This window comes from Pseudomonas cichorii, from assembly GCF_003700275.1.
GTDB classification, from domain to species: domain Bacteria; phylum Pseudomonadota; class Gammaproteobacteria; order Pseudomonadales; family Pseudomonadaceae; genus Aquipseudomonas; species Aquipseudomonas cichorii_B.
In genome coordinates, this window is record NZ_RBRE01000064.1 from 1 (window position 1) to 114588 (window position 114588).

Annotated in this window: 114 protein-coding genes and 1 other RNA gene (1 of these 115 only partly in view); 33 read left to right on the forward strand and 82 right to left on the reverse strand. The window is 59.5% G+C overall.

Annotated features, from left to right (window positions below; translation table 11 throughout):
- On the forward strand, window positions 1-193 hold a 193-nt coding region (locus ALQ04_RS27070; protein ID WP_221033408.1), incomplete at its 5' end, for a hypothetical protein.
- A gap of 63 nt (window positions 194-256) precedes the next feature.
- On the opposite strand, the gene ALQ04_RS17525 is transcribed toward ALQ04_RS27070, so the two are convergent.
- Window positions 257-1087 (reverse strand): mechanosensitive ion channel family protein, encoded by an 831-nt coding sequence (locus ALQ04_RS17525; RefSeq protein WP_122317011.1) that lies wholly within the window; start codon window positions 1085-1087, stop codon window positions 257-259.
- Window positions 1088-1208: 121 nt separating this feature from the next.
- Window positions 1209-1688 carry a YajQ family cyclic di-GMP-binding protein gene (locus ALQ04_RS17530; RefSeq protein WP_122317012.1) on the reverse strand — a complete coding sequence of 160 codons (480 nt, stop codon included), beginning with the start codon at window positions 1686-1688 and terminating at the stop codon, window positions 1209-1211.
- Between the two features lie 172 nt (window positions 1689-1860).
- On the opposite strand from ALQ04_RS17530, the gene ALQ04_RS17535 reads away from it, so the two are divergent.
- The 3 genes from ALQ04_RS17535 to ALQ04_RS17545 are packed head-to-tail and all read left to right on the forward strand — an operon-like array spanning window position 1861 to window position 5447.
- Window positions 1861-2781 (forward strand): putative 2-dehydropantoate 2-reductase, encoded by a 921-nt coding sequence (locus ALQ04_RS17535; RefSeq protein ID WP_122317013.1) that lies wholly within the window; start codon window positions 1861-1863, stop codon window positions 2779-2781.
- A 44-nt stretch (window positions 2782-2825) separates the two neighbouring features.
- The gene (locus ALQ04_RS17540; protein ID WP_122317014.1) at window positions 2826-4865 is read left to right on the forward strand and encodes an ATP-binding protein; all 2040 of its coding nucleotides are present in this window, start codon (window positions 2826-2828) and stop codon (window positions 4863-4865) included.
- A gap of 15 nt (window positions 4866-4880) precedes the next feature.
- On the forward strand, window positions 4881-5447 hold the full coding sequence (locus ALQ04_RS17545) for a cob(I)yrinic acid a,c-diamide adenosyltransferase (protein ID WP_122317015.1): 567 nt from the start codon (window positions 4881-4883) through the stop codon (window positions 5445-5447).
- A gap of 58 nt (window positions 5448-5505) precedes the next feature.
- Here the strand turns inward: ALQ04_RS17545 and ALQ04_RS17550 are convergent, their stop codons facing one another.
- From ALQ04_RS17550 to secA, 4 genes are all read right to left on the reverse strand, one after another.
- Window positions 5506-6447 (reverse strand): Nudix family hydrolase, encoded by a 942-nt coding sequence (locus tag ALQ04_RS17550; protein WP_122317016.1) that lies wholly within the window; start codon window positions 6445-6447, stop codon window positions 5506-5508.
- Window positions 6444-7076 carry a glutathione S-transferase family protein gene (locus tag ALQ04_RS17555; RefSeq protein WP_122317017.1) on the reverse strand — a complete coding sequence of 211 codons (633 nt, stop codon included), beginning with the start codon at window positions 7074-7076 and terminating at the stop codon, window positions 6444-6446. The genes ALQ04_RS17550 and ALQ04_RS17555 overlap by 4 nt, the downstream gene beginning before the upstream one ends.
- A gap of 126 nt (window positions 7077-7202) precedes the next feature.
- Window positions 7203-8420, reverse strand: a complete 1218-nt coding sequence (argJ, locus tag ALQ04_RS17560; protein ID WP_122317018.1) for a bifunctional glutamate N-acetyltransferase/amino-acid acetyltransferase ArgJ — start codon at window positions 8418-8420, stop codon at window positions 7203-7205.
- A gap of 112 nt (window positions 8421-8532) precedes the next feature.
- Window positions 8533-11268: a preprotein translocase subunit SecA gene (gene secA / locus ALQ04_RS17565; RefSeq protein ID WP_122317019.1), complete on the reverse strand. Its 2736-nt coding sequence runs from the start codon at window positions 11266-11268 to the stop codon at window positions 8533-8535.
- Window positions 11269-11575: 307 nt separating this feature from the next.
- On the opposite strand from secA, the gene ALQ04_RS17570 reads away from it, so the two are divergent.
- Complete coding sequence (locus ALQ04_RS17570) at window positions 11576-12031, forward strand: DUF721 domain-containing protein (protein WP_122317020.1); 456 nt, start codon at window positions 11576-11578, stop codon at window positions 12029-12031.
- Between the two features lie 3 nt (window positions 12032-12034).
- Here the strand turns inward: ALQ04_RS17570 and ALQ04_RS17575 are convergent, their stop codons facing one another.
- The 12 genes from ALQ04_RS17575 to ALQ04_RS17630 are packed head-to-tail and all read right to left on the reverse strand — an operon-like array spanning window position 12035 to window position 22812.
- The gene (locus ALQ04_RS17575) at window positions 12035-12709 is read right to left on the reverse strand and encodes a general secretion pathway protein GspN (protein ID WP_122317021.1); all 675 of its coding nucleotides are present in this window, start codon (window positions 12707-12709) and stop codon (window positions 12035-12037) included.
- Window positions 12706-13143 carry a type II secretion system protein GspM gene (gene gspM, locus ALQ04_RS17580; RefSeq protein ID WP_122317022.1) on the reverse strand — a complete coding sequence of 146 codons (438 nt, stop codon included), beginning with the start codon at window positions 13141-13143 and terminating at the stop codon, window positions 12706-12708. Before gspM ends, ALQ04_RS17575 begins: the two co-directional genes overlap by 4 nt.
- Window positions 13140-14258, reverse strand: a complete 1119-nt coding sequence (locus ALQ04_RS17585; protein ID WP_122317023.1) for a type II secretion system protein GspL — start codon at window positions 14256-14258, stop codon at window positions 13140-13142. The genes gspM and ALQ04_RS17585 overlap by 4 nt, the downstream gene beginning before the upstream one ends.
- A 14-nt stretch (window positions 14259-14272) precedes the next feature.
- Window positions 14273-14863: a PilW family protein gene (locus tag ALQ04_RS17590; protein ID WP_122317024.1), complete on the reverse strand. Its 591-nt coding sequence runs from the start codon at window positions 14861-14863 to the stop codon at window positions 14273-14275.
- Window positions 14860-15225 carry a type II secretion system protein gene (locus ALQ04_RS17595; RefSeq protein ID WP_122317025.1) on the reverse strand — a complete coding sequence of 122 codons (366 nt, stop codon included), beginning with the start codon at window positions 15223-15225 and terminating at the stop codon, window positions 14860-14862. The genes ALQ04_RS17590 and ALQ04_RS17595 overlap by 4 nt, the downstream gene beginning before the upstream one ends.
- Window positions 15222-15671, reverse strand: a complete 450-nt coding sequence (locus ALQ04_RS17600) for a prepilin-type N-terminal cleavage/methylation domain-containing protein (RefSeq protein ID WP_122317026.1) — start codon at window positions 15669-15671, stop codon at window positions 15222-15224. Before ALQ04_RS17600 ends, ALQ04_RS17595 begins: the two co-directional genes overlap by 4 nt.
- A gap of 2 nt (window positions 15672-15673) precedes the next feature.
- Window positions 15674-16111 (reverse strand): type II secretion system major pseudopilin GspG, encoded by a 438-nt coding sequence (gspG, locus tag ALQ04_RS17605; RefSeq protein ID WP_122317027.1) that lies wholly within the window; start codon window positions 16109-16111, stop codon window positions 15674-15676.
- A gap of 17 nt (window positions 16112-16128) precedes the next feature.
- On the reverse strand, window positions 16129-17331 hold the full coding sequence (gspF, locus tag ALQ04_RS17610) for a type II secretion system inner membrane protein GspF (protein ID WP_122317028.1): 1203 nt from the start codon (window positions 17329-17331) through the stop codon (window positions 16129-16131).
- Window positions 17332-17334: 3 nt separating this feature from the next.
- Window positions 17335-18783: a GspE/PulE family protein gene (locus ALQ04_RS17615; protein WP_122317146.1), complete on the reverse strand. Its 1449-nt coding sequence runs from the start codon at window positions 18781-18783 to the stop codon at window positions 17335-17337.
- A gap of 5 nt (window positions 18784-18788) precedes the next feature.
- Entirely contained in the window at window positions 18789-20732 is a 1944-nt protein-coding gene (gene gspD, locus ALQ04_RS17620) for a type II secretion system secretin GspD (RefSeq protein WP_122317029.1), read from the reverse strand.
- A gap of 2 nt (window positions 20733-20734) precedes the next feature.
- A complete protein-coding gene (locus ALQ04_RS17625) occupies window positions 20735-21163 on the reverse strand; it encodes a pilus assembly protein PilZ (protein ID WP_122317030.1) in 429 nt (142 codons plus the stop codon).
- Window positions 21160-22812 (reverse strand): lipoprotein UxpA, encoded by a 1653-nt coding sequence (locus tag ALQ04_RS17630; protein WP_122317031.1) that lies wholly within the window; start codon window positions 22810-22812, stop codon window positions 21160-21162. Before ALQ04_RS17630 ends, ALQ04_RS17625 begins: the two co-directional genes overlap by 4 nt.
- Before the next feature lie 231 nt (window positions 22813-23043).
- Between ALQ04_RS17630 and ALQ04_RS17635 the strand changes: the two genes are divergently transcribed.
- Window positions 23044-25074: a PhoX family phosphatase gene (locus tag ALQ04_RS17635; RefSeq protein ID WP_122317032.1), complete on the forward strand. Its 2031-nt coding sequence runs from the start codon at window positions 23044-23046 to the stop codon at window positions 25072-25074.
- Window positions 25075-25120: 46 nt separating this feature from the next.
- On the opposite strand, the gene gspK is transcribed toward ALQ04_RS17635, so the two are convergent.
- Complete coding sequence (gspK, locus tag ALQ04_RS17640) at window positions 25121-26086, reverse strand: type II secretion system minor pseudopilin GspK (RefSeq protein ID WP_122317033.1); 966 nt, start codon at window positions 26084-26086, stop codon at window positions 25121-25123.
- A gap of 322 nt (window positions 26087-26408) precedes the next feature.
- Here gspK and ALQ04_RS17645 point away from each other — a divergent pair, with 322 nt between their 5' ends.
- Window positions 26409-27068, forward strand: a complete 660-nt coding sequence (locus tag ALQ04_RS17645; RefSeq protein WP_122317034.1) for an RES family NAD+ phosphorylase — start codon at window positions 26409-26411, stop codon at window positions 27066-27068.
- Window positions 27069-27100: 32 nt separating this feature from the next.
- On the opposite strand, the gene ALQ04_RS17650 is transcribed toward ALQ04_RS17645, so the two are convergent.
- From ALQ04_RS17650 to rsmI, 20 genes are all read right to left on the reverse strand, one after another.
- A complete protein-coding gene (locus ALQ04_RS17650; protein ID WP_183142211.1) occupies window positions 27101-27736 on the reverse strand; it encodes a hypothetical protein in 636 nt (211 codons plus the stop codon).
- 291 nt (window positions 27737-28027) lie between these two features.
- On the reverse strand, window positions 28028-29647 hold the full coding sequence (locus ALQ04_RS17655; RefSeq protein WP_122317035.1) for a methyl-accepting chemotaxis protein: 1620 nt from the start codon (window positions 29645-29647) through the stop codon (window positions 28028-28030).
- 309 nt (window positions 29648-29956) lie between these two features.
- Window positions 29957-30868 carry a UDP-3-O-acyl-N-acetylglucosamine deacetylase gene (lpxC, locus tag ALQ04_RS17660; protein WP_122317036.1) on the reverse strand — a complete coding sequence of 304 codons (912 nt, stop codon included), beginning with the start codon at window positions 30866-30868 and terminating at the stop codon, window positions 29957-29959.
- Between the two features lie 112 nt (window positions 30869-30980).
- The gene (ftsZ, locus tag ALQ04_RS17665) at window positions 30981-32171 is read right to left on the reverse strand and encodes a cell division protein FtsZ (RefSeq protein WP_122317037.1); all 1191 of its coding nucleotides are present in this window, start codon (window positions 32169-32171) and stop codon (window positions 30981-30983) included.
- A gap of 72 nt (window positions 32172-32243) precedes the next feature.
- Entirely contained in the window at window positions 32244-33500 is a 1257-nt protein-coding gene (ftsA, locus tag ALQ04_RS17670; RefSeq protein ID WP_122317038.1) for a cell division protein FtsA, read from the reverse strand.
- A gap of 14 nt (window positions 33501-33514) precedes the next feature.
- The gene (locus ALQ04_RS17675) at window positions 33515-34381 is read right to left on the reverse strand and encodes a cell division protein FtsQ/DivIB (protein ID WP_122317039.1); all 867 of its coding nucleotides are present in this window, start codon (window positions 34379-34381) and stop codon (window positions 33515-33517) included.
- Between the two features lie 2 nt (window positions 34382-34383).
- Window positions 34384-35343 carry a D-alanine--D-alanine ligase gene (locus tag ALQ04_RS17680; protein ID WP_122317040.1) on the reverse strand — a complete coding sequence of 320 codons (960 nt, stop codon included), beginning with the start codon at window positions 35341-35343 and terminating at the stop codon, window positions 34384-34386.
- Window positions 35340-36800, reverse strand: a complete 1461-nt coding sequence (gene murC / locus ALQ04_RS17685) for a UDP-N-acetylmuramate--L-alanine ligase (protein ID WP_122317041.1) — start codon at window positions 36798-36800, stop codon at window positions 35340-35342. The genes ALQ04_RS17680 and murC overlap by 4 nt, the downstream gene beginning before the upstream one ends.
- Window positions 36793-37863, reverse strand: coding sequence for an undecaprenyldiphospho-muramoylpentapeptide beta-N-acetylglucosaminyltransferase (murG, locus tag ALQ04_RS17690; protein ID WP_122317042.1), 1071 nt, complete (start codon window positions 37861-37863; stop codon window positions 36793-36795). Before murG ends, murC begins: the two co-directional genes overlap by 8 nt.
- Window positions 37853-39067, reverse strand: a complete 1215-nt coding sequence (gene ftsW / locus ALQ04_RS17695) for a putative lipid II flippase FtsW (protein WP_122317043.1) — start codon at window positions 39065-39067, stop codon at window positions 37853-37855. Before ftsW ends, murG begins: the two co-directional genes overlap by 11 nt.
- Window positions 39064-40410 carry a UDP-N-acetylmuramoyl-L-alanine--D-glutamate ligase gene (gene murD / locus ALQ04_RS17700; RefSeq protein WP_122317044.1) on the reverse strand — a complete coding sequence of 449 codons (1347 nt, stop codon included), beginning with the start codon at window positions 40408-40410 and terminating at the stop codon, window positions 39064-39066. Before murD ends, ftsW begins: the two co-directional genes overlap by 4 nt.
- A 5-nt stretch (window positions 40411-40415) precedes the next feature.
- Window positions 40416-41501 carry a phospho-N-acetylmuramoyl-pentapeptide-transferase gene (gene mraY, locus ALQ04_RS17705; RefSeq protein WP_122317045.1) on the reverse strand — a complete coding sequence of 362 codons (1086 nt, stop codon included), beginning with the start codon at window positions 41499-41501 and terminating at the stop codon, window positions 40416-40418.
- A complete protein-coding gene (murF, locus tag ALQ04_RS17710; protein WP_122317046.1) occupies window positions 41501-42868 on the reverse strand; it encodes a UDP-N-acetylmuramoyl-tripeptide--D-alanyl-D-alanine ligase in 1368 nt (455 codons plus the stop codon). Before murF ends, mraY begins: the two co-directional genes overlap by 1 nt.
- Window positions 42861-44324 (reverse strand): UDP-N-acetylmuramoyl-L-alanyl-D-glutamate--2,6-diaminopimelate ligase, encoded by a 1464-nt coding sequence (locus ALQ04_RS17715; protein ID WP_122317047.1) that lies wholly within the window; start codon window positions 44322-44324, stop codon window positions 42861-42863. The genes murF and ALQ04_RS17715 overlap by 8 nt, the downstream gene beginning before the upstream one ends.
- Window positions 44324-46054 carry a penicillin-binding protein 2 gene (locus tag ALQ04_RS17720; protein ID WP_183142218.1) on the reverse strand — a complete coding sequence of 577 codons (1731 nt, stop codon included), beginning with the start codon at window positions 46052-46054 and terminating at the stop codon, window positions 44324-44326. The genes ALQ04_RS17715 and ALQ04_RS17720 overlap by 1 nt, the downstream gene beginning before the upstream one ends.
- The gene (gene ftsL / locus ALQ04_RS17725) at window positions 46054-46347 is read right to left on the reverse strand and encodes a cell division protein FtsL (RefSeq protein WP_122317049.1); all 294 of its coding nucleotides are present in this window, start codon (window positions 46345-46347) and stop codon (window positions 46054-46056) included. Before ftsL ends, ALQ04_RS17720 begins: the two co-directional genes overlap by 1 nt.
- Window positions 46344-47285: a 16S rRNA (cytosine(1402)-N(4))-methyltransferase RsmH gene (gene rsmH, locus ALQ04_RS17730; protein ID WP_122317050.1), complete on the reverse strand. Its 942-nt coding sequence runs from the start codon at window positions 47283-47285 to the stop codon at window positions 46344-46346. The genes ftsL and rsmH overlap by 4 nt, the downstream gene beginning before the upstream one ends.
- Window positions 47286-47287: 2 nt before the next feature.
- On the reverse strand, window positions 47288-47743 hold the full coding sequence (mraZ, locus tag ALQ04_RS17735; RefSeq protein WP_122317051.1) for a division/cell wall cluster transcriptional repressor MraZ: 456 nt from the start codon (window positions 47741-47743) through the stop codon (window positions 47288-47290).
- A 308-nt stretch (window positions 47744-48051) separates the two neighbouring features.
- An RNA gene (rnpB, locus tag ALQ04_RS17740) (RNase P RNA component class A) lies at window positions 48052-48409 on the reverse strand.
- Window positions 48410-48492: 83 nt separating this feature from the next.
- Complete coding sequence (gene rsmI, locus ALQ04_RS17745) at window positions 48493-49335, reverse strand: 16S rRNA (cytidine(1402)-2'-O)-methyltransferase (RefSeq protein WP_183142212.1); 843 nt, start codon at window positions 49333-49335, stop codon at window positions 48493-48495.
- A 307-nt stretch (window positions 49336-49642) separates the two neighbouring features.
- Here rsmI and ALQ04_RS17750 point away from each other — a divergent pair, with 307 nt between their 5' ends.
- The 4 genes from ALQ04_RS17750 (at window position 49643) to ALQ04_RS17765 (ending at window position 53162) form a co-directional block, all read left to right on the forward strand.
- Window positions 49643-51457, forward strand: a complete 1815-nt coding sequence (locus tag ALQ04_RS17750) for a penicillin-binding protein activator (protein ID WP_122317053.1) — start codon at window positions 49643-49645, stop codon at window positions 51455-51457.
- Window positions 51457-51828 carry a YraN family protein gene (locus tag ALQ04_RS17755; RefSeq protein WP_409077273.1) on the forward strand — a complete coding sequence of 124 codons (372 nt, stop codon included), beginning with the start codon at window positions 51457-51459 and terminating at the stop codon, window positions 51826-51828. Before ALQ04_RS17750 ends, ALQ04_RS17755 begins: the two co-directional genes overlap by 1 nt.
- Window positions 51829-51993: 165 nt before the next feature.
- Window positions 51994-52587, forward strand: a complete 594-nt coding sequence (locus tag ALQ04_RS17760; RefSeq protein WP_122317055.1) for a phosphoheptose isomerase — start codon at window positions 51994-51996, stop codon at window positions 52585-52587.
- The gene (locus ALQ04_RS17765) at window positions 52584-53162 is read left to right on the forward strand and encodes a BON domain-containing protein (protein ID WP_122317056.1); all 579 of its coding nucleotides are present in this window, start codon (window positions 52584-52586) and stop codon (window positions 53160-53162) included. The genes ALQ04_RS17760 and ALQ04_RS17765 overlap by 4 nt, the downstream gene beginning before the upstream one ends.
- 46 nt (window positions 53163-53208) lie before the next feature.
- Here the strand turns inward: ALQ04_RS17765 and ALQ04_RS17770 are convergent, their stop codons facing one another.
- The 7 genes from ALQ04_RS17770 to rplM form a co-directional block, all read right to left on the reverse strand.
- The gene (locus ALQ04_RS17770; RefSeq protein WP_122317057.1) at window positions 53209-53619 is read right to left on the reverse strand and encodes a ClpXP protease specificity-enhancing factor; all 411 of its coding nucleotides are present in this window, start codon (window positions 53617-53619) and stop codon (window positions 53209-53211) included.
- Between the two features lie 17 nt (window positions 53620-53636).
- Window positions 53637-54254 carry a glutathione S-transferase N-terminal domain-containing protein gene (locus tag ALQ04_RS17775; RefSeq protein WP_122317058.1) on the reverse strand — a complete coding sequence of 206 codons (618 nt, stop codon included), beginning with the start codon at window positions 54252-54254 and terminating at the stop codon, window positions 53637-53639.
- Between the two features lie 227 nt (window positions 54255-54481).
- Complete coding sequence (locus tag ALQ04_RS17780; RefSeq protein WP_122317059.1) at window positions 54482-55264, reverse strand: cytochrome c1; 783 nt, start codon at window positions 55262-55264, stop codon at window positions 54482-54484.
- Window positions 55264-56475, reverse strand: coding sequence for a cytochrome bc complex cytochrome b subunit (locus ALQ04_RS17785; protein WP_122317060.1), 1212 nt, complete (start codon window positions 56473-56475; stop codon window positions 55264-55266). Before ALQ04_RS17785 ends, ALQ04_RS17780 begins: the two co-directional genes overlap by 1 nt.
- A complete protein-coding gene (petA, locus tag ALQ04_RS17790) occupies window positions 56475-57068 on the reverse strand; it encodes a ubiquinol-cytochrome c reductase iron-sulfur subunit (RefSeq protein ID WP_122317061.1) in 594 nt (197 codons plus the stop codon). Before petA ends, ALQ04_RS17785 begins: the two co-directional genes overlap by 1 nt.
- Before the next feature lie 252 nt (window positions 57069-57320).
- On the reverse strand, window positions 57321-57713 hold the full coding sequence (rpsI, locus tag ALQ04_RS17795; RefSeq protein ID WP_025261753.1) for a 30S ribosomal protein S9: 393 nt from the start codon (window positions 57711-57713) through the stop codon (window positions 57321-57323).
- A 14-nt stretch (window positions 57714-57727) separates the two neighbouring features.
- A complete protein-coding gene (gene rplM, locus ALQ04_RS17800; protein WP_025261754.1) occupies window positions 57728-58156 on the reverse strand; it encodes a 50S ribosomal protein L13 in 429 nt (142 codons plus the stop codon).
- A 460-nt stretch (window positions 58157-58616) separates the two neighbouring features.
- Here rplM and ALQ04_RS17805 point away from each other — a divergent pair, with 460 nt between their 5' ends.
- Window positions 58617-59513 carry a GlxA family transcriptional regulator gene (locus ALQ04_RS17805; RefSeq protein WP_183142219.1) on the forward strand — a complete coding sequence of 299 codons (897 nt, stop codon included), beginning with the start codon at window positions 58617-58619 and terminating at the stop codon, window positions 59511-59513.
- Window positions 59514-59610: 97 nt separating this feature from the next.
- On the opposite strand, the gene zapE is transcribed toward ALQ04_RS17805, so the two are convergent.
- The 3 genes from zapE to ALQ04_RS17820 form a co-directional block, all read right to left on the reverse strand.
- Window positions 59611-60705 carry a cell division protein ZapE gene (gene zapE / locus ALQ04_RS17810; RefSeq protein ID WP_122317063.1) on the reverse strand — a complete coding sequence of 365 codons (1095 nt, stop codon included), beginning with the start codon at window positions 60703-60705 and terminating at the stop codon, window positions 59611-59613.
- A 63-nt stretch (window positions 60706-60768) separates the two neighbouring features.
- On the reverse strand, window positions 60769-62115 hold the full coding sequence (locus ALQ04_RS17815) for a tryptophan--tRNA ligase (RefSeq protein ID WP_122317064.1): 1347 nt from the start codon (window positions 62113-62115) through the stop codon (window positions 60769-60771).
- Window positions 62116-62142: 27 nt separating this feature from the next.
- The gene (locus ALQ04_RS17820; protein ID WP_122317065.1) at window positions 62143-62772 is read right to left on the reverse strand and encodes an alpha/beta hydrolase; all 630 of its coding nucleotides are present in this window, start codon (window positions 62770-62772) and stop codon (window positions 62143-62145) included.
- A gap of 144 nt (window positions 62773-62916) precedes the next feature.
- Between ALQ04_RS17820 and ALQ04_RS17825 the strand changes: the two genes are divergently transcribed.
- Entirely contained in the window at window positions 62917-63357 is a 441-nt protein-coding gene (locus ALQ04_RS17825) for a YhcB family protein (RefSeq protein WP_122317066.1), read from the forward strand.
- Window positions 63358-63512: 155 nt separating this feature from the next.
- Window positions 63513-63671 (forward strand): hypothetical protein, encoded by a 159-nt coding sequence (locus ALQ04_RS26955; protein WP_183142213.1) that lies wholly within the window; start codon window positions 63513-63515, stop codon window positions 63669-63671.
- Window positions 63672-63684: 13 nt separating this feature from the next.
- Here the strand turns inward: ALQ04_RS26955 and ALQ04_RS17830 are convergent, their stop codons facing one another.
- From ALQ04_RS17830 to ALQ04_RS17845, 4 genes are all read right to left on the reverse strand, one after another.
- A complete protein-coding gene (locus tag ALQ04_RS17830) occupies window positions 63685-64173 on the reverse strand; it encodes a hypothetical protein (RefSeq protein WP_259645043.1) in 489 nt (162 codons plus the stop codon).
- Window positions 64174-64349: 176 nt separating this feature from the next.
- Window positions 64350-66248, reverse strand: a complete 1899-nt coding sequence (gene cysN / locus ALQ04_RS17835) for a sulfate adenylyltransferase subunit CysN (RefSeq protein WP_122317067.1) — start codon at window positions 66246-66248, stop codon at window positions 64350-64352.
- A 10-nt stretch (window positions 66249-66258) separates the two neighbouring features.
- Window positions 66259-67176 (reverse strand): sulfate adenylyltransferase subunit CysD, encoded by a 918-nt coding sequence (gene cysD, locus ALQ04_RS17840; protein WP_117165803.1) that lies wholly within the window; start codon window positions 67174-67176, stop codon window positions 66259-66261.
- Between the two features lie 178 nt (window positions 67177-67354).
- The gene (locus tag ALQ04_RS17845; RefSeq protein ID WP_122317068.1) at window positions 67355-68113 is read right to left on the reverse strand and encodes a Nif3-like dinuclear metal center hexameric protein; all 759 of its coding nucleotides are present in this window, start codon (window positions 68111-68113) and stop codon (window positions 67355-67357) included.
- 108 nt (window positions 68114-68221) lie between these two features.
- Here ALQ04_RS17845 and algW point away from each other — a divergent pair, with 108 nt between their 5' ends.
- Window positions 68222-69382 carry a Do family serine endopeptidase AlgW gene (gene algW / locus ALQ04_RS17850; RefSeq protein ID WP_122317069.1) on the forward strand — a complete coding sequence of 387 codons (1161 nt, stop codon included), beginning with the start codon at window positions 68222-68224 and terminating at the stop codon, window positions 69380-69382.
- Window positions 69383-69447: 65 nt separating this feature from the next.
- On the opposite strand, the gene hisC is transcribed toward algW, so the two are convergent.
- From hisC to ALQ04_RS17900, 10 genes are all read right to left on the reverse strand, one after another.
- Entirely contained in the window at window positions 69448-70500 is a 1053-nt protein-coding gene (gene hisC / locus ALQ04_RS17855; protein ID WP_122317070.1) for a histidinol-phosphate transaminase, read from the reverse strand.
- Window positions 70500-71846, reverse strand: a complete 1347-nt coding sequence (gene hisD, locus ALQ04_RS17860; RefSeq protein WP_122317071.1) for a histidinol dehydrogenase — start codon at window positions 71844-71846, stop codon at window positions 70500-70502. Before hisD ends, hisC begins: the two co-directional genes overlap by 1 nt.
- Before the next feature lie 124 nt (window positions 71847-71970).
- Window positions 71971-72606 carry an ATP phosphoribosyltransferase gene (gene hisG, locus ALQ04_RS17865; protein ID WP_122317072.1) on the reverse strand — a complete coding sequence of 212 codons (636 nt, stop codon included), beginning with the start codon at window positions 72604-72606 and terminating at the stop codon, window positions 71971-71973.
- A 150-nt stretch (window positions 72607-72756) separates the two neighbouring features.
- Window positions 72757-74022, reverse strand: coding sequence for a UDP-N-acetylglucosamine 1-carboxyvinyltransferase (gene murA / locus ALQ04_RS17870; RefSeq protein ID WP_122317073.1), 1266 nt, complete (start codon window positions 74020-74022; stop codon window positions 72757-72759).
- A 23-nt stretch (window positions 74023-74045) separates the two neighbouring features.
- Window positions 74046-74285 carry a BolA family protein gene (locus ALQ04_RS17875; RefSeq protein ID WP_122317074.1) on the reverse strand — a complete coding sequence of 80 codons (240 nt, stop codon included), beginning with the start codon at window positions 74283-74285 and terminating at the stop codon, window positions 74046-74048.
- 114 nt (window positions 74286-74399) lie between these two features.
- On the reverse strand, window positions 74400-74705 hold the full coding sequence (locus tag ALQ04_RS17880; protein ID WP_122317075.1) for a lipid asymmetry maintenance protein MlaB: 306 nt from the start codon (window positions 74703-74705) through the stop codon (window positions 74400-74402).
- Window positions 74702-75355 (reverse strand): phospholipid-binding protein MlaC, encoded by a 654-nt coding sequence (locus tag ALQ04_RS17885; protein ID WP_122317076.1) that lies wholly within the window; start codon window positions 75353-75355, stop codon window positions 74702-74704. The genes ALQ04_RS17880 and ALQ04_RS17885 overlap by 4 nt, the downstream gene beginning before the upstream one ends.
- Window positions 75356-75365: 10 nt before the next feature.
- Window positions 75366-75833 (reverse strand): outer membrane lipid asymmetry maintenance protein MlaD, encoded by a 468-nt coding sequence (gene mlaD / locus ALQ04_RS17890; protein ID WP_122317077.1) that lies wholly within the window; start codon window positions 75831-75833, stop codon window positions 75366-75368.
- Window positions 75833-76630: a lipid asymmetry maintenance ABC transporter permease subunit MlaE gene (mlaE, locus tag ALQ04_RS17895; RefSeq protein WP_122317078.1), complete on the reverse strand. Its 798-nt coding sequence runs from the start codon at window positions 76628-76630 to the stop codon at window positions 75833-75835. Before mlaE ends, mlaD begins: the two co-directional genes overlap by 1 nt.
- Window positions 76630-77439 carry an ATP-binding cassette domain-containing protein gene (locus tag ALQ04_RS17900; RefSeq protein WP_122317079.1) on the reverse strand — a complete coding sequence of 270 codons (810 nt, stop codon included), beginning with the start codon at window positions 77437-77439 and terminating at the stop codon, window positions 76630-76632. Before ALQ04_RS17900 ends, mlaE begins: the two co-directional genes overlap by 1 nt.
- Window positions 77440-77754: 315 nt before the next feature.
- Between ALQ04_RS17900 and ALQ04_RS17905 the strand changes: the two genes are divergently transcribed.
- The 9 genes from ALQ04_RS17905 (at window position 77755) to ALQ04_RS17945 (ending at window position 84411) form a co-directional block, all read left to right on the forward strand.
- Entirely contained in the window at window positions 77755-78729 is a 975-nt protein-coding gene (locus ALQ04_RS17905; protein ID WP_122317080.1) for a KpsF/GutQ family sugar-phosphate isomerase, read from the forward strand.
- A 164-nt stretch (window positions 78730-78893) separates the two neighbouring features.
- On the forward strand, window positions 78894-79466 hold the full coding sequence (gene lptC, locus ALQ04_RS17910) for an LPS export ABC transporter periplasmic protein LptC (protein ID WP_122317081.1): 573 nt from the start codon (window positions 78894-78896) through the stop codon (window positions 79464-79466).
- Complete coding sequence (gene lptA / locus ALQ04_RS17915; protein WP_117165792.1) at window positions 79453-79998, forward strand: lipopolysaccharide transport periplasmic protein LptA; 546 nt, start codon at window positions 79453-79455, stop codon at window positions 79996-79998. Before lptC ends, lptA begins: the two co-directional genes overlap by 14 nt.
- On the forward strand, window positions 79999-80724 hold the full coding sequence (gene lptB, locus ALQ04_RS17920; protein WP_122317082.1) for an LPS export ABC transporter ATP-binding protein: 726 nt from the start codon (window positions 79999-80001) through the stop codon (window positions 80722-80724). It abuts the gene before it with no gap.
- A 183-nt stretch (window positions 80725-80907) separates the two neighbouring features.
- A complete protein-coding gene (locus ALQ04_RS17925; protein ID WP_122317083.1) occupies window positions 80908-82401 on the forward strand; it encodes an RNA polymerase factor sigma-54 in 1494 nt (497 codons plus the stop codon).
- 76 nt (window positions 82402-82477) lie between these two features.
- Window positions 82478-82786, forward strand: a complete 309-nt coding sequence (gene hpf / locus ALQ04_RS17930; protein WP_122317084.1) for a ribosome hibernation-promoting factor, HPF/YfiA family — start codon at window positions 82478-82480, stop codon at window positions 82784-82786.
- Between the two features lie 11 nt (window positions 82787-82797).
- Window positions 82798-83262: a PTS IIA-like nitrogen regulatory protein PtsN gene (ptsN, locus tag ALQ04_RS17935; RefSeq protein ID WP_122317085.1), complete on the forward strand. Its 465-nt coding sequence runs from the start codon at window positions 82798-82800 to the stop codon at window positions 83260-83262.
- 2 nt (window positions 83263-83264) lie between these two features.
- Window positions 83265-84122, forward strand: coding sequence for an RNase adapter RapZ (gene rapZ / locus ALQ04_RS17940; protein ID WP_122317086.1), 858 nt, complete (start codon window positions 83265-83267; stop codon window positions 84120-84122).
- A 16-nt stretch (window positions 84123-84138) separates the two neighbouring features.
- Window positions 84139-84411 (forward strand): HPr family phosphocarrier protein, encoded by a 273-nt coding sequence (locus ALQ04_RS17945; protein ID WP_122317087.1) that lies wholly within the window; start codon window positions 84139-84141, stop codon window positions 84409-84411.
- 45 nt (window positions 84412-84456) lie between these two features.
- On the opposite strand, the gene ALQ04_RS17950 is transcribed toward ALQ04_RS17945, so the two are convergent.
- Window positions 84457-84960 (reverse strand): SRPBCC domain-containing protein, encoded by a 504-nt coding sequence (locus tag ALQ04_RS17950; protein ID WP_122317088.1) that lies wholly within the window; start codon window positions 84958-84960, stop codon window positions 84457-84459.
- A 98-nt stretch (window positions 84961-85058) separates the two neighbouring features.
- Between ALQ04_RS17950 and ALQ04_RS17955 the strand changes: the two genes are divergently transcribed.
- Window positions 85059-85955 carry a LysR family transcriptional regulator gene (locus ALQ04_RS17955; RefSeq protein ID WP_122317089.1) on the forward strand — a complete coding sequence of 299 codons (897 nt, stop codon included), beginning with the start codon at window positions 85059-85061 and terminating at the stop codon, window positions 85953-85955.
- A 25-nt stretch (window positions 85956-85980) separates the two neighbouring features.
- Here ALQ04_RS17955 and ALQ04_RS17960 read toward each other — a convergent pair whose 3' ends face one another.
- From ALQ04_RS17960 to pmbA, 6 genes are all read right to left on the reverse strand, one after another.
- The gene (locus tag ALQ04_RS17960) at window positions 85981-86868 is read right to left on the reverse strand and encodes a ZIP family metal transporter (protein ID WP_122317090.1); all 888 of its coding nucleotides are present in this window, start codon (window positions 86866-86868) and stop codon (window positions 85981-85983) included.
- A gap of 29 nt (window positions 86869-86897) precedes the next feature.
- Window positions 86898-87509 (reverse strand): superoxide dismutase, encoded by a 612-nt coding sequence (locus ALQ04_RS17965; protein WP_122317091.1) that lies wholly within the window; start codon window positions 87507-87509, stop codon window positions 86898-86900.
- A gap of 1 nt (window position 87510) precedes the next feature.
- Window positions 87511-87972, reverse strand: a complete 462-nt coding sequence (locus ALQ04_RS17970) for a tetratricopeptide repeat protein (protein ID WP_122317092.1) — start codon at window positions 87970-87972, stop codon at window positions 87511-87513.
- Between the two features lie 24 nt (window positions 87973-87996).
- Entirely contained in the window at window positions 87997-89373 is a 1377-nt protein-coding gene (locus ALQ04_RS17975) for a lyase family protein (RefSeq protein WP_122317093.1), read from the reverse strand.
- A complete protein-coding gene (locus tag ALQ04_RS17980) occupies window positions 89366-89761 on the reverse strand; it encodes a FagA protein (RefSeq protein WP_122317094.1) in 396 nt (131 codons plus the stop codon). The genes ALQ04_RS17975 and ALQ04_RS17980 overlap by 8 nt, the downstream gene beginning before the upstream one ends.
- A gap of 187 nt (window positions 89762-89948) precedes the next feature.
- A complete protein-coding gene (gene pmbA / locus ALQ04_RS17985; protein WP_122317095.1) occupies window positions 89949-91295 on the reverse strand; it encodes a metalloprotease PmbA in 1347 nt (448 codons plus the stop codon).
- A 107-nt stretch (window positions 91296-91402) separates the two neighbouring features.
- Here pmbA and yjgA point away from each other — a divergent pair, with 107 nt between their 5' ends.
- Entirely contained in the window at window positions 91403-91924 is a 522-nt protein-coding gene (yjgA, locus tag ALQ04_RS17990; RefSeq protein ID WP_122317096.1) for a ribosome biogenesis factor YjgA, read from the forward strand.
- Between the two features lie 48 nt (window positions 91925-91972).
- Here yjgA and tldD read toward each other — a convergent pair whose 3' ends face one another.
- The 8 genes from tldD to mreB form a co-directional block, all read right to left on the reverse strand.
- Window positions 91973-93412, reverse strand: a complete 1440-nt coding sequence (gene tldD / locus ALQ04_RS17995) for a metalloprotease TldD (RefSeq protein ID WP_122317097.1) — start codon at window positions 93410-93412, stop codon at window positions 91973-91975.
- A gap of 2 nt (window positions 93413-93414) precedes the next feature.
- Window positions 93415-94260 carry a carbon-nitrogen hydrolase family protein gene (locus ALQ04_RS18000; protein WP_122317098.1) on the reverse strand — a complete coding sequence of 282 codons (846 nt, stop codon included), beginning with the start codon at window positions 94258-94260 and terminating at the stop codon, window positions 93415-93417.
- Window positions 94261-94305: 45 nt separating this feature from the next.
- Window positions 94306-98121 (reverse strand): YhdP family protein, encoded by a 3816-nt coding sequence (locus ALQ04_RS18005; protein ID WP_122317099.1) that lies wholly within the window; start codon window positions 98119-98121, stop codon window positions 94306-94308.
- 172 nt (window positions 98122-98293) lie between these two features.
- The gene (gene rng / locus ALQ04_RS18010) at window positions 98294-99751 is read right to left on the reverse strand and encodes a ribonuclease G (RefSeq protein WP_122317100.1); all 1458 of its coding nucleotides are present in this window, start codon (window positions 99749-99751) and stop codon (window positions 98294-98296) included.
- The gene (locus tag ALQ04_RS18015; protein WP_122317101.1) at window positions 99748-100347 is read right to left on the reverse strand and encodes a nucleoside triphosphate pyrophosphatase; all 600 of its coding nucleotides are present in this window, start codon (window positions 100345-100347) and stop codon (window positions 99748-99750) included. Before ALQ04_RS18015 ends, rng begins: the two co-directional genes overlap by 4 nt.
- 63 nt (window positions 100348-100410) lie before the next feature.
- Window positions 100411-100902, reverse strand: a complete 492-nt coding sequence (mreD, locus tag ALQ04_RS18020) for a rod shape-determining protein MreD (RefSeq protein ID WP_122317102.1) — start codon at window positions 100900-100902, stop codon at window positions 100411-100413.
- Window positions 100895-101968 carry a rod shape-determining protein MreC gene (gene mreC / locus ALQ04_RS18025; protein WP_409077272.1) on the reverse strand — a complete coding sequence of 358 codons (1074 nt, stop codon included), beginning with the start codon at window positions 101966-101968 and terminating at the stop codon, window positions 100895-100897. The genes mreD and mreC overlap by 8 nt, the downstream gene beginning before the upstream one ends.
- 230 nt (window positions 101969-102198) lie before the next feature.
- On the reverse strand, window positions 102199-103236 hold the full coding sequence (gene mreB, locus ALQ04_RS18030; RefSeq protein WP_002555108.1) for a rod shape-determining protein MreB: 1038 nt from the start codon (window positions 103234-103236) through the stop codon (window positions 102199-102201).
- Window positions 103237-103444: 208 nt separating this feature from the next.
- On the opposite strand from mreB, the gene gatC reads away from it, so the two are divergent.
- From gatC to ALQ04_RS18060, 6 genes are all read left to right on the forward strand, one after another.
- Window positions 103445-103732, forward strand: a complete 288-nt coding sequence (gene gatC, locus ALQ04_RS18035; protein WP_025261797.1) for an Asp-tRNA(Asn)/Glu-tRNA(Gln) amidotransferase subunit GatC — start codon at window positions 103445-103447, stop codon at window positions 103730-103732.
- A 14-nt stretch (window positions 103733-103746) separates the two neighbouring features.
- Window positions 103747-105198: an Asp-tRNA(Asn)/Glu-tRNA(Gln) amidotransferase subunit GatA gene (gatA, locus tag ALQ04_RS18040; RefSeq protein ID WP_122317104.1), complete on the forward strand. Its 1452-nt coding sequence runs from the start codon at window positions 103747-103749 to the stop codon at window positions 105196-105198.
- A 13-nt stretch (window positions 105199-105211) separates the two neighbouring features.
- Entirely contained in the window at window positions 105212-106675 is a 1464-nt protein-coding gene (gene gatB / locus ALQ04_RS18045; RefSeq protein WP_122317105.1) for an Asp-tRNA(Asn)/Glu-tRNA(Gln) amidotransferase subunit GatB, read from the forward strand.
- Between the two features lie 166 nt (window positions 106676-106841).
- Window positions 106842-107210, forward strand: a complete 369-nt coding sequence (locus tag ALQ04_RS18050; RefSeq protein WP_122317106.1) for a septal ring lytic transglycosylase RlpA family protein — start codon at window positions 106842-106844, stop codon at window positions 107208-107210.
- Window positions 107211-107289: 79 nt separating this feature from the next.
- Entirely contained in the window at window positions 107290-108294 is a 1005-nt protein-coding gene (locus ALQ04_RS18055; RefSeq protein WP_122317107.1) for a calcium/sodium antiporter, read from the forward strand.
- Between the two features lie 16 nt (window positions 108295-108310).
- A complete protein-coding gene (locus ALQ04_RS18060) occupies window positions 108311-108694 on the forward strand; it encodes a carboxymuconolactone decarboxylase family protein (protein WP_122317108.1) in 384 nt (127 codons plus the stop codon).
- Here ALQ04_RS18060 and ALQ04_RS18065 read toward each other — a convergent pair.
- Entirely contained in the window at window positions 108691-109632 is a 942-nt protein-coding gene (locus ALQ04_RS18065; protein ID WP_122317109.1) for an AEC family transporter, read from the reverse strand. The genes ALQ04_RS18060 and ALQ04_RS18065 overlap by 4 nt on opposite strands.
- A 266-nt stretch (window positions 109633-109898) precedes the next feature.
- Between ALQ04_RS18065 and ALQ04_RS18070 the strand changes: the two genes are divergently transcribed.
- On the forward strand, window positions 109899-110357 hold the full coding sequence (locus tag ALQ04_RS18070) for an REP-associated tyrosine transposase (protein WP_122317110.1): 459 nt from the start codon (window positions 109899-109901) through the stop codon (window positions 110355-110357).
- Between the two features lie 117 nt (window positions 110358-110474).
- Here ALQ04_RS18070 and ALQ04_RS18075 read toward each other — a convergent pair whose 3' ends face one another.
- From ALQ04_RS18075 to pfkB, 3 genes are all read right to left on the reverse strand, one after another.
- Window positions 110475-112031 carry an alkaline phosphatase gene (locus ALQ04_RS18075; protein ID WP_122317111.1) on the reverse strand — a complete coding sequence of 519 codons (1557 nt, stop codon included), beginning with the start codon at window positions 112029-112031 and terminating at the stop codon, window positions 110475-110477.
- Between the two features lie 89 nt (window positions 112032-112120).
- Window positions 112121-113863 carry a PTS fructose-like transporter subunit IIB gene (locus ALQ04_RS18080; RefSeq protein WP_122317112.1) on the reverse strand — a complete coding sequence of 581 codons (1743 nt, stop codon included), beginning with the start codon at window positions 113861-113863 and terminating at the stop codon, window positions 112121-112123.
- Between the two features lie 12 nt (window positions 113864-113875).
- A protein-coding gene (gene pfkB, locus ALQ04_RS18085) for a 1-phosphofructokinase (RefSeq protein ID WP_122317113.1) crosses the window boundary here: on the reverse strand, window positions 113876-114588 show its 3' portion. 229 nt of this gene lie beyond the right edge of the window; 713 of the gene's 942 nt are visible here — the last part of the coding sequence; its start codon lies beyond the right edge, outside the window; the stop codon is at window positions 113876-113878.

The window sequence follows — 114588 nt, forward strand, 5'->3', positions numbered from 1 at the left end:
ATTTAAAACCCATAAAAACTGGTTGTTTTTCATACAAAAACAACCAAAAAGCGCGCAAGCCTGTGCGCACCTGCGCAGAATGTTGCGCAAGCACTCGGAAAGCCTTATCCGTAAAGGGGCTGAAGGGGTTTTGAGGGTGTTTTTAATGGCGAGAGGTGCGCAAATATTTGCGCATCAAGGCGTACTGCCTTGAAGGAGTCAGAAAGCTCGCGGTTGCACAGTCATTGTGAAACCGCGAGCTTCTGATCGGGGTCGCTTACTCCTGAACCACACGCACCATGCGTTGTGGTGAAGGAATCTCGATACCCGCGGCTTTCAGGCGGTCACGTGCTTCGATATTGAAGAACGAACTCACATCGCCCAGATCACCGGTCTTGGTCCATACCCGCAACGACAGAGTAATTGCGTTCTCACCCAGCGCCGCGACTACCGCCTGCGGAGCCGGATCTTCCAGCACACGCGGGTCCTTGGCCATCTCCAGCAAGACTTCCAGGGCTTTCCTCAAGTCGGCATCCGGGCTGACGCCGATATCGAACACGATCTTGCGGGTCGGCTGACGGTTGGTATTGGTGATGATGCCGTTGGACAGATTGCCGTTGGGCATGATCACCGTGCGGTTATCGCCGGTACGCAATACGGTATGGAAAATCTGGATACTATCGACCGTACCCGCCACACCTTGCGCCTCGATCCAGTCACCGATACGGAACGGGCGAAACAGCAGAATCAGCACGCCACCGGCAAAATTAGCCAGGCTGCCCTGTAATGCCAGGCCAATAGCCAGACCCGCAGCACCAATGGCCGCAACGAACGAGGTGGTTTCCACACCGATCATCGAGGCGACGCTCACCACCAACAGAATCTTGAGGATGATGTTGGCCAGGCTGCTGACAAAACCCTGCAATGCCAGATCGGCATTACGCAGTGCCAGCAATGCGCCTACCTTGCTGGTCAACCTGTTGATCAACCACCAGCCAATACTCAGTGTTACCAGCGCCAGCAGCACCCGGCTGCTGTATTGCATGATCATCGGAATCCAGCTTTGTGAAGTTATCCACAGCTGATCGACTTCTGCGCTCAAATCCATCTTGTTTCTCCTGCCTGTCACGAACCAATCTTGAAAGGACTGCCGGAAACAATCATTTCAGCGTTTACAGGGGTGTTCGGACATACCAGGGAATAAAGGGTTCCCAGGTAGCCAGCATTACCTAGTCACGGAAGTTGTTGAATTGCAGCGGCATTCCCGAGTCGTATGTACGCAGTAAAGCAATGGCATCTTGCAGGTCATCGCGCTTTTTACCCGTGACGCGCACTTGTTCACCCTGAATGGCAGCCTGCACTTTCAGTTTAGCGTCCTTGATATGGGCGACGATTTTCTTTGCCAGCTCCTTGTCGATACCTTCCCTGAGCACCGCTTCCTGCTTCATCAACTTGCCCGAAGCAAAGGCGTCCTTGACCTCCAGGCATTTCACATCGATCTTGCGCTTGACCAGGGCAAGCTTGAGGATTTCGATCATCGCTTCAAGCTGAAACTCTGCCTCGGCGGTGAGCGTGACGGTCAGTTCCTTGAACTCGAAAGTACCTTTGCCCTTGAGGTCGTAGCGACGGTCCAGCTCTTTGATGGCGTTATCGACGGCATTAGTGACTTCGTGTTTATCCAATTCGGACACTACGTCGAACGATGGCATGTAATTTCTCCAGATAAACGGCGCGTCCGGCAAAAAGCGAACGCGCGTGACTTGACGGTATGAAAGAACGCTCATTATAACGAGACTTTTCCAGCCTTTACTGCGAGCCTTTCATGTCGACATCCGATTTCATTGCGGCAAAGCCGTTCAATCTTCCGGATATGCATTTCTGATGGCCGCCATCTGGCATGTACTCGGCGCTGGCAGCCTGGGCAGTCTGTGGGCCGCCCGACTGGCACGCGCAGGTGTTGCAGTGCGCCTGGTGCTGCGCAATGCCGAACGGCTGAACGCCTATCAGGCCAATGGCGGCTGCCTGACGCTGGTGGAAAATGGCGTGGCCCGACCGATATTCATCCCGGCCCAGACCACCGACAGCAACGAGCCTATCGAGCGCCTGCTGGTGGCCTGCAAGGCCTATGACGCCGAACAGGCGGTAGCAGATGTTGCGCCGCGACTGCACCGTAACGCCGAAGTGATCCTGCTGCAAAACGGCCTGGGCAGCCAGGATGCCGTGGCAGCGCGTATCCCTCATGCCCGCTGCATCTTTGCCTCAAGCACCGAAGGTGCCTTTCGCGAAGCGGACTGGCGCGTGGTCTTCGCCGGTCATGGCTATACATGGCTGGGCGATGTCCGCGAGCCGACGCCGCCAACTTTCCTGCAAGACCTGCAGGATAGCGGTATTGCCCATGAATGGACGCCCGACATCCTGACCCGCCTGTGGCGCAAGCTGGCCCTGAATTGCGCCATCAATCCACTGACCGTGCTGCATGACTGTCGCAACGGCGGCCTGCTGGAGCATCACTGCGAAGTGGCGACGCTGTGCGCCGAACTTGCCGACCTGCTGGAGCGCTGTGGTCAACCCGCTGCGGCCCAGGACCTGCACACTGAGGTGCAACGGGTGATCGGGGCCACGGCAGCCAATTACTCGTCGATGTACCAGGACGTGGCCCATGGCCGCCGTACGGAAATCAGCTACTTGCTGGGTTACGCCTGTGCAGCGGCGCTGCGTCATCAATGCGTCGTGCCTCACTTGCAGCAATTGCAGACGCGCCTGACCAGCCATCTTGCAAGCAAGGGTTTGCGTACCGACTAGCTCACGCTACCCTGCTGGTTCATCCCTCGCCTGTGATTTGCCCCATGCCATTGCGCCAGCGCCTAGAAAACCTGCCCGTTGGCCAGAAGCTGCTGGCCGCCCTGCTGGTCTTGCTGACCACGGTGCTGCTGGTCGCCAACCTGACCTTCATCAGCGCCGCCTATTACATCTCTCAGGAAGCCATGGCTCCACAGGCCCTGCAGACCATCGGGCGCCTGATCAGCAGTCCCAACCTCAACGAACAGGCCTTGAACTCGCCGCGCAATGCCAACGCGCTGCTCAAGGAACTCAAGAGCTACGGCCCGCTGCGGGCTGCAGCGATCTACGACAACAACGGGCGACGTCTGGCACAAATGCAACAGGGGGAAGCCCTGCATCTGCCGGAACATTACGGCGATATCGAAAGCTGGCGCCTGACCGAGTTTCGCAACACGCAAATCATCAGCGTGCCCAAAGGCGATCAGGCCCCGGGCCATCTGTTGCTGGTCGCCAGCAGCGAACTGCCGACGGCGTTCTACACCGGCACGCTGACCGCCAGCCTGGGCATTCTGATTTTCAGCGTGCTGTTGTGGCTGGTGGTGGCCCGGCAGATTCGGCGCCTGATTACCGAGCCGATCTATCAACTCGAAGAGCTGTCGCGTCAGGTCACCCGCGAAGAAAACTATGCGCTGCGAGCCGGCCCCGGCAACGAGGACGAGATCGGCAATCTGGCCGAAGCCTTCAATACCATGCTGTCGCGGATCGAAGCCCGAGAACAGCAACTCAAACGTGCGCGCGACGACTCTCAGGAAGCCTATGCCCAGGCGCAAGGCATGGCCGAAGAGACCCGTCATACCAACCGCAAGCTGGAACTGGAAGTACAGGTTCGCAGCAAGATCGAGAAAAAACTCACCGGCTTTCAGAACTACCTCAACAGCATCATCGACTCGATGCCCTCGGCAATGATTGCCCTGGACGAGCAGCTGTATGTCACTCAATGGAATCAGGAAGCGACCGCCCTGTCCGGCACGACCCTGGACGAAGCGCTCAACCAACCGATCTTCATTGCCTTCGAGCCGATGCGCTCGTTCCTGCCGCAGATCAAGCAGACCGTTGAGCGCCACAGCGTGACCAAGATCGAGCGCGTCACCTGGATCAAGAACGACGAGCCGCGCAGCTATGCGCTGACCTTCTATCCGCTCACCGGCGATGCAGGCCGCGGCGTGGTGATCCGTATCGATGACATCACCCAGCGGCTCTCGCTGGAAGAAATGATGGTGCAGTCGGAAAAGATGCTGTCAGTCGGCGGGCTGGCGGCGGGCATGGCCCATGAGATCAATAACCCCTTGGGGGCGATCCTGCATAACGTGCAGAACATCCGCCGTCGCCTGTCGCCAGAGCTGCCGAAGAACATCGAGCAGGCCGAGTCCGATGGCATCGACCTGAACACCGTCAATCATTACCTGACCAGCCGTGGCGTGCCGCAACTGCTCGACGGCATCCAGCAGGCAGGCGCCCGGGCGGCCAAGATCGTCAGCCATATGCTCAACTTCAGTCGCCTGAGCAACCGCCAGTTGACGCCCTGCGAACTGCCTGCCCTGATCGATCAGGCGCTGGAAATCGCCGGCAATGACTTTGATCTGGCAATCGGTTTCGACTTCAAGGGCCAGCACATCATTCGCCAGTTCGACCCGGAACTGGGGCCAGTGCCCTGTATACCCAACGAACTGGAGCAGGTATTGCTCAACCTGTTGAAGAACGCCGCGCAGGCAATTCACCAGCGTGCGGAAAATGAAGTCGAGGACGGACGCATCACCCTGCGCACCCGGCTCAACCCGCCATGGGCAGAGATTCAGGTCGAGGACAACGGTATCGGAATGGCCGAGAACGTCCGCAAACGCACTTTCGAGCCGTTTTTCACCACCAAGGAAATCGGCCAGGGCACTGGCCTGGGGCTGTCGGTGTCGTACTTCATCATCACCAACAACCATAAAGGCCAGATGGAAGTGCAATCGTCCATCGGCATGGGCACCTGCTTCACCTTGCGCCTGCCGTTAGTGGCCCATCAGGTGAATGTGCAACAGCAGGTTATTTCCAAGCTTTAATCAGGAGCCAGAAAGATGGGCTTTCGTTTGTCGAAGATTTACACCCGTACCGGCGATACCGGTGAAACCGGCCTGGGCGATGGCCGCCGCGTGCCCAAGGATCATCCGCGGGTCGAGGCCATCGGTGAAGTCGATACGCTCAACAGTCAGTTGGGGCTGCTGCTGGCCGGGTTGGCCGAACACCCTTCACTCAAGGAAGTGAGCGATGTGCTGAGCCCTTGTCAGCATCGTCTGTTCGACCTCGGCGGCGAACTGGCCATGCCGGCCTATCAGGCGCTGAACAGTGCTGAAGTCGAACGACTGGAGGCCGCTATCGACCTGTGGAACGAGGAAGTCGGCCCGCTGGAAAACTTCATCCTGCCAGGCGGCTCGATGCTGATCGCCCAGGCCCATGTCTGCCGCAGCCTGGCGCGCAGCGCCGAACGCCGCTGCCAGCATCTCAATGCGCTGGAACCATTGGCTGGGGTCGGGTTGGCTTATATCAACCGGCTGTCAGACTTGTTGTTTGTCGCGGCGCGGATTATCGCAAGACGCCAGGGAATAGCTGAAATCCTCTGGCAGCCAGCGCCAAAGCCTGTTTGATTGACGGGATGAAATTGTGGAAGGGGGCAAGCCCCTCCCAATCTCAATAGCGTTGCTATCAGTCAGGCCAGAACGCACGGATTCCGGCCACACCCTGCGCGCCGCATTCCCAGGCGCGCTGACGCTCGTCAGGTCCGACACCGCCCAGCAGGAATACCGGTCTGGTGAAGCCTGCGATCAATCGCGATGCCTCTTCCCAGCCCAAAGGCTGCGCGTCCGGATGGGTCTGAGTAGGCTGGACCGGCGACAGGGTGACGAAATCCACGCCCATCTGCTCGGCCAAGGCCAGCTCTTCTGCGTTATGGCAGGAAGCTGCCAGCCAGCGCTCTTCAGGAAACGGGCGACCGCGACTGGCGTACTTGCGCAGTTGCTCGGCAGTCAGGTGCCAGCCGGCTGACGGGAAATCACCCAGCCATTCCAGCGGCCCCTTGAGCATCAGTTGGGCCTTGCCAGCGCACAGCCCCACAGCATCCACTGCCAGATCACGATACTTCGGGTCATAGCCACGCGGCGCGCGTAGCTGGACCAGCTTGATACCGCCAGCGATGGCTTTCTGCATGCCACGCAGCAGCTCGGAGGTTTCCAGCCCGTCGGGCGTGATCAAGTAATCACTCGGCAAGCGTGCGGCTGCCACTATCGGCTTGTTGGCCGCAGGAAACTCATAGCCAGCCAGTTCGCGCTGGCTGGCCCAGACCAGTGGCTGCCCTTCGGCGCCATGGGGCTCGCAGCTGAAGGCTGAAACTTCCCAGACATCCAGCAACACCTGTTTGTCCGGGTAATCGTGCTGGATCTTGATCAGCGGGCGCGCCGCTGTAACGCCAATCCCCAGCTCTTCCTGCAGTTCACGGCTCAATGCGGCCTGGACAGCTTCGCCGTCTTCCACCTTGCCACCGGGAAACTCCCACAGACCGCCCTGATGCTGAGTATCGGCACGCTTGGCGATGAGAATCCTGCCGTCAGCGCCACGAATCACGGCGGCGGCCACATGCACACGTTTCACGCCTCGACCTCCTGCAATGCAGCCTGCTGCCAGCGCTGGAAAGCCGGCCACTGGTAAAGGGTTTCGATATAGGCCAGCGCTTCGGCGGGCAACGCGACGCGGTAGCCGCGCAAACGAATGGCCACCGGGGCAAAGAAGGCGTCGGCAATGCTCGGCTGACCAAACAGGAACGGACCATTCTCGGCTGACGCGGCACGGCACTCGGCCCACAGGGCGACGATGCGGTCGATGTCGTATTGCGTGTCGACCGGAATGACTTCCAGAGCCTGATCGCGATGCAGGTCCATCGGCATGTTGGAACGCAGGCTCATGAAACCGCTGTGCATCTGTGCACACGCCGAACGGGCCTGGGCACGGGCGGCGATATCACGCGGCCACAGATCGGCTTCAGGGAAGCGCTCGACCAGGTATTCGCAGATCGCCAGCGAATCGATGATGGTTCCGTGCTCGCACTGGAGCGCAGGGACCTTGCCGGTTGGCGAGAATTGCAGGATCTGTTCGCGGGTTTCCGGCTGGTTCAGGCGAATCACCTGATCGGTGTAAGCTGCGCCAGTCATCGCCAGCACCAGCCATGGGCGCAGCGACCAGGAAGAATAACGTTTGTCGCCGATGATGAGGTGTAGAGACATCGTTGATTCCTGCCTATGCATATTTATCGTCTGGAATACCGCTGTCGCAGCCAAGGCCCCTCCCACAGAGTAAACGTAACCCATTGTGAGAGGGGGCTTGCCCGCGACGGGGCAAGGCGGTATCGATCAGGTACGGTATTCGGCGTTGATCTTCACGTATTCGTGGGACAGGTCGGTGGTCCAGATGGTTTCGCTGCAAGCGCCGCGGCCCAGTTCGATACGGATGGTGATCTCTTCCTGAGCCATGACCGCCGAACCCTGCTCCTCAGTGTAGGTGGTAGCGCGGCAGCCCTGGCTGGCGATGCACACGGAACCAAGGAACACGTCAATCTTGCTGACATCCAGATCCGGCACACCGGCACGGCCAACAGCGGCCAGGATGCGGCCCCAGTTAGGGTCGGAGGCGAACAGCGCAGTCTTGATCAGCGGCGAATGGGCAACGGCATAGCCGACGTCCAGGCATTCCTGATGGTTGCCGCCGCCATTGACTTCGACTGTCACGAACTTGGTCGCGCCTTCGCCGTCACGCACGATGGCCTGAGCCACTTCCATGCACACTTCAAAGACCGCTTTTTTCAGGGCCTCAAACAGCGGACCTTTGGCCTCGGTCACTTCCGGCACATTGGCCTGGCCGGTGGCGATCAGCATGCAGCAGTCGTTGGTGGAGGTGTCGCCATCGATGGTGATGCGGTTGAACGACTTGTTGGCGCCGTCGCGGATCAGGTCCTGCAACACGCTCTGCGAAACCTTGGCGTCGGTGGCGATGTAGCCCAGCATGGTCGCCATGTTCGGACGGATCATGCCCGCGCCCTTGCTGATGCCGGTCACGGTGACGGTCACGCCATCGTGCTGGAACTGGCGGCTGGCGCCCTTTGGCAAGGTGTCGGTGGTCATGATGCCGGTCGCGGCAGCAGCCCAGTTATCCACAGACAGGTCATCGAGTGCGGCCTGCAGTGCGCCTTCGATCTTTTCCACAGGCAGCGGCTCGCCGATCACACCGGTGGAATAAGGCAGTACTGCGCTGGCATCGACACCGGTCAGCTCGGCCAGTCTGGCGCAGGTACGCGTGGCGGCAGCCAGGCCTGGCTCGCCGGTACCGGCGTTGGCATTACCGGTGTTGGTCAACAGATAGCGCACCGGGCCTTGAACACGCTTCTTGGCCAGAATGACCGGTGCAGCGCAGAACGCATTCAGGGTGAACACGCCAGCAACACTGGAACCTTCGGCACATCGCATGACGACGACGTCCTTGCGCCCCGGACGCTTGATGCCGGCAGAAGCGATGCCGAGTTCAAAACCGGGAACCGGATGCAATGTAGGCAAAGGACCAAGACCAACAGCCATGAGGTGCGCTCCTTGAGCAGTATCTGCGCCGTCCGTAGCGGTACGGCAATCAATGAAAAAACGCCGCGACGGGTAAGCCGGTCGCGGCGTGGGGTATTACAGAGTCAGAGCCTTAACTGATCTGGCCGTGACAGTGCTTGAACTTCTTGCCCGAACCACACCAGCACAGCTCGTTGCGGCCCAGTTTCATGTCGTTGCGAACCGGCGCGGAAGCAACAGCCACATCACCGGCCTCTTCAACCAGTGCCGGCTCTTCCAGGCCCGGTGCATCGGCGTGCTGGAATTGCATGCGCTTGGCAAGCTCTTCGGATTCGCGACGCAGGCGCGCCTCTTCTTCCTCGGGATCTTCGCGACGAACCTGAACATGGGACAGCACGCGGATGGTGTCGCGCTTGATCGAATCCAGCAGTTCCTGGAACAGGGTGAAGGACTCGCGCTTGTATTCCTGTTTCGGGTTCTTCTGTGCATAACCGCGCAGGTGGATACCGTGACGCAGGTGGTCCATGGTCGACAGGTGGTCTTTCCACAGGTCGTCCAGCACGCGCAGCAGGATCTGCTTCTCGAAGGTGCGCAGCGCTTCGGCGCTGGCCTGATCTTCCTTCTCGGTGTAGGCGACCAGCAACTCGGCCAGGATCTTCTCGCGCAGGGTTTCTTCGTGCAGGTGATCGTCTTCGTCGAGCCATTGCTGGATCGGCAGCTTCACGGCGAAATCGCTGTTGAGCGACGCCTCCAGACCGGCAACATCCCACTGCTCGGGCAGCGATTGTGGCGGAATGTGCTGACTGATCAGACCGTTGAGCACTTCTTCGCGGAAGTCGCTGATGGTGTCACCGATATTGGTGGCCGACAGCAGGCTGTTACGCATGTGGTAGATCACTTTACGCTGCTCGTTGGCAACGTCGTCGAATTCCAGCAATTGCTTGCGGATATCGAAGTTGCGACCTTCTACCTTGCGCTGCGCCTTTTCGATAGCGTTGGTCACCATGCGGTGCTCGATCGCTTCGCCGGACTGCATGCCCAGGGCCTTCATGAAGTTCTTCACCCGGTCAGAGGCAAAGATGCGCATCAGGCTGTCTTCCAGGGACAGATAGAAACGGCTGGAACCGGTATCGCCCTGACGACCGGCACGACCACGCAACTGGTTGTCGATACGGCGCGATTCATGGCGCTCGGAAGCGATGACGTGCAGGCCGCCCGCTTCGATCACCTGCTGATGACGTTTCTGCCAGTCGGCCTTGATCTGTGCGATCTGTTCGTCGGTCGGGTTTTCGAGGTTGGCAACTTCGACTTCCCAGTTACCGCCGAGCAGGATATCGGTACCGCGACCGGCCATGTTGGTGGCGATGGTCAGCGCGCCCGGACGACCGGCCTGGGCGATGATTTCCGCTTCCTTCTCGTGGAACTTGGCGTTCAGGACCTTGTGCTCGATACCTTCCTTGTTGAGCAAATTGGACATGTGCTCGGAGGTTTCGATGGTCGCCGTACCCACCAGCACCGGACGGTTTTCCGCCAGACAGGCCTTGATGTCGGTAACGATTGCCGCGTACTTCTCTTCCGCCGTCAGGTAGACGAGGTCGTTGAAGTCCTTGCGCGCCAGCGGCTTGTTCGGCGGGATGACCATCACCGACAGGCTGTAGATCTGGTGGAACTCGAACGCTTCGGTGTCGGCCGTACCGGTCATGCCGGACAGCTTGGAGTACAGACGGAAGTAGTTCTGGAAAGTGGTCGACGCCAGCGTCTGGCTTTCGGCCTGGATGTTGAGGTTTTCCTTGGCCTCGATGGCCTGGTGCAGGCCTTCGGACAGGCGACGGCCCGGCATGGTACGACCGGTGTGCTCGTCGACCAGCAGAACCTGGCCATCCTGAACGATGTATTCGACGTTGCGGTTGAACAGCGTGTGGGCACGCAGACCGGCATACACGTGGGTCAGCAGGCCCAGGTTATGCGCCGAGTACAGGCTCTCGCCTTCGGCCAGCAGACCGACTTCGGTCAGCAGTTCTTCGATGAACTGGTGACCGGCTTCGTTCAGCTCGACCTGACGGCTCTTCTCGTCGATGGTGTAGTGGCCCGGCTTGGTAACCTCGCCTTCCACTTCCTCGATGTGCCGCACCAGACGCGGAATCAGGCGGTTGATTTCGGTATACAGCCTGGAGCTGTCTTCGGCCTGACCGGAAATGATCAGCGGGGTACGGGCTTCGTCGATGAGAATCGAGTCGACTTCGTCGATCACGCAGAAGTTGAGCTCACGCTGGAACTTGTCTTCCATGCTGAAAGCCATGTTGTCGCGCAGGTAATCGAAACCGAATTCGTTGTTGGTGCCGTAGGTGATGTCGGAAGCGTAGGCAGCGCGCTTCTCTTCCGGCGGCTGGAATGGCGTGACGATCCCTACGGTCAGGCCGAGGAATTCGTACAGCGGACGCATCCAGTTGGCGTCACGACGTGCCAGGTAGTCGTTCACGGTAACCACGTGGACGCCCTTGCCGGACAGTGCGTTCAGGTAAACGGCCAGCGTACCTACCAGGGTCTTGCCCTCACCGGTACGCATTTCGGCGATCTGGCCTTCATGCAGGGTCATGCCGCCGATCAACTGCACGTCGAAGTGGCGCATACCCATGACACGCTTGCCGGCTTCACGCGCAACCGCGAAAGCTTCGGGAAGGAGCTTATCGAGGGTCTCGCCTTTGGCTATGCGGGCCTTGAACTCTTCGGTCTTGGCACGCAGTTGCTCGTCCGAAAGGGCCACCATTTGCTCTTCGAAGGCATTGACGATCTGTACCGTCTTGAGCATGCGCTTGACTTCACGCTCGTTCTTGCTTCCAAAAAGTTTTTTTAACAAAGGCGCAAACATATCGACAGGATCTTCCACACATAGGAATGGAGGGCGGCCCCGTGAGTCGCCCGTGCAGCCTTATGGCCGCATGCGAACGAGTATTCTACCCGGAAACGATGGTGAGGAAAGTGGCGTTATTCCACGATGCTGGCACAGCGCTGTGACGGGGCAGACTTACAATGGGGCCATTCTTTAACACTTCAACCCATTCGGGAGAGAAGTTACTCATTGATTTGCATATAAAAGCACGGAAATGCCGCCGAACGAAGCTGCAACAACGCTTTCTGTTAACATGATGGCCTCGTCACACGCCGGCAACGCATCCATGGCCTTTCGTCCCATCACCGCTCGAACTCCCGTCGTTCTGCTGCGCGATGCCAAGCCGCTCAAGGCCATTTTTCGCCATGCCGAGCGTCTGAGCCACCTTCAGCGCCTGCTGGAAAGCCAGTTGCAACCTGCCGCCCGCGAGCATTGCCATGTGGCTTCATGGCGCGAAGGCAGCCTGTTGCTGATTGTGACCGACGGTCACTGGGCCACGCGGCTGCGCTATCAGCAAAAGCGCCTGCAGCGGCAATTGGTCGCTTTCAACGAATTCGCCAACCTGACGCGCATTGTCTTCAAGGTACAGCCTCCTACCGTGCCTCGGGGAGCCGTCGGTCATACCATCGACTTGTCGACCGCAGCCGCCGAAAGCATCCAGGCCACCGCCGATGGCATCAGCGATCCGAAACTGCGCGCCGCGCTGGAACGTCTGGCCAGTCACGCCAAAGACAAGAAGTAACGTTCAGCGCTTGCCCAAAACCGTTTCAAATTGCGACGCGCCCGGCTTGAGCAGACCTGCCTGAACCAGCACCGGCGTCACCATGGCCTCGGGCTCGACCTGGCCACTGAGTTTGATCCGGCTCATGGCAGGTTCCAGCCCGATCTCGAAACGATGCTCTGCATCGCGCCGGACCTCAGCCAACAACTTCAGCCCTCCCCGGCACTCAAGCCTGAGCTGAGCGTTGCCCAACAGCACCATCCACGGCGACAGCAACGCCAGATCCTTGCCGGACAACTCCCCCTGGCTGGACATGCACGTTGCGCCGCGGCCCTGAATCAGCAAGCGGCCCTGCCAGCGACCGTCCAGCACGTAGCCTGTGGCTGGCGTGACCCGCCCCGTGACAGGCATCAACTCCGCGCGCCATGCCCAGGGCCAGCCCTGCGCGTTCAATTCCCAGCCCTGCTGCTGAAAACCGGCATTGACCTGTGCCTGACCGCTCCACGGACGAATATCCCAGCGCAAAGGCCCGATGGCACCCAGTCGCTGCATCTGTCCGCGCCACAGGGTTCCCTGGATACCTTGCGGCTGCCAGTCGGGTGCCCAGTTGACGAAACGGGCGAGAAACGCGGCTGGCGCATTCAGCGCAAGCGTCAGAGCAAACACCAATGCGCCGACCGCCCATAACCTGCGCTTCATGGATGCCCCTCGCTACGACCCACGTCCAGACTGAATACCAACCCTTGATGCCCTTGTTCGAGGCTCCAGCGCAGCGGCCGCCCGCCCTGCTCCTGAATACTGCGCAGCACCTGCGCCAGGGTTTCGGCGCGAGTCAGTTCACCTTGCAGTTGCCAGATATCGCCTCGCTGTTCGACCCGCGTCAGCACCAGCCCGCGGGCACTGGCAAGCGCCTGCCAGTATTCGCCGCTGAATGCAGGGCCGGGGCTCAGCGCCTGGGCCTGCTGCGCAAGAAGCGGCCATTGCCGCAGTTCCTTGCCCCAGGCCAGTAACGGACGACCGATCAGCACCAGCAACAGGGTCAGAACCATCACCCAGCCGGCCAGCAATGCGTAGCGTCGAGCTGGCGGCAGTGCAGCGAAGGCGCTTGAAGCGCGCAGAAACAAGCCGTTCATGGTTGCGCATCCAGATTGAAATTGAGCGTCAGCAGAGCCGTCTTGGGGTCGGCTTCGACGCTGACCTTCGCACCCACGGCCCTGGCCATGCTCTGCCAGTGCTCCAGGGCCGGAGCCGGGGTACTGCCGTTCAGGACCAGACGCAAGGTTCGCCCGTCGAAGTAAGTACCGGACACGCCCCAGCTCTGCTGACTGTCGAGCCACAGCGCCACGGCCTGTTCCAGTTCGACAATCTGCTGCTGACGGCTGCGCCAGTCGGTCTGTTCGGCCTGCAGACGGGACAACTGCCGCGTTGCTTGCTGAGCAGTGGCAACCGGGCCGGTCACGGCTTCGACCTGGGCTTTCCAGACTGGCACCTGTTGCCAGAACTGGACCAGCATCAGAGCGCCCCAGCAGAGAGCCAGCACCGCACTGATCCCGGCCAGACCCAGCTGGGTTTTGCTAAAAGGCAGCGTTCGGCGCCGGGGCCTGGAGCGGCGCTGGCCAGAGCGCGGTAACAGATTGGGCAAGCGAGCCAATGCGGCCCACTGCTCTGGCCACGGGCCGGTCATGTCATTGCTCGGATGACGCCAGTCGTCAGGCACATCACCCAGGATTTCCGGCCATACCAGCCACTGCTGTACGCCATTTTCGGCGCCGCGCAACAGACAACGACCCTCGGCACGCGACCAGCACAGGGTCTGGCCCACCGCCTGCGCTGGGAGCAATTGCATCTCGGCCCACAGGTAATCCGGCGCGATGCCGCGCTCTTCGCATTCAGCCAGCCAGCGCTGTACAAGCGCCCGCTCCACCACCATCAATTGCAGATGCCCGGCGACCCGCGACAGGCAACTGACCTGCAGCTCTTCGGCAGGCTGCTGCAACTGCTCTTCCAGCAGTTGCGGCCACTCATGGGGCTTGAGGCCCGGTGGCGCTGGCACCTGAAAATGGCTGCACTGTGCCGAAGGGATAATCAGGGCAAGCGTGTTCTGTAGAAAATGCGCAGGCGGCGGCCAGTCGCCGTGTTCGTTCCCCGGCACACGTCGCCATTGCCAGGCCTGCGCCGCGTTGAGCGCAGGACGCAGCAACAACCAGTGGCGTGCCGCACGCCGCCTGGCGCCCCAGCGTTCAAACATGGCGACAACCCGCTTCACGGACGGCTATCGGGCAAGCTGAAGGTGCAGACATAAGGCGCTCCATGACGCTCGAATTCGAGTCGCACGCCCCGATCGGGCTGCAATGCGACGGTGGAAGGAAACGCCAGCCAGCGGGTTCCCTGATAAAAGCTGAAGCGCACCTGCTCGATGTCGTCCAACCGCTCACGAGCGTCCCAGCGCGGCGCACCGGCGGCATACAGGTCCGCCGAAGTCGACAGGCTCAGGCGCCGCTCGCGCGGGCTGAACTCCAGCCGCTGCCGCTGCAATCTCGATTGCCCTGCAACCTCGGGCCAGGCGGTCAACGCGACCCAGTTCAGTTGATTGGCGCCCGGCTGCCAGTCGAGCCAGGTCAGCGGCAACGGCAGGCGCTGTTCATACAGACGGCGCAGCACCAGTCCATCCAGACGCCGCTCCAGCGCCAGGCAGAATTCCAGTACCAGCGGTTCGTTGCCCGGTTCGGCCAGCCGCTCGCGAACCGCGATCCAGCCGTTTACCAACGCCGCCAGCACCACACCGACCACCGCCGTCAACGCCATGGCCACCAGCAATTCGACCAGGGTCAGGCCACGCTGCCGATGCCTCACGGACGCACCAGAAACACGGTGAAGTTGCCCAGCGGCTCGCGCTCATCGCGGGCGGCGAACAGCGCCAGCTCTCCGCGACGCAAGTGCTGGACGCCAGTCATGCCCAGTTCAAGCCGCCAGTAGCAGGTCTTGTCGCCCTGCTGCAACTCACCGCTGACCCTGTTGATCTGCGGCCAGTAGCGCTCGACCCCGAAACTCGCCTCCAGCTCGCGGGCACACAAGGCGCCGAGGCGATGTTGCTGCACGGCCTGATGCACAGTGATGCGCTGGCGCAACATCTGACTGACCATCATGGTCATGACCGCTGCGATACCCAGCGCGACCATGACCTCCAGCAGAGTGAAGCCGCGCTGACGCTTCATGGCAGCTTCACCTGGGTCAGGCTGTTGTCGGTGCGCCATTCCCAGCGCTGTCGTCCTTCGGGCCATTGCCAGTTGAGATTCACCGCAGCAGCGACACCCGCCGGGGTGAACACCACTCGCGGTTCGGCGGATACCGGCCAGTCGGCCAGCAACCCTGCGGGCCACGCTTTCATGCGGGTCGCATCCAACACCCAGAGCGTTTGATCCTTGCTGCGGGTCATGCGCACGAACTCCGGCTGGCGGCCATTCCAGCGCATTCCCGACACCTCACCGCTGTGCCGGGCTTGCGCGGCGCGGGTCCGGGCTTCGGCAGCCAGTTGCTCCAGGGCCTGCTGCATCGGGGCCTGTCCTGAATCCAGCCAGGCCACACTCAGGCCGCTGAACAGGCCGATGATCAGCAACACCACCAGCATCTCCAGCAGTGAAAAGCCCCGTGACATCTTCACGTCTAGAGGTTCCAGTTACCGATATCGCCATCGGTCCCTTCGCCGCCCTGCGCGCCGTCGGCACCCAGCGAATAGATGTCGATACGTCCGTGCTCGCCGGGAGCGCGATAGTGATACGGGTTGCCCCACGGGTCCGCCGGCAGACGACGGATATAGCCATCGGCTCGCCAGGAACGCGCCAGCGGCTCAACGGTGGGGGCACTGGTCAACGCACCAAGGCCCTGTTCGCTGCTGGGGTAGCGCAGGTTATCGAGGCGATACATGTCCAGCGCCTGCTCCAGCGTCGACAGGTCGGCCAGGACTTTCTGGCGCATGGCCTTGTCCTGATTGCCCAGGACGCTGGGCGCAACCACGGCAATCAACAGACCGATGATGAAGATCACCACCATGATTTCCATCAGCGTGAAACCACGCTGGCGGCGCAGGAAAGACGCAGGCATAAGACGGTTCTCCATGATCAGAAAGTAAGTCCCTGGTTGAGCTGCATGATCGGCAGCAGCACAGCCAGGACGATGAACAGCACCACGCCGCCCATCAGCAGAATCATCAAGGGCTCGAACAGGGCCATGAGCATGTCCACCTGACGGGTGAAACCGCGCTCCTGGTTGTCGGCAACCCGTTCGAGCATGTCCGGCAAGGTGCCGCTGGCCTCGCCACTGGCAACCATGTTGAGCAGCAGCGGCGGGAAATGTCCGGCAGCATTCAGGGCCCGATGCAGGCTGACGCCGCCTTCGACCTGCTCGCGCACCGCTTGCAGAGCCCGATGTACTTCGCGGTTGGCCACCGTGGCAGTCGCCACTTGCAGGGCTTCGAGCAGCGGCACACCACTGCCCACCAGAATCGCCAGGCTGCGGGACAGCCGTGCGCTTTCCAGTACGGTCAGCAACGGGCCGACCTTGGGCAGGCGCAGCAACCCGCGATCCAGACGCAAGCGCCAATGCGCCTTGCGCAGCAGAAAGCCCGCCGCCATGGCCGCCAGAAACCCCAGCGCCAGCAACCACGGGCCGACCCGCAGCAGCCCTTCGCTGATGCCGATCAACAGTTGAGTAATCAGCGGCAGGCTCTGCCCGGTATGGCTGAATTGCTCGGTGAGCTTGGGGACCACGAAAGTCATCAGGCCAATCACCACCGCCAGCGATACCAGCATCAGCACCGCCGGATAGATCATTGCGGTGCGCGCCTTGTGCCGCTGACGCTGAACCTGTTCAAGGTGCTCGGCAAGTCGCTCCAGTACCGGGGCCAGCTTGCCGGAGCGCTCGCCCGCCTCGACCAATGCGCAATACAATCCGTTGAACAGTCCGCCCTGGCGCCGCAGGCTCTGCGCCAGGCTGTGACCTTCGCCAAGCGAGCCGCGCACCGCCACCAGCAGATTGCGAATCGCCGGCTCGGCCAGTTGCCGCTCAAGCGTCGCCAGGGCATCCACCAGCGGAATACCAGCGCTCAACAGGGTCGCCAACTGGCGTGTCAGTTCGCACAACTGGGTGTGATTAAGCCGCTGGCCGCGCGGGCTGCGAGTGCTCGGACTCTGGATCTGCAAGTCGCGGGCAAACAGTCCCTGCTCGCGCAGCAACTGCCGCGCATGCCGTTCGTTTTCCGCCTGCAGGCTGGCCTTGCGCGTGCGCCCGGCCGGATCGAGGGCCTGATAACGATAAGTCGGCACCGATCAGCCCCGCACAGCGCGCAAGACCTGCGCCAGACTGGTTTCGCCACGACGCAGACATTCAGTGGCCATGGCCACCAGGCTCTGGCGCTTGTCGGCCAGATAGTCATGCATCGCCACTTCGCTGGCACCGTCGTAGAGCAAGGCAATCAGCCCGGCGTCCAGCTCGATGAATTCGTACAAGCCCATTCGCCCGTCATAGCCAGTGCCCTGACAGGACTCGCAACCTTGCGGGTGAAAGCTCTCGCTCAGCCCGGCCAGTTCCGGCCACAGCATTCGCTCGACCTCCTGCAAGGGCTGCGGGATCGCGCAATGACACAAACGCCGCACCAGCCGTTGCGCCAGCACGCCCTTGAGTGTTGAAGCGATCAGGAAGGGTTCGATGCCCATGTCGCGCAAACGGGTCACCGCGCCCACCGCGCTGTTGGTGTGCAAAGTGGAAAGCACCAGATGCCCGGTCAGGCTGGCCTGCACTGCAATCTGCGCGGTTTCCCGGTCGCGGATTTCACCGATCATGATCACGTCCGGGTCCTGGCGCAGAATCGCTCGCAAGCCATTGGCAAAGGTCATTCCGGCCCTGGGATTGATCGCTGTCTGGCCGATGCCGGTGATCGCATATTCCACCGGGTCTTCGACGGTGAGAATGTTGCAGGAACCATCGTTGAGATTGTTCAGGCTGGCATAGAGCGTGGTGGTCTTGCCCGAGCCGGTCGGGCCGGTGCTGAGCACGATGCCGTTGGGGCGCTGCAGGCAGGCGCGCAGTCCTTGTTCCACATCAGATGGCATGCCGAGGTTGCCCAGTTCCAGCAGGCTCGCCTGCTTGTCCAGCACCCGCATCACCACGCGCTCGCCATGAATGCCCGGCAAGGTCGAAACCCGGATATCCACTTCGCGCCCGGCAGAGCGCAAGGTGATCCGGCCATCCTGCGGCTGGCGTTTTTCGGCGATATCCAGCCGGGCCATGACCTTGATCCGCGACACCAGCATCGTCGACAACGCACGCGGCGGGCGCAGCACTCCGCGCAGGTGGCCGTCGATGCGCAGACGGATCACCAGGCTGGCCTCGAAGGTTTCCACATGAATATCCGAAGCCCGCAGACGCAGGGCTTCCCCGAACAGGCCGTTGATCAGGCGAATGACCGGCGCGTCGTTGTCGTTCTCCAGCAGATCTTCGATCTTCGGCAGCTCACTCATCAGGCTGTCGAGGTCGACCTGCTCGCCAATGCCATCGATCAACGCTGCGGTCGCCGACTCTCCGGCCTGATAGAGCGAGCCCAGCCGGGTTTCATAATCCTCGCTCGAAAGGTGCTCGACCGCAGCCGGCAGGCCATGCACGCGCATCACTTCCTGCAGGATGTCGGTATCGCTGCCGCAGCGTAGCCACAAGTGCCAGCCCGCATCGGCGGGAACCCTGGCGACACCGCTCTGGCGGGCGATCCGGTAAGGCAACAACGCGCTCACCATGCGTCTCGTTCCAGACGCTCGCGGCTGGCCGGGAACAATTGCAGCAGCGTGTCGCCATCAGCGATACCCGGCAGCGGCAGCGAGGTGTCGGCCTTGAGGTTGCGGTATTTTTCGCTGCTGAGCTGAGCCAGGGTTTCGCCGTCACGCATGATGCGCGGGCGAATGAAAACCATCAGGTTCTGTTTGACCCGTTGCTTGGCATCGGAACGAAACAGGCGACCCAGCACTGGAATATCACCCAGCAAGGGCACCCGCTGATCGCTGGTACTCGACTCGTCGCTGATCAGGCCGCCCAGCACCACCAGCCCGTTATCCTCGACCATGACCTTGGTCTTGATCTCGCGCTTGTTGGTGATGACATCGCTGGCACCGACGCTGTCGGCAATCGACGAGACTTCCTGGATGATATCCAGGCGCACAGTGTTGTCGATGTTGATCTGCGGCTTGATGCGCAGCTTCACACCGACCTCCTTGCGCTCGATGGTCTGGTACGGGTTGGTGTTGTCCTGCGTCACCGAGCCGGTCACGAACGGTACTTCCTGACCGACCATGATCGACGCTTCGGCGTTATCCAGGGTCAGCAAGGTCGGGGTCGACAGGAGGTTGAAACCGCTCTGGCTTTTCAGGGCATTGAGCAGCGCCAGGAAATTCAGCCCGCCGCCGCTCAGGTTGCCGACGCCAGCCGTCACGCCCTGAACGCCCGACAACAACTGGCTCAGGCCGGCCGTATCGTTGGCTTGCGCCAAGGCCCCGACGCTGGTGACGCTGGCCGCATTGCCACTGAAGTTGATCGCGCCGCCGCCGAAGTTGTCGCCCTGAAACAGCCATTGCACGCCCAGTTCCTGAGCGCGGGTGTCCGAGACTTCGGCAATGATCGCCTCGACCACCACCTGGGCACGCCGGATATCCAGTTGCTCGACGATGCTGCGATAGGCCGTCAACTCGCTGTCCGGCCCGACCATCACCACCGCATTGGTGCCCTCTTCGTATTCCATACGGATGCCCGAAGTACTTATCGGCAGGGACTTTTCTTCGCCCTGGGCGGAAGATGCCGGAGCCGCGATGTCCTGACTCAGACCGCGCAGCACCTTGACCACTTCGGCGGCATTGGCATGGCGCAGGTAGATCACCACGGTATTGGCGTTGTGTTGCGGGTCGTAGGGTTTATCCAGTTGCTTGAGCAAGGCTCGCACCCTGGCGCGGCTGTCGGTACTGCCGCGCACCAGCAAGGCATTGCTGCGCGGGTCGGCCACCACCTGCGCGCTGTCAGCACCCTGTTCGCGGGCCAGCAAACGGGTGACCAGTAGCGCGGTGTCATTGGCATTGGCGTTCTTCAACGGCAACACTTCCAAAGGTTCCTGGCTCACCTGATCAAGCTGGACCAACAGGCTGTCGATACGATCCAGGTTACTGCGCCAGTCGGTAATCACCAGCAGGTTGGCCGACGGGTACGGCGTGATCACCCCCACCCGCGGGTCGATCAGCGGCTTGAGGATATTGAGCATCTGTTCGCTGGCGGCATTGCGCACATTGAACACTCGCGTGGCCATGCCATCGTTGGCCTGGCCCACATTGCGCGTCGACTCGACCGGAACCGGCTCCAGGCGAGCGGCCTGATCGGGCACGATCTTGACGCTGCCGTTTGGCAGGTCGACCGCCGCAAAACCCTGGGCGCGCAATTGCGACAAGAAGATAGCGTAGATTTCTTCGCTGCCCAGCATCTCGCTGCTGCGCACAGTAACCTTGCCCTTGACCCGCGGATCGATGATGAAGGTGGTGCGGGTGATACGCGAAACGCTGTCGATGAACTCGCTGAGTTCGGTATCGACAAAGTTGACCTCGTACAACGGCTCCTCTTCAGCGCCCACACCGCTGATTGCCAAGGCGCATAACAGAAAGGCAAGTCGCAGTGGCTGCTTGAGACGATTGATGGTCATGCTTATCCCTGTTGCCTGAAGCCGAAGGACGGCCGTTGCGGAGGCCAGGGCAAACGCTCGCGCTTGCCATTGTTGTCGAACACCAGGCCCAGTTCGTCGATGTCCTGCAAGAAAATGCCGGGCGCCAGTTTCTGGCCTCGGCCCAGGGTGCGTTGACGTTGTTCGTACCGCAGCACCACCACCGTGGAGCTCAGCGGACTGGCCTTGAGGCCGCCCAGGTATTCGATGCTCAGTGTGGTCAGGGGCAACTCATTGCTGAGCACCGGCCCCGCTCGCCAATGCCGGCTCAGCAGGTCCGCCACAGGTGTGGTCGGCACGTTGCCGACCGCTGCGGGAGTCAGCCCATGCCAGGCTTGCAGCACACACTGCGCCGCCAGCCAGCCGATCAACATCACCAGAACGATATGGCTGGTCCAGGCCAGACGAATCATGTCGCCGACTCGCGTGGATGCCAGCCGGGATGACCTTGTACGTAGCGCATCCGGGGCAGTTGCAAAGGCGCCAGGCGCCAATCGGCAGGACGTTCGCGAAGCCAGGCTTCGACGTGCTGCCAGAGCGGCTGACCGGTCTTGGCATCGAAGCCCAGGCCAAAGGTGCGGCATTGCCCGGAAGGTTCACCGACACCACTGACCCGCTTGCCATCGGCGCTGTAAGTGACTTCCCAGGGCTGGCCCAGCCAGCGTGGAAGATCCTGACTGTTGTCCAGCAACAGCGGCTCACCGAACATTTGCTCGGCGGCATTTTCCAGCACCCTGGGGACCTGGCGCGCCGCCACATCCACCACTGGCGCCGGGTAGCTGGCGGTCAGGCTGATCAGGTGTTCGCGGGTAATCATCTGCCCTTGGGACAGCGGGCTGTCATAACGCAGGCCGGGCAGCAATACGGCGCTGTCCGGACGTTCGGCCAGCGCCTCATGCAGCAGGCGATCCCAACTGCCGCCGCGCACATCGCGACGCCAGAGATTTTCCGGCGCCCGCGCCAATGGCTGATCGAGCCAACTGGCATGGGCTGCGCGCTGTTGCTGGGCGATCTGCCGGATCCGCTGGGCCTGAAGCTGATCGGCAGCCGTCAATGTGCTTTCCAAAGCGGGATGAAAGCGCGCGCTGAACTGCCATTGCCCGGCGGCCATCTGGCAACGAATGCGAAAGGCGCCGCTGGCGCGGGTTCCGGCAAACACCACCGGTACGCGCTTGCCAGAAGGCTGCACAACTTCCACGGGCTGCGGCCAGAGATCCTGGCCACGGGCACACAACAGCAGGTCGATCTGCGGCAGACGCTCGGCCAGCCAGAAACCCGGCCCGGTACCGACATCCGCCAGGGCAATCACCAGATCGGCATCGGCCCGCGCACGCTCAAGTGCCGGCTGCAGGCTGTCATGCCATTGTTTGAGAGACGCTTTCTGATCGCGGGCAAAAGGGTCCGTGATGCCCACCACCGCAATCCGGATTCCGCCACGCCGAAACAACGCCACGGCTTCGGTTCCCAGACGCTGGCGGGTATCGGCTGCCAGGTCTGCACCCAGTACCGGATGAGCGAACTGGCGATACAGACCGGCACACTGTTGCGGCCAGAGCAGACGCTCATCGCTACTGACCCGCACTTCACTGCCCAGCAAGGCACTACCCTGTGCGCCGGATTTTCCCTGAGTCAGATAGGCCAGGCCGCTGCCATTCCAGCACTGACCGTTTTCCAGGGTCAGGCTGTTGCCCTCGCCCGCTTCGTGGCGAAAACGCTGCAGCAGCGCAGCCAGTACCGGGTAACCGCCGGTTTCGATGTTCTGGCTCAGGCTGGCATCGAGCAGGCCGTTGATCTCGCTCTGGCCGACAGTGTTAACCCGAGCATTGGCCCCGCTGATCCAGGGCGCCTGGCCGATACGGGTCGCAGGTCCCAGGCGGGTGGCAGGCACCACTGGTTTGCCTGGCTGGCGCGCATCGAGGGTATCGGCCACATACAGCAGATCGACGAAGGCATCCCTGGCCACAGCACCGTTGTTCTGAAGGCTTGAGCAAGCCGAAAGCAACGGCGCCATCGCACCTGCCGCCATCCATCCCAACACATCGCGCCGCGCCATTGAAGCCATCGTTCTTGTGTCCTGAGGCTAATCCTTTACAGGGGCGGCATATTGGCGATGAAAAATGACATTTTGATGGCAGATTTTTAACCGTGCCCCGGATTGGCCTCTTGTTACAAAATGAAATAACTACGACGACTTTTAGACATTTTCTTAATAAAACTGCCAATGAATCATCACACTCGGCTTCTACAGTCCCGGTTCCTTTTCCAAACCTATTTCATAAAAAGGACCTGATGAATGAGTCGTAATACCGGCGATAACCAGAACCGCAACCTGAGTACCAATGAACCGCTGTCCTCGGTGCTAGACACCTACCTGAGCCGTCGCAGTGTGGTACGTGGCGGGCTGGGTGCTGCCATTGCCATGATTGCGGGTGCCGGGCTGACCGGTTGCTTCGACAGTGGCAGCGACTCGAATGACGACCCGGCGCCGACACCAGCGCCGGAGGCCGGGCTTAAACTGGGCTTTACCTCGATCCCCGGCTCGCTCACCGACGCCGTGACCATTGCCGCCGGTTATACCGCCCACGTGCTGGCGCCCTGGGGCACGCCGCTGAACAGTCTCGCCAACCCGTGGAAAAGCGACGGCAGCAACACCTCGACCGACCAGGCCAACTCGATGGGCATGCACCACGACGGCATGCATTACTTCCCCATCAACGGCAGTTCCACCGACGGTCTGCTGGCGATCAACTTTGAATACATCGATCAGAACGCCCTGCATCCGTCCGGCGCGACTCTGGTAGGCGGTGTTCGCCCGGTCGAAGAAGTGCGCAAGGAAATCAACGCCCATGGCGCTGGCGTAGTGCGCATCAGCAAGGTCGGCAACCGCTGGCAGGTGGTGGAAAACGATCCGCTGAACCGCCGCTTCACCACGGCTTCGGTGATGAACCTGTCCGGCCCGCTCAAAGGCACCGATCACGTCAAGACCGTCTTCTCCACCGACGGCAGCCAGACCCGCGGCACCAACAACAACTGCGGTAACGGCTACACGCCATGGGGCACGTACCTGACCTGTGAAGAAAACTGGCCGGGGATTTTCGTCAACCGGGGCACCCGCCCGGCAGACCAGGTGCGCATCGGCATCGCGACCAGCAATGGCAACTACCGCTGGGAAACCGCAGCCGGTGATGCTTCCGAGGTCAACGGCGAATTCACCCGCTTCAACATCACTCAAAGCGGTGCAAGCGCCACCGACGACTACCGCAACGAAGCCAGCACCTATGGCTATATCGTCGAAATCGACCCGTACAACGCCAGCACGCTGCCGGTGAAACGCACCGCACTCGGACGCTTCCGTCACGAAGGCTGCTGGCCGGGCCTGACCACTCCCGGCAAACCGGTGGTGTTCTACATGGGCGACGACTCGCAGAATGAATACCTCTACAAGTTTGTCTCCACCGCCCTGTGGGAAGCGGCGGATGCCAACCCGAGCGATCGCCTGGCCACCGGCGCCAAGTACATGGACAGCGGCAAACTGTATGTCGCACGCTTCAATGCCGATGGCAGTGGCAACTGGCTGTTGCTGGATGTAATCACGCCGACGACCGACAGCAGCACCCTGGGCGCCAAGTTCACCGACCTGCCCGGCATCATCCTCAACACTCGCGGTGCGGGGGATGCGGTCGGCGCAACGCCGATGGACCGTCCGGAATGGACTGCCGTCAACCCGCTCAATGGCGACGTCTACCTGACCCTGACCAACAACACCAGCCGCACCACGGCCAACGCCGCCAACCCGCGGGTCAACAACAGGCACGGCCACATCATCCGCTGGCATGACGCCGACGATCAGGTGTCGTTCACCTGGGATATTTTCGTGTTCGGCGCCAACGCTTCCGGCACTGCGGACATCAACCGTTCCGGCCTGACCGAACTGAACCAGTTCGCCAGCCCCGACGGCATGAGCTTCGACAGCCGTGGCGTGTTGTGGGTGCAGACCGACAACGGCGAATCGACCATCACCAGCTACACCAACGACCAGATGCTGGCAGTGATTCCGACCAATCTGCTTGATGCACAGGGCAAGCAGATTCCGGTCAATGCGCAGAATCAGGGCGACCTGCGCCGTTTTTTCGTTGGCCCCAATGGCAGTGAAGTCACCGGCCTGGCCTTTACCCCGGACAACAAGACCATGTTCCTCAATATCCAGCACCCGGAAAACTGGCCATCCACCGATGTTGCCACCGACGTCACGGTTGGCAGCGTTCGGCCTCGTGCTTCAACGGTCGTGATCCAGCGCGCCGATGGCGGCGATCTGGCGGTATAGCGACAGAAGAGCTGCAAGCTGCAAGTTCAAACTTGCAGCTTGCGACCTAATACCTTCCGGTTTCGCGCTCGCGAATCACCATATCCTGGGCTGGCACGCGGCTGTGCCATTTCACGACCCCCAGGGCCTCGACCCGGTATTGGCTGCGAAACACCTGGCCGTCGAGTTCCACTTCAAGCTGCACCAGAAAATGATCGCCATTGAGCTGCAAGCCTTCGCTCAATTGCGCGAAAGCCTCATCGTCCATGGCGCCCATGGCCTGACGCACGGCACTGGCATCCAGATAGCCACCAGCCGGTCTGCCGCTGATCAAGCGGGTCAATTGCGAACGCTCGATCCGGCCCTCGAACAAGGCCTCCAGCAGAGGTAATTCACTGAGGTTCAGGGCATTGGCATTCAGACGCCAGCCGCTGGTTTCCGGCAACGCGCACAACTGTGGATAACGCTGTTCACGCTGGCTGTCGGCAGGTAACAGCAGATTCAACTCACTGATATCGACCATCGACTGATTGGCCGCGAGACGCGGCGGCGACGCACGCAGGTATTCATTGTTTTCGGCACCTTGCAGGCGCGTCTGATGATCGCTGTCGATCCAGTCGGTCAGGCTGTGCGCCAGACGCTCGGCTGCCATATCCGCGCCCAGCAGATAAACCAGTTGTCGCTGCGCACGCTCGGCCTCCGGTCCGATCAGGCTGTTGACGTTGAAACAGCGGTGCAGATCGACAATCCGGATACTTGCCTTGCCGCCCTTGAAGTCATAACTCAAGGGCTGACCGCGCATGGCCTGCCAGAACAACGGACTGGCGCGCCACAGCGGATCCTTGAGCGCCTGTTCGGCAAACGCCAGCGCCGCCTTTTCAATCGACCGCGCCTGCACCCGTTGCTGCAACAGACGCACGCTGTCCACCTCCTGCCGTCCCTGCTCGACCATCCAGGTCATCCCGGCAGCGAGCATGGCCAAGGCAAGCAGCACCATCAGCAATGCTGCACCTTGTTGTCGGTTTTTCGTCATCGTCCAGCCTTGGATTTCGGGGGCAGCCCTGTAGTCAACAGCGTCGATGTTTCAGGCTGGTGGCAGATTTATGAAAAGGCTTTGATCGTGGCTTTCCTACGATGGACTGGGAGTTCTTGCCGGACTCAAGGAGAGCTTTCCGATTACATGACATTCGGGGGCGGACTACGATTCCGTAGTTCAGTGTCTCGGTGCAGCCGTTTCATTCTGCCGCCCGCGAGTTATGGCTGTGTGTGGGAGGCCTTCGGGTTTGCCAGGTTTATCTTTTTAAAGGATTGAACCATGAGAAAGCCATTGTCTTTCCAGAGGAGTAAAAAATACGGTGAGCGAGGAAAAAACACACAGTCAGGATATTGAGCTGGGAATTCAGTCTGCGCTTCAGAAACATCCGGAAGTAGTCATAGAGATTGAAAAGGGAACACCATTTTTTCGCGTTCAACCTACCCGACACAAAGACCCCGTTTTCTACAACAAAAACTCTGATAGCAGGTATGGGGATTTGACCAGGGAGTTCGGGGTTTATTACGTAGCCGCCAGCAAGGAGGTTGCTATTGCCGAGATATTTCAGCATGGGGGCGCAGGGCCAGGCACTCCTGTATTGGTGACAGAAATTCAAGCTATGTCAGTGCATCAGTTGGCGACGGACCGGACGCTTCGAGTGGTGGATGTAGCGCGAGCTAGTACTTTCGTTGGACGTAAGCTGAGGCAGCTTGTCGAGGCGAAAGGTCAAGGTAGCGAAGGGTATCGACTTACACAGTCCTTGAGCGCCACGATTATGAGGCATAGCAGGGAAATTGACGGTCTCCTTTACACTTCAACAGTGTTCCCGGCAGCTTCAAACAAGGGGTTTAATCTGGTCTTGTTTGAAAGAAGAAAAACTCAGTTGATGCCCGTTAGCTCAAAACCTTTGATGGAGGTCGAGCTTACAGGTGGACAGACGGCGGTAGAGTTTCTATTGGACTTGAACCTGAACGTAGAGTGAGGAACCGGGCTGCCCCGTGGGGAAGCGCAGTTTTACTTGCCCATTTCCAAGCGATTCCGGAAGTCCCGGACAATAATATCAAATGCAGAATCAGCATCCAGGAACTTATGGCGAGGCTGTACGTTTTCGGAATCACCGGGATTGGAAAAATCCATTGAGCCAGCCAAGAAACCAATGAGAAGGTTTATCGCTGGTTCATCCTCGGGATCAACTTCCAAAGCTTTAAGTAGCTTGGTTATTGACGTGGTAACTTTGTTTTTTTCAAACTGAAAGTCAGGGTAATATTTACGACGATTATTGGTATAGGCAATTACTTGCCCTGCCTTGGTCTTTTTGCTCAAAGCCTGCTTTGAAATCCCAAGAATCTGACACACATCGCCCGCATCTAAAAGATCATACGAGGATTTAACTGCTTCAAATGCCTTCGATTTCATCTGGGCGAAGGCCATTTCGTTGCGAGCCTTGATGCTCAACGGCTTATCGCTAACCTTGACAGGTTTTTTGATAATTACAGCTAGAGCCTTGTCATCATCGAGCCTTGCAGCATTGATAACCTCGGTTTCGGATACTTTATTCATCCGTGCTATGAATTTCTGCACGAGCGAGGCTTTAGCTTCGTCAAGCAACCTGACAGTGCTTTGAGGGCTCTCAATCGTTGCTGTGTTCATAGGCTTCGCTTCTCCTTCGTTACTCAAATTTGAGCAAGTGAGCAAAGCGTACGCTTCGGCCAATGCAACTGTCAACCTGTCAATCTGTCTACCCGTCAACAATCACTGCCAGCAGTACGTTGCCCGCCGCAGCTAAGAAGCCACCCTACATGCAGCCCCCGCTCTCGGGGAGAACACCCAGCGTTCAAGCCCGATACCGATGGTTGCGGAATATGCCAAATGTAGCGCCGCAGAGTGCGCCGCTACAGTATGTGCAGGTTTTTGCTCACCGAAAAACCTGCACACAGCAGGCTATGCACTCAAGCGCGAGATCACGCTGTTCAGTTCCACTGAAAGCCCGTGCAGGTCATGGCTGGCGCCCTGGGTGCGTTTGACGTTGTCCTGGTTGGTTACGGCGATGGCAGTAATTTCGGTCAGGTTGCGCGAGATATCTTCAGCCACAGAGGTCTGTTCTTCGGCGGCGGTGGCGATCTGGCGGTTCATGTCCCGGATGTTTTCCACGGCCACGGTGATGCGTTGCAGAGTTGCACCGGCATGGGTGACCTGCTCGACGCTCTCTTCGCTGCGCGCCTGACCGCCCTGGATGGCCTGCACGGCATCGGTCGCGCCGGTCTGTACCGAACTGATGATCTGATTGATCTCGGCCGTGGACACGGCGGTCCGTTGCGCCAGGGTGCGAACTTCGTCGGCCACTACCGCGAAGCCACGCCCAGCCTCGCCTGCACGCGCGGCTTCGATGGCCGCATTGAGCGCCAGCAGGTTGGTCTGGTCGGCAATCCCGCGAATCACTTCCAGCACCTTGCCGATGCGACAGCTGTCGGTTTCCAGCTGTTGAATAACGTTGGCGGTGGAAGCGATTTCATTGCGCATCCGGGTAATGGTGACGATGGTCGACTGCATGACCTTCTCGCCATCCTGCGCGTTATGGTCAGCTTCATCCGCCGCACGCGCCGCGTCCGCCGCGTGCCGGGCAACTTCCTGGGCGGTAGCGGACATTTCGGTCATGGCCGTGGCGACCTGGTCGGTACGCTCGAATTGTTCATGAGTACCTTGAGCCATCAGCGCGGCAATGGCATTCAACTCAGTGCCTGCGGTGTCCAGATCAGTGGTGCTGCGCTTCAGGCGACTGAAGGTTTCCGCCAGGAAATCACGCAGGGTATTGGCCGCTATCGCCAGGCGGCCCAGTTCGTCCTGGCGTGTGAGGTCGACACGCGCAGCAAACTTACCTTCACTCAGTTGGGCCACATAGTCGATAAGCATGCGAATCGGCGCAATCAGATTGCGGTTGACCAGCCACAGCGCCAGCAGCCCGACCAGCAGCGCGGAGCCCAGCATCACGATCGCGCCGACCAGGATGGTGCGGTCAGCCTCGTTGCTGATCGCAATCGACTGAGCGTCGCTGGATTTGTGCAATTGATCGACCAGGGCAGCCATTTGCTCGCTGGTCGGACGGTCCACACCCTTGACCGCCGCATCGCCAGCAGAGGCATCACCGCCTGCGGCAACGAACGCATCACGCCCGTTACGGTAAGCGGAGCCCAGCGCACGGTGTTCTTGCTGCAATCTCTGCACCTGACCTTTCAACGAAACGTCAGTCCCTTTCATGTCGGCCAGTTGGCCCAGCGTGCCCTGCACCTTGCGTTCCTGCTCTTTAAACTGAGCCCAGAACTTGTCGCGCTCTGCAGGCGTCTTGCCACGCAGCAGTACGTTTTTCCATTCCTGAACCTGCACCTTGAACTGCAGGTTGGCTTCGTCGACCAGTTGTGAGGCCCTTATCGGACCTTCAAGAAGGCTGCGATAGGACTGCACGTTGTCGGACAGGAAGTTGAAACAGGACAGCGCGATGACCAGCACCAGCGCGAGGCTGCCTCCGAGCAGACCGAGAATTTGTAGCCTCAGGGATTTGGACATGATGTGACGATCTCTGGAGAAAACGGACCTGCGATATACGCAGAAAGGTGGCAGGCCACGTCCCTGTACAACCGTTCGGATTGATCCGCTGTGTATGCCTATGAGATCGCCATCGGCGTGCGCCAAATTTTCTTTAAAACGCCCGACAGCTGGTAAAAAGCCATTAATGTCCGTCAAAAAAACGCCAACAATTATGACAACTTGATTTCAGAAGCAGATTTATTTTCCAGCGGACCTTTTTGTAGCTCATAAAAAAAGGCCACCCGAAGGCAGCCTTTAAAAAACAAAAGGAAAGAGAGTAAAGCTTGCTTACACGGCCGCGACAGGACGCATGTAAGAAATAGGTGCCGTACTGGCATCCTCGAAGGTCACCACTTCCCAGGCATCCGGCTGCTCGATCAACGTGCGCAGCAGACGATTGTTCAGTGCATGCCCCGACTTGAAGCCGCGGAACTCACCGATCAGGCTATTGCCCAGCAGGTAGAGGTCACCGATAGCGTCCAGGATTTTATGTTTGACGAATTCGTCCTCATACCGCAGGCCGTCTTCGTTCAATACGCCTTCCTTGTCGACCACGATGGCGTTTTCCACGCTGCCGCCGAGTGCGAGGTTGTGCTTGCGCAGGTACTCGATGTCACTCATGAACCCGAAGGTCCGTGCACGGCTGACTTCCTTCACGAAGGAAGTACTGGAAAAGTCCACGCTTGCACTCTGGGTGCGGTCACGGAAGACAGGGTGATCGAAATCGATCTCGAAACTGACCTTGAACCCCTCGAAAGGCACGAAAGTAGCGCGTTTACCGCCCTCTTCCACTGTCACCTCACGCAGGATACGGATGAACTGCTTCGGCTCGTCCTGTTCCTCCAGGCCTGCCGATTGAATCAGGAATACGAAAGGGCCTGCGCTGCCGTCCATGATTGGAACTTCGGAGGCAGAGAGCTCGACGTAGGCGTTATCGATGCCAAGGCCAGCCATGGCCGAAAGCAAATGTTCTACCGTGTCGACTTTGACGTCACCGCAGACCAGCGTGGTCGACAGTGTGGTGTCTCCGACATTTTCCGCGCGGGCAGGGATATGCACGACGGGGTCCAGGTCGGCTCGGCAAAACACGATGCCGGTATTCACAGGCGCAGGCTTGAGGGTCAGGTAAACCTTTTCCCCGGAATGCAAGCCAACACCTGTGGCACGGATAATATTTTTCAGGGTGCGTTGTTTAATCATGGCATGGGCCGCTTCAGCGCAAGTTGCGAACTGGTATCAACAAAGGCTGGCGATAATAGCAGACCAGGCCTTTGCTGAACACCAATCACCCTAATACCCCTGATACATTTCATCAATCGGCCTGACGACGCAGGAAAGCCGGGATGTCCAGGTAGTCAAGGTCATCGTTAGGGTTCATCTTGGCCGCTGCAGTTGCGTTTGCATGAGCCTGGTTACGCATTACTGTCGGACGGTCCAGATCACGGTAGTTGACCGATGGCGCTTCCTGACGTGCCGCTGCCGGTTGGGCAGCCGCCTGCTGGACAGCTTGCAGGGTGTTGTCGATAACCTTCACAGGCTTCTCGATTTTCGCGCCCAGGCCAGTGGCAACCACAGTCACGTGCAACTCGTCACGCATGTCCGGATCGATAACGGTACCGACCTTGACCATTGCGTGCTCGGAAGCGAACGCTTCGATAATGCTACCCACGTCGGAGTACTCACCCAGAGACAGGTCAGGACCGGCGGTGATGTTGACCAGGATGCCGCGTGCGCCTTGCAGGTTCACGTCTTCGAGCAACGGGTTGCGAATGGCCGCTTCGGTCGCTTCACGCGCACGATTCGGACCGCTGGCGCAGCCAGTGCCCATCATTGCCATGCCCATTTCGCTCATCACGGTACGGACGTCGGCAAAGTCGACGTTGATCATGCCGGGACGCTTGATGATGTCGGAGATACCGCGAACGGCACCGGCCAGAACATCGTCTGCCTTGGCAAAAGCCGACAGCAGGCTGGCGTCTTTACCCAGGATGGTCAGCAGCTTCTCGTTGGGAATGGTGATCAACGAGTCGACGCTTTCCGAGAGCATACGGATGCCTTCATCGGCGATCTGCATGCGCTTTCGGCCTTCGAACGGGAACGGACGAGTCACTACTGCAACAGTGAGGATGCCCAGTTCCTTGGCCACTTCGGCAATGATCGGAGCTGCACCGGTACCGGTACCGCCGCCCATGCCAGTGGTGATGAACACCATGTTGGTGCCTTGCAGGACTTCTGCAATGCGCTCACGGTCTTCCAGTGCTGCCTGACGGCCGACTTCAGGGTTGGCGCCAGCGCCAAGACCTTTGGTCACACCAGTACCCAATTGCAGGATGGTACGTGCGCCGATGTTTTTCAGTGCCTGAGCATCAGTGTTGGCGCAGATGAATTCCACGCCTTCGATGTTGCTCTTGACCATGTGATTGACAGCGTTGCCACCACCACCACCCACACCGATAACCTTGATTACCGGGCTCTGCGGGACGTTGTCTACGAGTTCGAACATTTTCCCTCTCCTTCAGTTCTCTAGTTGTTTCTGCCTACTACCTGCCGCTACCACTTTTGAAGCTTTTGAAACTCAGAAATTGCCCTGCACCCAGCGCTTGAGTCGCTCAAGCACCGGAGCCTTGGGTTCGTCGCCGTAGCTGCTGCTGTTGCCCAGACCGGACAGCGAAATGCCGTCCGACTGTTTTTGCAGCCCGTACTGCAACAGGCCTACGCCCGTCGAGTAGATCGGGTTGCGCACGACATCAGCGAGCCCTTTGACGCTATGCGGCACGCCAAGGCGTACCGGCATGTGGAAGATTTCCTCGGCCAGCTCGACCGCTCCTTCCATTTTCGAGGTACCACCGGTCAGCACGATGCCGGCCGGGATCAGGTCTTCATAACCGCTGCGACGCAATTCGGCCTGGATCAGAGTGAAAAGCTCGTCGTAACGAGGCTCGACCACTTCGGCCAGGGCCTGGCGCGACAGCTCGCGAGGTGGGCGGTCGCCCACGCTCGGTACCTTGATGGTTTCACCGGCACCGGCCAGCTTGGCCAGGGCACAGGCGTAACGAATCTTGATTTCTTCGGCGTACTGGGTCGGAGTACGCAGTGCCATGGCGATGTCGTTGGTAACCTGATCGCCGGCAATCGGGATCACCGCGGTATGGCGGATAGCGCCTTCGGTGAAGATCGCGATATCCGTGGTGCCGCCACCGATGTCCACCAGGCAAACGCCCAGTTCCTTCTCGTCATCGGTCAATACCGCATAGGCGGAAGCCAGTTGTTCGAGAATGATGTCGTCGACTTCCAGGCCACAGCGACGCACGCACTTCTCGATGTTCTGCGCAGCGTTCACCGCGCAGGTCACCACATGCACCTTGGCTTCCAGACGCACGCCGGACATGCCCAGCGGCTCGCGCACGCCTTCCTGGTTATCGATCACGTAGTCCTGAGGCAAGGTGTGCAGGACGCGCTGATCGGCAGGAATGGCAACCGCCTGCGCTGCATCGAGAACCCGCTCCAGATCCGCAGAGCTGACTTCACGATCACGAATCGCCACGATGCCGTGGGAATTCAGACTGCGAATATGGTTACCCGCCACACCGACGAACGCCGAGTGAATACGGCAGCCCGCCATCAGTTGCGCTTCTTCGACGGCGCGCTGGATCGATTGCACCGTCGACTCGATATTCACCACCACGCCCTTCTTCAGGCCACGGGATGGATGGGTACCGATACCCACGATTTCCAGCGAGCCATCGGCCGCGACTTCGCCTACCAGTGCCACCACCTTGGAGGTACCGATATCCAGCCCGACGATCATTTTGCCGCTTTGCACATTTGCCATGGTCCAGCCTCTTATCAATTCTTCGCGACAGCGGGTTTATCCGTTGTCGGCGCTACCTGTTCACGCCATCCGACCGCAAGGCCGTTGGAGTAACGCAGGTCGATGCGCGCAATATTCGTGATTTGTTCTTTAAGCGTTTTTTCGTAAATCGCGATGAAGCGGCGCATTTTTTCCACAAGATGGTCGCGTCCCAGCAACAACTCGATACCCGGGCCGGCACTGCCGGCACCGGTGGTCAGGAACCAACTGCCTCGCTCACGTAACTCCAGGCGCACGATGGAGAACCCCATGGGGCGCAACATCTGACTCAACACCTGATACTGCTGCATCACCTGCTGCTGAGCCCGCTGCGGGCCGAACAACTGGGGAAGATGTTCATAGTTGGACAGTTCACGCGGTGTGAAAGCCTGTCCCTGGTTGTTCAACAGTGCTTCGTCTCCCCAGCGCGCGACGGGCAGTTGCTCTTCGAGACGGATCACCACCTGATCCGGCCAGACGCGCCGTACTTCGGCATGCGCGATCCAGGGCATCTGCTCCAGCTCGGTACGCATACCGGCCAGGTCGATGGTGAAGAACTTTGCCGCCACATACGGTGCGATCCGCTGCTGCACCGCTTGCTGGCTGATGTAACTCAAATCGCCCTGCACGTTGATCCGGGTGATCGGACGGTCGACATACGGCAACAGACGCTGTGCGCCTTCGTACGTGGCAAACCCCAGAACCACCAGCAACACCGGCCAGAACAGGCTTTTCAGGAAACCGAAGCCCGGCTTTGGCAGTCGCGCCGACAATGGCTCCTTGGCCACCATCCGACTGGCGCCACGCGGCACTGGCTTGCGGCCAGGAGCAGGTGGCTGATGACGTGCCGACGCGCCGTACATGCTTAACCTCTCACCTGAACGCTGTCGGCCAGAATCGCCAACACCAGTTGCTGGAAATCCAGCCCGGCAGCACGCGCCGCCATCGGGACCAGACTGTGATCGGTCATGCCTGGCACGGTGTTGACTTCCAGCAGCCAGAACTTGCCTTCTGCATCCTGCATGACATCCGTGCGCGCCCAGCCTGCAATGCCGATGGCCTCGCATGCACGTGCTGTCAGTTGTTTGAGTTCCTGTTCCCGGGCATCACTGAGCCCGCACGGAATCCGGTACTGGGTATCGGAAGCCAGGTACTTGGCGTCGTAATCGTAGAAACTGTGAGGAGTGCCCAGGCCTATGGGCGGCAATACCTGGCCACGCAGGCACGCAATAGTGAACTCCGGACCCTGAATCCATTGCTCGACCAAAACTTGCGAATCGTAGGTACTGGCTGCTTTCCATGCGGCGATCAATTCGTCGACGCTGGTCACTTTCGCCATACCGATACTTGAACCTTCATGGGCCGGTTTGACGATCAAAGGGAAGCCCAGTTCCGTCGCCGCAGAAATACAATCGGCTTCGCTGCCCAGAACGGCATGCAACGGCGTTGCAAGACCCAGACTCTGCCAGACCTGCTTGGTACGCAACTTGTCCATCGCCAGCGCAGAAGCCAGTACACCGCTACCGGTGTACGGGATTTCCAGGCACTCCAGCAGGCCCTGCATCGTGCCGTCTTCACCGCCACGACCATGCAGAACGATAAAGGCCCGATCAATCCTTTCGCTGACCAGCCGCTGCAGGAAGTCATCGCCGACATCGATGCCGAACGCATCCACGCCAGCGCTGAGCAATGCATCCAGCACCGCATGCCCCGACTTCAACGAAACCTCCCGCTCAGCGCTCTTGCCACCGAAGAGCACGGCAACGCGGCCGAAGCTTTTCGGCTCAAGGGTCGAGCGCAGGGAAGATTGCGAGGTCGTGGTCATTTGAGCTTCCCTTCGGTAGAAGCGATGACTGCACCGGCGAACAATGGGCTCTTGAGCAGTTGCGGCGCCAGACCACCGATATCACCGGCGCCCTGACACAACAGGATGTCACCGGCACGCAACAGCGGCTTGACCAGCGGCGCCAGTTCGGCACCCCGCTCGATGTAGATAGGGTCCAGTTGCCCGCGCTGACGAATGCTGTGGCACAGGTTGCGGCTGTCGGCACCGGGAATCGGCTCTTCGCCCGCCGGATAGACTTCCATCAGCAACAGCACGTTGGCATCGGCCAGGACCTGTACGAAATCGTCATACAGGTCACGGGTACGGCTGAAACGGTGCGGCTGATAGACCATGACCAGACGACGCTCGGGCCAGCCGCCACGCACGGCGTTGATGACTGCAGCCACTTCACGTGGATGGTGACCGTAATCGTCGACCAGCATCACGTGGCCGCCTTCGACCGGCAGCTCGCCATAGACCTGGAAGCGCCGCCCCACGCCCTGGAAGCCCGACAGGCCCTGGACGATGGCTTCGTCGCTGATGCCTTCATCGGTGGCGATGGCGATGGTTGCCAGCGAGTTGAGCACGTTATGGTTGCCCGGCATGTTCACCGACACATCCAGCGGCTCGCGGTCACGACGCAGCACGGTGAAGAACGTCAGCATGCCGTCCTGGCGTACGTTGATCGCCCGCACATCGGAGGTTTCGCTGAAGCCGTAGGTCAGGGTCGGACGCTTGACCAGCGGCAGGATTTCACGCACGACCGGATCGTCGATGCACATCACCGCCAGACCGTAGAACGGCAGGTTGTGCAGGAACTCGACGAAGGTCTTCTTCAGCTTGTTGAAGTCGCCTTCGTAGGTGGCCATGTGATCGGCATCGATATTGGTGACGACCGCGACCAGCGGCTGCAGGTGCAGGAAGCTGGCGTCGCTTTCATCGGCCTCGGCGATCAGGTAACGGCTGGTGCCCAACTGTGCGTTGGTGCCCGCAGCGTTGAGACGGCCGCCGATCACGAACGTCGGGTCCAGGCCACCGGCAGCGAACACGGAAGCGATCAGGCTCGTGGTGGTGGTCTTGCCGTGAGTACCGGCAACGGCGATACCGTGGCGATAACGCATCAGCTCGGCCAGCATCTCGGCACGCGGTACGACAGGAATGCGACGCTCCAGAGCGGTCGCGACTTCCGGGTTGGAGGTGTTCACGGCACTGGAAACCACCAGCACGTCGGCACCGACGGCATTCTCGGCAAGGTGGCCGATGAAGATGTGGGCACCGAACGATTTCAGACGCTCGGTCACCGGCGAATTCTTCAGGTCCGAACCCGACACTTCATAGCCGAGGTTCAGCAGTACTTCGGCGATCCCGCACATGCCGACCCCGCCGATACCGACGAAGTGGATGCGGCGAATACGGCGCATTTCAGGCTGGGGCATGGCGCGTTGACTCTCAACCATGAACCACCTCCACACACACGTCGACCACAGTGTTGGTTGCATCGGGCCGGGCCAGCCTGCGGGCGGTACGGGCCATGTTGTTCAATTGCTCGGGTTGCATCAAAACCTCTTTCAGACGCTGTGCCATTTCGGCTGCGCCAGTTGTCGCTTGCGGCATGACGAAGGCTGCGCCTTCGCGAGCCAGATAGTCAGCGTTACGAGACTGGTGGTCGTCGATCGCGTGGGGCAGCGGTATCAGGAACGATGGCAAGCCTGCGGCTGCCAGTTCACTGATGGTCAACGCTCCGGCGCGACAGACGACCAGATCGGCCCAGGCGTAGGCCTGGGCCATGTTCTGGATAAACGGCGCGACCTGCGCTTCGACGCCAACGTTTCGATAGCGCTCGGCCGTCACTTCATCGTGTTTCTTGCCGGCCTGATGGAAGATCTCGGGCCGTATGTCTTCGGGCACCTGAGCCAGGGCTTCAGGCAGTAATTTGTTCAGCGGCTCCGCGCCCAGGCTGCCGCCCAGGATCAGCAGGCGAGCCTTGCGACCGGCCAGTGCCTGGCGCGGTGTTTCGAGAAACAGTTCGACCCGCACCGGGTTGCCGGTCGTGCGGCGCTTGGCGCTGCTGGCGAAGGTGTCCGGAAACGCCTCGCAGATCCGGCTGGCGAACGACGCCAGGCTACGGTTGGCCGTACCGGCCACCGCGTTCTGCTCATGAATGATCAACGGCACGCCCGCCAGCTTTGCAGCCAGGCCACCGGGGCCTGTGACATAACCGCCGAAGCCCACGACGCAAACCGGCTTCAGTTCACGCACGACCTTGCGCGCCTGTTGCAAGGCCTTGAGCAGCATGAACGGAGCCTTGAGCAGCGACAGGCGGCCTTTGCCGCGTAGACCTGTGGCATCGATCAGATGCAGGGTCAGCCCGGCCTGCGGTACCAGTTCGTTTTCGATACCACGCGGCGTACCCAGCCAGTGCACCTTGTAGCCACGCGACTGGAACTCGCGGGCGCAGGCCAGTGCCGGGAATACATGCCCGCCGGTGCCACCGGCCATGATCAGCACATTAGCGTCCATGGGGCGGCTCCTCGGCGAAGTCGCTTTCCTTGAATTCGGTTTCTTCGCTGCCCATGTTGTTGCGCGATTCCCATTCGATGCGCAGCAACAAACCGAGGCTCGCACAGCAGATCACCAACGAACTGCCGCCATAGCTGAGGAACGGCAAAGTCAGGCCTTTGGTCGGCAGCAGACCTACGTTCACGCCAATATTGATCAGGAACTGGCCGATCCACAGGAAAGAAAGACCATAGGCAACGTAGGCACCGAAGAACTGTTTGGCCCTTTCTGCCCACATACCTATGTACATGCCACGAATACTGACGAACAGGAACAGGCCAACAGTGAGCAAAGACCCGATCACACCCAGCTCTTCGGCAAGCACCGAGAACACGAAGTCGGTATGAGCTTCCGGCAGATAGAACTGTTTCTGGACGCTGTTGCCCAGACCGACGCCGAACCATTCGCCGCGACCGAATGCGATCAGCGCCTGGGTCAACTGGTAGCCGGAACCGAACTGGTCCGCCCACGGGTCGGTGAAGTTGGTCAGACGCGCCATCCGGTATGGCTGGGCCTGCACCAGCACCACGACAGAAGCGACTGCCAGCACCACCATCAGGGAGTAACGGAACAGGCCTACACCACCGAGGAACAACATGGCGGCAGCCGAGCCCATCATTACGACCGTGGCACCGAAGTCCGGCTCCATCAGCAAAAGGCCGGCCATCGGCAGCAACACGATGAACGGCTTGAAGAAGCCCATCCAGCTTTCGCGGACTTCCTGTTGACGACGAATCAGGTAACCCGCCAGGAAGATCACCACAAACACCTTGGCAATTTCCGAGGGCTGTACGTTGAACGCACCGAAGCCGATCCAGCGCATCGAGCCGTTCACCTCGCGACCGATTCCGGGCACCAGTACCAGCAACAGCAAGCCAAAGGCGCCGATCAGCATCAGCCAGCCCATGCGTTGCCAGGTTGCGACCGGAACCATCATGGTCGCGCAACAGGCACCCAGGCCGATCAGCAGATAGATCAGATGCCGGGTCATCATGTACAGCGTGTTGCCCGACTGCACGGCGGCCACTTCCGACGAGGCGGAAGTAATCATCACCAGCCCCAGCCCCAGCAGCGCAAGACAGCCGGCCAGCATCGGGAAGTCGAGGTCTATGCCGCGCCCGCTGATCAGCGGCGACGGGTAAGGCTTGATCACGCCAAAGATCATGACAAGCCCTCCACTGCCCGGGCAAACAGATGCCCGCGCTCTTCGTAGTTCTTGAACATGTCAAAACTTGCGCAGGCGGGCGAAAGCAGTACTGCATCGCCTTCCTGAGCCAGCTCGGCACTGCGTTGTACGGACTCCTCCAGAGTCTTGACCCGCACCAGCGGTACGGCGTCGCCCAGTGCCTGAGCGATCAGTTCGGCATCGCGGCCCAGCAGGACCACGGCCCGGCAGTGCGCCGCAACCGCAGCACGCAGGCCACTGAAATCGGCGCCCTTGCCATCGCCACCGGCGATCAGCACCAGCTTGCCGGCGATGTCCGCTCCCAGGCCTTCGATGGCCGCCAGTGCGGCGCCGACGTTGGTGGCCTTGGAGTCGTTGTAATAATTCACACCAGCCAGCTCACGCACCCATTGGCAGCGATGCTCAAGGCCGCCGAAAGTGCGCAGGCTGCTGAGCATGGCATCGAACGGCAGGCCAACGGCGTGACCCAGCGCCAGCGCAGCCAGGGCATTGGCCTGATTGTGTGCACCACGGACTTTCAGCTCGCGAACCGGCATCAGATTGTCGAACTGGAAGGCCAGGTATTTTTCGCCATTTTCTTCACGCAGACCAAAACCGTGGAAATCCGGTTTGGTCAGGCCGAAGGTCCAGCAAGGCAGGCCTTCGCCGATCAGCGGCCTGGAAAGCGCATCCTGACGATTGACCACCACCTGCCGCGCACCACGGAAAATCCGGTGCTTGGCCAGGTGATAGGCCGGCAGGCCGCTGTAGCGATCCATGTGGTCTTCGCTGACGTTCAGAACGGTCGCGACTTCGGCATTGAGTTCGTCGGTGGTTTCGAGCTGGAAGCTGGACAGTTCCAGCACGTACAGCTCGACGTCATCGCTGAGCAGATCCAGTGCCGGCATGCCGAGGTTGCCGCCGACCGCAACGCGCTTGCCGGCAGCCTGGGCCATTTCACCGACCAGCGTGGTCACGGTGCTTTTCGCATTGGAGCCGGTGATTGCAACGATCGGTGCCTTCGCGTAACGCGCGAACAGTCCGATGTCGCCGGACATCTTGACGCCACGGGCCTGGGCTTCCTGCAAGGCAGGCGTCGCCAGGGCCAGACCGGGGCTGACATACAGCTCGTCGGCACGGCAGAGAAACTCTACGTCCAGCTCGCCACAACGCACTTCCACCTGCGGGTAATCGCGACGCAAGGTCGCCAGCTCAGGAGGACTCTCCCGCGTATCGGCCACGGCAAAGGCAACGCCCCGGCTCGCCAGAAAGCGAACCAGGGACATGCCACTTTTGCCAAGACCGACAACGATACGGAAGCGGTCGGAAACGATCAAAGACACTCGGTCTACCTCAGTTTCAGCGTTGCAAGGCCGATCAGCACCAGAATCACGGTGATGATCCAGAAACGGACGATCACACGTGGCTCCGGCCAGCCCTTGAGTTCAAAGTGGTGGTGGATGGGCGCCATGCGGAACACACGGCGACCGGTCAGCTTGAATGAAGCGACCTGAATGACCACTGAAAGGGTTTCCATCACAAACACGCCGCCCATGATGAACAGGACCATTTCCTGACGGACGATCACGGCCATGGTGCCCAGCGCCGCGCCCAGTGCCAGGGCACCGACATCGCCCATGAAGACCTGGGCCGGGTATGTGTTGAACCACAGGAATCCGAGCCCCGCGCCGATCAGCGCACCGGAGAACACGATCAGTTCGCCCGCGCCCGGTACATAGGGAATCAGCAGGTATTCGGCAAATTTCACGTTACCCGACAGGTAGCAGAAGATACCCAGCGCACCGCCGACCATCACGGTCGGCATGATGGCCAGACCATCCAGGCCATCGGTCAGGTTGACAGCGTTGCTGGAGCCGACGATGACGAAATAGGTCAGCACGATGAAACCGACCATGCCCAGCTGGATGCGCACATCCTTGAGCATCGGCACGATCAAGGTGGTTTCGGTCGGCGAGGACGCAGTCGTATAAAGGAAGATCGCGGCACACAGACCGAACACCGACTGCCAGAAATATTTCCAGCGGCTCGGCAGGCCACGCGAGTTCTTTTCGATCACCTTGCGGTAGTCATCGACCCAGCCAATGGCACCGAACAGCAGCGTGACCAGCAGGACCACCCAGACATAGCGGTTGCTCAGGTCAGCCCACAGCAAGGTACTGATGCCAATGGACGACAGGATCAGGGCGCCGCCCATGGTCGGGGTGCCGGACTTGGAAAGATGCGATTGCGGACCATCGTTACGCACGGCCTGGCCAATCTGGCGAAGCTGCAGGGTACGAATCATCCACGGGCCCAGCCACAGCGACAGGGTCAAGGCCGTAAGCACGCCGAGAATCCCGCGCAAGGTCAGGTATTGGAAGACCGCAAAGCCTTTGTAGAACTGTTGTAAAAACTCGGCCAACAGCAGCAGCATCAATGTTTCTCCAGGCTAGAACCGCATAAGGCAGCCACGATGTTTTCCATCGCGGCACTACGCGAACCCTTGATCAATAAAGTGGTATTGGGGTCTTGCTCGGCGCCCAGCGCCGCAATCAGGTCGGCCTGACTGGCAAAATGGCGCGCATGCTCGCCGAAGGCATTGGCAGCGTGAACCATCAGCGGACCAACGGCATACAGTGCCGAAACCTTGCCGGCGGCATAGGCGCCCACGTCGTGGTGACCTTGCTCGGCCCATTCGCCCAGCTCGCCGATATCGCCCAGCACCAGAACCGTACGGCCCGGAAAATCGGAAAGCAGATCGACGGCGGCATTGATCGACGAAGGGTTGGCGTTGTAGGTGTCATCGATTACCCGCACGCCATTGCTGGCGATCTGTGCAACCGTGCGCCCCTTGACCGGCTGTACATTGTTCAGGCCGGTAACGATGCCTTCCAGACCAACGCCCAGCGCATGGGCCGCAGCCGCAGCCGCCAGCGCATTGCTCACGTTGTGCTTGCCGAGCAGGTTCAGTTGCACCCGCGCAGAGCCGGACGGGCTGTGCAGCATGAAATTCGGGCAACCACGGGCATCGCGCCCCAGGTCGCTGGCGTACAGATCGGCCAATGCGTCGGCAAAGGCAAAGCTGACGATTTTTCGCTCACCGACGCGGGCGCGCCAGATCGGGAAAGCCTTGTCCTCCAGATTCAGGACCGCAACGCCGCTGGCATCGAGCCCTTCGAGAATTTCGCCCTTGGCTTCGACGATTCGGTCCGGACCACCGAACTCACCGACATGGGCAGTCCCGGCATTGGTAATCAAAGCGACATGAGGCTTTGCCAGACTGACCGTGAAGGCGATTTCGCCGACGCGGGAGGCGCCCAGCTCAATGACCGCCGACGAATATTCAGGCGCCAGTTCCAGCAGGGTCAGCGGCACGCCCAATTCGTTGTTCAGGTTGCCACGGGTGGCCAGAACCGGTCCGCGCGTGCGCATGATGCTGGCCAGCATTTCCTTGACCGTGGTCTTGCCACTGGAGCCGGTGATGGCGGCAACCGGCCGGTCGACAAAAGCATTGCGATTGATCGCACCCAGTTGCGCCAAAGCCTTGCGGGTATCGAGCACGACCAGTTGCGGCAGGCTTGAACCTTCCACTTCGCGCTCGACCAGAGCACCCACGGCGCCTTTGGCGGCAACCTGATCCAGATACTCATGGCCATCGAAACGCGGCCCGGTCAGGGCAACGAACAACTGACCCGGCTGAATGCCACGGCTATCGGTGCTCACACCGGTAAAGCTGCAATCGCCTACCCGACGTGCATCGAGTGGCGCGACCAGTTCGCTGAAGCTCAGGGCTTTAAGCATGCGCGAGCTCCCATGCAACAAGGGCTTTGGCAGCCTCGTCCAGATCGGAGAACGCATGGCGCTGACCGTCGATTTCCTGATAGTCCTCATGGCCCTTGCCAGCCAGAACCACTACATCGGTCGCGGCGGCACTGGCAATCAGCTCGGCAATCGCCTGACCACGGCCTTCCACGAAATGCACAGCTTCCGGGGCAACGAAGCCCGGACGAATATCATCGAAGATTCGGGTCGCGGCTTCGGTACGCGGATTGTCGTCCGTCACCCACACGCCATCGGCAAGGCGCTCGACCACTTCGGCCATCAGCGGGCGCTTGCCACGGTCACGATCACCGCCACAACCGAACAGGCACAGCAAACGGCCCTGAGCATGCGGGCGCAAGGCATGAAGAACCTGCTCAAGGGCATCGGGCGTGTGCGCGTAATCGACCACTACCAGAGGTTTGTCGGCACCGCCCAGGCGCTGCATGCGTCCGACCGGACCTTCCAGCTTGGGCAAGACCTTGAGAATTTCGTCCAGCGCGTATTCCAGACCGAGCAAGGCACCAATTGCAGCCAGCACGTTGCTCAGGTTGAAACGGCCCAGCAGGCGGCTGCGCAGCAGGTGCTCGCCTTGCGCCGTGACCAGCGTGGCGCGCACGCCATCGTCGTCGAACCTGGCATCACGGCAATACAGCGATGCGCTCTTGTCTTGCAGGCTGTAAGTGATGAGCCGCGACTGGTGCTTGGTCTCTATCAGTTCACGACCGAATTCGTCGTCCAGGTTGATGACCCGGCAACGCAGATCCGGCCATGCAAAAAGCCTGGCCTTGGCTGCGCCATAGGCCTGCATCGTGCCGTGGTAATCCAGATGATCGCGGGACAGATTGGTCAGCACCGCAACATCGAAATCCAGCGCGGCGACGCGCCCCTGCTCCAGGCCATGGGACGATACTTCCATCGCCACGGCGCGGGCACCGGCCTTTTTCAGGTCGGCGATGATCGCCTGTACGGAAATCGGATCGGGCGTTGTGTGGCGACCGCTTTGCAGGGAGCCATAGAAACCGGTCCCCAGGGTGCCAACGATGCCGCAATGCTGACCCAGCAGATCGAGTGCCTGGGCAACCAGTTGCGTGACACTGGTCTTGCCGTTGGTGCCAGTCACGCCGACCAGATTCAGTCGACGGCTCGGCTCGCCATAGAAGCGCCCGGCGATATCGGACAGTTGCGCAGCCAGGCCCTTGACCGGAATCAATGGCACGTCGGTGATCGGCAGTACCTTGGCACCTTCGACTTCATAAGCCACCGCCGCCGCACCGCGTTGCAGGGCATCGGCAATATGGTCACGACCATCGAGCTTGATGCCGGGCACGGCGAGGAACAGATCCCCCGGCCGGACACTACGACTGTCGAGGGTCAACTCGCGAATCAGGGGATCGCGGTCGGTTTGAGCGAAAATCTTGCTCAGATTGAAAGCCATCAGCCACGCCCTCCTTTCACTACAGGGGCAACATTGACCTGCTCTTGCGGAACCGCGAGGTTGTCAGGCGTCACGTTCATCAAACGCAACGTGCCGGACATGACCTTGCTGAATACCGGGGCAGAAACCAGACCACCGAAATAGCCACCCTTGCTCGGTTCGTCGATCACAACGACGATCGCGTAGCGCGGGTTACTCATCGGGCCAAAACCGGCGAACAGGGAGCGGTAGGAGTTTTCCGCGTATCCCTTGGTGCCAATGGAAGTCTTGCGCGCAGTACCACTCTTGCCACCGACGTGATACGACGGCACCCGGGCGCGATAAACGCCACGCGGGTCTTCGATCACTTGCTGCAACATGCCCTGCAGGGTCTTGGCAGTGTTTTCCGGAATGGCCTGCACCGCGGTCGGCGGCGTATCGCTTTTCAGAATGGTCAGCGGCACGATCCGGCCATTGTTGGCCAGCGCGCCGTAGGCATGCACCAGTTGCAAGGCGGTCACCGACAGCCCGTAGCCATAGGACAGGGTTGCGGTTTCGGCCTTGCGCCACTCGCGATAGTTCGGCAGGTTGCCCACGCGCTCGCCCGGGAATCCAAGGCCTGTGTACTGGCCGAAACCGACGCGCTGCATGGTGCGGAAGATCGCTTCACCGCCCACGTCGAAGGCAATCTTGCTCATGCCCACGTTACTGGAGTTGATCAGGATGCCGGTCAGGTCGAGGACCGGCCCTTCGGTCTTGGTTACGTCGCGAATGGTGTATTTGCCGATCTGCAAGGTACCCGGATAGACCTCGACCTTGTCGGTCGGCTTCCAGCGTCCGCTGTCCAGCGCCGTGGTCATGGAAATCGGCTTCATGGTCGAACCGGGCTCGAACACGTCGATGATTGCCCGGTTGCGCATGGCCGCAGGCACCATGGTGCGGCGGTTGTTAGGGTTGTAGGTCGGCTGGTTGACCATGGCCAGGACTTCGCCGGTCTTCACGTCCATGATAACCAGGCTACCGGCCTTGGCTTCGTTCTCTACAATGGCGTTGCGCAACTCACGAGTAGCCAGATATTGCAGACGCAGATCAATAGACAAAGCCAAGGTCTTGCCGGCCTTGGCGTTCTTGGTTACCTGGACGTCCTTGATCAGTCGTCCCCTGCGATCCTTGATCACCTGTCGCTTGCCGGGAACTCCGGCGAGCCAGTCGTCATAGGCAAGTTCGACACCCTCACGACCGTGGTCATCGAGGTCGGTGAAACCCACCATGTGTGCGGTTACGTCACCGGCCGGATAGAAGCGCCGGAACTCCTCGATGCCATAGACGCCCGGTACTTTCAGGTCCAGCACCGCCTGCCCTTGCTCAGGTGTCAGGCCGCGGACCAGATAAATGAATTCCTTGGTGGCCTGGGAATCCAGGCGCTCGGTCATGGCCTTGAGGTCCTGACCCAGAGCGGCAGCCAGAATCGACCACTTGGTCTTGTCCTGCTGCATTTCACGCGGGTTGGCCCACAGCGTGGTCACCGGCGTACTGACGGCCAGCGGCTCGCCATTGCGGTCGGTGATCAGGCCACGGTGAGCCGGGATCGGGATATGACGGAGGCTGCGCGCATCACCCTGCTCCTTGAGAAAGGTGTGATCGATGACCTGCAGATCGATGATGCGCCAGCAGATGGCGAGCACCAGGACGACAAGCAGTCCCACCACTACGCGGAACCGCCATGGATACAGCGCACCCTCAAGTTTCATCATGGCGCCACCATCCGTACTTCGGCGGCGTTGGGGATACGCATTTTCAACTGTTCGGAAGCCAGGTTCTCGATGCGGCTGTGGGCCGTCCAGGTACTCTGCTCGAGAATCAGGCGCCCCCACTCGGCCTGCGCCTTGTCGCGCACGCTCATTTCCGAGTACAGGGAGTTAAGCAATTGCCGGTTCCAGTGGGCGCTGTAGGACACACCGATTGCCGAAACCAGGACGCCAATGAACAGCAGCAACATTATGAAACTGCCGCCGGGCAATGGCTTGAGGAACAGACGGCTCACCTGAGCTTCTCCGCCACGCGCATGACAGCGCTGCGCGAGCGTGGATTGGCTCTGGTTTCTTCATCCGAGGCGAACTGTGCCTTGCCAATGAGTCTGATTTTCGGCTCGAAGGCCTTGAACTGGATCGGCAGGTTACGCGGCATGTTGTCTGCCTCGCCCTTGACGAGCTTGCGCATGAACAACTTGACGATACGGTCTTCCAGGGAATGGAAGCTGATGACCACCAGACGACCGCCGATTTCCAGGTTATCCAGTGCAGCCTCAAGGCCGGCTTCCAGATCACCCAGTTCGTTGTTGACGTGAATACGCAGGCCCTGAAAGGCGCGCGTCGCAGGATTCTTGCCCTTTTCCCAGGCGGGGTTGGCGACCTTGAGCACTTCGGCGAGATCGGCCGTGCGCTCGAAAGGCTGGATTTCGCGACGTGCGACCACGGCATTGGCCATGCGCCGGGCGAAACGCTCTTCACCGTATTCCTTGAAAACCCTGGCGATCTCCTCGGCGGGAGCGGTGGCGATGAACTCGGCAGCGCTCACGCCGCGAGTCGGGTCCATGCGCATATCCAGCGGGCCATCATTCATGAAACTGAAGCCACGCTCCGGATCATCCAGTTGTGGCGAAGAAACGCCCAGGTCGAGCAGGATACCGCTGACCTTGCCTGACAAGCCGCGTTCCTGAGCCTCCGAGCCCATTTCGGCAAAGCTTCTCTGCACAATGACAAAGCGGCCGTCTTCGGCCGCCAGCGCTTGCCCCGTGGCAATCGCTTGAGGGTCCTTGTCAAACCCCAGCAAACGGCCATCCGGCCCCAGATGCTGCAATATCAGGCGACTATGTCCGCCACGACCGAATGTGCCGTCCAGATAGCAGCCATCGGCGCGCACAGCGAGAGCCTCGACGGCTTCTTCGAGCAGTACGGTGATGTGGGTAAAACTGCTGTTCATAGTCACAGGATCAGGTCACGTAATTCATCAGGCATCGCGCCAGGTTTTTGAATGGCTGCAAGGTCGGCATCGGCAAGAGCGTTCCAGGCATCCTCGTCCCACAGTTGAAACTTATTAAGCTGTCCAACCAACATCACACGCTTATCCAACTTGGCATATTCACGAAGACGCGGCGGCACCAGAAAACGCCCACTGCCGTCAAGCTCCAGATCCACTGCATTACCAATCAAAAGCCGCTGCAACCGGCGGTTTTCCTCGCGAAAGGTCGCGAGCTCACGAAGTTTCGCTTCAATCAGTTCCCACTCGGACAGCGGATAAAGACACAAGCAGGGGTCAACGGCATCAATGGTCACGATCATCTGGCCGGAGCTACGCGAATCCAACTCGTCACGGTACCGGCTCGGCATGGCGAGACGACCCTTGGCATCGAGATTGATTGCGTTGGCACCACGAAACACAGGCGCACTCTCCGAATTTTATCTTTTCGCGCTAAAAAAACCCACTTCGTGCCACTTTCTGCCACTTGCGCACACTATAGGAATGCGCCCACCACACCGTCAAGGCACGGTCTTAAGGAAACCCCTTACATTTCGGAGATTTAGGAGTGGTATTGGAGGAGGAGAGATAAATTTTCGCGGATTTTGACGGGCAAACACCAAGCCGCCCAAAAGGTTGCAGGCAGAAGTTAAAGTAATTTATTAAGTGTAAGAATTTTTTGGCATTACGGAAGGGAAAAACTACTGCTTATCAGCAGTAGGAAAAAAAGGTGGAGAGTCGATCTGTAAGCCGGGTTCTGTCGAGGACAGTCATTCCTCTACGACGGCCATCACTGGACGTCTTTAGCAACCTACCCGGTTCCAGCGCGGGCCACGCCTAGGAACCCTATTTGGTCTTGCTCCGAGTGGGGTTTACCTTGCCACGACCTGTTGCCAGACGTGCGGTGCGCTCTTACCGCACCTTTTCACCCTTACCGGCACCGAAGTGCTTAGGCGGTTATTTTCTGTGGCACTTTCCGTAGGCTCGCGCCTCCCAGGCGTTACCTGGCACTCCGCCCTATGGAGCCCGGACTTTCCTCCCCCCCTTGTTGCGAAACAACAAGAGGCAGCGACTGTCCAATCGACTCTCCGCCGCCAAGGTTAGCGGTACGAGGCCTCAAGAACAAGCATTAAAAGCCCCATACACGCGCATTCGTCGCACCGAATGGAACTTATTGACCCTTCTGCTTCTCCAACGCGACCTGGTAAAGCAGGTTCTTGCGCACACCGGTAATTTCGGCGGCAAGTGCAGCGGCCCGCTTGAGCGGCATTTCTTCCAGCAACAGATCCAGCACCCTGCGCGCCTCTGCGCCAATCACGTCCTCGTCCTGCGGCGGAGTCCATCCGGCGACCAGCACCACGCATTCGCCACGCTGCTGATTACTGTCGGCTTCGACAAAAGCCCGCAACTCAGCCAGCGGCAATCCCTTGAGTGTTTCAAAGGTCTTGGTCAGTTCGCGCGCCAGCAATGCAGGCCGCTCGGGACCGAAAACCTCCTCCATGTCCTGAAGGCATTCGAGAATCCGGTGCGGCGCTTCATAGAAGATCAGCGTACGCGGCTCTTCGCGCAGCACTTCAAGCCGAGTCTTGCGCCCGACCGCCTTGGCCGGCAGAAACCCTTCAAAGATGAAACGATCTGAAGGCAGCCCGGCAGCCGACAGCGCCGCGATCAATGCGCAGGCACCCGGCACGGGAACAACCTGCACACCGGCCGCTCGCGCCTGCCTGACCAGGTGATAGCCCGGATCGGAGATCAGCGGCGTGCCGGCATCGGAGATCAGTGCAACATCATCACCGGCCAGCAAGCGGGTGATAAAACGACTACCTTCGTCGCGCTCGTTATGTTCATGGCAGGCAGCCAGAGGCGTGGATATTCCAAAATGCTGCATCAGGCGTGACGAGTGACGCGTATCCTCTGCTGCTATCAACGCCACTTCGCGCAGCACTTTCAAGGCCCGCACGCTCATGTCATCCAGATTGCCGATAGGCGTCGCGACTACATAAAGCGAACCCATGGTGGAATTCGAAACAAGCGGAGCAGTCAAAGCGCAGACCTCATTTTTGATGTTTGAAAAACCGCATTGTACAGACTACGAACCTGACCAATGGTGTATCACGTTCAGGGATGAATACAAAAAAGGAAGGAATGCCATGATTCTGCAGCGCCGCAAGATGCTGAAACACTCTCGATTCAGGTGTATTGGCCGATAGAAGGCCATGACACGACCAATATCACTGCTTTCGACACCATCGAAGTCGCACCCCGGCCAGTGCTTGGGTACAATTCCCCGCTAACTTGCTTGAGTATCAGGAACACATCAAATGATCGCCTGCCTGCGGCTGTTCTCTGCCCTCTGCCTCGCTGCCCTGCTTGCAGCCTGTGCCAGCTCGCCCTCATCCAGTCTTGGTGAGCTTCCTCGCACTCCCGACGCCAGCATCGAGCAATTGCTCGACCAGGCTGCGGCCGCCAAGACGCCGGATCAGGCCGCGCCATTGCGCCTGAGCGCTGCGGATCTGGCGAATCGCCAGAACAACCCTGGCCGTGCGGCGCAGATTCTCGCCCAGGTACCACTGGATCAACTGAAACCCGGCCTGCAAGTCTTCGCCAGCACCCTGGCGGCCGAACTGGCCATGGGCCGCAACCAGCCAAAGGCGGCGCTGACCGCACTGGACCATCCGAGCCTGCAACGCCTTGGCGAGCTGTCGGTGGAGCAGCAAGTGCGCACCCACACCGTTCGTGCCCGCGCCCTTGAGGCCGATGGCCAGACCCTGGCTGCCGCCCGCGAGCGCGTATTTGCCGGTCCGTTGCTGCAAGGTAACGACGCCAGCGCCAACAACGATGCCATCTGGGCACTGGTCGCCGCGCTGCCTGCCGATCAACTGCAAAGCACCGCAACTGACGATATGGGCGGCTGGCTGAATCTGGCCCGCTCGGTCAAGGGCGCCGGCACGCTGGAGCAACAACAGGCGGCCATCGACACCTGGAAAGCCCAGAACCCGCAACACCCGGCTGCCAGACAACTGCCGACCACCCTCGCCCAACTGCGCGCCCTGACCAGCGAGCCGCTGACCAAGATCGCCCTGCTGCTGCCACAGGACGGCCAGCTGGCTTCGGTCGCCAAGGCGCTGCGCGAAGGCTTCATGGCCGCGCATTATCAGGCTCAGCAAGCCGGCCAGAACCCGCCGGCCATCCAGGTCTTCGACAGCTCGCGCATCACCTCGATGGATGAGTTCTACCGCCAGGCCAAGGCTGCCGGCGCGCAGCTAGTGGTTGGTCCACTGGAAAAGAATCTGGTCAAACAACTGAACGGCCGCGAACAACTGCCTATTACCACGCTGGCCCTGAACTACAGCGACTCCAACACCGAAGGTCCGGCACAGCTGTTCCAGTTCGGCCTCGCTGCCGAAGACGAAGCCCGCGAAGTGGCGCGTCGCGCCTGGGCAGACGGCAAACGCAGCGCCGTTGCCATGGTGCCGAAAGGCGAATGGGGCGATCGCGTACTGGATGCCTTCCGTAAAAGCTGGCAAGCCAAGGGCGGCAAACTGATCGCCGCCGAGCACGTAGACCAGCCTGTGGCCCTCGCCCAGCAGGTTGCCGATCTGTTCCAGTTGCGCAACAGCGAAGGCCGCGCCCAGCGCCTGCAAAGCACGGTTGGTTCGCAAGTCGCCGCCCAGCCGACCCGCCGCCAGGACATCGACTTCATGTTCCTGGCCGCAACGCCTCAGCAGGCCCAGCAAATCAAGCCGACCATGGTATTCCAGTACGCAGGCGACGTTCCGGTCTACGCAACGTCCCACCTGTTCACCAACAGCAACGATCAGGCCCAGTACCTGGACCTGAACGGCGTACGCTTCTGCGAAACCCCGTGGCTGCTCAATGCCAACGATCCTCTGCGCCAGCAGGTTACCGCCCAGTGGCCACAAGCATCCGGCAGCCTTGGCCGCCTCTACGCCATGGGCATCGACGCCTATCGCCTGGCGCCGCGCCTTGGCCAGCTCAAGGCCTTGCCTGAAAGCCGCATCGACGGTCTCTCGGGCAGCCTGAGCATGAGCCCGGGCCGCCGTGTCGAGCGTCAACTGCCATGGGCAGAGTTCGTCGATGGCAAGGTCCAGCGCCTGCCGGACACCGCTCCTTGATAACAGGCAACACCCGGCAACAGGCAGGGCGCGAGGCAGAAGCCAGCGCCCTGCTGTATCTGCAGCAGCAAGGCCTGCGCCTGATTACTCAAAACTGGTCATGTAAACGCGGCGAGCTTGATCTAGTCATGCTCGACGGCGATACAGTAGTATTCGTCGAAGTTCGCTACCGCCGCCATTCAGGCTGGGGTGGAGCCATGGAAAGCGTCGATTTTCGTAAACAGGAAAAGCTGATCATTGCGGCACAACTGTTTCTGCAACAAGAATCACACTGGGCCGATTATACCTGCCGTTTCGACGTGATCGCTGTCGATGGCGATCCTGGCAAGGCCGCCCCCATGAAGTGGCTCAAGAGCGCATTCGACAGCTGATTTGCCCAGTGGCACAGGCCCGGGCAATCACTCTGACGCGCAGCAACACCCTTTATTACCTTTGCTATTTGTTTTGCGGGCTGCACATTCAGTGTGCGGGGAGCCGCCGGGAACACCCGGAGAGCCCTCGACCAGCCGCCGTACGCTCTCATTAAGGTCACATTGATGGACATGCAATCCCGAATTCGCCGGCTTTTCCAGGCCAGCATCGATACCAAGCAACAGGCGATGGACGTCCTTGCACCCTTTATCGAGCAGGCCAGCCAGGTCATGGTCAACGCCCTGCTCAACGAAGGCAAAATGCTTTCCTGCGGTAACGGCGGCTCGGCGGGCGATGCGCAGCACTTCTCCTCCGAACTGCTCAATCGCTTCGAGCGCGAAAGACCGAGTCTGCCGGCTATCGCCCTGACCACCGACAGCTCGACGATTACCTCGATCGCCAACGATTACAGCTACAACGAAATCTTTTCCAAACAGATCAGAGCCCTTGGTCAACCCGGTGACGTACTGCTGGCCATTTCCACCAGTGGTAACTCGGCGAACATTATTCAAGCCATCCAGGCCGCACATGATCGTGAAATGATTGTCGTAGCATTGACGGGACGCGACGGTGGCGACATGGCATCGCTATTATTGCCCGAAGACGTGGAAATCCGCGTCCCGGCCAATGTCACGGCACGCATACAAGAAGTCCATCTGCTGGCGATCCATTGCCTTTGCGATCTGATCGACAGCCAACTGTTCGGGAGTGAAGAATGACCCCTAATCGCCTCAGCCTACTGGCCCTGACACTGTGCCTCGCCATCAGTGGATGCAGCTCGGTTCTGACCGCTACACGTGACAATCCGATTGAGGACGACCGAGGAACAAGGACTTTCGGCAGCAAGATCGATGACTCGCTCATCGAAACCAAGGCCGCCGTAAACATCTCCAAGGCCAACCCCGACCTGGCCGAAGGCTCGCACATTGTCGTCACCAGCTTCAACGGCATCGTGCTGCTTGCCGGCCAGACGCCTCGCGCCGACCTCAAGGCCATTGCCGAACAGGCCGCCAGCTCCGTGCAGCGAGTCAAGAAGGTCAATAACGAACTGCAGGTCATGGAGCCTTCGTCTCTGCTGGCGCGCAACAACGATGCCTGGCTGACGACCAAGATCAAGACCCAGATGCTGGCAGATAACTCCATCCCCGGCTCGCGCATCAAGATCGTTACCGAAAACGGCATCGTCTTCATGCTCGGCCTGCTCACCCAGGCTGAAGCCAATCGCGCCACCAACCTGGTGCAGGGCGTCTCCGGCGTGCAGAAAATCGTCAAGCTGTTCGAGTACATCGACTGATAACCGAACGGCATGAAAAAAGGCGATCCATCCGGATCGCCTTTTTTCATTTCACTACTTTCAGACTTGGCCTGCCGCTCGGGCGCGGTGGCTCACTGTCCGGTGGCGGCGCATCCTCTTCCTGTTCGATCTCTTCCTCTTCCATCGGAGGCTCCAGATCGAACACCATGCCCTGTCCATTTTCCCGGGCATAAATCCCCAGAATGGCACCGATAGGCACATACAAGGTATGCGGTACACCGCCGAAACGGCCTTCAAAGCTGACCGCGTCGTTATCCATATGCAAATGACGTACGGCACTGGGCGAAACGTTCAGGACAATTTGTCCGTCATTGGCAAAACCCTGAGGGATCTGCACCGACGGGTATTCCGCATTGACCAATATATGCGGTGTGCAATCGTTATCGACGATCCACTCATAGAGAGCACGAATCAGATAAGGGCGACTGGAGTTCATCAACGGCTCCTTAAGCCTTAGCGCATCTCACGTTCGGCTGCAGACAGACTCGCCTGAAATGCCTCGCGCGCAAATTGGCGCTCCATGTAATCAAGCAACGGCTTGGCAGGCCGTGGCAATTCGATACCCAAGATCGGCAAACGCCAGAGTATGGGCAGTAGACAGCAATCGACGAGGCTTTGCTCGTCACTGAGGAAAAAAGCTTTTTCCGCAAACAACGGTGAAACCCCGGTCAGACTTTCACGCAATTCCTTGCGCGCCTGGACACGGGCAGATTCCTTGGTCCGCGAATCCAGAATCAGATCCACAAGACCACACCAGTCACGCTGAATCCGATGGATCAACAGGCGACTGTTGGCACGCGCCACAGGGTAAACCGGCAGCAAGGGCGGGTGCGGGTAACGCTCATCCAGATATTCCATCACCACCGTAGACTCGTACAACGCCAGGTCACGATCAACCAGGGTTGGCACGCTGCCATACGGATTCACTTCGATGAGCTGAGGCGGATGACGGCCCGCAACAACATCGATGATCTCGGCGCTTACACCCTTCTCAGCGAGCACGATGCGCACGCGATGGGAATAGTGGTCGGCGGGGTCGGAGTAACAGGCCAACCGATTGGTCACGCCCATGGCGATCCTCCTCGCTTGTTAATATTTATAGGCAGACAAACGAACGCGCCCCAGTGGTGCCCCCGATTATGACCGCGCAAAGACAGGTCGTCGTCGCGGGCGACAAGATAGCTCATTTACGCGAAGTAAATTCTGCAATCTTGCGCCGCCACTATACCCGCCTCGCAATCACTATCCGAATGGAGACGCCACTGGAGCGCTTGTGTCAGGGCGAAGCTACAGCTCGATCAATGAACATCCTTCCAGTATTCACGCTTGAGCAGATAAGCGAAGACAAAGAAGAAGGCCAGATAAAGCAACACATAAGCGCCTATGCGCTGATGCTGCAGTTTAACCGGATTGGCTGAATAGGCCAGAAAGGTCACCAGATTCTTGATCTTCTCATCGAACTGTTCCGGGTTCAGACTGCCGGTTTTCGGCACGATGGTCAGTTGATCGCAGGCCTCATGAGTCAGCGGCGCACCCGTCAGCGGGTCGTACTGCTTCTTGCCCTCCTCGACGACCTGCACCTGCTTGCAGCCTACAACCTGACGACCCTGGAGCCCGACCAGCACGTTGGGCATGCCGACATTGGGAAACACCCTGTTGTTCACTCCCCATGGCCGGGCCGGATCTTCGTAGAACGAGCGCAGATAGCCATAAAGCCAGTCCGTACCACGCACACGTGCCACCAGTGTCAGATCGGGTGGCGCAGCACCGAACCAGGTCTTGGCATCGTTTGGCTGCATGCCGATCTTCATGTGGTCACCGATCTTGGCTCCCGTGAACACCAGCTTTTCCAGCATCAGCTCATGGGGAATGCCCAGGTCATCGGCCACCCGCTCATAGCGCTGGTACTGGGCGCTGTGACAGCCCATGCAGTAGTTGGCGAACGTCCGTGCGCCATCCTGCATCGCGGCCTTGTCGGAGACGTCGATATCAACCTTTTCCAGCTCTGGACCACCATGTTCGGCGGCGAACGACAAGACAGGCAGAATCGCGAGAATCAATACAGCAAAGAGCTTTTTCATCAGCCAGTCACCCTTTCTGGAACCGGTTTGGTCTTCTCTAGCCGGGTATAGAACGGCATCAGAATGAAGTAGGCGAAGTACAGAAAGGTGCAGACCTGCGACAGCAGCGTGCGCTCGGGAGTTGGCGCCAGGACACCCAATACGCCCAGAATCACGAAGGCCACGCAGAACAGCAGCAGCCAGACCTTGCTCATCCATCCCTTGTAGCGCATCGACTTGACCGGACTGCGGTCGAGCCACGGCAACACGAACAGCACCGCGATGGCCGCACCCATGGCGATGACACCCATGAGCTTGTCGGGGATCGCCCGCAAGATCGCGTAGAACGGCGTGAAGTACCAGACAGGAGCAATATGCTCCGGTGTCTTGAAGGCGTTGGCCGGCTCGAAGTTAGGCTTTTCGAGGAAATAGCCGCCCATTTCCGGGAAGAAGAATACAATCGAACAAAAGACGAACAGGAACACCACCACGCCGACAATGTCTTTCACGGTGTAGTACGGATGGAAAGGAATGCCATCCAGAGGAATGCCGTTTTCATCCTTGAGCTTCTTGATGTCGACGCCATCCGGGTTATTGGAACCCACTTCGTGCAGCGCCAGGATATGCAGCACCACCAGGCCAAGCACCACAATCGGCAGGGCGACCACGTGCAGGGCGAAGAAGCGGTTCAGGGTGATCCCGGAAATCAGGTAGTCGCCACGAATCCATTGGGTGAGGTCATCACCGATCACCGGGATAGCGCCGAACAGCGAAATGATCACCTGCGCACCCCAGTAGGACATTTGCCCCCAGGGCAGCAGATAGCCCATGAAGGCCTCGGCCATCAGCGCCAGGTAAATCAGCATGCCGAACACCCAGACCAGCTCGCGCGGTTTCTGATACGAACCGTAGAGCAGGCCACGGAACATATGCAGGTAAACCACGATAAAGAACGCCGATGCGCCCGTTGAGTGCAGCAGACGCAGGATCGCGCCGTACTCGACATCACGCATGATGTATTCGACCGAAGCGAATGCCTCTTCCGCCGAAGGCGTGTAGCTCATGGTCAGCCAGACGCCGGTGAGGATCTGGTTGACCAGAACCAGCAGTGCCAGGGAACCGAAGAAGTAGAAGAAGTTGAAATTCTTTGGAGCGTAATATTTGCTGAGATGGTCTTCCCACATCTTTGTCGCGGGGAAGCGAGCATCGACCCAATCCATGAACTTGCTCATCACGCACCCTCCTTATCGACGCCAATGACAATGACACTGTCCGACTCATAGGAATGCGGGGGTACTGGCAGATTCAAGGGGGCGGGTTGCGACTTGTAGACCCGACCGGCCAAATCGTAATGAGAGCCGTGACAAGGACAGAAATAGCCTCCCACCCAGTCCTTGCCAAGATCGACAGGCGCTACTTCGGGACGGAAGGTTGGTGAACACCCCAGATGCGTACAGAGGCCGACCAGCAGCAGGATTTCCGGCTTGATCGAACGAACGACAGGGTCAACATACGAAGGCTGAACAGAAGCCTTGGACTCAGGATCGGATAACTGGCCGGTAAGCTTGCCGAGGTTATCCAGGATCTCCTTGGTACGACGAACAATGAATACCGGCTGACCACGCCATTCAGCAATCATCTGCTGTCCTGCTTCAATCTTGCTGATATTCACCTTGACCGGTGCCCCTGCGGCTTTCGCCTTGGCACTGGGGAACCATGACCCCACGAACGGGACCGCAGCCCCCACCGCTCCTGCTGCACCAACCACGGATGTGGCTGCCACGAGGAAGCGACGCCGGCCTGCATTCACGCCGTCATTGCTCATTCCGTCCTCTCCCATCAGCTATGTGGCCTGTTTAATCAGGCGTCTACTTACTTTCAATCTAGCTGTTTATAGATTTGGCCGGATGGTAAATAAAAACCCTTCAATAAACAAGGAAATAAGACCACATGAAAAGTAGGAAACGTTGTAAATCAAGGCTTCCAGCTGTGCGGCACGTTGTCACACTTATTTAACAGACATAAAAAAACGCCCAGCTCCGAAGAGGCTGGGCGTTCTTTTTGAACGAAGTGCGAATTAACGCTTCGAGTACTGCGGACGCTTACGCGCTTTACGCAGACCGACTTTCTTACGTTCAACTTCACGAGCGTCACGAGTAACGTAACCGGCTTTACGCAGGGCGCTACGCAGAGTTTCGTCGTATTGCATCAGAGCGCGAGTGATACCGTGGCGGATTGCGCCAGCCTGACCACTTACACCGCCACCGATAACGGTGACGTAGATGTCGAACTTTTCAACGGTTTCGGTCAGTTCCAGCGGCTGACGAACTACCATGCGGGCAGTTTCGCGGCCGAAGAACACGTCCAGAGAACGGTTGTTGATCGAGATGTTACCAGTGCCCGGACGCAGGAAAACGCGTGCGGTTGCGGTCTTGCGACGGCCAGTGCCGTAATTTTGAGTCGCCGACATAATGAACTATTCCGTTAAAACTTCAGTTCTTGGGGCTGCTGAGCAGTATGAGGGTGTACAGCGCCCGCATAGACTTTCAGCTTACGATACATGTCGCGACCCAGCGGGTTCTTAGGCAGCATGCCTTTGACCGCGGTCTCGATCACGCGCTCAGGAGCTTTATCGATCAGCTTTTCGAAGTTGATCGATTTGATCCCGCCCGGAAAACCGGAGTGAGAGTAGTAAATCTTGTCGGAAGCTTTAGCACCGGTAACGCGGATTTGCTCAGCGTTGATAACGACGATGTAATCACCGGTATCGACGTGCGGAGTGTATTCCGGTTTGTGCTTGCCACGCAGACGGCTCGCGATTTCGGTGGCCAGACGACCCAGGGTCTGACCAGCAGCGTCGACGACGAACCAGTCGCGCTTAACTGTTTCCGGTTTAGCAGTAAAAGTTTTCATTCTTTATAGCCTCAGGGGCCGCCTGAAAATGAGACGGCGGATCTTACTGAATAGTGCGTACTTTGACAAGTCAAAGGCAGCCGGAAACAGACGCTATCGGGGGCTCGGGTCAGCGCGTCCGTTATACGGCAAGATTCTTCGGCAGACGGCGCATCACTTCCACTGCAAAGAGCTGGCGGATTATACAGGCTGAAAAAATAACCTCAACCCTGATTTTCGGCTCGCGTGCGGTTTATTGCCCTGGCCGGCAGATCGCGGGCTCCCGCCCTGCAAGAGACCGCCATGGAGACTGGACACACCTGTCAAAAAATAAGACGATTCAGCCGTTGTTTGACCACTATTCCCTATAAGAACAAAGATTATGCCGATTCAACCAAGCGCCCCGTTGCGGCGCGTTAGCATTCTTGCCACCGACAAAGTGTTCGCTTCGACCCTGATGCAGGCCAAGGACTTCTTCCATCTGGCCAGCCTGCGGTACAGCAAGCAACTGGGTCACGGCTTCAAACCTGCCTTTGAAATTCGCCTGGTAAGCCCGGACGGACTTCCCGTCAGCAGCTTCAGCGACGTCACCCTGCCGGTAGACGGCCCGTTGTGCCCAAGCGACATTATCGTCCTGCCCGCATTCTGGGATGACTTCGACAGCCTGCTGCAACACTACCCGCAAGTCCTGCCCTGGCTACGTGAACAGCACGCCAGCGGCGCCGTGCTGTGCGGCGAAGCCACCGGGGTTTTCTGGCTGGCCGAGGCCGGCCTGCTGGATGGCAAGGAAGCCACGACCTACTGGCGCTTCTTCAATGCGTTCAGCGAAAGGTTTCCCCAGGTCCTGCTCAACCAGGAAAAGCACCTGACAGACGCCGACAACCTGTATTGCGCAGGCGGCACCACGTCAGCCTGCGACCTGTACATTTATCTGATCGAACGATTCTGCGGCTCGAACGTGGCCCAGGCCGTGGCCCGGGACATTCTCTATGAGGTACGGCGCAGTTATTCGCCAGGAAGAATCGGCTTTGGCGGCCAGAAGCTGCATCAGGATGTGATCATCCTGCAAATCCAGCACTGGCTCGAAGAACACTTCGCGGACAAGTTCCGCTTTGAAGACGTGGCCCGCAACCACGGCATGAGCATCCGCAACTTCATGCGCCGCTTCCAGGCTGCAACCGGTGACAAACCGCTACATTACCTGCAACGCCTGCGCATCGAAACAGCCAAGGGCCTGCTCTCGGGCACGCGAAAAAGCATCAAGACCATCAGCTATGAAATTGGCTACGACGACGCCAGCTTCTTCGCCCGCCTGTTCCGCCAGCACACCGAGCTATCGCCCAACCAGTACAGGCAGCAGTTCCAGCAGGCTGCCTGACGGCTGCATGCCGAAACTGCAAGCTACAAGCTGCAAGCAAGATCAAAAGCGGTATGCGGGGCGCTTTGACTTGCAGCTTAGAGCTTGCCGCTAGCCTCTAAGGCTTGTGCGCCCGCGCCAGGAATTCGTGGGACTGCATTTCCAGCAGGCGGCTCAAGGTACGTGCGAACTCGAACGTCAGGCGGCCACCGGTGTAAAGATCCTTCAACTCAACTTCAGCCGAGATGATCAGCTTGACGTTACGGTCGTAGAACTCATCGACCATGTTGATGAAGCGACGGGCGATATCGTCAGTGGTCACGCTCATCTGCTCGACATCGCTCAGCAGCACGGCATGGAAAATCTTGCCCAGTTCGATGTAGTCGTTCTGGCTGCGCGGCCCGTCGCACAGTTCGCGGAAGTTGAACCACGCCACATCGTCACAGGTACGCAGGGCACGGATTTCGCGGTTCTCGATCATCAGCACATCGTTTTCGATGGTCTGCGCGCACTCGGGAGTCAGGGCCTTGAAGCTTTTACGCAGGCTTTCCTCGGCGGCGGCATTGAGCGGGAAGTGAAACAGTTCGGCCTGCTCAAGATGGCGCAGACGATAGTCGACGCCGCTGTCGACGTTGACGATATCGGTGTTCTGCTTGATCAGGGCAATGGCCGGCAGGAAGCGGGCGCGCTGCAAACCGTCCTTGTACAGGCCATCAGGCACGATGTTGGAAGTCGCGACCAGCGTCACGCCATTCTTGAACAGCTCTTCCATCAGGGTGCCGAGGATCATGGCATCGGTGATATCGGAAACGAAGAACTCATCAAAACAGATCACCCGCGCCTCATCGGAAAAGCGCTTGGCGATGATGGTCAGCGGGTTTTTCTCGCCCTTGAGGGTGCGCATCTCCTCATGCACACGCTTCATGAAGCGGTGAAAGTGAGTACGCACCTTCTGGTTGAACGGCAAGGCGTCAAAGAAGGTATCGACCAGATAGGTCTTGCCCCGTCCGACGCCGCCCCAGAAATACAGCCCCTTGACCAGGGCCGGCTCTTTCTTGCCGAACAACTTGCCGAACATGCCCGGCTTGCTGTCGTTCGCCGCGACCAGATCTTCATAAAGACGCTGCAAGTGACGCACAGCGTTTTCCTGCGCGGCATCGTGGAAGAAGTCGGGGCGTTTCAGATCTGCTTGATATCGTTCTAGGGGCGTCATATTCGCTAACAAGGCAACAAAAAAGCGGGCCGTCACTGTAGCGACGGCCCGGGGGAATGGCAATCAGTCCTGCAAGGCTTTGAGTTCGGCCTTCAAGCGCTCAATACCGGCCTTGACCGCTTCAGGACTATCGAACTGGGGGCTTTCAGCCTTGCCATTGCCAAAAGCCACTTCAAAGTGAGCATCACATTCGATGATCAACGGCTCGCTCGCACCCAGCAGACTTTTACTGGCAATACCTGCCGTCTTGCCATCGGCAAACTTGCCCGACAGCAGCAATTGCTCGCCATCGGCGGCCAGCAGGCGGAAACGGAAACTGCCGTCGTCTTCGCGAAAACTGACGATCCGCGCCCCCTTGGCGGCCTTCTTCTTGCCGGCATCGACATTCTGTACAACGGTGCGGAATGAACGCAGGCCGACCGCTTCACGCAGCTCTTCAAGGAATGGAGTGGCAGCACGACGGGCTTTCTGGGCACCGGCCAGCAGGATGTCTTCCAGATCGGCCGGACGCTCGATCAGCGTAAGGTATTTCTCGCGAGCCTCGCTCAGTTCGCCATCCAGCAGCGTGAACAGACGATTCTTGGCCTCGCCCCAACCCAGCCCCTGCAACAGTTCGGAACGGAACTCGGCGGACTGTTCGGCACTGGAGAATGCCTGATAGAGCGTGAACAGGTGCGAATTGTCCGGATCCTTGGCTTCGCCGGGGGCACGCGAGTCGGTGACGATGCGCGAAATCGCGTCCTTCATGTCCTTGGCGCTGCTGAACAACGGAATGGTGTTGTCGTAGCTCTTCGACATCTTGCGGCCATCCAGACCGGGCAGCGTGGCAACGCTTTCCTCGATCAGGGCCTCAGGCATGACAAAGAACTCCTTGCCCTTGCCGAACAGGTGGTTGAAACGCTGGCCGATGTCACGCGCCATTTCAACGTGCTGGATCTGATCGCGACCGACCGGCACTTTGTGAGCGTTGAACATCAGGATGTCGGCAGCCATCAGCACCGGATAGCTGTACAGCCCCATGCTGACACCCGCATCCGGGTCTTCGCCGGTCTCGACGTTCTTGTCCACGGAAGCCTTGTAGGCGTGAGCGCGGTTGAGCAGGCCCTTGGCGGCCACACAGGTCAGCAACCAGGTCAGCTCCGGGATCTCGGGAATATCGGACTGACGATAGAAAGTCACGCGCTCGACATCCAGACCGGCAGCCAGCCAGGTTGCAGCGATTTCCAGGCGCGAACGCTGGATGCGCTGTGGATCGTCGCACTTGATCAAGGCGTGGTAGTCCGCCAGGAAGTAGAACGAATCGACATCCTTCTGGCGGCTGGCGACGATGGCCGGGCGAATCGCGCCCGCATAGTTGCCCAGATGGGGAGTGCCGGTGGTGGTGATACCGGTCAGGATACGAGTAGTCATGGCAGGTCGCTTATTCTATGGCTGCAATCAATTCGAGAGACGCGGCAGGACCAGATCCTTGAGGTCGGTCAGCTTGCCGTGGAAAAAGTGTCCGCATTCTGCCACTTTCAGCAGCTCATGGGGGCGTTGCAGGCGCGCAGACCATGCATAGACCATTTGCGGGTCCACGACTTCGTCGGCGTCCGGCTGAATGAGGGTCAACGGACAGTTCTGCGGCAAGACGTCCTGATCCTGCAAACGCGATGCGGCGGCAGCGATCATGAACAGATGTTTCAGTTTTTCCCCTTGCGCCTCCAGGCGTCCGCCCAGCGTGGCCGACACATAGCCGCCAAAGGAAAAGCCCAGCAGGGTCATGGGCAGGTCCGGCTTTTGCTCACGCAGCCACTGCGCTGCCGCGAACGCATCCTCGACCTCTTCGGCGCCCGCAACCGAGGTGCCGGCGCTGGCACCGACGCCACGATAATTGAAACGCAAGGTAACAAGCCCGGCATCGCGTGCAGTACGCTGCAACGTCGAAACCACTTTATTGAGCATCGTTCCGCCCTGGATCGGGTTAGGATGGCAAATCAGCGCAATGCCCACGGCATCGGGCAGATCCTGATAAAGCGCCTCAAGCTGGCCTTCGGGGCCATCAATGAATATGGGGGTTTCACGCATGGACAAAATAAACTCCGTGACCTCGAATTGGATCGACTCGTCTAGCTGATTGTCTGTGGCTGACCTATAAGCGACGTGTCGCGGGTATACAGCGCAGGTTAGAGCCGTTAACGTAAAGCAAAGCCGTTTATAGAGGAAGGACTCGTGGAACACTCGCTCTTAGTTTGGTTGTTGCCGACTCTTGCCCTGGTTGCCGGTGTCGTCATTGGTTTCCTGGTCGCACGTCTGCTGCCCAATACCGTTCCGAATAACACCCAGCGTCAGCTGGATAGCATTCAGGAGCGCTTCGATACCTATCAGAACGAGGTGGTCACTCACTTCAACAGCACGGCTAGCCTTGTACAAAAACTGTCGCAAAGCTATCAGGAAGTCCAGGAGCATCTTGCCGAGGGCGCCAACCGTCTGGCCCTTGACGAGCTGACTCGCCAACGCCTGCTGGCAGCCTTGCACCCAGAGGCTCATCAGCCAGCATCCCGCGACCGTCTCACCCCGCCACGCGACACAGAAGCGCCAAAGGACTATGCACCCAAGGCCCCCAACACTCCAGGCATGCTGGATGAACATTACGGGCTGAAAAAGCCGTAAGCGGCCAGTAACCGAAAAAGCCCGCCACTCGGATCGAATGGCGGGCTTTTTTGTATCTGCTAGCAGCAGAAACATCCTACGCATTTTCAGGATCGCAGCGCCTGTGTCTCTGTTGAGTGCGCCGTTATTCTTTTCTCCAACGTCGGAGAAAGAAAATGAAGACCCTGAACATAATCGTCGCCTGCCTGTTGCTGTCGGGCTGCATTGCCGGTGACTGCATACGCAACTGCTACATCATGGGCAAGAAAGATCCTGATCTTCTGTACAAATGCGAAATGGACCCCAACAGATACGATTGCCCGGTACAACGATAAAAAACACGCCAAATCAAAACACCCAAGTATATATCTCAAAAGGTGCGAGCCAGATTTTCTCCTTCTTTTTCGGCCTGTGTCGCCCGGGTACAAAATCAACACGAGCCCAGCGCAGATCACCTGCACGCCCATCATAAATGACCAGATTACCGTCATCCTGAATGGCCATATGGCTGTGATGCCAGTGCGAAGTGTCAGTGGTGTGGGTGCTTTCGGCTATCCAGAGCCTTGCCCTGGCCGGGTCGTAGAGAAAGCCGCTGTTACTGACGACAAACCACGGAGCGCCTCGCTGCTTGCGGGAAAGTGTAAGACTGTAGGCCTGGTTACTGTCTGCTACCCATACGACAGGACCATTGTCCTTGATAACCAGATTGCCATCGCCCTGCAATTCAAGACGAAAACGCCCATTGGGCGACTGCAGAAACTGTCCCGGAAGCATTTTTTGATTCGGCGGCAATACCGGCGACCCGTTACTTTGAAACCAACCATATTGAATGCTCATGCTTTCACCTTCGAAGTGATAATGAGCACTTAACTAACCAGCAGGCGGGGATGGATAGGCGATAAATATATATCGCACTAAATTTGCGTGTTGCGAGGTTTTACAGGAGTGTTTTTGGGCGAATGAACTCGCTCCTGCAAAGGCGGCGCAGGAGCGAGTTCACTGGCGAAGGGTGTTTAGATCGCGCCGCGGCTACGCAACAGATCCAGCACCAGTTTGACGCCCTCTTCCACGCTCAGGGTTTGCGTGTCGATGGTGAGGTCGGCATCCAGCGGTACATCGTACGGGAAGGACTCACCCGGGATGTTGTCGCCATCAGCGGCATACAGGCCCTGAGGATCACGTTCGCGGCAGACGCTTGGCGAAGCCTGGACGTAGACGGTCAGCAGACGCTCCTTGCCGATCAGCGCCTTGACGCGCTCACGGCCTTCGGCATCCGGTGCAACGAAAGCAGCCAGGGTCAGCAGGCCGGCTTCGTTGAACTGACGTGCTACGTGAGCCGCACGGCTCCAGTTCTCGGTACGACCGGCACGGTTCTGTGGCAGACCTTTATTCAGGTCGTGACGCAGGTTCTGGCCATCGAGCACATAGACCGCACGGCCCATGTCGAACAGCTTGCGCTCGACCGCGTAGGCCAGCGTACTTTTGCCAGCGCCCGACAGGCCGCTGAACAACACGGTAGCCGGTTGCTGACCGAAGCGCTGGGCACGCTCCTGGGTCGATACGTGAGCCAGATCGCCATGGTGATTGGCACCACCGGCACTGACCGGCTTGGCGATGATCATGCCCGCCGCAACGGTACCGTTGGTCAGGCGATCGATAACGATGAACGCCCCCGTAGTGCGGTTGCTTTCGTAGCCGTCCAGCGCGATAGGTGCATCGAGGCTGATCTTGACCCGACCGATCTCGTTCAACTGCAGCGAGCTGGCAGGACCTTCGACCAGGGTATTCACATCGACGCGATGGGTGATGCTGGCAATCGAGCCCGGGACATAGCTGGTAGCACGCTTGATGTCGTACTTCTTGCCCGGCAGCATCGGCTCTTCGGCCATCCAGACCAGCATCGCATCGAACGCATCGCTGACCTGCGGAACGTTGTCGGCATGCACCAACAGGTCACCACGGGAAATATCGATCTCGTCTTCCATGGTCAGGGTTACGGCCTGACCCGGACCGGCATGCTCCAGCTCACCCTCGAAGGTGACGATGGATTTGACGCGGCTGCTCTTGCCCGACGGCAGCACAACGATTTCGTCGCCCTTGTGCACGATGCCGCTGGCCAGAGTACCGGCGAAACCACGGAAGTTCAGGTTTGGACGGTTGACGTACTGCACCGGGAAACGCAGGTCCGCATAGTTGCGGTCGTTGGCGATTTCCACGGTTTCGAGAATTTCCATCAACGACTGACCGGTGTACCAGGGCGAACGCTCGCTCTTGTTCACCACGTTGTCGCCCTTGAGCGCCGACATTGGCACGAACGCCATGGTGGTCGGCTTGAAGGCCAGACCTTCGGCGAACTTCAGGTAATCGGCCTTGATCGACTCGAAGATGCTTTCATCGAAGCCATTGAGGTCCATCTTGTTGATGGCGACGACAATGTGCTTGATACCCAGCAACGAGGCGATGTAGCTGTGACGGCGCGTCTGGGTCTGCACGCCATAACGGGCGTCGACCAGAATGATCGCCAGATCGCAGGTCGATGCACCGGTTGCCATGTTACGGGTGTACTGCTCGTGGCCCGGTGTATCGGCGATGATGAACTTGCGCTTGGCAGTAGAGAAGTAGCGATAGGCGACATCGATGGTGATGCCCTGCTCACGCTCGGCCTGCAGGCCATCGACCAGCAACGCCAGGTCAACGTCATCGCCAGTGGTGCCGGACTTCTTGGAATCGCGGGTAATGGCTTCCAGGTGATCCTCGTAGATCATCTTGGAATCATGCAGCAGACGCCCGATCAGCGTGCTCTTGCCGTCATCGACGTTGCCACAGGTAAGAAAGCGCAGCATTTCCTTGCGTTCGTGCTGGCCCAGATAGGCGAGGATGTCCTCGCTGATCAATTCAGATTGATGCGACATTTGACACCCCTTAGAAATAGCCTTGACGTTTCTTTTCTTCCATCGAACCAGCGCCATCGTGGTCGATGACCCGGCCCTGGCGTTCGGAAGTTCGCGTCAGGAGCATTTCCTGGATGATGTCGGTCAGGCTGGTGGCTTCGGACTCTACTGCGCCGGTCAGCGGGTAGCAGCCCAGGGTACGGAAGCGCACTTTTTTCTTGACGATGCGGGCCTTTTCCTCGTCGGTGAGGTGCTCGAGGATACGTTCGTCGTCGATCATGATCAGCGTGCCGTTTTTCTCGATCACGTCGCGTTCGGCGGCGAAATAGAGCGGTACGATCGGGATGCCTTCAAGGTAGATGTACTGCCAGATGTCCAGCTCGGTCCAGTTCGACAGCGGGAAGACGCGGATCGACTCGCCTTTGTTGACGTTGCCGTTGTACACGTTCCACAGCTCGGGACGCTGGTTCTTCGGGTCCCAGCGATGCTTGCTGTCACGGAACGAATAGACACGTTCCTTGGCCCGGGATTTCTCTTCGTCACGACGTGCGCCGCCAAAAGCTGCGTCAAAACCATGCTTGTCCAGAGCCTGCTTGAGGCCCTCGGTCTTCATGATATCGGTGTGCTTGGCACTGCCGTGAGTGAAAGGGTTGATGCCCTGCGCAACACCGTCCGGGTTGACGTGGGTGATCAGATCCAGGCCCATCTCCTCGACCATCTGGTCGCGGAAGCGATACATTTCCTGGAATTTCCAGCGGGTATCGACGTGCATGACCGGGAAGGGCAGCTTGCCCGGGAAGAATGCCTTGCGTGCCAGATGCAGCATCACGGCAGAGTCCTTGCCGATCGAGTACAACATCACGGGGTTGTCGAACTCGGCGGCGACCTCGCGGATGATGTGGATGCTTTCCGCCTCCAGCTGTTTCAGATGCGTCAGTTTGTCAACCATGGTTACTCACGGATTGCAATCGTTGTGGGCCGGGAAGAATTCCCCCGGGCGGCCAGCGGGCCGTATTCGAGGCGCGCACTTTATCATGACGGATACCGTCTAATCAGCGCACCGGATAGATCGAAACGATCTATACATATAGCCCCTCGTTTGGATCTCATCGATCCGCCGCCACCGACTAGATCGGGTTCGGGCAGTCGATGAAAATATGTTCGAGCGCAAAACGCCGCGCCAGATAGTCGCCCAGCGCCTGTACGCCGTAACGTTCGGTCGCGTGGTGGCCGGCTGCAATAAAGCTGATGTCGTTCTCTCGGGCACTGTGAAAGGTCTGCTCCGAGGCTTCGCCGCTGAGGAACAGATCCACGCCTTCAAGCACCGCCTGATCGATATAGCCCTGCCCGCCGCCGCTGCACCAGCCGACCCGGCGAATCATCTGACTGCCTTCGATCAGCAGCGGCTCACGCCCCAGCGCCTCCTGCACCCGGCGGGCGAAGTCACGCGCAGTGACAGGCTCGGCAAGCGAACCGACCAGGCCGACCACCCGCGAATTTTCAGGATCCAGCGGACCTTCGACCGTGATATCCAGTTGGCGAGCCAACTGCACGTTATTGCCCACCTCCGGGTGCACATCCAGCGGCAGGTGATAAGCCAGCAGGCTGATGTCGTGCTTGAGCAAGGTCTTCAAGCGGCGCTGCTTCATGCCAACCACACAAGGGTTTTCGCCCTTCCAGAAATATCCATGGTGGACCAGGATCAGATCGGCATGAGCCTCGACAGCCGCATCCAGCAAGGCCTGGCTGGCCGTCACGCCACTGACGATACGCATGACCTGCGGGCGACCTTCGACCTGCAGACCATTGGGGCAGTAATCCTGAATGCGCGCACTATTGAGATAGCGGTCGGCCTCTTCGACCAGGGTGTTCAGGGCAACAGCCATAAAAGACTCCTAAATATGCAGCAGAGCTGCTGTGTACTCGTATAATGCCCGCCATTATGGCGCACCCGCGGAAAAATCTTTGCGCCAGTAACTATCAGGACTTGCTCAATGTTAAAGGCACTGCGCTTTTTCGGCTGGCCATTGCTGGCTGGCGTGCTCATCGCCATGTTGATTATCCAGCGCTACCCGGAATGGGTCGGGCTGCCCAGCCGGGATGTAAATCTGCAACAGGCTCCCAAGATCACCACCGTGATGCAGGGGCCGACGTCCTACGCCGACGCTGTGAGTGCTGCTGCGCCAGCCGTGGTCAATCTCTATACCACCAAGATGGTCAACAAGAGCAACAACCCGATCTTTGAAGACCCTCAGTTCCGCAGGTTCTTCGGCGACAACACGCCCAAGCAGAAACGCATGGAGTCCAGCCTCGGCTCGGGCGTGATCATGAGCCCCGAAGGCTATCTGCTGACCAACAACCACGTTACTACCGGCGCCGACCAGATCGTGGTCGCCCTCAAGGACGGCCGCGAAACCATCGCCCGGGTAATCGGCAACGATCCCGAAACCGATCTGGCCGTACTGAAGATCGACCTGAAAAACCTGCCGGCCATTACCATCGCCCGCTCCGACAGCATCCGCATCGGCGACGTGGCACTGGCCATCGGCAACCCGTTCGGGGTCGGTCAGACCGTCACCATGGGCATCATCAGCGCAACTGGCCGTAACCAGTTGGGCCTCAATACCTACGAAGACTTCATCCAGACCGACGCTGCCATCAACCCTGGCAACTCGGGCGGAGCACTGGTCGATGCGCTCGGCAACCTGACCGGTATCAATACCGCGATCTTCTCCAAGTCAGGCGGTTCGCAGGGGATTGGCTTTGCAATCCCGACCAAACTGGCAATGGACGTCATGAAATCGATCATCGAGCATGGTCAGGTGATTCGTGGCTGGCTGGGCATCGAAGTTCAACCGTTGACCCAGGAACTGGCCGACTCCTTCGGTTTGAAAGATCGCCCGGGCATTGTGGTGGCCGGTATCTTCCGCGATGGCCCGGCGCAGAAAGCGGGTCTGCAACTGGGTGATGTGATCCTGAGTATCAATGGCGAACCGGCCGGTGATGGCCGACGCTCCATGAATCAGGTGGCGCGTACCAAGCCCAAGGACAAGATCGCAATCGATGTGATGCGCAATGGCAAGGAGTTGCGCCTGAGCGCCGAGGTGGGTCTGCGTCCGCCACCGGCACCGACGCCGGTCGCTAAAGAACAGTGAAACGTTCTTCGCGAATGAATTCGCTGCCACCCATGCGGTAGGTAGCGAATTCATTCGCGAAAGGGCTAGATCCCGCTCAATCCGTCCAGCAACGCCTGGTTCTGCTCGGCAGTACCAATGCTGATCCGCAGGAACTGGGCGATCCGCTCCTGCTTGAAGTGACGCACGATAACGCCCTGCTCGCGCAGCTTCGCCGCCAGACCCGCCGCATCGTGTTGCGGGTGACGGGCAAAGATGAAGTTGGCCGCCGAAGGCAGTACTTCAAAACCCATCCCTTCCAGCTTCTCGACCAGGCCTTCGCGACTGGCGATCACTTGATTGCGAGTCGACTCAAAGTGTTCGCGGTCCTCGAATGCAGCTGTCGCGCCAACAATCGCCAGACGATCCAGTGGATAGGAGTTGAAGCTGTTCTTGACCCGCTCCAGCGCCTCGATCAGGTCCGGATGCCCCACCGCAAACCCGACCCGCAGCCCGGCCAGCGAGCGCGACTTGGACAGCGTCTGGGTGACCAGCAGGTTCGGATAACGATCAACCAGCGCTATCGCAGTCTCGCCACCGAAGTCGACATACGCCTCATCGACCACTACCACCGAGTCAGGACTGGCCTTGACGATCTGCTCCACTGCTTCGAGCGGCAACAGGCAACCGGTAGGCGCGTTCGGGTTGGGGAAGATGATGCCCGCATTCGGCCTGGCGTAGTCGGCGACCCGGATCTGGAACTGTTCGTCCAGGGCGACGGCATCGTACTCAATGCCGTACAGGCCGCAATACACCGGATAGAAGCTGTAGCTGATATCCGGGAACAGCAGCGGCTTGTCGTGCTGGAACAACGCATGAAAAATGTGCGCCAGCACTTCGTCGGAGCCATTGCCCAGAAACACCTGGCTGGCCTGTACACCGTAATACCCGGCAACCGCCTGCTTGAGCAGGTCGCTGTTGGGGTCCGGGTACAGACGCAGGTCATCGGTCAATGCCGCACGCATCGCCTCAAGCGCCTTGGGCGAAGGGCCGTACGGGTTTTCATTGGTATTGAGCTTGACCAGCTTGGTCAGCTTCGGCTGCTCGCCCGGCACATAAGGCACCAGACTGCTGACGAAAGGACTCCAGAATTTACTCATTACTTGCCTTCCTCTGTGCTGCCTGCTTTCCAGTCGGGATCAGTGATGCGGTACTCGGCACTGCGGGCATGCCCGGTCAGCGATTCGCCACGGGCCAGGACCGAAGCGGTCTTGCCCAGTTCGGAGGCGCCCTGTGGCGAGCAGTAGATGATCGATGAGCGCTTCTGGAAGTCATAGACCCCCAGCGGTGATGAAAAACGTGCCGTGCCGGAAGTCGGCAGGACATGGTTCGGACCGGCGCAGTAGTCGCCAAGGGCCTCGGAAGTATGGCGCCCCATGAAAATCGCACCGGCGTGGCGGATCTGCGGCAGCCAGGCCTCTGGATCGGCGACCGACAGCTCAAGGTGCTCTGGCGCAATACGGTTGGCCACATCGATGGCCTGTTGCATATCGGCAACCTTGATCAAGGCGCCACGACCATTGATCGAGGTTTCGACAATCGCGGCACGCTCCATGGTCGGCAACAGCCTGGTGATGCTGGCAGCAACCTTGTCGAGGAATTCGGCATCGGGGCTGACCAGAATCGCCTGGGCATCTTCGTCATGCTCGGCCTGGGAGAAGAGGTCCATGGCAATCCAGTCGGGATCGGTCTGGCCATCGCACACCACAAGGATTTCCGAAGGGCCGGCAATCATGTCGATACCGACCTGACCAAAAACATGGCGCTTGGCGGTGGCGACATAAATATTGCCGGGACCAACTACCTTATCTACCTGCGGCACGCTTTCAGTGCCGTATGCCAGAGCGGCAACCGCCTGCGCACCACCAATGGTGAAGACCCGATCAACACCGGCGATGCAGGCAGCAGCCAGTACCAGCTCGTTGATCTCGCCACGCGGGGTCGGCACGACCATGACCACTTCAGCCACACCGGCCACTTTGGCCGGGATTGCGTTCATCAGGACCGACGAAGGATAGGAAGCCTTGCCGCCCGGTACATACAGCCCGGCACGATCCAGCGGCGTGACTTTCTGGCCAAGCACCGTGCCATCGGCCTCGGTGTAGCTCCAGGAGTCCTGCTTCTGTTTCTCGTGATAGCTGCGCACGCGGGCAGCAGCCGTTTCCAGGGCCTGACGCTGCGCAGGGGAAATGCGTGTCAGCGCCAGCTCAAGGCGCTCGCGAGGCAGGATGAGGTCAGCCATCGACGCCACTTGCAGGCCATCGAAACGCTCGGTGAACTCGACCAGGGCTGCGTCACCACGCTCACGCACCGCCTTGATGATGTCGAGCACACGCTGGTTGACCGAATCGTCAGACACACTTTCCCAGCTCAGCAGATGATCCAGATGTCGTGCGAAATCCGGATCGGTAGCGTCGAGTCGGCGTATTGCAGTGGCAGTGGTCATAGCGGAGATCTCAATAAGTGGCGGATGCTCAGGTGCCATAAGCTACCAAGCTATCCGCGCAGGCACCTGAGAAATTTGGCTATGACACGGATAGCTGGACGCGACTCAAGGCCGCGCGATCGGATCAGCCGCGGTGTCGCGACTCCACTGCCTTGCGCAGGGTGTCGATGAGCGCCTGGATGCGCGCATGCTGCATTTTCATGGAAGCCTTGTTCACCACCAGCCGCGAACTGATGGTTGCGATCAGCTCCTGAGGCTCAAGACCGTTGGCCCGCAAGGTATTGCCGGTATCGACCACGTCGATGATCTTGTCGGCCAGGCCGATCAGCGGTGCCAGCTCCATCGAACCATACAGCTTGATGATATCGACCTGACGGCCCTGTTCGGCGTAGTAGCGCTTGGCGACATTCACGAACTTGGTCGCCACCCGCAGGCGGCCCTTGGGCTCTACTGCGCCGATGGCTCCAGCGGTCATGAGCTTGCACTGGGCAATCTGCAGATCCAGAGGCTCATACAGCCCCTGGCCGCTGTACTCCATCAACACATCCTTGCCCGCGACACCAAGATCGGCAGCGCCATGCTCGACATAGGTCGGCACATCGGTAGCGCGCACGATCAACAGGCGCACATCGGCCTGGGTCGTGGGGATGATCAGCTTGCGGCTCTTGTCCGGATTCTCGGTCGGCACAATGCCCGCTTCAGCAAGAAGCGGCAGTGTATCGTCGAGGATACGGCCCTTGGACAGTGCGATGGTCAACATGGAAAACGTAAGTCCTTATCAGGAAACTTTTGCCCTGGGCAAATGGCCCGGAACAACACTTGAGCCCGACACGGCAGGCTCAAGGTGAAACGAATCAGAAAATCACACCGGCAACTCCACTGCCCCGCAAGGCAGTGGAATCACATGTTACTAGCCCGGAACGCGGCGGATTTTAGCGCCCAGCATTTGCAGCTTCTCTTCGATGCACTCGTAACCACGGTCTATGTGGTAGATGCGATCGATCAGGGTATCGCCCTGGGCAACCAGTGCCGAGATTACCAGACTGGCCGATGCACGCAGGTCGGTCGCCATTACTGGCGCGCCCTTGAGCACTTCGGTACCGGTCACGATTGCCGTATTACCTTCGACCTGGATCTGCGCGCCCATGCGATGCATTTCATAGACATGCATGAAGCGGTTTTCAAAGATGGTCTCGATAACCGCACCGGTGCCTTCAGCAATCGCATTGAGCGAGATGAACTGCGCCTGCATGTCGGTCGGGAACGCCGGATAAGGCGCGGTACGCACGTTGACCGCCTTCGGGCGCTTGCCGTGCATGTTCAGCTCGATCCAGTCGTTGCCGCTGGTGATTTCGGCACCGGCTTCCTGAAGCTTGAGCAATACCGCTTCGAGGATCGTCGGATCGGTGTCCTTGACCTTGACACGGCCACCGGTGGCAGCAGCGGCAACCAGGTAAGTACCGGTTTCGATACGGTCCGGCATGACCTTGTAGGTGGCGGAACCCAGGCGCTTAACGCCATCGATGGTGATGGTATCGGTACCGGCACCCTGGATTTTCGCACCCATGGCGATCAGGAAGTTCGCCAGATCGACCACTTCAGGCTCACGGGCGGCGTTCTGCAGAACGCTGCGGCCGTTTGCCAGACTGGCGGCCATCATGATGTTCTCGGTACCGGTCACGCTCACGGTATCGAAGAAGAAGTTGGCGCCACGCAGGCCGCCTTCAGGCGCCTTGGCCTTGATGTAGCCGCCTTCGACGTCAATGATTGCGCCCATGGCCTCAAGACCACGGATGTGCAGGTCGACCGGACGCGAACCGATGGCACAGCCACCCGGCAGCGCGACTTCAGCCTCGCCGAAACGGGCAACCATCGGACCCAGTACCAGGATCGACGCACGCATGGTTTTCACCAGTTCGTACGGTGCGACCAGTGTCTTGATAGTGCGCGGGTCGATCTCGACGCTGAGCTTTTCGTCGATGACAGGCTCGATGCCCATCCGGCCGAACAGCTCGATCATGGTGGTGATGTCGTGCAGGTGCGGCAGGTTCTGGACGGTTACCGGCCCATCAGCCAGCAGCGTTGCCGAGAGAATCGGCAGGGCGGAGTTCTTTGCCCCGGAAATGCGAATTTCGCCATCAAGACGAACGCCGCCGGTAATAATCAATTTATCCATTAGAATCTCGACACCAAAGTGGCTCAGGTGCGCTCGGCCCAGGCAGCGCGGCTGAAAAATTTCATAGTGACCGCGTGGATACTGCCGTCGGCAATCCAAGGGTTCAGATGGGCATAGATGTGTTGCTGACGCTTGACGGGGCTCAGGCTGGCCATCTCGTCACTGATGATGTTCAGCTGGAAATTGCAGCCTTGGCCTTCAACTTCCACCTGGATTTCGGGCAGCTTTCCTTCAAGGAAGCTCTTAACTTCTACAGCCTGCATGCTTAACCTCGATCGGCGCCCTGTGCGCGCGGGTCGGCCATGATACAAAAAAGCCCATGCTATGCGAACCCCAACGACGGGGTGCCAGACAAAGGGCTTTTCCGATAACGGCTATTAATGAATATTCAAAAGCTCGGTCAGTCCGGATACCTGGGCAATTTCCCGCATATCTTCCGGCAGCGACTGCACGCTGAGCGACTTGCCCGCATCCCTGGCGTCGCGCATGAACGCCAGCAACAGGGCCAGGCCCACGCTGCTGGACTTCACGACGCCAGAGCAGTCGAGCACCAGATTCGGTGCATCGCTGGACTTGATAAGGGCCGCGCCCTGCTTGCGCAGTTGCGGCCCGCTGCGGTAGTCGAGCACGCCCGTCAGCTGTAATTGCCCCGGCGAACCGAAACGTACGGCAGACTCGCTCATTGAGCCGCCTTCTGCGCAGCTTCGTTGGTCACTTCCTTGGCCTTGGCGACTTCACCCGCCCAGCCATCGATGGTTTTATCCAGGTCGTTGCCATTACGCTGCATGGCATCGGCGAACTGATCGCGGAACAGCTTGCCGATGTTGATGCCATTGAGGATAACGTTACGCACCTTCCAGTCACCGTTGACCTTCTCAAGGGTGTAGGAAACCGGATAGACCACGCCGTTGTTGCCTTTTACCTGCATGTCGACGCTGGTGCGATCCGCACCTTCATCCTTGGCTGGCGATACGGTAATGCCCTGATTGTTGTATTCCAGCAGTGCATTGCCATAGAACTGCATCAGGCTGCGCTTGAAGTTTTCCTGGAAACGCTGCATCTGCTCAGGCGAAGCCTTGCGCGAGTACTTGACGGTCATGATGCTTCTGGAAATGCCGTCGGCATCCACCACCGGGCCAACGATGCGGTTCAAGGCATCGTAAAAAGCACTTGGGTTGGCTTTGTACTGCTCTCTGTTGCTGGCCAGATCGCTCAGCAATTCCTTGGTGGTGCGATCAACCAGATCATGAGCGGACGGAGTCGTCGCAGCATTTGCCATCATGGGCAGCACGGCCAGCAATACCAGCAGACCACGGCGCAGGATAGAAATCATTTAAAGCTCCTCATTTGGCTTCTTTACTCACGGTATTGAGCAGGAATTTCCCGATCAGGTCTTCCAGCACAAGCGATGACTGCGTGTCATGGATCGTACTTCCATCCTTGAGCAGAGCCTGGTCACCGCCCACGCTGATACCAATGTATTTTTCACCCAGCAAGCCTGCGGTCAGGATCGATGCAGTCGAATCCAAAGGCAGGTTATCCACCTTCTTTTCAATCTCCAGCGTTACACGACCGGTGAAAGTGTCACGATCCAGATCGATTGCCGTTACCCGGCCAATCGGGACACCCGCCATGCTTACCTTGGCTCTGACAGTCAAACCGGCGATATTGTCGAAATAAGCGTAAAGTTTATAGCTGTCATTGGTCGCACTGGCGCTCAAGCCGCTGACACGCAGGGCGAGCAATAGCAAAGCCAGTATCCCGGCCAGCAGGAACAGGCCGACACCGGTTTCGATTGCACGGTTTTGCATCAGAAATCTCCAAACATCAAGGCGGTGAGAATAAAGTCCAGGCCCAGCACTGCCAGCGAGGCATACACAACTGTTTTGGTCGTGGCGCGGCTGATACCTTCTGAAGTGGGCTCACAGTCATAACCCTGGAAAACAGCGATCCAGGTCACCACGAAGGCAAAGACGACACTTTTGAGAACACCATTGAGCACATCATTGGTGAAGGAAACGCTGCTCTGCATGTTCGCCCAGAAGGAGCCTTCATAGACGCCCAGCCAGTCGATGGCCACCCACGAGCCACCCCAGATTCCGACCACACTGAATATGATCGCCAGCAGCGGCAGGGAAATGAACCCGGCCCACAGGCGTGGCGCGATGATGTACTTGAGAGGATCGACACCGATCATCTCCAGGCTCGACAACTGCTCGGTGGACTTCATGTTGCCGATTTCCGCAGTCAGTGCAGAACCGGCACGCCCGGCGAACAACAGCGCCGAAACCACCGGCCCCAGTTCACGCAGCAGGGTCAGGGCCACCATCTGGCCAACAGCCTGCTCCGAGCCGTACTTGGTCAGAATGCTGAACCCCTGAAGCGCCAGTACCATGCCGATGAACATACCGGACACGACAATGATGACCAGGGACATCACGCCCACGGAATACAGTTGCTTGATCAATAGCGAGAAACTGCCACCAATCCCGCCACGCCCCACCAGGGCATGACCCAGGAATATGCCGGATCGCCCCAGCACGGTAACAATATCAATGGCCGCGCGCCCAAACAGGCGGACCCGCTCCAACAATGACTTATTGCGCATCAGCGCTTCCCCAAAAGATCTTCACGAAAATCCGTTGCCGGAAAGTGAAACGGAACGGGGCCATCCGGCTCGCCGGTCATGAACTGACGAATACGCGGGTTATCCGACGACATCAGTTCCTGTGGCGTACCCTGCCCCAATACCTGGCCATCGCCGACAACGTACAGGTAATCCGCAATGCTGGCAGTCTCGGTGAGATCATGAGACACCACGATGCTGGTAATCCCCAGGGCATCGTTGAGCAAGCGGATCAAGCGCACCAGAACGCCCATGGCAATCGGGTCCTGCCCGACAAAGGGTTCGTCGTACATGAGGATCTGCGGATCGAGAGCGATTGCGCGGGCCAGTGCCACACGACGCTTCATGCCGCCGGACAACTCGTCGGGCATCAGTTCCAGGGCGCCACGCAATCCCACTGCCTGCAATTTGAGCAGGACAATGTCGCGAATCATCTCTTCCGGCAATTCGGTATGAACGCGCAAGGGAAATGCAACGTTCTCGAACACGTCCAGATCGGTGAACAGCGCACCACTCTGAAACAGCACCCCCATGTGCTTGCGGGCATCGAACAGGTCGCTGCGAGACAGCGTGGGAAGGTTCTGGCCGTTGACCCAGACTTCGCCCTCGCTTGGCCGCAACTGCGCGCCCATCAGACGCAACAAGGTAGTCTTGCCGCAGCCCGAAGGCCCCATGATCCCGGTGACCTTGCCTTTGGGGATACGAATATCGACATTACTGAATATGCTGCGCGTGCCGCGTTTGAAGGACACTCCTTTCAACTCGACCGCATAGGCGTCATCGGCGCTCATCTAAACTCCTTGCGATACAGCCTATCCCTTCTTCTGCCGGGCTCTCGGGGAGACAGACGGCATGGGCGGGCCGAACAAGCGGCGAACTATATCACCGCAGCGATGCGCCACCCAAGAAGAGAACCTGTTTGTTGGATGCCCTGACAAGCCGTGCAGACACCATACATATGGCGAAATGGCTCTCAGAACAGCCTTGCAATACCTGTAAAAAGCTGAGCAAACCGCACAGAACACAAGACCATGACGATCAGACGTGAGGGAATCGTACATTACCGCTATAATCGCCGCCTTTCAGCAAGCCGACTAATTCAAGATATGAGCCGATCCAGCGCCCTGACTCAATCCGCGCAACGAACCATCCGCCTCGAAATGGAAGCCATACAAGGCTTGCTTGGCCATCTCGATGCCGATTTCGTGCGGGCGTGCGAAATGATTCTTGCCAGCAAGGGCCGCGTCGTAGTGGTCGGCATGGGCAAGTCCGGGCACATCGGCAGAAAGATCGCCGCGACCCTGGCAAGCACCGGCACGACCTCGTACTTCGTCCATCCGGCCGAAGCCAGCCATGGTGACATGGGCATGATTACCCGCGATGACATCATTCTGGCGCTGTCCAATTCCGGCACGACCAATGAAATCGTCACCCTGCTGCCGCTGATCAAACGCCTGGGCATCAGAATGATCAGCCTGACCGGCAATCCGGCCTCGGTTCTGGCCAGGGCCGCCGACGTCAACCTCAACGTCCAGGTGGAACACGAAGCCTGCCCACTGAATCTGGCCCCCACTTCCTCGACAACTGCGGCGCTGGTAATGGGCGACGCCCTGGCCGTTGCGCTGCTTGAGGCCCGCGGCTTCACTGCCGAAGACTTCGCCTTCTCGCACCCCGGTGGTGCGCTGGGCCGCCGCCTGCTATTGAAAGTCGAAAACGTCATGCACACCGGCGATGCCCTGCCCAAGGTGCTGCGCGGAACACCGCTGCGCGACGCCCTGCTGGAAATGACCCGCAAGGGCCTGGGCATGACGGCAATCATCGATACCGACGGCAAACTGGCCGGTATCTTTACCGACGGTGATCTGCGTCGCACGCTGGATCGCCCCATCGATATCCGCGAAACCACCATCGATGAAGTCATGACCGTTCACGGCAAAACCGCCCGCGCAGACATGCTCGCCGCCGAAGCCCTGAAGATCATGGAGGATCACAAGATCAGCGCGCTGATCGTCGTCGATCCCAATGACCAGCCGCTGGGCGCATTCAATCTGCAGGACCTGCTGCGCGCGGGTGTCATGTAATGAGCGCTGCTCCGCTGTCGAAAGGCCTGAATCCACGGCACGAACACGAACAAATCGCCATTACCGGCTTCGATCTGCCAGACTTGACGGCAATCCGGCCTGTTGGCAGCGCACCAGGCAACCTTGAAGCGGCCTGCTCCGCCTACTTATAGAAGCCATTTTTTATGTTCACTAAAAAAATTCGTACGTTTCTGACTTTCGGGGTACTTGCGCTGCTGCTTGCCGCTGCCGGTTACTGGAACATCAGCCCGGAAAGCTTCATGGAACAGCCGGCAGCCACGGCAGACGATACCGCTATCGACTACTACGCCCTCAATGCCCACAGCGTGCAGTTTCTGCCCGACGGCAAGATGCAATACGAAATGACCGCCGACAAGGTCGAGCATGTAAAGGCCACGGACGTGACCCTGCTGACCAAACCCGACCTGCAGATGTACCGCGGCACCCTGTTCCCCTGGCATGTCCAGAGCGAAAAGGGCGAGGTCTCTCCTGGCGGCACCGAAGTTGAGCTGATCGACTCGGTACGTGTTGCCCGTACCGATGAAAAACAGCGTACGACTATCATTACCAGTAGCCGTATGACCGTATTCCCACAGAAGCAATATGCGCAGACCGAGCAAGTCGTTAGAATCGACGCCGCTGGCGGTGTAACGACAGCCAAGGGAATGAAAGCGTATTTGAACGACGGCAGGATGGACCTGCTGTCCAACGTAAGAGGACAGTATGAGTCTCGTTAAAACTCTTCCTTTTTTGCTCGGCCTGGGCGCAGCACTGGGAAGCCCGAGCGCCTGGTCCCTGCCAACCGACCGCGATCAGCCGATCCATATCCAGTCTGACGATGCGCAGCTCGATGACAAGAAAGGCGTTGCCACCTACAAGGGCAACGTCATCATCACTCAGGGTTCGATGAAGATCACCGGTAATACCGTGACCATCACTCGTAATGCCCAGGGCGAAGTCGATGTATTCACCTCCGTCGGCAACCTGGCCTATTACGAGCAGAAACCCTCGGTGGACAAGCCGATCGTGCAGGCCTATGGCGTGACCATCCAGTATTACGCGGCACAGGACCGCATCGTACTGATCGACAAGGCCAAGGTCATCAACGACGGCAACACTTCCGAAGGCGAGAAGATCGTCTATGACACCGTGAAACAGGTCGTCACCGCCGGTCGCGCCAATGGCGGTGCCAAAGTGACTGCGCCACGTCCACGGATCGACATGGTCATCCAGCCCAAAAAGAAAACCGAACAGCAGAAGGCCCAGTAAATGGCGACGCTCAAAGCCCAGCACCTGGCCAAAAGCTACAAAAGCCGTCAGGTCGTACGCGATGTCAGCCTGTCCATCGACAGCGGCCAGATCGTAGGTTTGCTGGGCCCCAACGGCGCCGGCAAGACAACCTGTTTCTACATGATTGTCGGCCTGGTACAGGCCGATCAGGGCCGCGTGCTGATCGACGATCTGGATGTCAGCCACCAGCCGATGCACGGTCGTGCCCGCGCCGGTATCGGCTATCTGCCGCAGGAAGCCTCGATCTTCCGCAAACTGTCGGTAGCCGACAACATCATGGCGATCCTGGAAACCCGCAAGGAGCTCGACGGCGCTGCACGCCGCAAGGAGCTGGAAAGCCTGCTGCAGGAATTCCACATCACCCACATCCGCGACAACCTCGGCATGAGCCTTTCGGGTGGTGAACGCCGCCGCGTGGAAATTGCACGGGCCCTGGCCACCGCTCCCAAGTTCATCCTGCTCGATGAGCCTTTCGCAGGCGTAGACCCCATCTCGGTGGGCGATATCAAACAGATCATTCATCATCTGAAGGCCAAGGGCATCGGCGTGCTGATCACCGATCACAACGTCCGCGAAACCCTGGATATCTGCGAAACCGCCTACATCGTCAACGATGGACAGCTGATTGCCGAAGGCGATGCGCAAACCATTCTGGCCAACCAGTTGGTCAAAGAGGTTTACCTCGGCCACGAGTTCCGCCTGTAGTCGATCCTGTGTGGCTCTTTTGATACGAGCTTTGCCTAAGCAGGCTGTTGACAATGCATTTTTTGTCATGTCGCTCTAGGCAAACACTTCAGATTCAGGCATATAACTTGCTTAAGTTGGCGCTTCGGCGCCCTGTAGTGGATGGCGCATGTGCGCCGGCGAATAAGGTGTTTAGCCCCTGCCATGAAACCATCGCTAGTCTTGAGAATGGGCCAGCAGCTGACGATGACGCCGCAGCTGCAACAGGCTATCCGCTTACTCCAGTTATCGACCCTGGACCTCCAGCAAGAGATTCAGGAAGCACTGGAATCCAACCCCATGCTGGAGCGTCAGGAAGAAGGCGACGACTTCGACAATTCCGACCCTCTGGCCGATAACATCGAGCAAAAGCCCAACACCGAAGTTCAGGAACCCAGCTACCAGGAATCCGCGCCAACCGTGGACAATCTGGAAGAAGGTGAGTGGAATGAACGAATTCCCAACGAACTACCCGTCGATACCGCCTGGGAAGACGTCTACCAGACCAGCGCCAGCAGCCTGCCCAGCAGCGATGACGACGAATGGGACTTCACCACCCGGACCTCCGCTGGCGAGAGCCTGCAAAGCCATCTGCTATGGCAACTGAACGTCGCGCCGATGTCCGACAAGGACCGGCTGATAGCCGTCACCCTGATCGACTGCATCAATAATCAGGGCTATCTCGACGAAACCCTCGAAGAGATCGTCGAGGCCTTCGACCCCGAGCTGGATATCGAACTCGACGAAATCGAAGCCGTCCTGCACCGCATCCAGCAATTCGAGCCAGCCGGTATCGGCGCCCGCAACCTGAGCGAATGCCTGCTGCTGCAACTGCGCCAGTTGCCGGTAAAAACCCCATGGCTGAGTGAGGCGCAGCGTCTGGTCACGGACTATATCGACCTGCTGGGCAGCCGCGACTACACCCAGCTCATGCGTCGCATGAAGCTCAAGGAAGACGAACTGCGCCAGGTCATCGAACTGGTCCAGAGCCTCAACCCGCGCCCCGGCTCACAGATCGAGTCCTCGGAAGCCGAATACGTCGTGCCCGACGTGATCGTGCGCAAGGACAACGAGCGCTGGCTGGTGGAACTGAACCAGGAATCGGTGCCACGCCTGCGCGTCAACCCTCAGTACGCCGGTTTCGTACGACGCGCCGATACCAGCGCCGACAACACCTTCATGCGTAACCAGTTGCAGGAAGCCCGCTGGTTCATCAAGAGCCTGCAAAGCCGCAACGAAACACTGATGAAGGTCGCCACCCAGATCGTCGAGCACCAGCGCGGTTTTCTCGAGTATGGCGATGAGGCCATGAAGCCACTGGTCCTGCATGACATCGCCGAAGCGGTAGGCATGCACGAATCGACGATTTCCCGGGTAACCACCCAGAAATTCATGCACACCCCACGGGGTATTTACGAGCTGAAATACTTCTTTTCCAGCCACGTAAGCACCTCCGAAGGCGGCGAATGCTCCTCGACGGCAATCCGCGCAATCATTAAAAAACTGGTTGCAGCGGAAAATCAGAAAAAGCCGTTGAGTGATAGCAAGATCGCTGGTTTACTGGAGGCACAAGGCATTCAAGTAGCCCGTCGCACAGTTGCCAAGTACCGCGAATCACTGGGGATTGCACCTTCGAGTGAACGCAAGCGACTGATGTGATGCAGGCAGAGCCACAGCGTTCCAGCGGCAGGAATAAACACCTGCTTCTTTATGCACTGGCAAAGGAGAAAGCTGTATGCAAGTCAATATCAGTGGACACCAACTGGAAGTGACCAAGCCCCTTCGCGAATACGTTGAGCTCAAGCTCAAGAAGCTCGAAGGGCATTTTGACAAGATTACTAACGTGCAGGTCACGATGGCGGTCGAGAAGCTTAAACAGAAGATCGAAGCCACACTGCACATCCATGGTGGAGAGGTCGTAGCCAACGCCGAACATGACGACATGTACGCGGCAATCGACCTTCTCACTGATAAGCTCGACAGACAATTGCTCAAGCACAAGGAGAAGCAGCAGAACATCCTTAAAGGTGCGACAGCTCGCTGACACTCAACCAAATGATCCGACTTGAAAATATCCTGACCCCCGGCCGTTCATGCGTGAACGTGCCGGGCGGCAGTAAAAAACGTGTACTCGAACAAATTGCCAACCTGATCGGTCGAGAAGTACCGAGCATGGATCAGCAAAGCGTTTTTGAAAGCCTTGTTGCCCGCGAAAAACTGGGATCTACCGGTTTTGGCAACGGCATAGCCATTCCCCATTGCCGCCTTGCCGCCTGCGAAACGCCGGTCAGTGCGGTTCTGCGCCTGGAATCCCCTATCGATTTCGATGCCATCGATGGCGCCCCGGTCGACCTGCTGTTTGTCCTGCTCGTCCCGGAAGCCGCTACCGATGAACACCTGGAGCTGCTGCGCCAGATCGCCAGCATGCTTGATCGCACAGAAGTCCGTGACCGCCTACGCAGTGCCGAAAGCGGTGAAACGCTTTATAAAGTGGTGCTGGACGTACAGAACGGTCATTAATCATGCGCATGATCGTCGTCAGTGGTCGCTCGGGTTCCGGCAAGAGCACAGCTCTGGATGTGCTGGAAGACAACGGCTTCTATTGCGTTGACAACGTACCGGCCGGGCTGCTCCCGGAGCTCGCCGAACGCGCGCTGATCAACACCGAACTGGCCGAACCGCTGCTGGCGGTATCCATCGATGCCCGAAACCTGCCGAGCCATCTGACCCGCTTCCCACAGATGCTCGACGAGGTTCGTGCGCGTAACATCCAGTGCGATGTGCTCTATCTCGATGCCGACGAAGCAACCCTGCTCAAGCGGTTCTCCGAAACCCGCCGTCGTCACCCGCTGAGCACAGCCAATCGCTCGCTGGCAGAAGCCATACATGACGAAACGACCTTGCTGGGGCCGATCATCGATCTGGCCGACCTCAAGATCAACACCACGCACCTGAACCTCTACCAGTTGCGCGATACCCTCAAACTGCGCCTGCTGAACAGGCCGGAAGCAGGTACTGCGTTCCTGATCGAATCGTTTGGCTTCAAGCGCGGCATGCCGGTAGATGCAGACGTGGTGTTCGATGTGCGCTGCCTGCCAAATCCGTACTGGAAGCCGGAACTGCGCGACTTCTCGGGCCTTGATGCCTGCGTGGTCCAATACCTGGCAGCCCAGCCTGATGTCGAAGAGATGTTCCAGGACATCTTCTCCTACCTCAATAAATGGCTGCCGCGCTTCGCCGCCAGCAACCGCTCATACGTCACCATCGCCATTGGCTGCACAGGCGGACATCACCGTTCCGTCTACCTGACAGAACGTCTGGGTCAGGTCCTGCAACAATCACTCAAGAACGTTCAGGTCCGCCACCGCGACCTAGGCTGAAAGGATCTTCACTGCGATGCCCGCTCGTCAAATCACCATCATCAACAAACTGGGCCTGCACGCCCGCGCCGCCGCCAAGTTCGTTGGCGTCGCAGGCAAGTTTCCTTGCCAGATCAGGGTTGGCCGCTCGCCGGAAAGCATGGTCGATGGCAAAAGCATCATGGCCGTGATGATGCTGGCAGCCGGCAAAGGCACAGAGATTCACCTGCTGACCGAAGGCGAAAGCGAGCAGGATGCGCTGGACGGTCTGGTCGAGTTGATCAATAACCGCTTTGACGAAGGCGAGTAAGCCTCTCATTGCAACGCCCCGGCCTCACTCGGGGCGCCCCCCCCTTCAACTACGCGCCTGACGCGCCAGCCCCTCGATCCATTCCTGATGAGCGTTAAGCATGGGGTTAGGCAGGGTTTTAGCCAACTCCCGAGCTGGCGCACCGTTCTGCGTTTCCTGAGTAAGAATTCGTACCCGTCCTCCCGACAAGTCTTCAAACAGCCAGGCGTGATGCACGTCCAGTCGACCCGTTTCATCTCCTTCGACCCAACCATGCCACGCAATCCGTGCTGGCTGGCCTGCGACTGGAGGCAGGTATTCGACCACCTGCGCCTCGACAGGAAAGCCAAAGGTCGTGAAGCGAAAACGCGCTCGCCCGGATAACAAAGGACCGGAACCGTCATGAAAACGGATATCCGACACATTACTGTAAAAGCCCTGCCAGAGTGACGTGTCGTTGAGACAGGCCCATACCTGCGCCGCCGTCAGACCGCTCACCACAATTTCATTGGATACATAGTTATCGGTGATGCCCGGCAGGTAGTGCTCAGGCCAAATGATTACACTCATGAATGATCCTCGTAAGAACGTGTCGGTTAGATTTGACTGAACACATCATGAGCGTCGACTATTCATAAGGCTAATCGCTATTTATTAGGATAAACATCATGCAGCGTGATATCAGACATCTGGACCTCAACTTATTGAAGGCTCTGGATGCTCTTCTCGATGAGCGCAGCGTGACCCGAGCCGCAGCCAGGCTCTCCCTGACTCAACCCGCCGTCAGCGGAATGCTGACCCGGTTGCGGGATGCATTCGGTGACCCGCTGTTTGTACGCGCCCAACGCGGCATCGTGCCCACACCACGCGCACTTGAACTGGCAAAGCCGATAAAGTCGATGCTGGAAGAAATGGAACGGCTGCTACAGCCTGAAGGCTTTGAACCGGCAAGCGCTCGGCTCACCGTTTCCATTGCAGCCACGGATTACGCGCTACGCACCATCATCGTGCCCTTTCTGACGGCCTTACGGTCCCAGGCCCCCGGAATACGCCTTGCGGTACATCCGGTCGACGACCATCAAGTGGGCCTGGATCTTGAGACGGGCAAGCTGGACATGGCCATCCTGACACCCGAAACGACTCATCCCGGACTTCACACACAAGCGCTGTATGACGAGCAATACATCTGCGCCCTGCGCAGCGACCACCCGGCGCTTACAGAAGCAAGCTTGAGCCTGGATACCTTCTGTGCCCTGGAGCATGCGATGGTTTCCTACACGGGGGGAGGTTTCAGGGGCGTGACAGATGAAGCGCTGGCGCGGGCAGGACGTGAGCGAAAAGTCACACTGTCCATTACCAGCTTTCTGGTACTCCCTGAAATACTGAGAGGCAGTGAACTCATTGCCGTTGTTCCAAGACGCCTGATCAAGCAATCAGAAGGCCTGGCACTGGTGAGTCCACCTCTGGAGATAACCGGTTTCAGCAAGATCCTGGCCTGGCATGAACGCACACAGAGTGACACCGCTCTGACATGGGTGCGGGCATTACTGACTCAAAGCGTATGAAAACAGTGCGTTAGCCCTGCCCTCGTCAAACCAGCGCTGTATCCATCACCATCATCAGACAGAACCCGACTATAAGCCCGAGACTGGCAATCTTGTTGTGCCCGTTAAGGCGTGATTCCGGGATGATTTCATGGGTTACCACCAGCAGCATAGCGCCAGCCGCCAGGGCCAGGCCGAATGGCAGCAGTTGCTCGGCGATACCGACCAGCCAGGCGCCCAATACGGCAAACAGCGGCTCGACAAGGCCGGAAGCCGCGCCGATCAGAAACGCCTTGCCCCGCGACATGCCGGCACCGGCCAGCACCATGGCAATGACCAGCCCTTCAGGTACGTCCTGCAGGGCAATGCCGATGGCCAGGCTGTCGGCTTCCGACAGGCCGCCACCCGCCGAAACGCCAATCGCCATGCCTTCCGGGATGTTGTGCGCCACGATAGCGATCACGAACAGCCAGATTCGCGGCGCAATTGCCGGATGCCCGGCAGTACCGCGCAATGGCGAGCCTCTGGAGACGCTGTAATCGACCATGAACAGGCAAAGCGCACCGATAACGATGCCCATGCTGATCAGGCCGCCTGCCCCCCAGGGGGAAAAGCCAAGACCTTCGGCCGCCTCAAGCCCCGGCACGATCAGGGAGAATGCCGTCGCGGCGAGCATGACGCCCGCACCGAAGCCAAGTAATCCATCGGACACCATGACCGGCATGCTGCGGATCACCAGCACCGGAACCGCCCCAAGAGCGGTGCCCAGTGCACAGATTGCGCCACCCTCCAGCGCCCGCATCAGGCGCGGCTCCAGGTTGAGCCAGGCCAACCCCTGAGCCACCAGCAACGCCATACCGGCCAGCAGCAGCACTGTCCCGATTGCGAGACGAAACAACCGCACACTGCTGATCGTGAGTATTTCCGAACGCATAAACTGCCTTAGGTCTTGTTATTGGGGAGTCAGGCCAGAGCGGCCTGATAGCGTCGGGATACCTCATCCCAGTTGATCACGTTGTAGAACGCATTGATGTATTCGGGACGACGGTTCTGGTACAGCAGGTAATAGGCGTGCTCCCAGACGTCCAGGCCCAGAATCGGCGTGTTGCCATTCATCAGCGGGCTGTCCTGGTTACCGCTGCTTTCAACCACCAGCTTATTGTCGGGCGTCACGCTCAGCCACGCCCAACCGCTACCGAAACGTGTCAATGCCGCCTTGGTGAAGGCTTCCTTGAAGCTGTCGAAACCACCCAGTTGCTCATCGATGGCCTTGGCAACCGGCCCCTGCGGCAAGCCACCGCCGCCTGGCACCATCACGGTCCAGAACAGCGAATGGTTGGCGTGGCCGCCACCCTGGTTGATAACCGCAGGGCGCAGCTTTTCAGGCAATTGCTGAACACTGGCGACCAGCTTCTCGATCGGCCACTCGGCGAATTCGGTGCCCTCGACCGCAGCGTTGAGGTTGTTGATGTAAGTCTGATGGTGCTTGCTGTAATGGATTTCCATGGTCTGCGCATCAATGTGCGGTTCCAGGGCGTCGTAGGCATAAGGCAGTGCAGGCAAGGTGTAAGGCATATCAATGTGCTCCGTAGTAAAGGCCAGGAGTGGCGGCTGAATCTCGCTGCAACGATGAGCGCGTGTGCTCGCTGCTGCTGTTCAGCAACCTATGCGTCCTTGGGTATTCGCCGTGTTCTCCGATGAAGCCCAACAGTTCGGCATAAGTCTTGTTGCTGTGGCGTAGCGATGCTTCGCGCAAGGCTTTGGGCAGGCGCTGATCCTGGATGGTCTGCAACAGGTGCTGATGGATAGCGCACAGATACTCTGCGCTCTCCTCCGGCTGTCCCAGGCTCAAGTGCAGGTCGGCCAGGTTGTGATGGGAGATCACACAGGCCGCCACCGCTTCGTCGGCATCCGGCCAGCGCTCGAAAAGCACTTGGGCCAGGGCCAGTGCCTGAAGGTAGAGTTCGCGGGCCTCGACCCACTCACCCTGATTGAAACAGCGATTGGCCTGTTCAATGGTGCGTTTCCAATGCTGCATGACATACCTCCAGGCGGGCTTGAATCAGATGCCGCCAGCAGTGAGTTTTTCGGGATTGAGCAGCACTTCCAGCTGACTGCGCTGCAGGTCGGTGTTTTCCAGCGCGACATCGATGATCGGACGCCCCTGCTGGTAAGCCTTCTTGGCGATTTCAGCGGCCTTCTGGTAGCCGATGATCGGATTCAGCGCGGTCACCAGGATCGGGTTGCGTGACAAGGCTTCCTTGAGCTTGGCTTCATTGACCTTGAAGCTGGCAATCGCCTTGTCGGCCAGCAGACGGCTGGAGTTGGCCAGCAACTCGATACTGCTGAGCAGGTTCTGGGCAATGATGGGCAGCATCACGTTCAGCTCGAAGTTGCCGGACTGCCCTGCCACAGTAATTGCCGCATCGTTGCCGATGACCTGCGCAGCGACCATAGCGGTCGCTTCGGGAATGACCGGATTGACCTTGCCCGGCATGATCGACGAACCCGGCTGCAAGGCTTGCAGCTCGATTTCCCCCAGGCCGGCCAGTGGACCGGAGTTCATCCAGCGCAGGTCATTGGCGATTTTCATCAGCGAAACCGCCGTGGCCTTGAGCTGCCCGGAAACCGCCACAGCGGTGTCCTGGGAACCGATCAGGGCAAACAGGTCCTTGCCCGGCACGAACTGCACGCCACTCAAGGCGCTCAAGTGCGTACTGAAACGTGCTGCGAATTCGGGATGCGCGTTGATCCCGGTACCGACAGCGGTGCCGCCCTGGGCCAGAGCCTGCAGGCTCGGCTGCAAACCTTGCAGATGCTCGATGTTGGCGCGGATCTGCTGGACCCAACCGTTCAGCACCTGGCTCATGCGCACCGGCATGGCATCCATCAAGTGTGTGCGGCCTGTCTTGACGAAGTCATGCACCTGAACAGCCTTGTGCCCGGTGACCTGCACCAGATGATTCAAGGCCGGCAGCAGTTGCTCATGCAGCGCCAGGGCGGCACTGACGTGAATCGTGGTCGGAATGATGTCGTTGCTGCTCTGGCCGCAGTTGACGTGATCGTTAGGGTTGACCGCTTCACCCAGCACGCGGGTCGCGAGGGTCGCAATCACCTCGTTGGCGTTCATGTTGGTGCTGGTGCCCGAGCCGGTCTGGTAGATATCCACCGGGAAGTGAACCATGAAATCGCTGGCCAGCAGTTCCTTGACCGCGCTGACGATGGCTTTGCTTTGCCCTTCGCTGATCTGCTCCAGCTCAAGGTTGGCCTGCGCCGCAGCGGCCTTGGCCAGCAACAGGGCACGGATGAACTGCCTGGGCATGCGTTGCTGGCTGATCGGAAAGTTATCCACCGCACGCTGGGTCTGCGCGCCATACAGGGCCTCGGCCGGGACCTGCAGTTCGCCCATGCTGTCGCGTTCGATACGGGTATTACTCATCGGAATGTCCTTGCACCAGTTCAGTGAGAGAAATCGAAGGCTGCAGAACGCAGGAAGCCAGTTGATGTGCACAGGCTTGCCAGCGCTGCTGTCGTGCGGGTGTGGTGGCCAGCGCCTTTACATCGCGCAAGGGCCGCCAGGCCTGATCCAGACACAGGCAGCGCCAGTGCCACGGCAGTACCGTGTCGCGTGCGGTGTCCATCAACAGGCGAAATGTGGTTTCGGCGATAAGCGTCTGCGGCGTGGCCGTGAAGCGCGCCAGATAGCGCCCTTCTGCCAGGTAATGATCGATGAGGCGCGGTTCGTCAGGCTCCAGGGCACAGCGAATTCGCAAACTCAGCCCGCGCCAGTTTTCCAGGTAAGGCAGCTCGTGCAACACAGACCCCATGACCGCATCTCATTTCGGAAATGATATTCATTATTGAATGAGATTAAGAATCAAAACAAGAGCGGAGTTTGATTTGGAGTGTGAGGGATGGCGGGAGAGGCTTGATGGTTTACGGAGGCATGCAAGTTTTCGCGAATGAATCTGGCTCCTACCGCGGGTGTAGGAGCCCATTCATTCGCGAAGAAGATCAACTTCCCGCGACGGTCATCCGCTCGATCAATACCGAGCCCGTGCGAATGTTGCTGCGCAGTTCAAGATCGCTGCCGATCGCGACAATCTGTTTGAACATGTGGCGCATATTGCCGGCAATCGTCACTTCCTGGACCGGGAACTGAATCTCTCCGTTCTCGACCCAGTAACCGCCCGCACCACGCGAGTAATCGCCCGTCACCATGTTCAGGCCACTGCCCATCAACTCGGTGACCAGCAGACCACGCCCCATGCGCCGAATGAGCGCGGCCTGGTCTTCGCTGCCGTGGGTGACGAACAGGTTGTGCACGCCACCGGCATTCGCGGTGCTGGGCATGCCCAGTTTGCGGCCTGAATAGGTGCTCAGGATGTAGGACACCAGCGTGCCGTTCTCCACGAACGGCTTGGCATAGGTGGCTAGGCCATCGCTGTCGAACGCAGAACTGCCCATGGCCTGCATCAGGTGCGGACGCTCGTCGATAGTCAGCCATTCCGGGAACAGGCGCTGCCCCAGCGTGCCTTCAAGGAAGGAAGACTTGCGGTACAGGTTGCCACCGGCAATCGCCGACAACAGGCTGCCGAACAGGCCGCCAGCCATCTCGGCCGAGAACAGCACCGGAACTTCGCAGGTCGGCACCGGACGCGCGCCCAGGCGGCTCGCGGCACGTTGCGCAGCCTTGCGCCCGATGCTCTGCGCGTCGGCCAGCAGCGGCCCGATACGATTGACGTCATACCAGTAATCGCGCTGCATCTGGCCTTCGCCTTCGGCGATCATCACACAGCTCAGGCTGTGGCGGGTCGAAGCGTAGCCACCGATAAAGCCGTTGCTGTTGCCATAGACCCGGCAACCTTGATGGGTATTGAGCGTGGTGCCATCGGCATTCTTGATCCGGCTGTCGGCGTCAAAGGCTGCCGCTTCGCAGATCAAGGCCTGTTCGATAGCCTGCTCGGGGGTGATATCCCAGGCATGGTACAGGTCGAAGTCCTTGCTCTCCTTGGCCATCAACGCCGCATCGGCCAGACCGGAGCTTTCGTCTTCAGAAGTGTGTTTGGCGATGGCCAGTGCCGCAGCAACGGTTTCACGAATCGCGTCCGCGCCATTGGCCGAGGTGCTGGCCGAGCCTTTGCGCTGGCCGACGTACAAGGTGATGCCAAAGCCCTGATCGCGGTTGAACTCTACGGTTTCCACTTCGCGCTGACGAACCGACGTCGACAGCCCCTGCTCCAGCGACACGGCCACTTCACAGGCACTGGCGCCCTGACGCCTGGCTTCGGCAATGATCTGCTCGACCTGTTCCTGCAGCTCGGGCAAGGCCTGTGGGCCGACGCTTTGGGTTGCACTCATGATTTTCTCCATCAAATTCTGCTTTCGGCATACGCCGAATACCGACCGGGCCGGACAAGTGGCCCTCGACTGGTTATCATGGCGGCGTTTATTTGCGGACGGCCCCCATGGTTGATTCTTACGACGACTCCCTCGACGGGGAGAAAAGCAAAAGCCAGGTAAAACGCGAGCTGCATGCTCTGGTTGATCTTGGCGAGCGACTGACGACACTCAAGCCCGATGTACTGGCCAAGCTGCCGTTGACCGACGCCTTGCGCAAGGCTCTGGCGGATGCGTCCAAGCACACCGCGCACATTGCCCGAAAGCGCCATATCCAGTTCATCGGCAAACTGATGCGCGATCAGGACCAGGAAGCCATTCTGGAATTGCTGGACCAACTCGATGCCTCCACTCGCCAGTACAACGAACGCTTCCACGCCCTGGAGCGCTGGCGTGATCGCTTGATTTCAGGCAGCGACGGCGACCTCGAAAAGTTCGTCATCGATTACCCGGATGCCGATCGCCAGCAATTGCGCTCGTTGATCCGTCAGGCTCAACACGAAGTTGCACGCAACAAACCGCCGGCCACCAGCCGCAAAATCTTCAAATACATCCGTGAGCTGGACGAGATTCAACGCGGTCTGCGTTGATCACTGACCAACGGGGCTGATCGCAAGCGATTCAGCCCCGTCTCACCGTCAACTGCCTGTGCCACCGACCGTGATCGCATCGATCTTCAGGGTCGGCTGACCGACACCGACCGGCACCGACTGCCCATCCTTGCCACAGACACCGACGCCGCTGTCCAGCGACAGATCGTTGCCGACCATCGATACCCGACTCATCGCTTCCGGCCCGTTACCGATCAGGGTTGCGCCCTTGACCGGGGTGGTGATCTTGCCGTCTTCGATCAGATAGGCTTCGCTGGTGGAAAATACGAACTTGCCGCTGGTGATATCGACCTGACCACCGCCCAGGTTGGCGCAATAAATACCCTTCTTCACCGAAGCGATGATTTCCTGTGGATCGCTCTCACCGCCCAGCATGTAGGTATTGGTCATGCGCGGCATTGGCAGGTGCGCATAGGATTCGCGGCGACCGTTACCGGTACGGGCGACTCCCATCAGGCGCGCATTGAGCTTGTCCTGCATGTAGCCCTTGAGCACGCCGTTCTCGATCAGGGTCGTGCATTCGGTTGGAGTACCTTCGTCGTCGATGTTCAACGAGCCACGGCGCCCGGCCAGGGTACCGTCGTCGACGATGGTGCAAAGGCTGGAAGCAACTTTTTCGCCCATCCGCCCGCTGTAGGCCGAACTGCCCTTGCGGTTGAAGTCGCCTTCCAGGCCGTGGCCGACCGCTTCGTGCAACAGCACGCCGGACCAGCCGGAGCCCAGTACCACCGGCAAGGTACCTGCCGGGGCCGGAATCGCTTCAAGGTTGACCAGGGCCTGACGCAACGCCTCACGGGCGTAGCCCATGGCGCGGTCCTCGGCCAAGAAATAACGGTAGTCGGTACGCCCGCCGCCGCCATGGCCACCGCGCTCGCGACGACCATTCTGCTCGACGATGACGCTGACATTGAAGCGCACCAGCGGCCGCATATCGGAGGCGAGCGTGCCATCGGCGGCAGCCACCAGCAACTGCTCCCAGACCCCGGACATGCTCACCGAGACTTTCTGGATACGCGGGTCCAGAGCGCGGGTGGCAACGTCGATGCGCTTGAGCAGTTCGACCTTTTCGGCGCGGGTCAGTACTTCCAGCGGGTTGTCCGGCGCATACAGCTGGGTCACGTCCTTCGACGTGAATGCCTGGACCCGGCCATTCTGGCCCGCACGGGAAATCGAGCGGGCGGCACGCGCAGCGGCATTCAGGGCTTCTAGGGTAATTGCGTTGCTGTAGGCGAAACCGGTCTTCTCACCCGATTGCGCACGCACGCCAACACCCTGGTCGAGGTTGAAGCTGCCTTCCTTGACGATGCCGTCCTCCAGAGACCAGGACTCCGAGATCATCCCCTGAAAGTAAAGGTCAGCCGCATCGATTCCAGGACCGGCCAGCTCGCCCAGGACCGACTGCAGGCTGTCCAGAGTCAAGCCACCGGGCGCCAGAAGATGTTCGCTGACAGAGGACAAACCACTCATATTCACTCCGAAGCAGGCCGCACGGCGTCCTGCGAAAAAAAGCGCCGGTGACTGGACACCGGCATCCGCGCCCGTATGGACGCCTGTTCTTCACTGTCTCGTTCGGCCAGCAGCACGGCTTCACCCTGCTCCTGGCGGCCCAGCACGCGACCCCATGGATCGACGATCGCCGCGTGCCCGTAAGTTTCCCGGGGCCCCGGATGCACCCCGCCTTGCGCCGCTGCCAGCACATAGCACTGGGTTTCGATGGCGCGTGCCCTGATCAGAATCTCCCAGTGCGCCGCGCCGGTCACCGCTGTAAAGGCCGACGGCGCGGTAATCAATTCGGCTCCGGCTTCGCGCAGAGCGGTATACAGTTCCGGGAAGCGCAAGTCGTAGCAGACACTCAATCCCAGACGACCTACCGGCGTGTCAGCCACCACCACGTTATTCCCATGAGCATAGTCATCCGACTCACGATAGCGACCACGATTGTCAGCAACGTCCACATCGAACAGGTGCAGCTTGTCATAGCGGGCCACCTGCTCACCCTGCTCGTCGACCAACAACGAACAGGCCGTGACCTTGCCGTCGGGTCGACCATCAGGCGGCAATGGCAATGTTCCGGCGACAATCCATAACTTGAGGTCGCGGGCGGCCAGTTTCAACCACGGCAGGATCGGCCCCTGACCAAGCGCCTCGGCACGCCCGATATCGGCAACATCCCTGCGCCCCATGGCGGCGAAGTTCTCGGGCAATACCGCCAGGCGTGCACCGCTTTCGGCAGCTTGCTCCAACAGACGACGGGCCTGGGCAAGATTGCCCGACACGTCGCTCTGGCTGACCATCTGAATCACGGCAAAAGACATGGCGCTTCCCTTACATGACATGTCGCCACTGTACTCCATGACGCGCTATTGAGGCTTCTCGAAAGGCTTGTCAAAGGTGATCTTCGGCTCTTTCCATGGCCCTTCGACCTTGTACTGGACGCTGGCGAAGCGCGCAACGCGATCGCCGAGCAACTTGTCCACCAGAAACAACGCCCCGCCAATCGCCGGTGCTCCGACAATCAGCGCAGCAATCGGCAGGTTGTTGGTCACCGGCAAGGTCACCAGCAGCTTGGCATCGACCCGGTCACGGACCATATCCAGCGTGCCGTTGAGCTCAAGATTGCTCGACGGGCCGGTCAGCGTAATGGGGTTGCGCGTGACGTAGACACCATCGCTGGCCACCAGCAGGCCTTTGACCCGGTCGTAACTCAGACCCTTGCCCAGCAGGTCGGAGAAATCCAGGCGCAGGCGCCGGCCGATGGAGTTGAAGTTCAGCAGACCGAATACCCGCAAGGCCTGGGCTCCGCCCTCCACTTCCACGAACTGGCCTTGACGCAAGGTGGCGTCCAGGCTGCCGGAGAAGCGCTTGAGCCCGATCCAGGCTGGCGAACCGGGCCAGCGCCCGTCGGCGTCCAGCTCGAAACTTTCACTGGTCACCGTAGGGGCAAAGCCCCAGGCTTTCAGGACATCGGCCAGATTCTTGCCACTGAGCCGGCCCTTGAACCAACTGCTGCTGGCGCCCGGCGCACCTTCCCAACTGCCATCGCCCTGCAGCGCCAGGCCCTTGAGTTCGAGATTCATGTCGGACAAACGAATGCCGGTCGCCGAAGGCCTGATCTTCAAGGCCCAGCTGCCAAGCAACTGCTCGCCCTGGAACAACTGGGCAATCCTGATATCCGTAGCCGGAATCTTGCTCGGGTCGACATCGGCCAGTGGATCGGGAGGATTTTCCACCACTGCGGCGCTCGGATCGGGAGCCGGCAAGCGCACATACAGCAGATCGATGCCAATCGGCGCGGTCTTGCTGTCGGGCAGCGTGGCTGTACCCTTGACCAGCGCACTGTCAAGGGAGAGCGCCCAGGCCGCCGCATTGCGCTGCAACTGCACGCGAACCTGATCCAGCGTCATGCCCATGGCAGTCAGCTTGCCGACCCGCAAGTCGACACTATTGAGCAGCTGTCTGGCGCTACCACCCGGATCGTTGCCCGAATAACGCTGGGCTATAGCCTGCCAGGGTGCGACATCCAGCTCGGACAGATTGCCGCGCAGACGCAAACCCTTGGTATCGGGAACGATGGCCGCACCCTGGCCGAGAAACAGTTCGCCGCGTCCGTCTGCCAGTTTGCCGCTCGGCGCCGCCAGGGCCAGGCTCGCCAACTCGCCATAGCTCGCCCCGAAACGCCTCTCGGCGCCTTGCAGCGTCATGCGAAATTCAGCGGCGCGCTCCTCTTCAGCCGTCTTGCCGAAGGGTGCGGGCAGATCGACCGCCACGCCCTTGAGTGGCGAATTGATGAGCAGGGAGCTGTCGCCTTCGTTGAGGGTAAGCTGCAGTTGATACGGTAACTCGCCAGACACCGGCAACGGCTGGCTGACTGCCAGCCATTCGGTCAGTTTTTTCAGGGTGACCTGTCCGTTTGCAACGACGCGCGTCACGTTGGCGCCGGGCTTGCCCTCGGCAAAGACTTCCGCCGTTACCGGACGCTCGAAGACCTGGGCACGAATGCCTTTTCCACTCACACCCTTGGCGCTGTCGAAACGGAAATCGCCCTTGAGCTGGGTAAGCTCCAGCACCGGGTCGGCAATTTTCAAACGCGCGCCTTCGGTACTGAAATCAACGGCGATCCTGGGTTCGCCGGTCTTAACCAGCGGGATATCCAGTTTCAGCTTGCCCTTGAGCGGCCCCTCGCCCTGCCAGCCAGCAAAGGTCTTGGCAGTGCCGATGGGCGCTTCCTGCAGGATCTTCAGGCCGTCGACCAGACTGCCGGCAAAGTCGCCATCCACCAGCAGATGGCTCGGCTGCCCGCTCGGGACATGGGGAATATTCACCAGCACGTTGCTGACCTGGGTATTGAGCAATTGCCCCTTGCTGGCCTTGACCCTTACGCCGCTGTTTTCGACATAGACCTTGCCATCCACGCCCTTGAGCGATGGCCAGCCGGGCTGGAAATCCAGGGTCGCATCATGCACATCGAAAAACAGGCTGATGACCCGGGCAGTATCCGGTGAGTTCTTGTTCAGTGAACCCTGATACTGGAAGAAACCCTGATTGACCGCGCCTCCCACGACTGCGGTGCGCAGCCATTTGTCCAGCTCGGGGCTGAGCACGGCGGGCAGGTACTTGCCGGTATAACGACCATCGCCATCGACCATACCGACCCGCAGGTCCATGTAGTCTTCCTGGTCATGGTTGAAATGCAGGCGAATCAGGAAGTCAGCCGCAATCTTGCCTTCCTCGCCCAGGACCTTGATGTAGGGCGCAATCAGGGTGAAGCCCTGATCATCGAGTTTCCAGGTCAGGCGGGCATTGGCTTTCAGGTAGTGCCAGGCATTCTTGAAGATCGGGTCCAGGTGCAGCATGAAGTCATCGGTAGCCAGGCGCAGCTCGCCCTGGCCCAGATCGCCACTGATTGCGCCGCTGACGTTACCGGCTGCCGGAGCGCCGTGATAGGCACTGAAGCCTACCTTGTCCAGATTGGCGGCAAAGCTCAGGCGCTTGTCGCCCGTTTCCTGTGGCCGGTAATCGAGCAGCACATTGCGCAGGGTGCCGGTTGCCTTGAGGTTGTTGAGCGCGGTTCTGAAACCGTCAGGCAATGGCGCAACCGCGTCGAGCAGCGGCGTGATCGGCGTCAGGTCCAGGCGGTCGGCCTGGATATGCCAGAGTTCTTCACGATCGGTTGCGGCGGCTGTCCGGGTCAGTTTCAGACGACTTTCCCAGCGATCCTTGCCCAGGCTCATGGCCAGCGAATCCAGGGTCACATCGAAGCCGGTATCACTGCGCTGGAACCAGGCATTGAGCGCCAGATTATCGATAGCCGCGGGTTTGTGCGCGGCATAACCGGTCTTGATCTGCGGTGCATTGAGGCGTGCCACGGCACACTGGACCGTGCCCTTGCCCCAGCTCAACCAGAACTCGCCACCGGCCTTGAGCGTGGGCAGCTTCCACTCACGGGTCAGGCTTTTGGGTATCCATTTGGCCCAGTCGCTCTGCGGCAGGCTCAGGTACAGATCGGCTTCGCCGTCCTTCCACTGGCTGGCCTGGACTCGCGAGCGCAGGTTCAATGCCAGTGGCTGGCCATCAGGCAGAGTCATGCGCGCATCGAGGCGCTGATGATAGCTGCCGGTCATCAGGCTGAAACTGACGTAAGTAAGGGTAAGCGGTGCCTCGTCGAAAGGCTGTAAGGTCACCTGGCTGTCGAACAACGACAGGCGCGAGACCATTTGCATCTGGTTCAGTACTTGCTCGGGATCGAGTGCGGCGTTCTCTTGCACGGGCAATCCCTGCACCGCCCACTTGCCGTCCTGATCCTGCTTGAGGATCACTTGCAGGCCGCCGACTTCCAGATGAGCGATACGCACATCCCGCTTCATCAGGCTGTCCCAGATATCCGGCAGGACCTTGACCTGATCGAGACGCAAAGCGCTGGCACCCTCGCCGAGCATGACATCGTGGGCCAGCAGTACCGGAGAAAAACCGCTCCAGCTTCCTTCCAGGCTGCCAATGCTCAATGGCATGCCCAGCGCGGCGCTGGCACGGGTTTCCACGTCGACCCGGTACTCGGCGACCATCGGCATCAACTGGCGTCCGAGACTGACATACAAAGCAGCCAGTACCAGCGCCAGCGCGCAAAGCCCCAGCCCCCAGCGAGTCAGGGCAGCAAAGAAACGGGACAGACGCTCCATATCAGAGAGTCCTCCGCAGTGAAGCCGGCCAGCCAGCGTTGCCGAGATGGACCTGGCTCAATAGTGCAGGTAGGGCCCGGTACAGGTTTTGCTCATTTACCACGCATCATTCTCGTTATAAGGGCATACGGCTCATCGGCCTGCACATCAGGCTTTCACAGCGCGAGCAACTTCAGAGCAGAACCACGTCATATTGTTCCTGCGAATACATGGTTTCTACCTGAAAACGAATGGTGCGTCCGATAAAGCTCTCCAGTTCCGCCACATTACCCGACTCTTCGTCGAGCAACCGGTCCACAACCCGCTGATTGGCCAATACACGATAGCCAAGCGCCTGATAGGCCCGGGCCTCGCGGAGGATTTCGCGGAAAATCTCGTAACAGATGGTTTCCGGGGTCTTGAGCTTGCCGCGTCCCTGACAACAGTGGCAAGGCTCGCACAGCACCTGTTCGAGACTTTCGCGGGTGCGCTTGCGGGTCATCTGCACCAGCCCCAACTCGGTGATACCGATGATGTTGGTCTTGGCGTGATCACGTTCCAGCTGTTTTTCCAGGGTGCGCAGGACCTGACGCTGATGCTCGGCATCTTCCATATCGATGAAGTCGATGATGATGATGCCGCCCAGATTGCGCAGACGCAGTTGCCGGGCAATGGCCGTCGCCGCCTCCAGGTTGGTCTTGAAGATGGTTTCTTCAAGGTTGCGATGGCCGACGAAGGCACCGGTGTTGACGTCGATGGTGCTCATCGCTTCTGCCGGGTCGACCACCAGATAGCCGCCGGACTTGAGCGGCACCTTGCGCTCCAGCGCCTTCTGGATTTCGTCTTCCACCCCGTACAGGTCAAAGATCGGCCGCTCGCCGGGATAGTGTTCCAGGCGGTCGGCAATTTCCGGCATCAGTTCGGCAACGAATTGCGTGGTTTTCTGGAAGGTTTCCCGGGAGTCGATACGAATCTTCTCGATCCGCGGGCTGACCAGATCGCGCAGGGTACGCAGCGCCAGTCCCAGGTCTTCGTAGATCACATTGGGCGGGCTGATGGTCTTGATCTGTTCGCCGATCTGATCCCACAACCGGCGCAGGTAACGGATGTCCATGAGGATTTCATCGGCACCCGCACCTTCGGCAGCTGTGCGCAGGATAAAGCCACCCGCTTCCTTGATGCCTTCGAGCGCCACACAATCGCTGACGACTTTCTTGAGCCGCTCGCGCTCGCCCTCGTCCTCGATCTTCAGGGAAATGCCCACGTGAGCCGTGCGCGGCATGTACACCAGATAACGCGACGGGATCGATAGTTGAGTGGTCAGGCGTGCGCCTTTGCTGCCAATCGGATCCTTGGTCACCTGCACGACCAGACTCTGGCCTTCGTGGACCAGCGAACTGATGCTCTCTACCGCCGGGCCTTCACGCATGGAGATTTCCGAGGCGTGAATGAATGCGGCGCGGTCCAGACCGATATCGATGAACGCCGCCTGCATGCCGGGTAACACCCGGACCACCTTGCCCTTGTAGATGTTGCCAACGATGCCGCGACGCTGGGTCCGCTCGACGTGGACCTCCTGCAGAACACCGTTTTCCACCACTGCCACCCGCGACTCCATCGGGGTGATATTGATCAGAATCTCTTCACTCATGGCTTGTCACCTTCCAGGCATTGCCAACAGGGTATGCCGAAACTGCCCAGCAGTTCTGCGGTTTCGCACAGAGGTAGCCCAACAACCCCAGAATAGCTGCCATGCAGTTCTTCGACGAAGATCGCTGCCAGGCCCTGAACCGCATAGCTTCCCGCCTTGTCCGCAGGCTCGCCGCTGGTCCAGTAGGCTTGTGCTTCGTGGGGCTGGATGGCGCGAAAGCGCACGCGACTGGCAATCACACGGGCCTCGCTACGCTGCCGGTTGACCAGTGCAATAGCCGTCAACACTTCATGCTCGCGTCCGGATAGCGCGGCCAGCATTGCCAGCGCGTCGGCCTGATCCAGCGGTTTGCCGAGAATACGGCCGTCGAGCACGACAGCCGTATCGGCACCCAGCACGCAGGCCTGGTCATCGTCCAGCAGCGCCAGGCCAGCCTCGGCCTTGCCACGCGCCAGACGCTCGACGTAGGCCGCCGGGGCTTCATTGATCAGAGGGGTTTCGTCGATTTGCGCACTCAGGGCAGTGAAAGGCACACCGATCTGGGTGAGTAATTCACGGCGGCGCGGTGAGCCAGAAGCCAGATAAAGCAAGGGCATAAGGACATCTCCGTGTCTGTGACGATGAGCGCAGCACGACGCAGTCCTGCGCTCACGCTGCGCTTAATTGATTTTCAATCGCTTGCACAACCCACGTAGCCCATAACTGACCCATGGCCACAACAAGGCGCTGACCAGCGCAGGAAGAACGAGAGCCAGTGTGGGCTGACGAGTGCCGCTCAAGGCGCTGATCCACAACTGAGCAAGCTGGGCCAGACCGAAAACCACCAGCAGCACAAGGCATTGCTGCCACATGGGGAACATGCGCAGACGCTGCTGCAAGGACATGACCAGAAAGGTGATCAGGCTCAGGATCAAGGCGTTCTGGCCCAGATAATTGCCATACAGCACGTCTTCCATCAGGCCCAGCAACCAGGCGGTGGTCATGCCGATCCGGTGCGGCAGGGCCAGGACCCAGAAGGTCAGCAGCAACGCCATCCACAGGGGACGAAAGTTCTCCATGAACTGCGGCAGCGGCGAAACGCTCAGCAACAGACCAACGGCAAATGTAAGCCAGACCACCCAGCCATTGCGCCCGGAAACATGACTAACCATCTATTCGCTCCCGAGAGGTGGAAGGTGAAGACGCCGGGGGCTGAGACGTCGCGGGCCTTGCGGCAGGTCGGGCTGGCGCCTGCTGGGTCGCCGGTGCAGCAGCCGGAGCCGAAGCGCCGTGAGCGGCTGGCCGGGCGTGACTGGTGCCGGTCGGAAACGAAGGCATCGTCGAGGCCGGCACCATCGGGAAAGCCGGAGCCAGCGGCGGAATCGTCGGCGCGACTGTCGGCTCGACACCTTTCTCGATTGATTCCTGGGCCTGCGCCGCATCGGCGGCACGCTCTTCCGGCGAACGGCCATCGGAGAACACCAGCAACAGGTAGCGGCTGCGGTTCAAGGCGGCCGTAGGAATAGCACGCACAATGGCAAATGGCTGGCCGGAATCATGGATGACTTCCTTGACCGTCGCCACCGGATAGCCCGCCGGGAAGCGCTGCCCCAGGCCGGAACTCACCAGCAGGTCGCCTTCCTTGATATCGGCGGTATCCGCCACGTGCCGCAATTCCAGTCGTTCCGGGTTACCGGTGCCACTGGCGATAGCGCGCAGGCCATTGCGGTTGACCTGTACGGGAATGCTGTGGGTGGTGTCGGTCAGCAACAGGACGCGCGAGGTATATGGCATCAGTTCGACCACCTGCCCCATCAGGCCACGGGCATCGAGCACCGGCTGGCCGAGCACCACGCCATCGCGCTCGCCCTTGTTGATGATGATGCGATGGGTGAACGGGTTGGGGTCCATACCGATCAGTTCGGCAACCTCGACCTTCTCGTTGACCAGCGCCGAAGAGTTGAGCAACTCGCGCAGGCGAACGTTCTGCTCGGTCAGCGCCGCCAGCTTTTGCAGGCGACCTTGCAGGAGCAGGGCTTCGGTCTTGAGTTTTTCATTTTCGGCGATCAGCTCGGTGCGACTGCCGAACTGGCTGGCAACGCCCTGAAACATGCGCTGTGGCAGATCGACGATCCAGTAGGCCTGCATCAATACCATCGACATCTGGCTGCGCACTGGCTTGAGCAGCGTGAAGCGTGCGTCAACCACCATCAATGCGACCGACAGCACGACCAGCACCAGCAGACGTACGCCCAGCGACGGGCCTTTTGCGAAAAGCGGTTTAATAGGCCGCTCCTCCCGGACGTGCGATCAAAGGATCGAGCTTCAATTGGCTGTTATTCATGCGGTATGGAACCGGCCTGGACAGATGAGAGAAATAGGCACCTTGTTTCGGCGTCAGCCTAACGCATACAGGTAGCACAAGCGCTACCTGCATACAAAAGACTCATGAACAGCACCCCGGCGAATTACTCGCTGGAGAGCAGATCCATGGTGTGCTTATCCATCATTTCCAGCGCACGGCCACCACCACGCGCCACACAGGTCAGCGGGTCTTCGGCAACGATGACCGGCAGACCGGTTTCCTGGGCCAGCAGCTTGTCCAGGTCACGCAGCAGTGCGCCGCCACCGGTCAGTACCAGGCCACGCTCGGCGATATCGGAAGCCAGTTCCGGCGGAGACTGTTCCAGAGCGCTCTTGACGGCCTGGACGATGGTCGCCAGAGACTCCTGAAGTGCTTCGAGCACTTCATTGGAGTTGAGGGTAAAGGCACGTGGAACGCCTTCGGCCAGGTTACGGCCGCGCACGTCGACTTCACGGACTTCGCCGCCCGGATAGGCAGTACCGATTTCCTGCTTGATGCGCTCGGCGGTGGATTCACCGATCAGGCTGCCGTAGTTGCGACGCACGTAAGTGATGATCGCTTCGTCGAAGCGGTCGCCGCCGACACGTACGGATTCGGCATAGACCACGCCGTTGAGCGAGATCAAGGCGATTTCAGTGGTACCACCACCGATATCGACGACCATCGAACCACGAGCTTCCTCAACCGGCAGACCGGCACCGATGGCAGCAGCCATTGGCTCTTCGATCAGGAACACTTCACGGGCACCTGCGCCCAGAGCCGATTCGCGAATGGCGCGGCGCTCGACCTGGGTGGACTTGCACGGAACGCAGATCAGCACACGAGGGCTGGGCTGCAGAAAGCTGTTTTCGTGAACCTTGTTGATGAAATACTGCAGCATCTTTTCGCACACGCTGAAATCGGCAATAACGCCGTCTTTCATCGGACGAATGGCTGCGATGTTGCCTGGAGTACGGCCCAGCATACGTTTGGCTTCGGTACCGACAGCCACGACACTCTTCTGATTGCCATGAGTACGAATTGCAACTACAGAAGGCTCATTCAGAACGATACCGCGCTCACGCACGTAAATAAGGGTGTTGGCAGTGCCCAGGTCGATGGAAAGATCACTGGAAAACATGCCACGCAGTTTCTTGAACATGGGATATGGGACCCTAGGGAACGCGTGGGTAAAAAAGTGCGGCAAACTCTAACAACGACAGGGATTTTGGGCAAGGAGCCAATATGTTAAATTGGCGGTTTTCTGAACACGCCCCCCGACGTTTGCGGCTTTATGACCATACAAACGCGGTGGTGTTCCGCAATTTGCTGATAGAGCCGATTCGTCAGCATTCCACTGGAGATACCCCATGGCGCTTGAACGCTCCGACGTGGAAAAGATCGCCCATCTGGCCCGATTGGGGCTTGATGACGCCGATATCCCGCGTACTACCGAAGCACTTAACAGCATTCTTGGGCTGGTCGATCAGATGCAAGCGGTCGATACCACCGGCATCGAGCCGCTGGCTCACCCGCTGGAAGCCTCCCAGCGCCTGCGCGAAGACGCCGTTACCGAGCACAATCGTCGCGACACTTACCAAGCCATCGCACCAGCGGTCCAGGACGGACTTTACCTGGTTCCGAAAGTCATCGAGTAAGGGAAAGAGCCTGCATGCATCAAATGACTCTGGCCGAGATCGCCCGCGGACTCGCCGATAAAAAGTTTTCTTCCGAAGAGCTGACCCGTGTCCTGCTGGCGCGCATCGCGCAACTCGACCCTCAGCTCAACAGCTTCATCACCCTGACCGAAGACCTGGCCATCACCCAGGCCCAGGCCGCCGACGCACGCCGCGCTGCCGGTGAAAACGGCGCCCTGCTGGGCGCGCCGCTGGCGCACAAGGACCTGTTCTGCACCCAGGGCATCCGCACCAGTTGCGCCTCGCGCATGCTCGACAACTTCAAGGCGCCCTATGACGCCACCGTGGTTGCCCGCCTGGCTGCCGCTGGCACCGTGACACTTGGCAAGACCAACATGGACGAATTCGCCATGGGTTCGGCCAACGAGTCCAGCTATTACGGCGCGGTGAAAAACCCGTGGGCCCTGGAGCACGTGCCCGGCGGTTCATCCGGCGGCTCGGCGGCTGCCGTTGCGGCGCGCCTGCTGCCGGCGGCGACCGGCACCGATACTGGCGGTTCGATTCGCCAGCCTGCGGCACTGACCAACCTCACCGGCCTGAAACCGACCTACGGTCGCGTTTCGCGCTGGGGCATGATCGCCTATGCATCCAGCCTCGATCAGGCAGGCCCGATGGCCCGCACCGCAGAAGACTGCGCCCTGCTGCTGCAAGGCATGGCCGGCTTCGATCCGCAGGACTCCACCAGCATCGATGAGCCAGTGCCGGATTACTCCGCCAGCCTCAACACCTCGCTCAAGGGCCTGCGCATCGGTGTGCCGAAGGAATACTTCAGCGCCGGCCTCGACCCGCGCATCGCGCAACTGGTGCACGAAAGCGTCAAGGAGCTGGAAAGGCTCGGCGCAATCGTCAAGGAAATCAGCCTGCCGAACAATCAGCACGCGATTGCGGCCTATTACGTCATCGCCCCGGCAGAAGCGTCGTCCAACCTGTCGCGTTTCGACGGTGTGCGCTTCGGCTATCGCTGCGAAGAGCCCAAGGATCTGACCGACCTGTACAAGCGCTCCCGTGCCGAAGGCTTCGGCCCTGAAGTACAGCGCCGCATCATGGTCGGCGCCTACGCGCTGTCGGCCGGCTACTACGACGCCTACTACCTGCAGGCTCAGAAGATTCGCCGCCTGATCAAGAATGACTTCATGAACGCTTTCGCCGAAGTCGACGTGATTCTCGGCCCGACCACGCCAAACCCGGCCTGGAAGATCGGCGCCAAGAACAACGATCCGGTCGCAGCCTATCTGGAAGACTTCTACACCATCACCGCCAACCTCGCGGGTCTGCCGGGCCTGTCCATGCCTGCCGGCTTCGTCGATGGTCTGCCGGTCGGTGTGCAATTGCTTGCCCCGTATTTCCAGGAAGGCCGCCTGCTCAACGTCGCGCACCAGTATCAGCAAGTCACTGACTGGCATACCCGCGCCCCTGAAGGCTTCTGAGGAGAACAATTACATGCAATGGGAAGTCGTCATCGGGCTGGAGATTCACACCCAGCTTTCGACCCAGTCGAAGATTTTCTCCGGCAGCGCCACTACGTTCGGCTCCGAGCCGAACACTCAGGCCAGCCTCGTCGATCTGGGCATGCCGGGCGTATTGCCGGTACTCAACAAAGAAGCCGTGCGCATGGCCGTGATGTTCGGTCTGGCGGTGGATGCCGAGATCGGCCAGCACAACGTGTTCGCCCGCAAGAACTACTTCTACCCGGACCTGCCAAAGGGCTACCAGATCAGCCAGATGGAATTGCCCATCGTGGGTAAAGGGCATCTGGATATCACGCTGGAAGACGGCACGGTCAAGCGCGTCGGCATCACCCGCGCGCACCTGGAAGAAGATGCGGGCAAGAGCCTGCACGAAGACTACAGCGGCATGACCGGTATCGACCTCAACCGTGCTGGCACTCCGCTGCTGGAAATCGTCTCCGAGCCGGACATGCGCAGCGCCAAGGAAGCCGTGGCTTACGTCAAGGCGATCCACGCGCTGGTTCGTTACCTCGGCATCTGCGACGGCAACATGGCCGAAGGTTCGCTGCGTTGCGACTGCAACGTTTCGATCCGGCCAAAAGGCCAGGTCGAGTTCGGCACCCGCTGCGAGATCAAGAACGTCAACTCGTTCCGCTTCATCGAGAAGGCGATCAACAGCGAGATCCAGCGCCAGATCGACCTGATCGAAGACGGCGGCAAGGTCATCCAGCAGACTCGCCTGTACGACCCGAACACCAACGAAACCCGCGCCATGCGCAGCAAGGAGGAAGCCAACGACTACCGTTACTTCCCCGATCCGGACCTGTTGCCGGTGATCATCGAAGACTCGTTCCTCGACGCCACCCGCGCCACCCTGCCGGAGTTGCCACCGCAGAAACGCGAACGCTTCCAGAGCCAGTTCGCTTTGTCGGCGTACGACGCCAGCGTGCTGGCCTCCAGCCGCGAGCAGGCCGACTACTTCGAGCAGGTGGTCAGCATCAGTGGCGACGCCAAGCTGGCAGCCAACTGGGTCATGGTCGAGCTGGGCAGCCTGCTGAACAAGCAAGGCCTGGAAATCGAAGAGTCGCCGGTCAGCGCCGAGCAATTGGGCGGCATGCTCAAGCGCATCACCGACAACACCATTTCCGGCAAGATCGCCAAAACTATTCTTGAGGCGATGGCAGACGGTGAAGCAGTAATACATGGAGAGGGAAGCGCTGATGAAATTATTGAGCGGCGCGGCCTGAAACAGGTCACCGACAGCGGTGCCATCGAGTCGATGCTCGACGAGATGCTTGCGGCCAATGCCGAGCAGGTCGAACAGTACCGCGCCGCAGACGAAGCCAAGCGTGGCAAGATGTTCGGTTTCTTCGTCGGTCAGGCGATGAAAGCCTCCAAAGGCAAGGCCAACCCGCAGCAAGTGAACGAACTGCTGAAGGCCAAGCTCGAAGGCTAAACGCAAAAAACCTGTAAGAGAGGATTCATCCGCGAAGTCTGTTCAGCAGCCTTTTCGCGAATGAATTCGCTCCTGCGGGTTGCCCCTGACACAGCGGCAGGGGCTTGCCCGCGACCAGGCAAAACGGTATTTACAATGATCCAACAGGCATCACAGGACTTGACCCATGCGCCGACTTCTCACTGCCTGCTCCCTGCTGACTCTACTGGCCGGTTGCGCCAGTCATGACATTGATCCCCACGGCTACGACGAAACCGGTCGCGCGTCCTATTACGGCGCCCGGCATCACGGTAAACGCACCGCCAGTGGCGAACCCTTCAATCAGAATGCCTTGACGGCAGCCCATCGCGAATTGCCGTTTGGCACCCGGGTCAAAGTCACCAACCTGGATAACGACAAGAGCGTCGTCCTGCGCATCAACGATCGTGGCCCTCACATACGTGGAAGGCTGATCGACGTATCACGCGAGGCCGCCGAACAACTGGGCATGCTGCGCAGCGGCACCGCGCCAGTGCGTGTCCAGGGCCTCGACTGAGGACAGCCTAATTATCCAGCTATCGACCCTTCCCGCCCCCGCACTCATCCAGTTAGTAAGTGGCCTTTTACTGCTGCTGATGGGCGCCGAACTGTCGGTACGCGCCGCGATACGCCTGGCCTCCATCCTGCGGATTCGCCCGCTGATCATCGGCCTGACCGTGGTCGCACTGGGCAGCAGCGCACCCCAGATGGCCGTCAGCCTGCAGGCCGCCTTCTCGGACAGCATCGACATTGCCGTGGGCAGTGTCATCGGCAGCAATATCTTCAATGTATTGGTGACACTGGGCCTGTGCGCCTTGATCATTCCGCTGCGCGTCGCCCGCCAGGTGCTGCGGATCGATATCCCGCTGATGATCGGGGCCAGCCTGCTGGTGATTGGCCTGAGCTGGAACGGCGAGTTCAGCAAGCTCGATGGCGTATTGCTGCTAGGCGCGATGCTGACCTGCCTGTTTATCGTTCTGCGCCAGGCCAGCCATGGCGCACGTCACGGCCACACCAATACCAAGGAAAAACCTCACACGTTCACCTGCATCGCCATGCTGACAAGCGGCTTGCTGTTACTGTCGCTTGGCGGTCATTTGCTGGTAAACGCCGCGGTGGTGGTCGCGATCAATCTGGGGCTGTCCGAACGCATCATCGGCCTGACACTGATCGCCATCGTCACCTCGCTGCCTGCGCTGATGACCTCGCTGATCGCAGCCCTGCGCGGCGAGCGGGATATCGCGGTGGGCAATGTGATCGGCAGTAACCTGTTCAACCTGCTGGGCGTGCTGGGCGTGACAGCCCTGGCCTCCCCCGTGCCCTTGTCGATCTCGCCCAACGCACTGGTCTTCGATCTGCCGATCATGCTCGGCGTCGCCGTGTTGTGCCTGCCGCTGTTTTACGCCGGCTATCGCATCACTCGCCTTGAAGGGCTGCTGCTATTGGCGTTGTATCTGACCTACGGCCTGCATATCGTGTCGTTCAGCACCGGCATGTTGATGGCCGAAAGGCTTGAGCACCTGATGTTCCAGTTCATCCTGCCGCTGCTGGGGATTGCGGTTGCCTTTGGCATCGTGAAAGCCTGGCGGCGCCAACATTGATCCAAGGGGAAAGGCCATGACAGACAAGACAATCGGCAACGGCGAACAGATACGCCGCCAGGTGATGGGCGATGTCTACGTTGATCGAGCACTGGATAACGCCACCGACTTCAGTCGACCGCTGCAGGAATTCATCAACGAACATGCCTGGGGCAACGTCTGGCGCCGCGAAGGCCTGGACCTGAAAACCCGCAGCCTGATTACCCTGGCGACCCTCACCGCCCTCAAGTGCTCGCAGGAACTCAAGGGCCATGTGCGCGGCGCTCTGAACAACGGCTGCAGCGTGGACGAGATACGTGAAGCCCTGTTGCATTGCGCGGTCTATGCCGGCGTGCCAGCGGCTATCGAAGCGTTTCGCGCGGCGCAGGAAGTGATCGATACCTACCAGAAAGCCGACTAGATCCAGCCGCCCCACTGCAACAGGAAAATACCGATATTGGTCGTCACCGCCGCTGCCAGGGTGGTGATGACAATGATCGCGGCAGCCAGCTCGTAATTGCCATTGGCGGTACGGGCCATGATGTAGCTGGCGGCGGCTGTCGGGCTGCCGAAGTACAGGAACAGAATCCCCAGCTCCGCACCACGGAAGCCCACCAGCCAGGCGGCAAAGGTGCAGATCAGCGGCAGCCAGACCATTTTCACCAGGCTGGCGCTGATCGCCAGCTTGCCACTTTTACGCAAGGACGCCAGCGACAGCGTGCCGCCAATACAGATCAGCGCCAGCGGCAAGGTCATCTGCGCCAGATAGCTGCCGGAGGTTTCCAGCCACTTGGGCAGGCCGATGCTGAACCAGGCAAAGGGTGACGCGACAATGACGCTGATGATCAACGGATTGGCCAGTACGCTTTTGAACACACTCCACGGATCGGACTTGATGACCGGGCTGTAGACCGCCAGGACGATGGTCGACAAGGTGTTGTAGAAAACGATGACCAGCGCAGCGAGAATCGCTCCCAGCGAAATGCCATATGCACCATACATACTGGCCGCCAGCGCCAGGCCGACCACGCCGTTATTGCCCCGAAACGCGCCCTGAACATACACCCCGCGCTCTTCACGCGGGCAACGCCAGATCGCCCAACCCCACGTAGCCAAAAAGCTCAACAGCGTGGCCAGGCCGAAGAAAATCAGCAGCTTTGGCTGCAGGGCCTCGGACAGATCAGCATGAATGATCCCCAGAAACAGCAGAGCCGGCATGGTGACATTGAACACCAGCCCCGACGCCACGACGATGAACCCATCGTTGATCGCATGAATACGTTTGAGGATGACACCCAGAAACAACATGGCGAACACAGGCGCGGTGATGTTCAGGGTTTCAAGAAAAATAGCCAGCATGCCGCAGACCCGGTCCTGTGGTTAGGTGACCTCATCATAAGCCAGCCGGGAGCAAGGTGTTGCAAGGAATTTCAGCTCTTCACACCGCTGTCGCCCACAGGTCTGGATTAGTGCCCGGCCTCTTGTGGGCACTGAAGTAGGAACTGCCAGCTTCCTGTGAGAGACAGCTGGCTGGCGACGACACATACAGTCAAACCATAAACTCCTGAAGAATATCTCCAGAAAGTAGATTCGGCGTCTCTACCCGACAAGAAAAGGGCAAGGGAATGCCTGAAAAACCACACTCACAAAATTTGCGTAAAGGCCGCTTCTCTGTAACAGGACAACTCTATCTGGTGACTGCAACCACGCTCGCTCGGAAACCGGTATTTACGGATTGGCTTCTCGGTCGCCTGCTCGTGAATGAGCTAAGACATGCCCATGAAATGGAACTTGTTCACTCACTGGCCTGGGTCGTAATGCCTGATCACTTACATTGGCTATTTGAATTACGCACAGACTCACTGCCGCGAGTCATGCAGAGGGTCAAATCCAGAAGCACAATAGCCTTGAACAAAGCCAGCAAGCGCACAGGCCGACTTTGGCAAGATGGATATCACGATAGAGCCATACGACGGGAGAAGGATATCCTTGTCGTTGCGCGCTACATCGTTGCAAATCCTGAGCGGGCAGGCTTGGTCAATAACATTCGGGAATATTCGCTCTGGGATGCTGTATGGATTTAGTGGTGCCTGAACTTCAGTCGTCGCCAGCAAGCTGCCTCCCACAGGGTGACTTCAGTGCCCACAGGAAGTTGGGCACTCATCCAGACCTGTGGGAGGCAGCTTGCTGGCGACAGCGCGCTAGGTCACTGGCTGCAGCCTCCTCTCAAACACCGACACCCCATCCAGGTCCCGCAAGGTCACGGTCATTTCTGCGCTTTGCCCATCGATGTTTACCTCGCCGAAAAACTGAAATCCGGCAAAGGGTGAGGTGTTCTGGGCGGGCGGGGCCTTCTGGAAGACCAGTTCCGGGCCAAAGGTCTTGTCCAGCGGGTTGGGACCGAAGCTGCCTGCATTGAGCGGTCCGGCGACGAATTCCCAGAACGGGTCGAAATCCTGGAACACGGCACGCTCCGGCTGATAGTGATGCGCCGCGCAGTAATGCACATCGGCGGTCAGCCAGACGCAATCCCGGATCTTTTGTGCGCGCATGAACGCCAGCAGTTCCGCCACTTCCAGTTCACGGCCCAGAGCCGGGCCATCGTTGCCGTTGGCAATCGCTTCCCAGCGCGCCACACCCGGGCTGACTTCGCCGTCCGGTACGCCAAGGCCGATGGGCATGTCGGCGGCGATGACTTTCCATTGAGCATTCGAGGCCTTGAGTTCGCGCTTGAGCCAGTCCAGTTGCTCACGACCCAGGAAGGCGGTGGTCGGTCCCGGTTTGTCGGCCAGGTTGGCGTCGTTGCCATCGCGATAGCTGCGCATGTCCAGCACGAATACATCGAGCATCGGCCCATAGGGAATCTTGCGGTAGATACGCCCGCCGTTATCGGCCTGCTGCAAGCGCATCGGCGCATATTCAAGAAAGGCCTGCCGACCGCGCGCCGCCAGCAGCTGGATATCCTTGACCTTGTAGCGGTCATCCAGTTGCTTGCTGGGCGACCAGTTGTTGGTGACTTCGTGGTCGTCCCACTGCCAGATCTGCGGCACCTCGGCATTGAAGCGGCGCAGGTTCTCATCCATCAGGTTGTAGCGGTAGTTGCCGCGATACTCGTCGAGGGTTTCCGCGACCTTGCTCTTCGCTTCGCTGGTGATGTTGCGCCAGATGCGCCCGCCTTCGGTGGTGATCTGCTCGGGAATCGGGCCGTCGGCGTAGATGGTGTCGCCACTGTGGATGAAGAAGTCCGGCAAGCGCAGACGCATGGCTTCATAGATACGCATGCCACCAATGTCCGGGTTGATGCCAAAGCCCTGGCCAACCGTGTCGCCGCTCCACACGAAACGGATGTCGCGACGCTGTTGCGGCATGCTGCGCAAATGGCCGAACCAGGGTTCGCTGGCGACACCCGACTGGGCGTCCTCGAAATGCACTCGGTAGAAAATCGCCTGATCGACAGGCAAGCCACTCAGTTCGACCCGGGCCGTGAAGTCGGTGCGTTGATCGGCCAGGGCCGACACCAGCCGCCGCGGGTTGGTGAACATGCTGCGGGTATCCCACTCGACCACCATCCGTGAAGGCCGGTCGCTGCGGCTCCAGACCATCGCCCGATCACCCAGCAGATCTCCGGACTGCACGCCGTCGGTCATTTTCGGACGATCCTGCACCGAAGCGATGACCGCGGGCGCCAGTCCTGGCAACAGGAAACCGGCACCGACAGCCTGAATCACACGGCGACGCTTGAGATCGAACTGGCTCATGGTTAACCCCTTTCGGAAAGGAAAGGGGAAACCTAGCAGGCCAATGTTGGAAGCATGTGACAGCCACTCGACAAACCCTGCTGAGTGTTTCAGGCCTTGGCGGTTGCCAGTTCCATCTCCACGACTTCGGGGCGCTTGAGCACTGCATAGATCACACCCGTCGCCACGCTACCCACGACAATCGCCAGCAGATACAGCAAGGCATGGTTGATCGCATTGGGGATCAGCATCACGAACAGGCCGCCATGCGGGGCCATCAGTTTGCAGCCGAAGTACATCGACAGCGCACCGGTCAATGCACCACCGATCACGCTGGCGGGAATCACCCGCAGCGGGTCCTTGGCGGCAAACGGGATCGCACCTTCGGAAATGAAGCACAGCCCCAGTACGAACGCGGCCTTGCCTGCCTCGCGCTCGCTCTGCGCGAACTTGCGGCGGGCGAGGATCGTGGCGATGCCCATACCGATCGGCGGCACCATGCCCGCAGCCATCGCCGCGGCCATGGGCGCATAACTCTGCGAAGCCAGCAAGCCCACGGAAAACGCATAGGAAGCCTTGTTGATCGGGCCACCAAGATCCACGCACATCATTGCCCCGAGTAATACGCCCAGCAGAATCGCGTTGGTGGTGCCCATGCTGTCCAGAAAGGTGGTCAGGCTGGCGAGCATGCCTGCAACCGGTTTGCCGACGACGTAGATCATCACCAGACCGGTGAACAGGCTCGACAGCAGCGGGATGATCAAGATCGGCTTGAGCGCTTCGACACTGGCTGGCAGGCGTGCATAACGGTTGATCAACAAGGCACTGTAACCGGCCAGGAAGCCGGCCACGATACCGCCAATGAAACCCGCGCCCAGGGTGCTGGCCAACAGACCACCGATCATTCCGGGTGCCAGGCCGGGACGGTCTGCGATGGAGTAGGCAATGTAACCGGCCAGCAACGGCACCATCAGCTTGAATGCCGCCTCGCCGCCAATCTGCATCAAGGCCGCCGCCAGGGTGCCCTGCTCTTCAAAAGCCTTGATACCGAACACGAACGACAAGGCAATCAACAGTCCGCCCGCCACCACCATCGGCAGCATGAACGACACACCGGTCAGCAAGTGCTTGTAGACCCCGGTACCCTCTTTCTTGGCTGGAGCTTGAGCCGTACTGCCTGCCGACTCGACCTGCCCTTCTGCCAGGGCTTTTTTCAGGGTCGCTTCGGACTGCTTGAGGGCGATGCCGGTGCCACAGCGATAGATTTTCTTGCCGGCAAAGCGGTCGGTGTTGACCTCGATATCCGTCGCCAGCAACACCACATCGGCGTCGGCAATCGCCTGGGGGCTGAGCGGGTTGCGCGCTCCGACCGAACCCTGGGTTTCCACCTGCAGGTCATAGTCAAGGCGCTTGGCCGCCTGCTGAATGGCCTCGGCGGCCATGAAGGTGTGCGCTACGCCAGTCGGGCAAGCCGTAATCGCGACGATGCGCGGCTGACCACCGGAACCGGCAGATGTAGCCGCGTCATCAGCCACAGGCGCGGCATAGACTTGAGCCTGTTCGGCGGCGCACTTCAGGAAACTGTCCACATCCTGCAGGGCATGGGCAGGCGTGTCCTGGAACAGACGCTTGCCGGCGAAACGGCTCAGGTCCAGCGGACCGGTGTTGACCACCAGCACCAGTTCGGCCGCTTCGATATCAAGGGCCGAAAGATGCTGTTCGGGCTTGTTCGGGTCCACAACTTCGACACTGGTTTCCCAACCCTGACGCTGTGCTGCCGCGTCGAGCAAGCGGGCACTGAGGACGCTGCTGACCTTGCCGTTCGGGCAGGCCGTTACAATGGCTAACTTCATCACGAGCCTCTCTTATTGTTCTGTCAGGTTGCGCACAGTGACGCCGCCTTCAAGCCGTTTGAGTTGGGCGGCATCGGTAATGCCGAAACCGATCTGGGTCACGGCCATGGCAGCAATCGCCGTCGCCGTGCGCAAGGTTTTCTGCGGGTCATGACCACTGAGCAGGCCATGCACCATGCCCGCCAGCAGCGAATCACCGGCGCCGACGGTACTGGCGACGGTGACCTTGGGCGGCAAGGCATGCAGCGCAGTGCCGGAACTGAACCAGTGCACGCCTTCGGAGCCCTGGGAAATCACCACATGCTCGATGCCCTGAGCGCGCAGGCGGGTCGCTGCTTCGGCCTGGGCCGCGATGGAGATGATCGGTGCGTCGAGGGCATCGGCCAGCTCTTCGGTATTGGGCTTGATCAGCCACGGAGCAGCGGCCAGACCGGCACGCAGGGCCAGGCCGCTGCTGTCCAGTGCGACCTTGAGACCGAGGTTCTTGAGCATCAGCAACAGCTTTTGCAACCACTCGGGCGTCACACCACGCGGCAGGCTGCCAGCGACCACCACGGCATCGAAGCCGGAGGCAATCTGTTCGACTCTGGCGAACAAGGCCTGCTGGGCCGCTTCGCCGACCTGCGGACCAGGACCGTTCAAGTCAGTGATACGGCCACTGCCTTCGGCCAGCTTGATATTGCTGCGGGTTTCTCCGGGCACCCGTACGAACTCGTCGACAAAAC

Coding starts and splice junctions, on each gene's coding strand:
- ALQ04_RS17525 (WP_122317011.1), bottom strand. CDS start 1,087: ATGGATTTGAGCGCAGAAGTCGATCAGCTGTGGATAACTTCACAAAGC.
- ALQ04_RS17530 (WP_122317012.1), bottom strand. CDS start 1,688: ATGCCATCGTTCGACGTAGTGTCCGAATTGGATAAACACGAAGTCACT.
- ALQ04_RS17535 (WP_122317013.1), top strand. CDS start 1,861: ATGGCCGCCATCTGGCATGTACTCGGCGCTGGCAGCCTGGGCAGTCTG.
- ALQ04_RS17540 (WP_122317014.1), top strand. CDS start 2,826: ATGCCATTGCGCCAGCGCCTAGAAAACCTGCCCGTTGGCCAGAAGCTG.
- ALQ04_RS17545 (WP_122317015.1), top strand. CDS start 4,881: ATGGGCTTTCGTTTGTCGAAGATTTACACCCGTACCGGCGATACCGGT.
- ALQ04_RS17555 (WP_122317017.1), bottom strand. CDS start 7,076: ATGTCTCTACACCTCATCATCGGCGACAAACGTTATTCTTCCTGGTCG.
- argJ (WP_122317018.1), bottom strand. CDS start 8,420: ATGGCTGTTGGTCTTGGTCCTTTGCCTACATTGCATCCGGTTCCCGGT.
- secA (WP_122317019.1), bottom strand. CDS start 11,268: ATGTTTGCGCCTTTGTTAAAAAAACTTTTTGGAAGCAAGAACGAGCGT.
- ALQ04_RS17570 (WP_122317020.1), top strand. CDS start 11,576: ATGGCCTTTCGTCCCATCACCGCTCGAACTCCCGTCGTTCTGCTGCGC.
- ALQ04_RS17575 (WP_122317021.1), bottom strand. CDS start 12,709: ATGAAGCGCAGGTTATGGGCGGTCGGCGCATTGGTGTTTGCTCTGACG.
- gspM (WP_122317022.1), bottom strand. CDS start 13,143: ATGAACGGCTTGTTTCTGCGCGCTTCAAGCGCCTTCGCTGCACTGCCG.
- ALQ04_RS17585 (WP_122317023.1), bottom strand. CDS start 14,258: ATGTTTGAACGCTGGGGCGCCAGGCGGCGTGCGGCACGCCACTGGTTG.
- ALQ04_RS17595 (WP_122317025.1), bottom strand. CDS start 15,225: ATGAAGCGTCAGCGCGGCTTCACTCTGCTGGAGGTCATGGTCGCGCTG.
- gspG (WP_122317027.1), bottom strand. CDS start 16,111: ATGCCTGCGTCTTTCCTGCGCCGCCAGCGTGGTTTCACGCTGATGGAA.
- gspD (WP_122317029.1), bottom strand. CDS start 20,732: ATGACCATCAATCGTCTCAAGCAGCCACTGCGACTTGCCTTTCTGTTA.
- ALQ04_RS17625 (WP_122317030.1), bottom strand. CDS start 21,163: ATGATTCGTCTGGCCTGGACCAGCCATATCGTTCTGGTGATGTTGATC.
- ALQ04_RS17630 (WP_122317031.1), bottom strand. CDS start 22,812: ATGGCTTCAATGGCGCGGCGCGATGTGTTGGGATGGATGGCGGCAGGT.
- ALQ04_RS17635 (WP_122317032.1), top strand. CDS start 23,044: ATGAGTCGTAATACCGGCGATAACCAGAACCGCAACCTGAGTACCAAT.
- gspK (WP_122317033.1), bottom strand. CDS start 26,086: ATGACGAAAAACCGACAACAAGGTGCAGCATTGCTGATGGTGCTGCTT.
- ALQ04_RS17650 (WP_183142211.1), bottom strand. CDS start 27,736: ATGAACACAGCAACGATTGAGAGCCCTCAAAGCACTGTCAGGTTGCTT.
- ALQ04_RS17655 (WP_122317035.1), bottom strand. CDS start 29,647: ATGTCCAAATCCCTGAGGCTACAAATTCTCGGTCTGCTCGGAGGCAGC.
- lpxC (WP_122317036.1), bottom strand. CDS start 30,868: ATGATTAAACAACGCACCCTGAAAAATATTATCCGTGCCACAGGTGTT.
- ftsZ (WP_122317037.1), bottom strand. CDS start 32,171: ATGTTCGAACTCGTAGACAACGTCCCGCAGAGCCCGGTAATCAAGGTT.
- ftsA (WP_122317038.1), bottom strand. CDS start 33,500: ATGGCAAATGTGCAAAGCGGCAAAATGATCGTCGGGCTGGATATCGGT.
- ALQ04_RS17675 (WP_122317039.1), bottom strand. CDS start 34,381: ATGTACGGCGCGTCGGCACGTCATCAGCCACCTGCTCCTGGCCGCAAG.
- ALQ04_RS17680 (WP_122317040.1), bottom strand. CDS start 35,343: ATGACCACGACCTCGCAATCTTCCCTGCGCTCGACCCTTGAGCCGAAA.
- murC (WP_122317041.1), bottom strand. CDS start 36,800: ATGGTTGAGAGTCAACGCGCCATGCCCCAGCCTGAAATGCGCCGTATT.
- murG (WP_122317042.1), bottom strand. CDS start 37,863: ATGGACGCTAATGTGCTGATCATGGCCGGTGGCACCGGCGGGCATGTA.
- ftsW (WP_122317043.1), bottom strand. CDS start 39,067: ATGATCTTTGGCGTGATCAAGCCTTACCCGTCGCCGCTGATCAGCGGG.
- mraY (WP_122317045.1), bottom strand. CDS start 41,501: ATGCTGCTGCTGTTGGCCGAGTTTTTACAACAGTTCTACAAAGGCTTT.
- murF (WP_122317046.1), bottom strand. CDS start 42,868: ATGCTTAAAGCCCTGAGCTTCAGCGAACTGGTCGCGCCACTCGATGCA.
- ALQ04_RS17715 (WP_122317047.1), bottom strand. CDS start 44,324: ATGGCTTTCAATCTGAGCAAGATTTTCGCTCAAACCGACCGCGATCCC.
- ALQ04_RS17720 (WP_183142218.1), bottom strand. CDS start 46,054: ATGAAACTTGAGGGTGCGCTGTATCCATGGCGGTTCCGCGTAGTGGTG.
- rsmH (WP_122317050.1), bottom strand. CDS start 47,285: ATGAACAGCAGTTTTACCCACATCACCGTACTGCTCGAAGAAGCCGTC.
- rsmI (WP_183142212.1), bottom strand. CDS start 49,335: ATGGGTTCGCTTTATGTAGTCGCGACGCCTATCGGCAATCTGGATGAC.
- ALQ04_RS17750 (WP_122317053.1), top strand. CDS start 49,643: ATGATCGCCTGCCTGCGGCTGTTCTCTGCCCTCTGCCTCGCTGCCCTG.
- ALQ04_RS17760 (WP_122317055.1), top strand. CDS start 51,994: ATGGACATGCAATCCCGAATTCGCCGGCTTTTCCAGGCCAGCATCGAT.
- ALQ04_RS17765 (WP_122317056.1), top strand. CDS start 52,584: ATGACCCCTAATCGCCTCAGCCTACTGGCCCTGACACTGTGCCTCGCC.
- ALQ04_RS17770 (WP_122317057.1), bottom strand. CDS start 53,619: ATGAACTCCAGTCGCCCTTATCTGATTCGTGCTCTCTATGAGTGGATC.
- ALQ04_RS17775 (WP_122317058.1), bottom strand. CDS start 54,254: ATGGGCGTGACCAATCGGTTGGCCTGTTACTCCGACCCCGCCGACCAC.
- ALQ04_RS17780 (WP_122317059.1), bottom strand. CDS start 55,264: ATGAAAAAGCTCTTTGCTGTATTGATTCTCGCGATTCTGCCTGTCTTG.
- ALQ04_RS17785 (WP_122317060.1), bottom strand. CDS start 56,475: ATGAGCAAGTTCATGGATTGGGTCGATGCTCGCTTCCCCGCGACAAAG.
- petA (WP_122317061.1), bottom strand. CDS start 57,068: ATGAGCAATGACGGCGTGAATGCAGGCCGGCGTCGCTTCCTCGTGGCA.
- rpsI (WP_025261753.1), bottom strand. CDS start 57,713: ATGTCGGCGACTCAAAATTACGGCACTGGCCGTCGCAAGACCGCAACC.
- rplM (WP_025261754.1), bottom strand. CDS start 58,156: ATGAAAACTTTTACTGCTAAACCGGAAACAGTTAAGCGCGACTGGTTC.
- zapE (WP_122317063.1), bottom strand. CDS start 60,705: ATGACGCCCCTAGAACGATATCAAGCAGATCTGAAACGCCCCGACTTC.
- ALQ04_RS17815 (WP_122317064.1), bottom strand. CDS start 62,115: ATGACTACTCGTATCCTGACCGGTATCACCACCACCGGCACTCCCCAT.
- ALQ04_RS17820 (WP_122317065.1), bottom strand. CDS start 62,772: ATGCGTGAAACCCCCATATTCATTGATGGCCCCGAAGGCCAGCTTGAG.
- ALQ04_RS26955 (WP_183142213.1), top strand. CDS start 63,513: ATGAAGACCCTGAACATAATCGTCGCCTGCCTGTTGCTGTCGGGCTGC.
- ALQ04_RS17830 (WP_259645043.1), bottom strand. CDS start 64,173: ATGAGCATTCAATATGGTTGGTTTCAAAGTAACGGGTCGCCGGTATTG.
- cysN (WP_122317067.1), bottom strand. CDS start 66,248: ATGTCGCATCAATCTGAATTGATCAGCGAGGACATCCTCGCCTATCTG.
- cysD (WP_117165803.1), bottom strand. CDS start 67,176: ATGGTTGACAAACTGACGCATCTGAAACAGCTGGAGGCGGAAAGCATC.
- ALQ04_RS17845 (WP_122317068.1), bottom strand. CDS start 68,113: ATGGCTGTTGCCCTGAACACCCTGGTCGAAGAGGCCGACCGCTATCTC.
- algW (WP_122317069.1), top strand. CDS start 68,222: ATGTTAAAGGCACTGCGCTTTTTCGGCTGGCCATTGCTGGCTGGCGTG.
- hisC (WP_122317070.1), bottom strand. CDS start 70,500: ATGAGTAAATTCTGGAGTCCTTTCGTCAGCAGTCTGGTGCCTTATGTG.
- hisD (WP_122317071.1), bottom strand. CDS start 71,846: ATGACCACTGCCACTGCAATACGCCGACTCGACGCTACCGATCCGGAT.
- hisG (WP_122317072.1), bottom strand. CDS start 72,606: ATGTTGACCATCGCACTGTCCAAGGGCCGTATCCTCGACGATACACTG.
- murA (WP_122317073.1), bottom strand. CDS start 74,022: ATGGATAAATTGATTATTACCGGCGGCGTTCGTCTTGATGGCGAAATT.
- ALQ04_RS17875 (WP_122317074.1), bottom strand. CDS start 74,285: ATGCAGGCTGTAGAAGTTAAGAGCTTCCTTGAAGGAAAGCTGCCCGAA.
- ALQ04_RS17880 (WP_122317075.1), bottom strand. CDS start 74,705: ATGAGCGAGTCTGCCGTACGTTTCGGTTCGCCGGGGCAATTACAGCTG.
- ALQ04_RS17885 (WP_122317076.1), bottom strand. CDS start 75,355: ATGATTTCTATCCTGCGCCGTGGTCTGCTGGTATTGCTGGCCGTGCTG.
- mlaD (WP_122317077.1), bottom strand. CDS start 75,833: ATGCAAAACCGTGCAATCGAAACCGGTGTCGGCCTGTTCCTGCTGGCC.
- mlaE (WP_122317078.1), bottom strand. CDS start 76,630: ATGCGCAATAAGTCATTGTTGGAGCGGGTCCGCCTGTTTGGGCGCGCG.
- ALQ04_RS17900 (WP_122317079.1), bottom strand. CDS start 77,439: ATGAGCGCCGATGACGCCTATGCGGTCGAGTTGAAAGGAGTGTCCTTC.
- ALQ04_RS17905 (WP_122317080.1), top strand. CDS start 77,755: ATGAGCCGATCCAGCGCCCTGACTCAATCCGCGCAACGAACCATCCGC.
- lptC (WP_122317081.1), top strand. CDS start 78,894: ATGTTCACTAAAAAAATTCGTACGTTTCTGACTTTCGGGGTACTTGCG.
- lptA (WP_117165792.1), top strand. CDS start 79,453: ATGAGTCTCGTTAAAACTCTTCCTTTTTTGCTCGGCCTGGGCGCAGCA.
- lptB (WP_122317082.1), top strand. CDS start 79,999: ATGGCGACGCTCAAAGCCCAGCACCTGGCCAAAAGCTACAAAAGCCGT.
- ALQ04_RS17925 (WP_122317083.1), top strand. CDS start 80,908: ATGAAACCATCGCTAGTCTTGAGAATGGGCCAGCAGCTGACGATGACG.
- hpf (WP_122317084.1), top strand. CDS start 82,478: ATGCAAGTCAATATCAGTGGACACCAACTGGAAGTGACCAAGCCCCTT.
- ptsN (WP_122317085.1), top strand. CDS start 82,798: ATGATCCGACTTGAAAATATCCTGACCCCCGGCCGTTCATGCGTGAAC.
- rapZ (WP_122317086.1), top strand. CDS start 83,265: ATGCGCATGATCGTCGTCAGTGGTCGCTCGGGTTCCGGCAAGAGCACA.
- ALQ04_RS17945 (WP_122317087.1), top strand. CDS start 84,139: ATGCCCGCTCGTCAAATCACCATCATCAACAAACTGGGCCTGCACGCC.
- ALQ04_RS17950 (WP_122317088.1), bottom strand. CDS start 84,960: ATGAGTGTAATCATTTGGCCTGAGCACTACCTGCCGGGCATCACCGAT.
- ALQ04_RS17955 (WP_122317089.1), top strand. CDS start 85,059: ATGCAGCGTGATATCAGACATCTGGACCTCAACTTATTGAAGGCTCTG.
- ALQ04_RS17960 (WP_122317090.1), bottom strand. CDS start 86,868: ATGCGTTCGGAAATACTCACGATCAGCAGTGTGCGGTTGTTTCGTCTC.
- ALQ04_RS17965 (WP_122317091.1), bottom strand. CDS start 87,509: ATGCCTTACACCTTGCCTGCACTGCCTTATGCCTACGACGCCCTGGAA.
- ALQ04_RS17970 (WP_122317092.1), bottom strand. CDS start 87,972: ATGCAGCATTGGAAACGCACCATTGAACAGGCCAATCGCTGTTTCAAT.
- ALQ04_RS17975 (WP_122317093.1), bottom strand. CDS start 89,373: ATGAGTAATACCCGTATCGAACGCGACAGCATGGGCGAACTGCAGGTC.
- ALQ04_RS17980 (WP_122317094.1), bottom strand. CDS start 89,761: ATGGGGTCTGTGTTGCACGAGCTGCCTTACCTGGAAAACTGGCGCGGG.
- pmbA (WP_122317095.1), bottom strand. CDS start 91,295: ATGAGTGCAACCCAAAGCGTCGGCCCACAGGCCTTGCCCGAGCTGCAG.
- yjgA (WP_122317096.1), top strand. CDS start 91,403: ATGGTTGATTCTTACGACGACTCCCTCGACGGGGAGAAAAGCAAAAGC.
- tldD (WP_122317097.1), bottom strand. CDS start 93,412: ATGAGTGGTTTGTCCTCTGTCAGCGAACATCTTCTGGCGCCCGGTGGC.
- ALQ04_RS18000 (WP_122317098.1), bottom strand. CDS start 94,260: ATGTCTTTTGCCGTGATTCAGATGGTCAGCCAGAGCGACGTGTCGGGC.
- ALQ04_RS18005 (WP_122317099.1), bottom strand. CDS start 98,121: ATGGAGCGTCTGTCCCGTTTCTTTGCTGCCCTGACTCGCTGGGGGCTG.
- rng (WP_122317100.1), bottom strand. CDS start 99,751: ATGAGTGAAGAGATTCTGATCAATATCACCCCGATGGAGTCGCGGGTG.
- ALQ04_RS18015 (WP_122317101.1), bottom strand. CDS start 100,347: ATGCCCTTGCTTTATCTGGCTTCTGGCTCACCGCGCCGCCGTGAATTA.
- mreD (WP_122317102.1), bottom strand. CDS start 100,902: ATGGTTAGTCATGTTTCCGGGCGCAATGGCTGGGTGGTCTGGCTTACA.
- mreB (WP_002555108.1), bottom strand. CDS start 103,236: ATGTTCAAGAAACTGCGTGGCATGTTTTCCAGTGATCTTTCCATCGAC.
- gatC (WP_025261797.1), top strand. CDS start 103,445: ATGGCGCTTGAACGCTCCGACGTGGAAAAGATCGCCCATCTGGCCCGA.
- gatA (WP_122317104.1), top strand. CDS start 103,747: ATGCATCAAATGACTCTGGCCGAGATCGCCCGCGGACTCGCCGATAAA.
- gatB (WP_122317105.1), top strand. CDS start 105,212: ATGCAATGGGAAGTCGTCATCGGGCTGGAGATTCACACCCAGCTTTCG.
- ALQ04_RS18050 (WP_122317106.1), top strand. CDS start 106,842: ATGCGCCGACTTCTCACTGCCTGCTCCCTGCTGACTCTACTGGCCGGT.
- ALQ04_RS18055 (WP_122317107.1), top strand. CDS start 107,290: ATGGGCGCCGAACTGTCGGTACGCGCCGCGATACGCCTGGCCTCCATC.
- ALQ04_RS18060 (WP_122317108.1), top strand. CDS start 108,311: ATGACAGACAAGACAATCGGCAACGGCGAACAGATACGCCGCCAGGTG.
- ALQ04_RS18065 (WP_122317109.1), bottom strand. CDS start 109,632: ATGCTGGCTATTTTTCTTGAAACCCTGAACATCACCGCGCCTGTGTTC.
- ALQ04_RS18070 (WP_122317110.1), top strand. CDS start 109,899: ATGCCTGAAAAACCACACTCACAAAATTTGCGTAAAGGCCGCTTCTCT.
- ALQ04_RS18075 (WP_122317111.1), bottom strand. CDS start 112,031: ATGAGCCAGTTCGATCTCAAGCGTCGCCGTGTGATTCAGGCTGTCGGT.
- ALQ04_RS18080 (WP_122317112.1), bottom strand. CDS start 113,863: ATGAAGTTAGCCATTGTAACGGCCTGCCCGAACGGCAAGGTCAGCAGC.